This is a genomic window from Starkeya nomas, from assembly GCF_902703545.1.
GTDB classification, from domain to species: Bacteria; Pseudomonadota; Alphaproteobacteria; order Rhizobiales; family Xanthobacteraceae; genus Ancylobacter; species Ancylobacter moscoviensis.
In genome coordinates, this window is the sequence record NZ_CACSAS010000001.1 from 4409266 (window position 1) to 4522467 (window position 113202).

General features: G+C 70.4%; 98 protein-coding genes, 1 other RNA gene and 1 riboswitch (2 of these 100 cut by a window edge). Of the genes, 45 read left to right on the forward strand and 54 right to left on the reverse strand.

Annotated features, from left to right (window positions below; genetic code table 11):
- Positions 1-822: the 3' portion of a KPN_02809 family neutral zinc metallopeptidase gene (gene ypfJ / locus STARVERO_RS20870; RefSeq protein ID WP_144341691.1), read on the forward strand. Its footprint begins 90 nt before the window's first position; only the last 822 of its 912 coding nucleotides appear in the window; its start codon lies off the left edge, out of view; it ends in the stop codon at positions 820-822.
- A 50-nt stretch (positions 823-872) separates the two neighbouring features.
- Positions 873-1442 carry a molybdenum cofactor biosynthesis protein B gene (gene moaB, locus STARVERO_RS20875; protein ID WP_159601309.1) on the forward strand — a complete coding sequence of 190 codons (570 nt, stop codon included), beginning with the start codon at positions 873-875 and terminating at the stop codon, positions 1440-1442.
- A 26-nt stretch (positions 1443-1468) separates the two neighbouring features.
- Here the strand turns inward: moaB and STARVERO_RS20880 are convergent, their stop codons facing one another.
- Entirely contained in the window at positions 1469-2065 is a 597-nt protein-coding gene (locus STARVERO_RS20880; protein WP_244616857.1) for a glycosyltransferase family protein, read from the reverse strand.
- A 285-nt stretch (positions 2066-2350) separates the two neighbouring features.
- On the opposite strand from STARVERO_RS20880, the gene STARVERO_RS20885 reads away from it, so the two are divergent.
- Together STARVERO_RS20885 and STARVERO_RS20890 are read left to right on the forward strand one after the other, a co-directional pair.
- Positions 2351-3466 (forward strand): PA0069 family radical SAM protein, encoded by a 1116-nt coding sequence (locus tag STARVERO_RS20885; RefSeq protein ID WP_244616957.1) that lies wholly within the window; start codon positions 2351-2353, stop codon positions 3464-3466.
- Positions 3467-3501: 35 nt separating this feature from the next.
- Positions 3502-3993, forward strand: coding sequence for a VOC family protein (locus tag STARVERO_RS20890; RefSeq protein ID WP_308678341.1), 492 nt, complete (start codon positions 3502-3504; stop codon positions 3991-3993).
- Positions 3994-4182: 189 nt separating this feature from the next.
- Here STARVERO_RS20890 and STARVERO_RS20895 read toward each other — a convergent pair whose 3' ends face one another.
- Together STARVERO_RS20895 and STARVERO_RS20900 are read right to left on the reverse strand one after the other, a co-directional pair.
- Positions 4183-4863: a DsbA family protein gene (locus tag STARVERO_RS20895; RefSeq protein ID WP_159601311.1), complete on the reverse strand. Its 681-nt coding sequence runs from the start codon at positions 4861-4863 to the stop codon at positions 4183-4185.
- 144 nt (positions 4864-5007) lie between these two features.
- Entirely contained in the window at positions 5008-5517 is a 510-nt protein-coding gene (locus STARVERO_RS20900) for a DUF721 domain-containing protein (RefSeq protein ID WP_144341694.1), read from the reverse strand.
- A 76-nt stretch (positions 5518-5593) separates the two neighbouring features.
- Here STARVERO_RS20900 and mutY point away from each other — a divergent pair, with 76 nt between their 5' ends.
- Positions 5594-6670 carry an A/G-specific adenine glycosylase gene (gene mutY / locus STARVERO_RS20905; protein WP_159601313.1) on the forward strand — a complete coding sequence of 359 codons (1077 nt, stop codon included), beginning with the start codon at positions 5594-5596 and terminating at the stop codon, positions 6668-6670.
- 6 nt (positions 6671-6676) lie between these two features.
- Here the strand turns inward: mutY and STARVERO_RS20910 are convergent, their stop codons facing one another.
- On the reverse strand, positions 6677-7867 hold the full coding sequence (locus STARVERO_RS20910; RefSeq protein ID WP_144341696.1) for a site-specific DNA-methyltransferase: 1191 nt from the start codon (positions 7865-7867) through the stop codon (positions 6677-6679).
- An 88-nt stretch (positions 7868-7955) separates the two neighbouring features.
- Here STARVERO_RS20910 and STARVERO_RS20915 point away from each other — a divergent pair, with 88 nt between their 5' ends.
- Complete coding sequence (locus STARVERO_RS20915) at positions 7956-9044, forward strand: FUSC family protein (protein WP_244616858.1); 1089 nt, start codon at positions 7956-7958, stop codon at positions 9042-9044.
- 12 nt (positions 9045-9056) lie between these two features.
- Here STARVERO_RS20915 and STARVERO_RS20920 read toward each other — a convergent pair whose 3' ends face one another.
- From STARVERO_RS20920 to STARVERO_RS20930, 3 genes are all read right to left on the reverse strand, one after another.
- Positions 9057-9710, reverse strand: coding sequence for a methyltransferase family protein (locus STARVERO_RS20920; RefSeq protein WP_159601315.1), 654 nt, complete (start codon positions 9708-9710; stop codon positions 9057-9059).
- A gap of 112 nt (positions 9711-9822) precedes the next feature.
- The gene (locus STARVERO_RS20925) at positions 9823-10803 is read right to left on the reverse strand and encodes a DMT family transporter (protein WP_159601317.1); all 981 of its coding nucleotides are present in this window, start codon (positions 10801-10803) and stop codon (positions 9823-9825) included.
- Positions 10804-10936: 133 nt separating this feature from the next.
- Positions 10937-11488 (reverse strand): Lrp/AsnC family transcriptional regulator, encoded by a 552-nt coding sequence (locus STARVERO_RS20930; protein WP_159601319.1) that lies wholly within the window; start codon positions 11486-11488, stop codon positions 10937-10939.
- Between the two features lie 195 nt (positions 11489-11683).
- Between STARVERO_RS20930 and smc the strand changes: the two genes are divergently transcribed.
- The 6 genes from smc (at position 11684) to STARVERO_RS20960 (ending at position 18200) form a co-directional block, all read left to right on the forward strand.
- The gene (gene smc / locus STARVERO_RS20935; protein WP_159601321.1) at positions 11684-15136 is read left to right on the forward strand and encodes a chromosome segregation protein SMC; all 3453 of its coding nucleotides are present in this window, start codon (positions 11684-11686) and stop codon (positions 15134-15136) included.
- Between the two features lie 306 nt (positions 15137-15442).
- Positions 15443-15826, forward strand: a complete 384-nt coding sequence (locus STARVERO_RS20940; protein WP_200837881.1) for an AtpZ/AtpI family protein — start codon at positions 15443-15445, stop codon at positions 15824-15826.
- A 136-nt stretch (positions 15827-15962) separates the two neighbouring features.
- Positions 15963-16712 (forward strand): F0F1 ATP synthase subunit A, encoded by a 750-nt coding sequence (locus STARVERO_RS20945; RefSeq protein ID WP_186291862.1) that lies wholly within the window; start codon positions 15963-15965, stop codon positions 16710-16712.
- Positions 16713-16775: 63 nt separating this feature from the next.
- Positions 16776-17003 (forward strand): F0F1 ATP synthase subunit C, encoded by a 228-nt coding sequence (locus STARVERO_RS20950; RefSeq protein ID WP_029350478.1) that lies wholly within the window; start codon positions 16776-16778, stop codon positions 17001-17003.
- A gap of 86 nt (positions 17004-17089) precedes the next feature.
- Positions 17090-17707 (forward strand): F0F1 ATP synthase subunit B, encoded by a 618-nt coding sequence (locus STARVERO_RS20955; RefSeq protein ID WP_144341703.1) that lies wholly within the window; start codon positions 17090-17092, stop codon positions 17705-17707.
- A gap of 10 nt (positions 17708-17717) precedes the next feature.
- Positions 17718-18200, forward strand: a complete 483-nt coding sequence (locus STARVERO_RS20960) for a F0F1 ATP synthase subunit B family protein (protein WP_159601323.1) — start codon at positions 17718-17720, stop codon at positions 18198-18200.
- A gap of 595 nt (positions 18201-18795) precedes the next feature.
- On the opposite strand, the gene STARVERO_RS20965 is transcribed toward STARVERO_RS20960, so the two are convergent.
- Together STARVERO_RS20965 and STARVERO_RS20970 are read right to left on the reverse strand one after the other, a co-directional pair.
- A complete protein-coding gene (locus tag STARVERO_RS20965; protein WP_159601325.1) occupies positions 18796-20136 on the reverse strand; it encodes a cell wall hydrolase in 1341 nt (446 codons plus the stop codon).
- A gap of 198 nt (positions 20137-20334) precedes the next feature.
- Entirely contained in the window at positions 20335-21309 is a 975-nt protein-coding gene (locus tag STARVERO_RS20970; RefSeq protein WP_159601970.1) for an L-threonylcarbamoyladenylate synthase, read from the reverse strand.
- Between the two features lie 228 nt (positions 21310-21537).
- Between STARVERO_RS20970 and STARVERO_RS20975 the strand changes: the two genes are divergently transcribed.
- The 3 genes from STARVERO_RS20975 to STARVERO_RS20985 all read left to right on the forward strand — a co-directional run bounded on the left by STARVERO_RS20975 (position 21538) and on the right by STARVERO_RS20985 (position 23289).
- The gene (locus tag STARVERO_RS20975) at positions 21538-22467 is read left to right on the forward strand and encodes a histone deacetylase family protein (RefSeq protein WP_144341706.1); all 930 of its coding nucleotides are present in this window, start codon (positions 21538-21540) and stop codon (positions 22465-22467) included.
- Positions 22468-22552: 85 nt separating this feature from the next.
- Positions 22553-22798 (forward strand): exodeoxyribonuclease VII small subunit, encoded by a 246-nt coding sequence (locus tag STARVERO_RS20980; protein ID WP_144341707.1) that lies wholly within the window; start codon positions 22553-22555, stop codon positions 22796-22798.
- A gap of 68 nt (positions 22799-22866) precedes the next feature.
- Positions 22867-23289, forward strand: a complete 423-nt coding sequence (locus STARVERO_RS20985; protein WP_159601327.1) for a DUF1284 domain-containing protein — start codon at positions 22867-22869, stop codon at positions 23287-23289.
- 12 nt (positions 23290-23301) lie between these two features.
- On the opposite strand, the gene STARVERO_RS20990 is transcribed toward STARVERO_RS20985, so the two are convergent.
- Positions 23302-23889 carry a protein-S-isoprenylcysteine O-methyltransferase gene (locus STARVERO_RS20990; RefSeq protein ID WP_144341709.1) on the reverse strand — a complete coding sequence of 196 codons (588 nt, stop codon included), beginning with the start codon at positions 23887-23889 and terminating at the stop codon, positions 23302-23304.
- Positions 23886-25187: an RBBP9/YdeN family alpha/beta hydrolase gene (locus tag STARVERO_RS20995; RefSeq protein WP_159601329.1), complete on the reverse strand. Its 1302-nt coding sequence runs from the start codon at positions 25185-25187 to the stop codon at positions 23886-23888. Before STARVERO_RS20995 ends, STARVERO_RS20990 begins: the two co-directional genes overlap by 4 nt.
- Before the next feature lie 247 nt (positions 25188-25434).
- On the opposite strand from STARVERO_RS20995, the gene dxs reads away from it, so the two are divergent.
- Entirely contained in the window at positions 25435-27357 is a 1923-nt protein-coding gene (gene dxs, locus STARVERO_RS21000; protein ID WP_159601331.1) for a 1-deoxy-D-xylulose-5-phosphate synthase, read from the forward strand.
- 127 nt (positions 27358-27484) lie between these two features.
- Positions 27485-28174 carry a TlyA family RNA methyltransferase gene (locus STARVERO_RS21005; RefSeq protein WP_244616958.1) on the forward strand — a complete coding sequence of 230 codons (690 nt, stop codon included), beginning with the start codon at positions 27485-27487 and terminating at the stop codon, positions 28172-28174.
- A gap of 38 nt (positions 28175-28212) precedes the next feature.
- Here STARVERO_RS21005 and STARVERO_RS21010 read toward each other — a convergent pair whose 3' ends face one another.
- Positions 28213-28749 (reverse strand): DUF1097 domain-containing protein, encoded by a 537-nt coding sequence (locus STARVERO_RS21010; protein ID WP_159601335.1) that lies wholly within the window; start codon positions 28747-28749, stop codon positions 28213-28215.
- A gap of 213 nt (positions 28750-28962) precedes the next feature.
- Here STARVERO_RS21010 and STARVERO_RS21015 point away from each other — a divergent pair, with 213 nt between their 5' ends.
- A complete protein-coding gene (locus STARVERO_RS21015) occupies positions 28963-30213 on the forward strand; it encodes a class I SAM-dependent RNA methyltransferase (RefSeq protein ID WP_159601337.1) in 1251 nt (416 codons plus the stop codon).
- Positions 30214-30216: 3 nt separating this feature from the next.
- On the opposite strand, the gene STARVERO_RS21020 is transcribed toward STARVERO_RS21015, so the two are convergent.
- From STARVERO_RS21020 to aroC, 3 genes are all read right to left on the reverse strand, one after another.
- Positions 30217-31020, reverse strand: a complete 804-nt coding sequence (locus tag STARVERO_RS21020; RefSeq protein ID WP_159601339.1) for a DUF1194 domain-containing protein — start codon at positions 31018-31020, stop codon at positions 30217-30219.
- A gap of 189 nt (positions 31021-31209) precedes the next feature.
- Positions 31210-32514 carry a 3,4-dihydroxy-2-butanone-4-phosphate synthase gene (gene ribB / locus STARVERO_RS21025; RefSeq protein ID WP_159601341.1) on the reverse strand — a complete coding sequence of 435 codons (1305 nt, stop codon included), beginning with the start codon at positions 32512-32514 and terminating at the stop codon, positions 31210-31212.
- Between the two features lie 83 nt (positions 32515-32597).
- The gene (gene aroC, locus STARVERO_RS21030) at positions 32598-33710 is read right to left on the reverse strand and encodes a chorismate synthase (RefSeq protein ID WP_159601343.1); all 1113 of its coding nucleotides are present in this window, start codon (positions 33708-33710) and stop codon (positions 32598-32600) included.
- A gap of 157 nt (positions 33711-33867) precedes the next feature.
- Here aroC and STARVERO_RS21035 point away from each other — a divergent pair, with 157 nt between their 5' ends.
- Positions 33868-35187 carry a hemolysin family protein gene (locus STARVERO_RS21035; protein ID WP_144341718.1) on the forward strand — a complete coding sequence of 440 codons (1320 nt, stop codon included), beginning with the start codon at positions 33868-33870 and terminating at the stop codon, positions 35185-35187.
- Here STARVERO_RS21035 and STARVERO_RS21040 read toward each other — a convergent pair whose 3' ends face one another.
- The 3 genes from STARVERO_RS21040 to aptA all read right to left on the reverse strand — a co-directional run bounded on the left by STARVERO_RS21040 (position 35188) and on the right by aptA (position 39749).
- Positions 35188-35406 (reverse strand): hypothetical protein, encoded by a 219-nt coding sequence (locus STARVERO_RS21040; RefSeq protein WP_144341719.1) that lies wholly within the window; start codon positions 35404-35406, stop codon positions 35188-35190.
- 190 nt (positions 35407-35596) lie between these two features.
- A complete protein-coding gene (hrpB, locus tag STARVERO_RS21045; protein WP_159601345.1) occupies positions 35597-38089 on the reverse strand; it encodes an ATP-dependent helicase HrpB in 2493 nt (830 codons plus the stop codon).
- Positions 38090-38399: 310 nt separating this feature from the next.
- Complete coding sequence (gene aptA / locus STARVERO_RS21050) at positions 38400-39749, reverse strand: omega-aminotransferase AptA (RefSeq protein ID WP_144341721.1); 1350 nt, start codon at positions 39747-39749, stop codon at positions 38400-38402.
- 263 nt (positions 39750-40012) lie between these two features.
- Here aptA and STARVERO_RS21055 point away from each other — a divergent pair, with 263 nt between their 5' ends.
- The 6 genes from STARVERO_RS21055 to hisG all read left to right on the forward strand — a co-directional run bounded on the left by STARVERO_RS21055 (position 40013) and on the right by hisG (position 48535).
- Complete coding sequence (locus STARVERO_RS21055) at positions 40013-41956, forward strand: hypothetical protein (RefSeq protein WP_244616859.1); 1944 nt, start codon at positions 40013-40015, stop codon at positions 41954-41956.
- Between the two features lie 118 nt (positions 41957-42074).
- Entirely contained in the window at positions 42075-43208 is a 1134-nt protein-coding gene (locus STARVERO_RS21060) for a TIGR03364 family FAD-dependent oxidoreductase (protein WP_159601347.1), read from the forward strand.
- Positions 43209-43360: 152 nt separating this feature from the next.
- The gene (gene phnX, locus STARVERO_RS21065) at positions 43361-44158 is read left to right on the forward strand and encodes a phosphonoacetaldehyde hydrolase (protein WP_159601349.1); all 798 of its coding nucleotides are present in this window, start codon (positions 43361-43363) and stop codon (positions 44156-44158) included.
- A gap of 80 nt (positions 44159-44238) precedes the next feature.
- The gene (hisS, locus tag STARVERO_RS21070) at positions 44239-45783 is read left to right on the forward strand and encodes a histidine--tRNA ligase (protein WP_159601351.1); all 1545 of its coding nucleotides are present in this window, start codon (positions 44239-44241) and stop codon (positions 45781-45783) included.
- Between the two features lie 638 nt (positions 45784-46421).
- A complete protein-coding gene (locus tag STARVERO_RS21075; protein WP_159601353.1) occupies positions 46422-47555 on the forward strand; it encodes an ATP phosphoribosyltransferase regulatory subunit in 1134 nt (377 codons plus the stop codon).
- The gene (gene hisG / locus STARVERO_RS21080; protein WP_159601355.1) at positions 47552-48535 is read left to right on the forward strand and encodes an ATP phosphoribosyltransferase; all 984 of its coding nucleotides are present in this window, start codon (positions 47552-47554) and stop codon (positions 48533-48535) included. Before STARVERO_RS21075 ends, hisG begins: the two co-directional genes overlap by 4 nt.
- A 62-nt stretch (positions 48536-48597) precedes the next feature.
- Here hisG and cysG read toward each other — a convergent pair whose 3' ends face one another.
- The 4 genes from cysG to STARVERO_RS21100 form a co-directional block, all read right to left on the reverse strand.
- Positions 48598-50112 (reverse strand): siroheme synthase CysG, encoded by a 1515-nt coding sequence (gene cysG / locus STARVERO_RS21085; RefSeq protein ID WP_159601357.1) that lies wholly within the window; start codon positions 50110-50112, stop codon positions 48598-48600.
- An 88-nt stretch (positions 50113-50200) separates the two neighbouring features.
- Positions 50201-50698 carry a TIGR00645 family protein gene (locus STARVERO_RS21090; protein ID WP_144341728.1) on the reverse strand — a complete coding sequence of 166 codons (498 nt, stop codon included), beginning with the start codon at positions 50696-50698 and terminating at the stop codon, positions 50201-50203.
- Between the two features lie 210 nt (positions 50699-50908).
- Positions 50909-51562, reverse strand: coding sequence for a peptide-methionine (S)-S-oxide reductase MsrA (msrA, locus tag STARVERO_RS21095; RefSeq protein ID WP_144341729.1), 654 nt, complete (start codon positions 51560-51562; stop codon positions 50909-50911).
- A 115-nt stretch (positions 51563-51677) separates the two neighbouring features.
- Positions 51678-51977: a hypothetical protein gene (locus tag STARVERO_RS21100; RefSeq protein WP_144341730.1), complete on the reverse strand. Its 300-nt coding sequence runs from the start codon at positions 51975-51977 to the stop codon at positions 51678-51680.
- 378 nt (positions 51978-52355) lie between these two features.
- On the opposite strand from STARVERO_RS21100, the gene ccoN reads away from it, so the two are divergent.
- The 11 genes from ccoN (at position 52356) to STARVERO_RS21155 (ending at position 65832) form a co-directional block, all read left to right on the forward strand.
- On the forward strand, positions 52356-53993 hold the full coding sequence (gene ccoN, locus STARVERO_RS21105) for a cytochrome-c oxidase, cbb3-type subunit I (RefSeq protein ID WP_144342067.1): 1638 nt from the start codon (positions 52356-52358) through the stop codon (positions 53991-53993).
- Between the two features lie 11 nt (positions 53994-54004).
- Positions 54005-54760 (forward strand): cytochrome-c oxidase, cbb3-type subunit II, encoded by a 756-nt coding sequence (gene ccoO, locus STARVERO_RS21110; RefSeq protein WP_144341731.1) that lies wholly within the window; start codon positions 54005-54007, stop codon positions 54758-54760.
- A 10-nt stretch (positions 54761-54770) separates the two neighbouring features.
- Positions 54771-54926 (forward strand): cbb3-type cytochrome c oxidase subunit 3, encoded by a 156-nt coding sequence (locus STARVERO_RS21115; RefSeq protein WP_144341732.1) that lies wholly within the window; start codon positions 54771-54773, stop codon positions 54924-54926.
- Positions 54927-54928: 2 nt separating this feature from the next.
- Positions 54929-55813 carry a cytochrome-c oxidase, cbb3-type subunit III gene (ccoP, locus tag STARVERO_RS21120; protein WP_159601359.1) on the forward strand — a complete coding sequence of 295 codons (885 nt, stop codon included), beginning with the start codon at positions 54929-54931 and terminating at the stop codon, positions 55811-55813.
- Between the two features lie 159 nt (positions 55814-55972).
- Positions 55973-57442, forward strand: a complete 1470-nt coding sequence (gene ccoG, locus STARVERO_RS21125; RefSeq protein ID WP_159601361.1) for a cytochrome c oxidase accessory protein CcoG — start codon at positions 55973-55975, stop codon at positions 57440-57442.
- Positions 57443-57463: 21 nt separating this feature from the next.
- Positions 57464-57958: a FixH family protein gene (locus STARVERO_RS21130; RefSeq protein ID WP_159601363.1), complete on the forward strand. Its 495-nt coding sequence runs from the start codon at positions 57464-57466 to the stop codon at positions 57956-57958.
- A gap of 11 nt (positions 57959-57969) precedes the next feature.
- Positions 57970-60327, forward strand: coding sequence for a heavy metal translocating P-type ATPase (locus STARVERO_RS21135; protein WP_159601365.1), 2358 nt, complete (start codon positions 57970-57972; stop codon positions 60325-60327).
- Positions 60324-60515 (forward strand): cbb3-type cytochrome oxidase assembly protein CcoS, encoded by a 192-nt coding sequence (gene ccoS, locus STARVERO_RS21140; protein ID WP_144341737.1) that lies wholly within the window; start codon positions 60324-60326, stop codon positions 60513-60515. Before STARVERO_RS21135 ends, ccoS begins: the two co-directional genes overlap by 4 nt.
- A complete protein-coding gene (locus tag STARVERO_RS21145) occupies positions 60512-61675 on the forward strand; it encodes an MFS transporter (RefSeq protein WP_159601367.1) in 1164 nt (387 codons plus the stop codon). Before ccoS ends, STARVERO_RS21145 begins: the two co-directional genes overlap by 4 nt.
- A 132-nt stretch (positions 61676-61807) precedes the next feature.
- Complete coding sequence (locus tag STARVERO_RS21150) at positions 61808-65221, forward strand: acyl-[ACP]--phospholipid O-acyltransferase (RefSeq protein ID WP_159601369.1); 3414 nt, start codon at positions 61808-61810, stop codon at positions 65219-65221.
- Entirely contained in the window at positions 65218-65832 is a 615-nt protein-coding gene (locus tag STARVERO_RS21155) for a TetR/AcrR family transcriptional regulator (RefSeq protein WP_159601371.1), read from the forward strand. Before STARVERO_RS21150 ends, STARVERO_RS21155 begins: the two co-directional genes overlap by 4 nt.
- A gap of 168 nt (positions 65833-66000) precedes the next feature.
- On the opposite strand, the gene STARVERO_RS21160 is transcribed toward STARVERO_RS21155, so the two are convergent.
- The 7 genes from STARVERO_RS21160 to STARVERO_RS21190 form a co-directional block, all read right to left on the reverse strand.
- The gene (locus STARVERO_RS21160) at positions 66001-66321 is read right to left on the reverse strand and encodes a YbaB/EbfC family nucleoid-associated protein (RefSeq protein ID WP_144341741.1); all 321 of its coding nucleotides are present in this window, start codon (positions 66319-66321) and stop codon (positions 66001-66003) included.
- A gap of 13 nt (positions 66322-66334) precedes the next feature.
- Positions 66335-68317, reverse strand: coding sequence for a DNA polymerase III subunit gamma/tau (locus STARVERO_RS21165; RefSeq protein ID WP_159601373.1), 1983 nt, complete (start codon positions 68315-68317; stop codon positions 66335-66337).
- A 153-nt stretch (positions 68318-68470) separates the two neighbouring features.
- Positions 68471-68569, reverse strand: an RNA gene (gene ffs, locus STARVERO_RS21170) — signal recognition particle sRNA small type.
- A 66-nt stretch (positions 68570-68635) separates the two neighbouring features.
- Entirely contained in the window at positions 68636-69790 is a 1155-nt protein-coding gene (gene ampC / locus STARVERO_RS21175) for a class C beta-lactamase (protein WP_244616860.1), read from the reverse strand.
- 124 nt (positions 69791-69914) lie between these two features.
- Positions 69915-70868: a prolyl aminopeptidase gene (pip, locus tag STARVERO_RS21180; RefSeq protein ID WP_159601377.1), complete on the reverse strand. Its 954-nt coding sequence runs from the start codon at positions 70866-70868 to the stop codon at positions 69915-69917.
- Positions 70869-70932: 64 nt separating this feature from the next.
- Positions 70933-72030 carry a linear amide C-N hydrolase gene (locus STARVERO_RS21185; RefSeq protein ID WP_200837882.1) on the reverse strand — a complete coding sequence of 366 codons (1098 nt, stop codon included), beginning with the start codon at positions 72028-72030 and terminating at the stop codon, positions 70933-70935.
- Between the two features lie 92 nt (positions 72031-72122).
- Positions 72123-73322 carry an MFS transporter gene (locus tag STARVERO_RS21190; protein WP_159601379.1) on the reverse strand — a complete coding sequence of 400 codons (1200 nt, stop codon included), beginning with the start codon at positions 73320-73322 and terminating at the stop codon, positions 72123-72125.
- A 206-nt stretch (positions 73323-73528) separates the two neighbouring features.
- Here STARVERO_RS21190 and STARVERO_RS21195 point away from each other — a divergent pair, with 206 nt between their 5' ends.
- Together STARVERO_RS21195 and nudC are read left to right on the forward strand one after the other, a co-directional pair.
- Entirely contained in the window at positions 73529-73948 is a 420-nt protein-coding gene (locus tag STARVERO_RS21195) for an HIT domain-containing protein (protein WP_159601381.1), read from the forward strand.
- Entirely contained in the window at positions 73948-74910 is a 963-nt protein-coding gene (gene nudC, locus STARVERO_RS21200; RefSeq protein ID WP_244616861.1) for an NAD(+) diphosphatase, read from the forward strand. The genes STARVERO_RS21195 and nudC overlap by 1 nt, the downstream gene beginning before the upstream one ends.
- Positions 74911-74983: 73 nt before the next feature.
- Here the strand turns inward: nudC and STARVERO_RS21205 are convergent, their stop codons facing one another.
- Positions 74984-76102, reverse strand: coding sequence for a 2'-deoxycytidine 5'-triphosphate deaminase (locus STARVERO_RS21205; protein ID WP_200837883.1), 1119 nt, complete (start codon positions 76100-76102; stop codon positions 74984-74986).
- A gap of 94 nt (positions 76103-76196) precedes the next feature.
- Positions 76197-76277: riboswitch (SAM riboswitch) on the forward strand.
- 46 nt (positions 76278-76323) lie between these two features.
- On the opposite strand from STARVERO_RS21205, the gene STARVERO_RS21210 reads away from it, so the two are divergent.
- From STARVERO_RS21210 to argE (STARVERO_RS21225), 4 genes are all read left to right on the forward strand, one after another.
- The gene (locus STARVERO_RS21210) at positions 76324-77532 is read left to right on the forward strand and encodes an O-succinylhomoserine sulfhydrylase (protein WP_159601385.1); all 1209 of its coding nucleotides are present in this window, start codon (positions 76324-76326) and stop codon (positions 77530-77532) included.
- A 205-nt stretch (positions 77533-77737) separates the two neighbouring features.
- Positions 77738-78130 (forward strand): Co2+/Mg2+ efflux protein ApaG, encoded by a 393-nt coding sequence (apaG, locus tag STARVERO_RS21215; RefSeq protein WP_144341750.1) that lies wholly within the window; start codon positions 77738-77740, stop codon positions 78128-78130.
- A gap of 118 nt (positions 78131-78248) precedes the next feature.
- Complete coding sequence (locus STARVERO_RS21220) at positions 78249-79700, forward strand: TrkH family potassium uptake protein (protein WP_144341751.1); 1452 nt, start codon at positions 78249-78251, stop codon at positions 79698-79700.
- Between the two features lie 115 nt (positions 79701-79815).
- Complete coding sequence (argE, locus tag STARVERO_RS21225; RefSeq protein WP_159601387.1) at positions 79816-80979, forward strand: acetylornithine deacetylase; 1164 nt, start codon at positions 79816-79818, stop codon at positions 80977-80979.
- Positions 80980-81043: 64 nt separating this feature from the next.
- Here the strand turns inward: argE (STARVERO_RS21225) and STARVERO_RS21230 are convergent, their stop codons facing one another.
- The 5 genes from STARVERO_RS21230 to STARVERO_RS21250 form a co-directional block, all read right to left on the reverse strand.
- A complete protein-coding gene (locus STARVERO_RS21230) occupies positions 81044-82075 on the reverse strand; it encodes an Hsp33 family molecular chaperone (protein ID WP_159601389.1) in 1032 nt (343 codons plus the stop codon).
- A 201-nt stretch (positions 82076-82276) separates the two neighbouring features.
- Positions 82277-83224 (reverse strand): ornithine carbamoyltransferase, encoded by a 948-nt coding sequence (argF, locus tag STARVERO_RS21235; protein WP_159601391.1) that lies wholly within the window; start codon positions 83222-83224, stop codon positions 82277-82279.
- Positions 83221-84429, reverse strand: a complete 1209-nt coding sequence (locus tag STARVERO_RS21240; RefSeq protein WP_159601393.1) for an aspartate aminotransferase family protein — start codon at positions 84427-84429, stop codon at positions 83221-83223. The genes argF and STARVERO_RS21240 overlap by 4 nt, the downstream gene beginning before the upstream one ends.
- A gap of 186 nt (positions 84430-84615) precedes the next feature.
- Entirely contained in the window at positions 84616-85122 is a 507-nt protein-coding gene (locus STARVERO_RS21245; RefSeq protein WP_159601395.1) for a Spy/CpxP family protein refolding chaperone, read from the reverse strand.
- A gap of 26 nt (positions 85123-85148) precedes the next feature.
- Entirely contained in the window at positions 85149-85523 is a 375-nt protein-coding gene (locus tag STARVERO_RS21250; protein ID WP_244616862.1) for a GCG_CRPN prefix-to-repeats domain-containing protein, read from the reverse strand.
- A 391-nt stretch (positions 85524-85914) separates the two neighbouring features.
- Between STARVERO_RS21250 and STARVERO_RS21255 the strand changes: the two genes are divergently transcribed.
- Both STARVERO_RS21255 and STARVERO_RS21260 read left to right on the forward strand, forming a co-directional pair.
- Positions 85915-86415, forward strand: a complete 501-nt coding sequence (locus STARVERO_RS21255) for a GcrA family cell cycle regulator (RefSeq protein WP_159601397.1) — start codon at positions 85915-85917, stop codon at positions 86413-86415.
- A 123-nt stretch (positions 86416-86538) separates the two neighbouring features.
- Positions 86539-87303: a M48 family metallopeptidase gene (locus STARVERO_RS21260; RefSeq protein ID WP_159601399.1), complete on the forward strand. Its 765-nt coding sequence runs from the start codon at positions 86539-86541 to the stop codon at positions 87301-87303.
- Positions 87304-87556: 253 nt separating this feature from the next.
- Here STARVERO_RS21260 and STARVERO_RS21265 read toward each other — a convergent pair whose 3' ends face one another.
- The 9 genes from STARVERO_RS21265 to STARVERO_RS21305 all read right to left on the reverse strand — a co-directional run bounded on the left by STARVERO_RS21265 (position 87557) and on the right by STARVERO_RS21305 (position 100657).
- Positions 87557-89755: a transglycosylase domain-containing protein gene (locus STARVERO_RS21265; protein WP_200837884.1), complete on the reverse strand. Its 2199-nt coding sequence runs from the start codon at positions 89753-89755 to the stop codon at positions 87557-87559.
- Positions 89756-89919: 164 nt separating this feature from the next.
- Positions 89920-90771, reverse strand: coding sequence for an aldo/keto reductase (locus STARVERO_RS21270; RefSeq protein ID WP_159601403.1), 852 nt, complete (start codon positions 90769-90771; stop codon positions 89920-89922).
- 26 nt (positions 90772-90797) lie between these two features.
- Positions 90798-92237, reverse strand: coding sequence for an NAD-dependent succinate-semialdehyde dehydrogenase (locus STARVERO_RS21275; protein WP_159601405.1), 1440 nt, complete (start codon positions 92235-92237; stop codon positions 90798-90800).
- Between the two features lie 114 nt (positions 92238-92351).
- A complete protein-coding gene (locus STARVERO_RS21280; RefSeq protein WP_144341792.1) occupies positions 92352-93815 on the reverse strand; it encodes an aldehyde dehydrogenase family protein in 1464 nt (487 codons plus the stop codon).
- Positions 93816-93917: 102 nt separating this feature from the next.
- The gene (locus STARVERO_RS21285) at positions 93918-95294 is read right to left on the reverse strand and encodes an FAD/NAD(P)-dependent oxidoreductase (protein WP_244616863.1); all 1377 of its coding nucleotides are present in this window, start codon (positions 95292-95294) and stop codon (positions 93918-93920) included.
- On the reverse strand, positions 95291-95593 hold the full coding sequence (locus STARVERO_RS21290; protein WP_144341794.1) for a (2Fe-2S)-binding protein: 303 nt from the start codon (positions 95591-95593) through the stop codon (positions 95291-95293). The genes STARVERO_RS21285 and STARVERO_RS21290 overlap by 4 nt, the downstream gene beginning before the upstream one ends.
- Positions 95590-97575 (reverse strand): hydantoinase B/oxoprolinase family protein, encoded by a 1986-nt coding sequence (locus STARVERO_RS21295; protein WP_159601409.1) that lies wholly within the window; start codon positions 97573-97575, stop codon positions 95590-95592. Before STARVERO_RS21295 ends, STARVERO_RS21290 begins: the two co-directional genes overlap by 4 nt.
- Before the next feature lie 4 nt (positions 97576-97579).
- On the reverse strand, positions 97580-99661 hold the full coding sequence (locus tag STARVERO_RS21300) for a hydantoinase/oxoprolinase family protein (RefSeq protein ID WP_159601411.1): 2082 nt from the start codon (positions 99659-99661) through the stop codon (positions 97580-97582).
- Positions 99662-99751: 90 nt separating this feature from the next.
- The gene (locus tag STARVERO_RS21305; protein WP_144341797.1) at positions 99752-100657 is read right to left on the reverse strand and encodes a LysR family transcriptional regulator; all 906 of its coding nucleotides are present in this window, start codon (positions 100655-100657) and stop codon (positions 99752-99754) included.
- A 114-nt stretch (positions 100658-100771) separates the two neighbouring features.
- Here STARVERO_RS21305 and STARVERO_RS21310 point away from each other — a divergent pair, with 114 nt between their 5' ends.
- The gene (locus tag STARVERO_RS21310) at positions 100772-101890 is read left to right on the forward strand and encodes an NAD(P)/FAD-dependent oxidoreductase (RefSeq protein ID WP_159601413.1); all 1119 of its coding nucleotides are present in this window, start codon (positions 100772-100774) and stop codon (positions 101888-101890) included.
- 14 nt (positions 101891-101904) lie between these two features.
- Here STARVERO_RS21310 and STARVERO_RS21315 read toward each other — a convergent pair whose 3' ends face one another.
- The 10 genes from STARVERO_RS21315 to STARVERO_RS21360 all read right to left on the reverse strand — a co-directional run.
- A complete protein-coding gene (locus STARVERO_RS21315) occupies positions 101905-102723 on the reverse strand; it encodes a GNAT family N-acetyltransferase (RefSeq protein WP_159601415.1) in 819 nt (272 codons plus the stop codon).
- Positions 102720-103841: an acetylornithine deacetylase gene (argE, locus tag STARVERO_RS21320; protein ID WP_159601417.1), complete on the reverse strand. Its 1122-nt coding sequence runs from the start codon at positions 103839-103841 to the stop codon at positions 102720-102722. Before argE (STARVERO_RS21320) ends, STARVERO_RS21315 begins: the two co-directional genes overlap by 4 nt.
- A 95-nt stretch (positions 103842-103936) precedes the next feature.
- Positions 103937-104725, reverse strand: coding sequence for an amino acid ABC transporter ATP-binding protein (locus tag STARVERO_RS21325; RefSeq protein ID WP_272482965.1), 789 nt, complete (start codon positions 104723-104725; stop codon positions 103937-103939).
- Positions 104722-105672, reverse strand: a complete 951-nt coding sequence (locus STARVERO_RS21330) for an amino acid ABC transporter permease (protein ID WP_244616864.1) — start codon at positions 105670-105672, stop codon at positions 104722-104724. The genes STARVERO_RS21325 and STARVERO_RS21330 overlap by 4 nt, the downstream gene beginning before the upstream one ends.
- Before the next feature lies 1 nt (position 105673).
- Positions 105674-106987, reverse strand: a complete 1314-nt coding sequence (locus tag STARVERO_RS21335) for an aspartate aminotransferase family protein (protein WP_200837885.1) — start codon at positions 106985-106987, stop codon at positions 105674-105676.
- Between the two features lie 155 nt (positions 106988-107142).
- The gene (locus STARVERO_RS21340; RefSeq protein ID WP_159601419.1) at positions 107143-107982 is read right to left on the reverse strand and encodes an ABC transporter substrate-binding protein; all 840 of its coding nucleotides are present in this window, start codon (positions 107980-107982) and stop codon (positions 107143-107145) included.
- A gap of 418 nt (positions 107983-108400) precedes the next feature.
- Complete coding sequence (locus STARVERO_RS21345) at positions 108401-109291, reverse strand: class I SAM-dependent methyltransferase (RefSeq protein WP_244616865.1); 891 nt, start codon at positions 109289-109291, stop codon at positions 108401-108403.
- A 131-nt stretch (positions 109292-109422) separates the two neighbouring features.
- Complete coding sequence (locus STARVERO_RS21350) at positions 109423-112215, reverse strand: [protein-PII] uridylyltransferase (protein WP_159601421.1); 2793 nt, start codon at positions 112213-112215, stop codon at positions 109423-109425.
- Positions 112216-112414: 199 nt separating this feature from the next.
- Entirely contained in the window at positions 112415-113020 is a 606-nt protein-coding gene (locus STARVERO_RS21355) for a PRC-barrel domain-containing protein (RefSeq protein WP_159601423.1), read from the reverse strand.
- 151 nt (positions 113021-113171) lie between these two features.
- Positions 113172-113202, reverse strand: the end of a protein-coding gene (locus tag STARVERO_RS21360) for a hypothetical protein (RefSeq protein WP_159601425.1). It continues 452 nt past the right edge of the window; 31 of the gene's 483 nt are visible here — the last part of the coding sequence; its start codon lies off the right edge, out of view; its stop codon occupies positions 113172-113174.

The following is a 113202-nucleotide window of genomic DNA, read 5'->3' on the forward strand; positions in this document are numbered from 1 at the left end:
CGCATTGGCCGGCGCGGTGGCCTCGGCATTGGCGGCCTCATCGTGGTCGGCCTGATCGCCTGGGCGACCGGCATCAACCCGGCCCTGCTGATCGGCGGTGCGGAAATCCTGATGGGCGACAAAAGCGGCAGCTCCACCCAGAGCGAGCAGGCCGCGCCCTCCGGCAAGACCGGCGCGCCGCAGGACGAGCTGGGCAAGTTCGCCGCCGTGGTGCTCGCCCAGACCGAGGATGTGTGGAAGCCGCTGTTCCAGGCGCAGGGCGCGACCTATAAGGAGCCGGGCATGGTGCTGTTCTCCGGCGCCACGCGTTCGGCCTGCGGCATGGCGGATTCCGCCGTCGGGCCGTTCTATTGCCCGCGCGACCAGAAGGTCTATCTCGACCTGTCCTTCTTCGACGAGCTGAAGCGCCGCTTCCGCGCGCCCGGCGATTTCGCCGCCGCCTACGTCATCGCGCATGAGGTGGGTCATCACGTCGAGAACCAGATCGGCCTGCTGCCCAAGGTGCAGGAACGCCAGCGCCAGGTCTCGCAGGCCGAGGCCAACGCGCTGTCCGTGCGCGTCGAGCTGATGGCCGATTGCCTCGCCGGTGTATGGGCGCATCACGCCAATGCACAGTGGCGTATCCTCGAGGACGGCGACATCGAAGAGGCGATGAACGCGGCTACCGCCATCGGCGACGACAGGCTGCAGAAGCAGTCGCAGGGCTATGTGGTGCCCGACAGCTTCACCCATGGCACCTCCGCCCAGCGCGTGAAGTGGTTCCGCGAGGGGCTCGACAACGGCTCCATGCAGCGCTGCAACACCTTCCAGGGCAGCATCTGAGCCCTGTCCGGGCGAGACGAAGGAAGCACCGCGACGCAGGAGCACGCGCCATGAGCAGCGAGGCCGAAAAGCCTTTCGTGCCGCTTTCCATCGCGGTGCTGACCATTTCCGACACCCGCACCTTCGCCGACGACCGTTCCGGCAACACGCTGGTCGAGCGGGTGGAGGCGGCGGGCCATCGACTCGCCGACCGCGCCATCGTGCCGGACGACGTAGAGACCATCCGCGCGCAGGTCGCCGGCTGGATCGCCGATGCGGGGGTGGACGTGGTCATTACCACCGGCGGCACCGGCTTCACCGGCCGCGACGTGACGCCGGAGGCGGTGGAGCCGCTGTTCGAGAAGCGCATGGAAGGCTTCTCGACCGTCTTCCACATGATCTCGTTCCAGAAGATCGGTACCTCGACGCTGCAGAGCCGCGCCACGGCGGGCGTCGCCAACGCGACCTATATCTTCTGCCTGCCGGGCTCGCCCGGCGCCTGCCGCGACGGCTGGGACGGCATCCTCGTCCACCAGCTCGATATCCGCCACAAGCCGTGCAATTTCGTCGAGATCCTGCCCCGGCTCGACGAGCACCTGAAGCGCGGCAAGCTGCGCGCGCCGGCCGGCATCGCCGGCTGAGCCGGTTTTTTGCCCGGCCCCGGCCTTCAGTTCTCCGGCAGCAGCATCTGCGAGCGCAGCAGCACCAGCCGGCCGCGCCCGATCCGCGCCGTCAGGCGCTTCATGGAATGCGGGCCGGGCGCGTGGCCGCCGAGCGCCTCGTAGAAGCGGCGGTGGATCAGCAGCCCCTGCTCGGGGCGCGGGCGGCCGGTGAGCGCATGGCCCAGCATGGCTGCCGCCTCCTTCACGCGCGGGGACACGCCGAAGCCGTCCAGCGCCAGCCGGAAGGTCGCCGCCCGCCGGTCGGTGGCGCCGATCCGCTCGACCTGATCGGTGAAGGTGCGCACCTCGCGGGTCCAGCCCTCCTGCAGCAGGCCCCTCGGCTCCAGGAACAGCAGCCAGGGCGCACGCGCCGCCGCCGCGCCCTGCCGCATCCGCGCGCCCGGATCGGCCGGTCCGCTCAGATATTCGCAGCCCGCCGCGTCGGCGATCTCCGCCACTTCGGCCGAGGCGCCGGAATCGACGAGCAGCACCTCGCGCACGATGCCGGCGGCCGCGCCCGGCACGAGCGCCGCCAGGGTCGGGATCAGCCGCTTGGAGGTCTCATCTGTGGGTATGACGACCGAGATCACGCGCTCAGCCACCCCTTGACGATCTTGGCTGGAAAAGGCCCGCGGGCCCGACGGATGAAGCGTTTTCCTGCCTAGCCCACCCATTCGCGCACGTATAGGCCGGCTGTCGCAATTCTGCCAATGTTCTTGATATGTTCTCATTATTGGGCTAGAGAACACGCCATGGAACGCCGCGCTCATCCTTCCCGCCTCGAACCGCCGCCGCCCCGGCATCTGGGACGGCTGGTCGAGGAGCGGCGCGCCCGGCAGGCGGAGGAGCGCCGATCGGCGGAGCGGGACGTCTCCGCCCTGTCGGAGATGGACGCGGTGGCGCCGCCGCCCGTCCCCGATTGGATGGTCGACGGCGAGCGCCGGCGCGGGCGCGGCGCGCTCTCCAACGCGGCCGGGCGTTTCGAGCCGCAGGCGCGCGAGGCCTTCGACGATGGCTGGCAGAGCCTCGACGACCTGCCGCCCTTCCGCACCAGCGTGACGGTGGAGAAGCCGCGCACCATCATCAACCGCAACGATTCGCCCGATGTGGGCTTCGACCGCTCGATCAATCCCTATCGCGGCTGCGAGCATGGCTGCGTCTACTGCTTCGCGCGCCCCACTCACGCCTATCAGGGGCTTTCCGCCGGGCTCGACTTCGAGACCAGGCTGTTCGCCAAGCCGGACGCGCCCGAACTGCTGGCGAAGGAACTGTCGAAGCCGGGCTACGAGCCGCGCACCATCGCGCTCGGCATCAACACCGACGCCTATCAGCCGATCGAGCGGGAATGGCGGCTGACCCGCCGCATCCTGGAGGTGCTGAGCGATTTCGGCCATCCGGTCGGCATCGTCACCAAGTCGGCGCTGGTGCTGCGCGATCTCGACATCCTCGCGCCCATGGCCGAGCGCGGGCTGGCGAAGGTGGCGCTCTCCGTCACCTCGCTCGATCCCAAGCTGGCGCGCATCATGGAGCCGCGCGCCGCCACTCCGCCGCGCCGGCTCGATACGATCCGCCGCCTCAGCGAGGCGGGCGTGCCGACCGCCGTTCTGGTGGCGCCGGTCATCCCCGCCGTGACCGACGCGGAGATGGAGCGTATCCTCGATGCGGCGGTGGCGGCGGGCGCCTCGGAGGCGGGCTACGTCATGCTGCGCGTGCCGCTCGAGATCCGCGACCTGTTCCGGGAATGGCTGCTGGCGCATTTCCCCGACCGTTACCGCCACGTGCTCTCCCTGCTGAAGGAACTGCATGGCGGGCGCGAATATGATTCCACCTTCGGCCAGCGGATGACCGGCTCGGGTCCCTATGCCTGGACCATGGCGCGGCGCTTCGAGATCGCGGTGGAACGGCTCGGGCTGAACCGCCGCCACACGCGGCTCACCACGCGCCATTTCAGCCGCCCGCCGCGGAAGGGCGAGCAATTGTCGCTGTTCGGGGAAGAGGCATGAGTGCCGCTGCGGCCGGGCGGCCGAGGGAGGTTTCGATGGAGACGGAGCTGTCGATGGAGAAGGAGACGGGCGACGTTTCGCCCCGCAGGCGTGCCATGGCGCCGCTGCGCCTGTCGCTGGTCACGCTCGGCGTCGCCGATCTCGACCGCGCGGTCGCCTTCTACGAGGCGCTCGGCCTCGAACGGCGGGTGAAGGAGGCCAAGGGCGCCGCCTTCTTCGATGCCGGCGGCGTGGTGCTCTCGCTCTATCCGCGCCATGAACTCGCCGCCGATGCCGGGGTGCTTCCCGGCCGCGCCGGGCAGTTCGGCGGGATCGCGCTCGCCTGCAACCGGACGAGCCGGGCGGAGGTCGACACCACGCTGATCCGCGCCGTGGCGGCGGGCGGCCGGGCGCTGCGGCCGGCGCAGCCGACCTTCTGGGGCGGCTATTCCGGCTATGTCGCCGATCCCGACGGCCACCCCTGGGAGATCGCCCATAATCCCGGCTTTCCCTTCGATGCCGGGGGCCGCATCGTCCTGCCCGAATGAACGGGGCGAACCGGACGCGGGGGCTCGAATTCGCCGGTTCTGCGGTGGCGGCGCGTGGGCCGGTGGACATGAAAATGCCCGGCCGGAGCCGGGCATTATGTCGTCGATGGCCGCCGCGCGGCCGGCCGGCTGCTTTGCCCGCGCCGGGCGGGACGACGAGGTCGCGCCGGCCCGGACCGAAGCCCGCGCTCAGTTGGCGCCGAGCAGCGGCGCCAGTTCCTTGTCGAGGTCTTCCGGGCTGATGGCGCCGGAGAACTTCTTGCCGTTGATGAAGAAGGTCGGCGTGGAATCGATGCCGAATTCCGTGGCGGCGCGCTTGGCGCTCTCGTCGATCTCGCCGCCCAGCTTGGTGTTGCTCAGGCAGGCGTTGAACTGTTCCTCGGTCATGCCGCTCTGCTTGGCGATGCCGAGCAGCGCCTGCGCCGGATTGTTGGTGAAGGCCCAGCTCTTCTGCGTCTCGAACAGCGTGTCGGTCATCGGGTAGTATTTGCCCTCGCCGGCGCAGCGCGCCAGCATGAAGGCGGCCTTGGCCACGATGTCGAGCGGGAATTCGCGCAGGATGAAGCGGACCTTGCCGGTGTCGATGTATTTCTCCTTCAGCACCGGATAGGTCGTCTCGTGGAAATGCGCGCAGTGGCCGCAGGTCATCGAGGCATATTCGACGATGGTGACGGGGGCGTCGGCCTTGCCCTGCACCTGGTCCGGCAGCGGGCCGGCTTCCATCAGCTTGGCGACGTCGATCGTCTGCGCCTCGGCGCGGCCGATGAAGTCGAGACCGGCGAGGCTGCCGGGGCCGGCAAGGGCGACGAGCGCCGCCGTGGTGAGGGCAACGGTGCCGATACCTTCGAGGAAGCGACGGCGGTCGATCATGGTCGGTCTCCAGGGGACGGCCGGACACGCGCGCCGGCTTCGAACGGTGTAGCGCCTACAGGCAGCGCGCGAACATGGCAACGGTGGGGCGGAGGACGCAGCGTCACCGCTGCGTGATGCTTCCGCTTCGTCTTTCCGGCACTCTCAACCCCGGCGGGGCCGAACCGGGCGCCGCGCGTCGCGGACGACGAGCGCGCCGAGCCGGGCGAGCGCGGCGGCGAGCGCGGGATCCTCGAAGGCACCCGCCTGGCGCGCCATCCGCTGCTCGATCTCGCCGCGGGCCGCCGCGTCCGGCTCGACGAAGACCCGGCGGACGGGCGGGCGGGGAACTGGCCCCTGCCGCAGCGCCAGCCGGCCGATGCAGCGCCAGCCGAAATAGCGGTTCACCCGCTCGATCACCACCGGCGCATCATGCTGCAGCTCGATGGCGAAGCCGCCCTCGACCCGCACATGCAGCACACCGGGGTCCTGGCTCTCGGGTCGCGAGGGCCAGGCGAGCCGGATCGGCACGGCGCGCGCGGCCAGCGCCTCGCCCACGATGTCTGCCCAGCGGGTGACGATCTCCACCGAGGCGAGGCCGCGCTGGCGGCAGCTCTCGGCGATGGTCGTCTCGATCAGGTCGGCGAGCGGGCGCGGGGCGAAGGGACGGGCCATGAAGGTCTCGACAGCGATAGCATCTTGCCCGGGGCGGCCGATGCGGCCACCTTGCGGGCACGTTTTCGAGGATCGCATGCCCGCCGCCGCCAATCCAGCCATTCGCGTTCCGCCGGCCGCCGCCCGTCCGGCGCCGGAGGCTCTGCTCGCCTGGTACGACCGCCACCGCCGTCGTCTGCCTTGGCGCGCGGCGCCGGGCCGGCGGCAGGAGCCTTATCGGGTCTTCCTCTCCGAGATCATGCTGCAGCAGACCACGGTGGTGACGGTCGCGCCCTATTACGAGGCCTTCCTGGCGCGCTGGCCGAGCGTCGCGGCGCTCGCCGACGCGCCGCTGGAGGAGGTGCTCTCCGCCTGGGCCGGGCTCGGCTATTACGCCCGCGCCCGCAACCTGCACGCCTGCGCCCGGGCGGTCGTGGCACGGCACGGCGGCGTCTTTCCCGATACGGAGGAGGCGCTGCTCGATCTGCCCGGCATCGGTCCCTACACGGCCGCGGCCATCGCCTCCATCGCCTATGAGCGCCGGGCGGCGCCGGTGGACGGCAATTGGGAGCGGGTGGTGGCGCGTCTCTTCGCGGTCGATGAGCCGCTGCCGCGGGCGAAGGCGAAGCTGCGGGCGCTGGCGCTCACCCTGCTGCCGGATGCGCGCCACGGCGATTTCGCGCAGGCGATGATGGATCTCGGCGCCACCATCTGCACGCCGCGCAAGCCCGCCTGCGCGCTGTGCCCGTGGACGGAGGCCTGCGTGGCGCGGGCGGAAGGCGCGCCCGAGCGCTACCCGGTGAAGGTAGCCAAGGCGGCGAAGCCGGCGCGGCGTGGCGTCGCCTTTCTCGCCGTCCGGGCGGACGGCGCGGTCCTCGTGCGCTCGCGGCCGCCGAAGGGGCTGCTCGGCGGCATGAGCGAGGTGCCCTCGACGCCGTGGGAGCCGGGCGGTGTCGCCAATCCCGCCGGCCACGCGCCGCTGAAGGCGCCGTGGCGGGCGCTCAACGCGCCCGTCGCCCACGTCTTCAGCCATTTCGCACTGGAGCTCGACGTGTGGCGGGCCGATCTCGCCGCCGGCACCACGGCCCCGGCCGGCCATCGCTGGGTGCGGCCGGAAGGGTTCGACGCCGAGGCCTTTCCCAGCGTCATGCGCAAGGTGCTGGCGAAGCTGTAGCGGGCGTTACTCGGCGGCGATGGCCATTTCCGAGCGCATCACCGCGCGCAGCGAATCGATCGGCTTGAGGCCCTCGCGGGTCTCGATGTGCCAGTAGGTCCAGCCGTTGCACGCCTCCAGCCCCTGCGCGATGGCGCCGGCGCGGTGGATGGAGCCGATCTGGCCGAGGCCCGGCGCGGTTTCCAGCGAGAGCGTGCCGTCGGCCCGCACCATGGCGCGTACCCGCGCCTTGGCGTCGGTCAGCATGGTGCCGGGCGCGACGAGGCCACGGTCCAGAAGCGTGTTGAAGGCGACGCGCGGCGCCTCGCGGGCGGTCGGCGCCAAAGCGAGGGCGGCCTCGGGCAGCGGCTCCACCGCGTCGATGCGCGCCTGCGCGGCGTCCGCATAGGCCGGATCGCGCTCGATGCCGACGAAATGCCGGCCGAGCCGCTTGGCGACCGCCGCCGTCGTGCCGGAGCCGAGGAAGGGGTCGAGCACCACATCGCCGGGCTTCGAGGCGGAGAGGATCACCCGCGCCAGCAGCGCCTCGGGCTTCTGCGTCGGGTGCACCTTGTGGCCGGCCTCGTCCTTCAGCCGCTCATGGCCCGAGCAGATGGGGAACAGCCAGTCGGAGCGCATCTGCACGTCCTCATTGGCCGCCTTGAGCGCCTCGTAGTTGAAGGTGTAGCCGCGCGCCCCCGGCTCGCGCGCCGCCCAGATCATCGTCTCGTGGGCATTGGTGAAGCGGCGGCCGCGGAAGTTCGGCATCGGGTTGGTCTTGCGCCAGACGATGTCGTTGAGGATCCAGAAATCGAGATCCTGCAGCATCGCGCCGACGCGGAAGATGTTGTGATAGGAGCCGATGACCCACAGCGTGCCGGTGGGCTTCAGCACCCGGCGCACCGCCAGCAGCCAGGCGCGGGTGAAGGCGTCATAGGCCTCGAAGCTCTCGAACTTGTCCCAGGCGTCGTCGACGGCGTCGACGCGGCTGTCGTCGGGGCGCTTCAGTTCGCCCTGGAGCTGGAGATTATAGGGCGGGTCGGCGAACACCATGTCGACCGAGCGCGCCGGCAGCTTCGACAGCTCGGCCACGCAGTCGCCGCGCAGAATGCTGTCGACGGGAAGATTCGCGGAGGAAAGACCGGAGGCGGTATCGCGGGAACGCACGACGCCGATTCGGGACGCCCGGCGGGCCTCCCCGTTACGAACCACCTTCATGGACGGCTACCTTACTCGTACAGGACGCAACGGAACTCGTTTCCACAATGTCCTTCGGGCAGGGTAAAGACGGGGTAAAAGGTATCGCGTGAAGGAGCCGAATGTGGTCGAAGCGCCGGCTCAGCCGCCGTCCCCGCCGCCGTCCCCTCCATCGCCGCCGATGGTGCCGCGCTGGCATGGCGACGGGCTCCCCGCCCGCTCGATTCGCTTTGCCCTCACCGTGATGGCGCCGATCACGGCGGGGATGCTGGTCGGGGTCGATATCTGGCTGATCTACGCCATGGTGACCTGTATCCTCGCCTTCACGCTCGATACCGGCGGGCCGGCGCTGCACCGCCTCGGCTGGATGGCTGGGGCGGGGCTCGTCGTGCTCGCGGGCACCGGCATCGGCACGCTGGCCGCCGGCCACACCCCGCTGATCGTCATCGCCTTCGCGCTGGTCGGCGGGTTCTACGCGCTGGTGGAGAGCATCCATCCGAGCGCGGCCGCGGCGGCCCGCTTCATGTGCCTGACGCTGGCGGTGGGAGCGCTCTACGCGCCGTTGCAGCCCGGCGACGTGCCGGTCGTCGCCGCCTTCGTGCTCTATGCCTGGGCGGTGTCGATGGCGTGGGATGCCGTCACCGGCACCTGGCGCCCCTCCACGGCGCCGGCTCCGGCGATGGTCTATGCGCGCATCCGCGCCACCCACCGCGAGCGCTGGGTTTTCGCCACGGCGGTCGCCATCGCGGTGCCGCTCGCCTTCCTCACCAGCCTCGCCCTCGGCCTGCACCGGCCCTACTGGGCGCTGATCGCCATCGTGCTGGTGCTGCGGGCGGACGCGCTGTCGAGCCGCCGCATGATGGAACAGACGCTGGGCGGCACGCTGCTGGGCGTGGTGGCGGCGCTGGCATTTGGCTACGCGCTGCCCTTCCACGCGGCGCTGCTGGTCGGCATGGCGCTCGCCGCGCTCATCCGCTGGCCGGCGCAGCAGCTGCACGGCGCGCTCGGCATGGCGGCGCTCACCGCCTTCATCATCCTGCTGTTGGAGCTGGTCGCCGGCAGCGTCGGCGGCGCGTCGCACGACATTCTCGAGCGGCTGGTCGACGTGATGGTCGGCTGCGTCTTCGCCGTGGTGGCGCTGCTGCTCGACCGGCTGGGGCAGGCGCTGCTGCGCCGTCTGTACCCGCGCCGCCCCTGACGTCGGCCGGCTTCAGGGCACGGTCCAGAGGATCGGGAGCAGCCCCTGCGCCTGGGCGAGCTCGATGCCCTCGGCAAGGGGGATGGAGGCGAGGAAGACGCAGGCGTCGACGAAGGTGCGCACCACGAGCTGCGGGCGGATCTCCAGCGTATCGACATTGCGCCACAGGCGGGGGTTCGGCAGGAAGCGCGGCACCCGCGCCTTGTAGGCGACATAGGCGTCGCCGAAGACCTCGGTGAGGAAGCGCTCTTCCTTGCGCACCACGAGGGTGAAGACGATCACGGTGATGAACATCGCCGCCAGCGCGGCGGTGATGCTGCCGAACTGCGCGCCGGCGCCGGCCGCGCCGATGAAGGAGAAGAAATAGAGCGGGTTGCGGCACATCGAATAGGGGCCGACATCGACCAGCGTCGCCTTCTTGCGCCCGCCAATATAGAGCGAGCACCAGGTGCGGCCGATGATGGCCACGATCATCAGCACCCGGCCGGTATGCTCGATGATCTCGTGCACGCTGAGGTCGTCGCCATCCGGCCAGACCGAATGACCGAACAGCAGCACGCCCACCGCGATGGTGCCGAGGGCATAGAGCCAGAGCTTGCGGACATTCTGCACGGCGGCGATGTCGAAGCTGGGCGTCGCGGGCGGCGTGCGCGGCATATCGGTCATGGAAGGCGGTTCCCGCGGGAGATGAGCCGTCTCATCAACCCGCCCGTCGCGGCTTTTTTCGGGCAGCCCTCACGTCACCGGGGCATTCTTCCAGCGGTTTGTGCGACAAGCCTCAGAGTTGGGCCGGCGCGGGGGCGGGCAGGCGCCGGTCGCGCAGGGCGAGGCCGGCAAGCACGAGGGCGAAGCCGAAGGCGTGATAGGCGTGCAGCGTCTCGCCGATCAGCCCCACCGCGAAGGCCGCGCCGAACACCGGCATGAGCTGCAGGAACTGTCCCGAGCGGGTCGGCCCCAGCGTGCCGACGCCGCGCGCCCACAGCACGAAGCCGAGCGTGGGCAGGCTGCCGACATAGAGCACCAGCAGCGCCATGCTGCCGGCCCTTCCGGCGCCCGCGCCGAGGGTGGCGATTTCCCACAGTGCCACCGGCGCCAGCGCCACGAGGCCGGAGGGAATGCTCACCGTCAGCGCGGCGGCCGGCGAGAGGCCGGAGGGAAAGCGCTTGAGCAGCACGGCGTAGAGCGCGAAGGCCGCGATGCCGCAGAACAGCAGGACGTCGCCGCCGTTGAGGTCGAGGCGGGCCAGCGTGCCGAGATCGCCGCGCAGCACGATCAGCCCGACGCCGGCGGTGGAGACGGCAAGCGCCAGGCGCGAGCGGGCGCTGGTGCGCTCCCGCAGCAGCAGCCAGCCGAACAGCCCGACGAGGATGGGCGCCGCCGCGCCGATGATCGAGCCGTTGACCAGGCTGGTATGGGCGAGCCCGGCATAGATCAGCACGGTGAAGACCGCGATGTTGAGCACGCCGCAGGCCAGCCAGAACGGCCAGCGGCGCATCACCTCGTCGCGACGGGCGAGGATTTCGCGGCCGGTGAAGGGCAGCAGCAGCGCCAGCGCCAGCAGCCAGCGCGCCGCCGAGAAGGTGGCGGGGGGCAGCACGTCGGCGGCGAGGCGCCCGGCGAGGAAGTTGCCGGACCACAGCAGCGCCGCGCCGGCCAGCGCCAGTGCGGCGAGATTGGCGGGGGTGGAGAGGGCGACCGGGCGCAGGCTGCCGGCCGTGCGGGAAACCAGCGGAGTCAACGTGTCTGCCACGAATGCCATGACGCGCCTCCTGACGTTCCGGGAGCGAAGCGGGGGATCGAAGAACCGATATAGGTCAGTGTAGTTGACCTAGTTCGGCATGTCCTTGCTTTCTCGGGGGCGGTCGGCGGGGCGCTCCGGCAGATTCTGCCGCTCAGAGGCGCTTTTTCGGGCGATCGGTATTGCTGCTTATCTTTTCGGCAGTCGAATCGGGCGCGGCGGGCAGGGCGCGCAGGTGGTCGAGCGGCAGGCGGCCGCTCTCCTTCACCCGCTTGAGCGCCAGCGAGGAGCGCACGCCGCGCACGCCCGGCAGGCCCATCAATATGTCATGGGCGAAATGGGCGAAGCCGTCGAGGTCCTCGCAGACCACATGCAGCAGGTAGTCGCTGTCGCCGGTGACACTGTAGCAGGCGATGACCTGCGGCAGCGCCAGCACCGCCGCCTCGAATTCGCGGGCGGCCTCCTCCACCTGCCGTTCCAGATGCACCTGGATGAAGGCGAGCACGCCGAGGCCGAGCCGGCCGGCGTCCAGCCGCGCCTGATAGGAGGCGATCAGCCCCTCCTCCTCCAGCCGCCGGGTGCGGCGCAGGCAGGGCGAGGGGGAGAGGCCGATGCGTTCGGAAAGCTCGGCATTGGTGAGGCGCCCGTCCTCCTGCAGCTCCCGCAGGATGCGCAGATCGAACATGTCGAGCGTCGGGGTGCGCATGTTCTGTCTCCGGAGAATGGATTTGCGGCAGGATCGGGCGGGAACGGCCAGTGTGGCGGCAGAAGACGCGCGGCGGCAATTGACCTTTCGGTCATGTGCGGGGGCACCAGTGTAGCGTGCGGAAGCCGCAACATCTCGTGGATCGGGGGCGGCCGACCACTTGAACTTGTGGTTGTCCGGCGGCACGCTAGGGGCATGAAATTCACCCGGCTGCGTCTCACCGGCTTCAAGACCTTCGTCGAGCCGACGGAAATGCTGATCGAGCCCGGCCTCACCGGCGTCGTGGGCCCGAATGGCTGCGGCAAGTCGAACCTCGTCGAGGCGATGCGCTGGGTGATGGGCGAGAGCTCCTACAAGGCGATGCGCGCCGAGGGCATGGACGACGTCATCTTCGGCGGCTCCACCACCCGTCCGGCCCGCAACACCGCCGAGGTCGTGCTCACGGTCGACAATGTCGACCGCTCCGCGCCAGCCGTGTTCAACGACGCCGACCTCCTGGAGATTTCCCGCCGCATCGAGCGCGAGGCCGGCTCCTCCTATCGCATCAACGGGCGCGAGGTGCGCGCGCGCGACGTGCAGATCCTGTTCGCCGACGCTTCTTCCGGCTCGCGCTCGCCCTCCATGGTGCGGCAGGGCCAGATCGGCGAGATCGTCGGCGCCAAGCCGATCGCCCGCCGCCGCCTGCTGGAGGAGGCGGCCGGCGTCGCCGGTCTCCACGCCCGCCGGCACGAGGCGGAGATGCGGCTGCGCGCCGCCGAGACCAATCTCACGCGCCTGGAGGACGTGATCGGCCAGATCACCGGCCAGCTCGACGCGCTGCGCCGCCAGTCGCGGCAGGCCTCGCGCTACCGCGTGCTGTCGGGCGATATCCGCAAGGCCGAGGCGGCCCTGCTCTGGTTGCGCTGGATGGAGGCGACGGGCGGCCTGAGCGAGGCGAGCCGGGCGCTCGATCTCGCCGTGCGCGAGGTCGCCGCCCGCACCACGGCGCAGGGCGAGGCGGCGCGTGCGGCGGCGGTGGCGGCGCACGGCCTGCCGGCGCTGCGCGAGGCGGATGCTTCGGCCGCGGCGGCGCTGCAGCGCCTGACGCTGGCACGCGGCGAGCTCGACCGCGAGGAAGCCCGCGCCGGTGCCCGGCGGGACGAGCTCGACCGCCGGCTGGCGCAACTCGGTGGCGACATGGAGCGCGAGCGCGCGCTCGCCGCCGATGCCGGCCAGATGCTCGCCCGCCTCGCCGAGGAGGCCGAGGAACTGGCGATCGCGCAGGAGCAGGCCGCCGAGCTCGAGGACGAGGCCCTCGCCGCCCGCGAGGAAGCGGCCGCGCGGCTTTCCGAATCCGAGCGCGACTTCGCCGAGGCGACCGCCGCCAATGCCGAGCGCGCCGCCCGCCGCGGGGCGCTGGAGCGTGCGCTGCGCGAGGCCGGCGAGCGCCTGACGCGGCTGGAGCGCGAGGCCGGGACGCTGGCCGCCCAGCAGCGCCAGCTGGAGGCGAATGTCGGCGCCGCCCGGCTCGACGAGCGGCGCGACGCAGCGGAAGCCGCGCAGGACGCCTTTGCCGGCGCCGAGATGGCGGCGCATGAGGCGGAGGAGGCCCACATCGCCGCGCGCGCGGCGCTGGATCATGCCCGCCGCCCGCTCGCCGAGGCGGAGCGCGCCGCGCAGCGTCTCGACACCGAGGCGCGCACTCTCGCCAAGCTGCTCGACGTCGGCACGCCGCGCCAGTGGCCGCCGGTGCTCGACGCGATACGGGTGGCGCGCGGCTATGAGACGGCGCTCGGCGCGGCGCTGGGCGACGATCTCGACGTGCCCGCCGACATCGCCGCGCCGGTGCACTGGTCCGCTACCGATGCGACGGGCGACGCCCCGCTGCCGCCCGGCGTCGAGGCGCTGGCCAACCATGTCGAGGCCCCGGCGGTGCTGGCGCGGCGCCTCGCGCAGATCGGCGTGGTGGAACGTGTGGACGGCCCGCGTCTGGCGTCCGGTCTCAAGCCCGGCCAGCGGCTCGTCTCGCGCGAGGGCGACCTGTGGCGCTGGGACGGGCTGGTGGCCGCCGCCGATGCGCCGACCGCCGCAGCCCGTCGCCTCGCCGAGCGCAACCGGCTGGCCGACATCGAGGCGGAACTTCACGAGGCCCGCGCCGAGGTGGCGCGTCACCGTGCCGCGCTGGAGGTGGCGGAGAGCGCGCTGCGCGCCGCCGGGGCCCGCGAGAACGCCGCCCGCGAGGCGCGCCGCGCCGCGCTGCGGGCGATGGAGACCGCGCGCGACGATCTTGCCCGCGCCGAGCGCGCCGCCGCCGAGGAAGCCGCGCGTCTGGCCGCTCTCGGTGCCAATCTCGCCCGGCTTCAGGACGAGCGCGAGAATGCCGCCATCGCGCTGGAGGAAGCCCGTGCCGCCGTCGAGGCGCAGCCGCCCGCCGCCGAGGGCGAGGCGCGGCTGGCCGAGATCCGCGCCCGCGTCGCGCAGGATCGCGCGGTGCTGGCGGAAACCCGCGCCCGCGCCGAGGCACTGGTGCGCGAGCGCGAGCAGCGCGCCCGTCGCCTCTCCGCCATCGCTTCCGAGCGCGCCTCGTGGGAGGCCCGTGCCGGCGGCACCGGCGAGCGCGTGGCCGCGCTGGAGGCACGCGTCGCCGAGGCCGCCGCCGAGCGCGAGGAACTGGAGGATGCGCCGGCGCGCTTCGCCACCCGCCGCCGCGCCCTGCTCGACGAGACCTCCAAAGCGGAGGCCGCCCGGCGCGAGGCCGCCGACCGGCTGGCGGGCGCCGAGGCCGGGCAGGCCGAATCCGACAAGGCCGCGCGTGCCGCGCTCGACGCCCTCGCTTCCGCCCGCGAGGAGAGCGCCCGCGCCGAGGCCCGGGTGGAAGCCGCCCGCCAGCGCCGCGAGGATCTGGTGCGGGAGGTCGGCGAGGTGCTCGACGGGCCGCCGGAAAGCGCCCGGGAGATCGCCGGCTTCACCGAGGATTCGCAGCTTCCGATGCTCGCCGAGCTTGAGGGGGAACTCGTCCGCCTCAAGGCCGACCGCGAGCGGCTCGGCGCGGTGAATCTGCGCGCCGAGGAGGAACTGGTGGAGATCGAGGCCCAGCAGCAGGGCCTCGCCGCCGAGCGCGACGATCTCACCGAGGCGATCAAGCGCCTGCGCCAGGGCATCTACAGCCTCAACCGCGAGGCGCGCGAGCGCCTGCAGGCGAGCTTCAACGTGGTGGACGGCCATTTCCGCCAGCTCTTCACCACCCTGTTCGGCGGCGGCGAGGCGCAGCTCGTGCTGACCGATTCGGACGACCCGCTGGAGGCCGGCCTCGACATCGTGGCGAAGCCGCCCGGCAAGAAGCCGCAGTCGCTGTCCCTGCTTTCGGGCGGCGAGCAGGCGCTGACCGCCATGGCGCTGATCTTCGCCGTGTTCCTCACCAATCCCGCGCCGATCTGCGTGCTCGACGAGGTGGACGCTCCGCTCGACGACGCCAATGTCGAGCGTTTCTGCAACCTGCTGGACGAGATGCGGCGCCTCACCGAGACGCGCTTCGTCACCATCACCCACAACCCGATCACCATGAGCCGGATGAACCGCCTGTTCGGCGTGACCATGGCCGAGCGCGGGGTGTCGAAGCTGGTCTCGGTCGATCTCGCCACCGCCGAGAGCTGGCGCGAGGCGAGCTGAGAGGGCGAGGGCGTCCGCGTGGCGGGCCCCGCGCGGTCTTCCGGTGCGGCCTCCCGCCACGTCCTTCCCGGGCATTCGCCGTATTTGCCGCGGACCGCGGCCATGCCAGAACCGCAAGGACGGCTTCCCCTGGTGCGAAAGCGCGTCCGGAGCCCTGCGACAGAGCGTCCACCCGTCCGAATTTGTATGTCATTACAATGACTTAAAAGATGTGTTCACATCCTTGACACCCCATGGAGCGAACACTATGGTGCGCCCGGCTTCGGGGTGGGGAAATCCTTCTCCGGTCAGGCTTGAGCGTGGATCATGGGCGACCGAGACAAGACGGACGGCCAGGGTGACTCGGGTAGGCCGGATCTCTCCGACGCCGAACTCACCGGCCGGCTGCGCGGGCTGGGCAGTGCCCTCGACAAGGTGCACGCCGAGCGCAAGGTCGAAGAGGCGAGGTCCGCGGTGCCGGACCGGACCTCCGCGTCGGCGGGCATGACGCTGGCTTTCCGCCTGGGGAGCGAGTTCGTCGCCGGAGTTCTGGTCGGGGCCGGCCTCGGCTGGGGTTTCGACTACCTCATCGGCACGTCGCCGTGGGGAATGATCGTGTTCCTGCTGCTCGGCTTCGGGGCGAGCGTGATGAACATGATGCGCGCCGCCGGGGAAACCGGCCGCAAGACGCCGCCGAAGGGCGGGGCGTAAGGGGTTTGTCGGTGCCGGCCTCCTGGCGGGTGTCGAAGCAGATGGGCAGTGCCGCCATAGGCGGCGCACGAGATGGGGACGGGCGCTTCACGGCGCCGCGTGTTGAGGGCAGCGACCGGCGATGGCCAGCGGCAGCGTGATCGATCCGATCCATCAGTTCCAGATCATCAAGATCGTGGATCTAGGGAAGCCCGGCGGCATCGAGCTCGCCTTCACCAATTCCGCCGCCTTCATGTTCGGCATCGTGGCGCTGGTGTTCTTCTTCCTCACCTTCGCCACGCGCGGCCGCACCCTGGTGCCCGGCCGCCTTCAGTCGCTGGCGGAGATCTCCTACGAGTTCGTCGCCTCGACGGTGCGTTCGACCGCCGGCAACGAGGGAATGAAGTTCTTCCCGCTGGTGTTCTCGCTGTTCATCTTCGTGCTGGTGGCCAACTTCGTCGGCATGGTTCCCTATGCCTTCACCGTCACCAGCCACATCATCGTCACCGCCGCGCTGGCGCTGGTGGTGATCGGCACCGTGATCATCTACGGCTTCGCCCGCCACGGTACCCATTTCCTGCACCTCTTCGTGCCGTCGGGCGTGCCGGCCTTCCTGCTTCCCTTCATGGTCGTGATCGAGGTCATCTCCTTCCTCTCGCGGCCCATCAGCCTCTCGCTGCGTCTGTTCGCCAACATGCTGGCCGGCCATATCGCCATGAAGGTGTTCGCCGGTTTCATCGTGATGATGACCGCGACCGGCGTCGCCGGGTGGTTCGGCGCGGTGCTGCCGCTCGCCATGGTGATCGCGCTCACCGCGCTCGAATTCCTGGTCGCCGCCCTGCAGGCCTACGTCTTCGCGGTGCTGACCTGCATCTATCTCAACGACGCTCTGCATCCGGGTCACTGATCGGCGCGTCGCGGGACCTCATCCAGCCATCAACCAATCTTGCGAATTCAATAGGAGAAGATCATGGAAGCGGAAGCCGCCAAGTTCCTCGGCGCCGGTCTCGCCTGCCTCGGCATGGGTCTCGCCGGCATCGGCGTCGGTAACATCTTCGGCAACTTCCTCTCGGGCGCCCTGCGCAACCCGTCGGCCGCCGACGGCCAGTTCGCCCGCGCCTTCATCGGTGCGGCGCTCGCGGAAGGTCTGGGCATCTTCTCGCTCGTCGTCGCGCTCGTTCTGCTCTTCGTGGTCTGACGCCTTGAACGGCTTCGGGCGCGCCTTCCCGGCGCGCCCGTTGTCGCGTTGAACCGACGTCCGCATCGATCGAGGAAGCCTGAACCATGCCCGAGACCCAGGGTCCGGCCGGTATCATCGTCATCGCCCAGGCCGAAACGCCGGCGGCGCCCGGCACCCTGCCGGCCGTAAGCGGTGTGGAGATCGCAGTGCCGCCAGCGGAAGCTCATGGCGGGGGCTTCCCGCCCTTCGACGCGCATACTTTCCCCTCGCAGCTCATCTGGCTGGCGATCGCCTTCGGCGCTCTCTACCTGCTGATGAGCCGCGTCGCGCTGCCGCGCATCGCCAACATCCTCGAGGAGCGTCACGACCGCGTGGCCGACGATCTCGAGGAAGCCGCCAAGCTCAAGGCGGAGAGCGAGGCCGCCGCGCAGGCCTATGAGCAGGCGCTCGGCAGCGCCCGCAACAAGGCACATGGCATCGCCACCGAGACGCGCGACAAGCTCGCCGCGGAGAGCGACGCCGGCCGCAAGTCGCTGGAGGCGGAACTCGCCGCCAAGCTCGCGGCCGCCGAGGCGCAGATCGCCTCGACCAAGAACGCCGCCATGGCCAATGTCCGCGGCATCGCGGTCGACACGGCCAGCGCCATCGTCGATACGCTGATCGGCGCCGCGCCGGCCGCCAAGTCGGTCGAAGAGGCGGTCGACACCGCCATCAAGGGCTGAGGAGCGCACCATGGGTAGCGATACTTTCTGGGTCGCCGTCGCCTTCATCATCTTCATCGGGATCCTCGCCAAGTACGGCGCGTTCTCCGGCATCACCGCCAAGCTCGACGCCCGCGGCGAGCGCATCCGGCAGGAGCTGGAAGAGGCCCGCAAGCTGAAGGAAGAGGCGCAGAAGCTCGTCGCCGAGTACAAGCGCCGCCAGCGCGAGGCCGAGGCCGAGGCCGAGGCGATCATCACCACCGCCAAGGCGGAAGCCGAGCGTCTCGCCTCCGAGAGCAAGGCCAAGCTGGAGGACATGATCGCCCGCCGCACCAAGATGGCCGAGCAGAAGATCGCCCAGGCCGAGGCGCAGGCGCTCGCGGATGTGAAGGCCGCCGCCGCCGATGCGGCCGTGAAGGCCTCCGAGGCGCTGCTCGCCGCCCAGGTCATCGGCGACACCGCCGACCGGGTACTGAGCTCGGCGGTCGCCGAGGTGAAGTCGAAGCTCAACTGAGCCTCGTCCGGCAGACACGAATTACGGAATGCCCGGCCTCGCGCCGGGCATTTTCGTTTCGGGGTATGGGAAGTCGCGGGTGGCAGGCTCGGCCCGCTCACCCGCGACGTCGCCGGGCCGGTCCTGAAGAGAAGACGCGGATGTCCGGAACAGGTCTGGGCATGACGTTCCCTGGGCGATGCCGGGCTCCTTCTCCCCGCGGGGAGAGGGCTGGGGTGAGGGGGGGGGGGCTTCTATGGCTCCCCGATCGCGTCGCTCCTCACCCGCCGCAGCGCAGCGACCTCTGCCCAACGGGGAAAGGTGAAGTTGGCGTCATCCCGGCCCCTCGGGTCTTGCCTCCGGCAAGCCCAGGGGCAGGCTCCGCGTAGCGGAGAGCCGGGACCGCTCTCCATTCTGCCCGCGATCCCGGATCGATTCTCGGCCGTCCGGGATGACGGTATGAAGGGAAGATGGCTTGATCGGGGACCAACGTCATGGCCGGGCTTGACCCGGCCATCCACGACTTTGCTGGGGGGTCTGGGAGGAAGAAGACGTGGATGCCCGGAACACGTCCGGGCATGACGTTCCTTCGAGGGACGCTGCGGCGAGGAAATCCTCAGCTCGTCCAGCGGCGCGGGCGGTAGAAGGTGTGCTCGCCGATGCGGTCGAGCTTGCGCATCTCGCGGATCCAGTTCGGCCGCACCGAGCGCGCGTGATAGTGCGTCGCGCGGCCCACCTTCTCGTCCCACACCAGCCCGTCCAGCATATCGGCGGCGATCTCCTGCGCCTGCTTCCACAGGCTGGGCTCGGTCACCACGTCGCGGATGTTGTCGCAGGCGAAGGTGAACTGGCAGGCGAAGCGGCGATTGGCGTTCTGGTAGACGGCGCGGCAGATGTCCGAGGGGTAGTAGCCGGAGAAGACGCGGTTCATCACCACCTGCGCCACCGCGACCTGCCCGCGCTTCGGTTCGCCGCGGCTTTCGAAATAGACGGCTTCGGCGAGGCATTTCTCCGCCCGGTCGCGCCGCTTGCCGGAAAGGCCGAGCCGGTCCGCCGGGCTGGGTCCGCGTGCGAGGCGGGGGGCGTCCTCCTCGCCCGGCTCGGCATCCGACTTGGCCGCCGTGGTGGTGCCGCTCTCGCCCGGCATGGGCGCTCGCTCGCCGGGTGCACGGTGCAGGAAGGGCTGCGGCGGCAGCGCCGCCTGATCGAGCCCGAAGATGAAGACGTTCTGGCGGTAGAGCGGCAGAGCGGGGTCGAGCTCGTAAGAGGCGCGTCCGGCCGGCTCGCCGTCCTCGCCCAGCGCGGCCAGCGCGCCGTCGCCCGGCACGGAGATGTCGGTCTCGCCGGTGCCGAGCCCGATGGCCGGGCCGTTGTCCTCAAGCTGGGTGGGATCGCCTGTGGGATCGCCGGCCGGCACGGAATAGAGGCCGTGTGCCTCGATGGCGGCGATGTCGGCGCCCGCCTCGTCGTCGGCATCCTCATAGGGGTCGCTACCCGCACCGGCAAAGACGTCCGTCGCGCCGGTGCCGGCGCCGGTCGTCGCCGTTCCGGTGGCGCCCGTCGCCGGGCTGGCGGTGCCGCTGCCGGCAAGGCTCGCGGGGGTGGGATCGCCCGCGCCGGCCAGCGGATCGGCCTCCAGCCGCTCGTCGGCGTCGAGGGCGAGACGGTCGGCCTTGGTGTCGCGGTTGATGTCGATGGCGAGGCTGGCCGCCGGAGGGGTGGGGATGGCCGAGCCGGAGAGCAGGGCGGAAGCCGACGGCCAGGCGAAGGTCGAGGCCTTCAGCGTGTGGAGCGGTCCGCCGAGAATGGAGATGCGCGCGCGCTCGGTGACGTCCGGCTGGCGCGCCATGCGGCCGAGAATGTCCTGGAAGCCGATGGAGGTGCTGCCGCCCGCCAGCAGGAGCAGCAGGAGCCCGCCTTTCGTCCCCCAGCTTCGAACACGCGTGGAGATCTGCATGTCGACCCGACGCCTACGCAACAACGACACAAACGTTTGGCTGCGGAGTGACCTGTCGGTGACAGGCAAGACCTCGCGCGCCCCAGCTCTATGGTTGTCGCGTATTAACCTTGCCCGAGCGTTAATGACCTACCGTCAGAGCGAGGAAAAACGCAGCGCGACGCCCTTTTACTTGACCGGGCGGCCGGCCGGAGGTGGTCAGCGGGGTGCGGCTGCGCGACGCAGGCGGTCGGCGATGGCCTCACCGAGCCCGTGGCGCGGCAGCGGCACCACCGCGATGGCGGCGGCTCCCGCCCGGTCGAGATCGCGCAGATGGGCGAAGAGATTGGCGGCGGCCTCGACCAGATCGCCCGACGGGCTGAGGTCGCGATAGGCCACGGCCTGCTCGAAGCCCGGCGGATGCGCGCCGGCGAAGGTGAGCAGGGCCTCGCCGGGCTTCACCTCCCGCGCGCCGAGCCGCACGGGGGCGGCGGGGGCGTAATGCGAGGCGAGCATGCCCGGCGCCAGCGGCGCGGTCTCGCTGCCGGGCCCTTCCGGGGAGCGGATGGCGGGGCTCGCCAGCGGGGCGCCCAGCGCCGCCTCGATCGCCTCGCGCGGCAGGCCGCCGGGGCGCAGCATCACCGGCACGTCGCCGGTGCAGTCGAGGATGGTGGATTCCACCCCGACCGGGCAGGGCCCGGCATCGAGGATGAGGTCGATGCGCCCGTCGAGATCGGCCCGCACATGCGCGGCGCTGGTGGGGGAGACATGGCCGGAGCGGTTGGCGCTCGGCGCGGCGATGGGGCGACCGGCCGCCCGCAGCACCGCCTGCGCCACCTCATGGGCGGGCACGCGGATGGCGACGCTGGCGAGGCCGGCGCGGGCGAGCGCGCAGGTCGCGCCCTCGAAGGCCGGCACGACCAGCGTCAGCGGGCCCGGCCAGAAGCGGGTGGCCAGCAGTTCGGCCGCCGGGGTGAGAACACCGACGCGGCGCGCCGCCTCGACATCCGGCACATGGGCGATCAGCGGGTTGAAGCTGGGCCGGCCCTTGGCGGCGTAGAGGCTGGCGACGGCGCGCGGGTCGGTGGCGTCGCAGGCGAGGCCGTAGACGGTCTCGGTGGGCAGCGCCACCAGCCCGCCGGCGGCCAGCACGCGCGCGGCCTCGGCGATGCCGGCGGCGTCCGCCGCCAGCATCCTTGTGGTGCGCGTCATGGTCTCGGCCGGATGGCTCACTTGCTTCTCCCGATCAGGCGCGTTCGGATAGGATGTCCGGCCCGGCGGGTCAACGGCACGGGCGGGCGACCGGCCGGTCCGGGAAAACGCCGGCGTCGCGCGCCCCCGCGCTGGCCCCCGGCGGCGGGGTGGCATATCGTCCACCAACGGCCAATTAAGAACGAACGACGGAAAGACCTAGGGAACGCCATGACCACGCTGCTGATCGCGCATGACGCCTGCCTCGAACACCTCACGCCCGCCGGCCATCCCGAGCGGCCGGACCGGGTGCGGGTGCTCAACCGCGTCTTCGAGGGCGAGGCCTTCGCCACCCTCGCCCGCGAGCAGGCGCCGCTCGGTGAGCGCGAGGATATCGTGCGCGTGCATCCCGAGGATTTCGTCGCAGCGCTGGAAGAGGCGATGCCGAATGAGGGGCTGGTACGCATCGACGGCGACACGGTGTTGTCGCCCGGCACCGGCGAGGCGATCTGGCGCGGCGTCGGCGGCTCGGTGCTCGGCGTCGACGAGGTGCTGACCGGCAAGGTCGACAATGCCTTCGTCTCCATGCGCCCGCCGGGGCACCATGCCGAGACCCGCACGCCGATGGGCTTCTGCCTGTTCAACAACGTCGCCATCGCGGCCCGCCACGCGCAGAAGGTGCACGGCATCGGGCGCGTCGCCATCGTCGATTTCGACGTGCATCACGGCAACGGCACGCAGGAGATCTTCTGGTCGGACCCGAGCGTGCTCTACGCCTCGACGCACCAGATGCCGCTCTTTCCCGGCACCGGCTCGGTCGGCGAGCGCGGCACCACCGACAACGTCGTCAACGCGCCGCTGCGCTCGGGCGATGCCGGCGAGCATTTCCGCGAGGCGTTCGAGAGCCGCATCCTGCCGCGCCTCAACGCCTTCGGGCCGGAACTGCTGATCATCTCCGCCGGCTTCGACGCGCATGCGCGCGACCCGCTCGCCAACATCAACCTGCTGGAAGACGATTTCACCTGGGTCACGCGCAAGCTGATGGACGTCGCCGACAAGCATTGCGGCGGCAGGATCGTCTCGGTGCTGGAAGGCGGCTACGACCTCGAAGGGCTGGCGCGCTCCGCCTCCGCCCATGTCATGGCGCTGATGCGCGGCTGACGCCGCTTATGGCGCTGATGCGCGGCTGAGGGGTGAGACGGCGCGCTCCAGCCTGTATAAGGGGCGCGACTCATGGGAGAACGCGATGACCGATGTGGCCGACGTGAACGCGCTGAGCTTCGAGAAGGCGCTGGCCGAGCTTGAAGCCATCGTCGCCAAGCTCGAGGGCGGCAATGTCCCGCTGGAGGAGTCGATCTCGCTCTATGCCCGCGGCGAGGCGCTGAAGGCGCGCTGCGACGCGCTGCTGAAGGACGCCGAGGCGCGGGTGGAGAAGATCACCCTCGGCGCCGACGGCCGCCCGGCCGGCACCCAGCCGCTCGACGGCGAATAGCCGCCGGTGCGCCGCCACGCCCGCTCATGACGCCCTGCTCATGACGGTTCGCGCATGACGATACGCGCATGACGATACGCCTGCGCGCCCACCATCTGCTCTGCCTGCTGACCTTCATCGGCAAGGGCTACACGCCCGCCTTCACCGCCAATTACCGGCGCATCGTCGCGCGGCTGAACGCCGGCGAGGCGGCGGAGCTGGTCGAGGGGCCGGACGACATCTGCGCCCCGATGCTGGGCGAGCCCGGCCACCACTGCCGCAACGCCAGTGTCCGCGAGCGAGACATGCAGGCATTGGCCGACGTCGCGGCGCTGCTCGGCCGGCCGCTGGCGTCGGGCGAGAGCTTCACGCTCGATCCCGTCCGCGTGGCGGCGCTGCGCGCGGCCTTCGCCGCCGGGGCGATCCGCACGGCCTGTCAGGGGTGCCAGTGGTCGGGCCTGTGCACGGACATCGCGGCCGGCGGGTTCGCCGGCGTGCGTCTGTGCGGATGATGTCGGCCCGCCTTAGTACACGCCGGGTATGAGGCGGGCGGTGCGGGCGCTGTAGGCGCGGTATTCCTCGCCGAAGGTGTCGAGCATCATCTTCTCCTCCCGCCCGACGCGGAAGGCATAGAGGATGCCGAAGCCGACGAAGCCGGCCGGGCCGGCGATCCAGTTGGGGATCAGGATGAGCTGCGCCAGCGCCCACAGGAAGAAGGCCGAGTACATCGGATGGCGCACATGGCGGTACACGCCCTCGGTGATCAGCTTGTGCTTGTCCTTGATCTCCAGCGTCACCGACCAGTTCTTGCCGAGGTCCTTGTGGGTGCGGCGGAACAGCCAGAGCGCGGCGGCGAAGGTGAGGGTGCCGAGGGCGAACTGCACCACCGAATAGGGGTAGTTCGCGAAGTCGAACAGCTTCGAGGTCGCCCAGAACAGCGGCACGATGCCGAGGCCGAGCGTCGAGCAGGAGAGCAGCACCAGCTCGCGCACGCGGTCGCGCACGTCGACGACGCGCTCGCGCTTCACCTTGCGCTCGAACGGGATGCGGATGACGTACCAGCCGACGGTGCCCACGGCCCAGACGATCTTGGCGGCGACGAGAAGGTTCATGAAGCGTCCGTGGGTTGCTCGACCGGGGGTTCGGGCACGAGGGAGCCGTCCGGCGCGAAGCGGACCATGGGCCCTTCCGGCCGCGAGGTGATCTCGGCGAAGGGCAGCGGGCCGAGGATGAACATGAAGTAGTCGTAGGGAGCCCGCCGCTCATTGGCGAGCAGGAACTGGTAGTGCAGGCGCATCGCCTTCCAGCGCAGCCGGTGCAGCTTCTCCGGCGACAGCATCTCCTTGAGATTGGCGTTGCGCAGCTGCGGCTCGCGCGGCTCCGGCGCCTCGAAGGCGGTGGGCTGGAGCGTGACCGGGTGGAACTTGTAGAAATTGATGCTGTCGTGCCGCGCCTGGTACTCCGCCCAGCGCAGCTCGGGCAAGGCGGAGATGCGCTCGGCCTGCCGGCGCACCTTGGCGCCGCGGGCGTGCAAGGCGAGCTTGGGAATGGTCGCGCCGCAGGTCAGCAGGCCGATGCGCGTGCGTCCGGCGGCGAAGGCGGGATCGCGGTCGAGCGCCCGGTCGAGCACGCCGAGGATCAGCGTCGCGCCGAGGCTGTGGCCGACGAGCAGGATCTCGTCATGCGCGCCGGAGCGGGCCTCTTCCAGCAGCACCTCGGCGAAGCGGTCGAGCCGCGCGTCGAGCTCGGGCGTGTCGTCGTGCAGGTAGTCCCGCGCGAGGTCCCAGTCGTCGAGCGCCTGATGGAGGCGCCAGTCGCGCCCGGGCCGGTGGAACAGCCCGAAGAAGACGCCGACGCCGACCGCGAGGCCGAGCGCCCAGGCGAGGACCGACGGCAGGATATGCCCCGCCGCCCAGCCGGCGCCCCAGCCGGCGAGCCCGCCCGCGACCGCGAATAGCCCGACGATGACATAGGGGAAGAAGAAGAACAGGCCGTAGCGCGGGCTGGCGCGGAAATAGCCGCGCGCCGCGCCGCCGCGCAGGAAATCCCACAGCCCGCCGAAACCCTGCCACAGCCGCACCGGGTCGGGCCGCTCGTCGAGCTCGACCACGATGTCCTCCCAGCGCAGCAGGCGATAGTCGGTGTGGGTCGCCCAGTTGGCGCCGAGGCTGTCGACCTCCCAGCGGGCATAGGGCTGGCGGTCGTCGTCGAGGCGGCCCGTCACCTTCGTGCCGACGGACCAGAGATCGCCGAACAGCTTGGCCTGATAGGCGAAGCGGGCGTGGTGGTAGTCCATGTCGGTCGGGTCGTGACCGGGAAAGAACATCACCAGCCGCCGCCAGGCCGGCCCGGCGGCCGTGCGGTTTTCCTCTTGGCTTTCCTCGGTCACAATGGTCGGCGCCAGATTCATGCTGGCGTTTCTAATGGAAGCCGCGCCGGGAGGCCAATCCTCGTGCAGGCGGGGGCGCGGGTCTCCACATTCTGTTGCGCCGGGCATCACATTGGCGCGCGGGGAACGGGCTTTCGTTGCACCGCCTGCGACCTTTGTGTATGCCGTTGAACTTCGCCCCGGGCACGATCGTTGCACAGGAGCAGGGTGCACCTGATCGCGTTGCGCATGATCGTCGCTTCCGGCGAATGAGTTTTCGGAGCCGTTCTTGACCCGCCCCTCGACGCCGCTACTCGACACGATCCGCGAGCCTGCCGATCTGCGTCGGTTGCCCGAGGACCAGCTTCCCCAGCTCGCCGCGGAACTGCGCGAGGAGATGATCGACGCGGTGTCCGTCACCGGCGGCCATCTCGGCGCCGGGCTCGGCGTCGTCGAGCTGACCGTGGCCCTGCACCATGTCTTCGATACGCCGAACGACCGGCTGATCTGGGACGTCGGGCACCAGTGCTACCCGCACAAGATTCTCACCGGCCGGCGCGAGCGCATCCGCACGCTGCGCCAGGGCGGCGGGCTGTCCGGCTTCACCAACCGCGCCGAGAGCGCGTACGATCCCTTCGGCGCCGGCCACTCCTCCACCTCCATCTCGGCCGGGCTCGGCATGGCGGTGGCGCGCGACCTCGCCGGCACCCAGCGCAACGTGGTCTGCGTCATCGGCGACGGCGCCATGTCCGCCGGCATGGCCTATGAGGCGATGAACAATGCCGGGGCGATGGATTCCCGCCTCATCGTCATCCTCAACGACAACGACATGTCGATCGCCCCGCCGGTGGGCGCCATGTCGGCCTATCTCGCCCGGCTGATCTCCGGCCCGACCTACCGCACGCTGCGCGAGAGCGCCAAGCAGCTCACCCGCGCCCTGCCGCGCTTCCTCGGCAAGAAGGCGGCGCAGGCGGAGGAGTTCGCGCGCGGCTTCTGGACCGGCGGCACGCTGTTCGAGGAGCTCGGCTTCTACTATGTCGGGCCGATCGACGGGCACAATCTCGACCACCTGCTGCCCGTGCTGCGCAATGTGCGCGACGCGCCGACCGGCCCGGTGCTGGTGCATGTCGTCACCCAGAAGGGCAAGGGCTATCCGCCGGCGGAAGCCTCGGCCGACAAGTATCACGGCGTGCAGCGCTTCGACGTCGCTACCGGCACGCAGAAGAAGGCCGCCTCCAACGCGCCGAGCTACACCAGCGTCTTCGCCGAGAGCCTGATCGACGAGGCGCGGCGGGACGAGCGCATCGTCGCCATCAACGCCGCCATGCCGGCGGGCACCGGGCTCGACCTGTTCGGTCAGGTCTTCCCCGCGCGCACCTTTGACGTCGGCATCGCCGAGCAGCACGCCGTGACCTTCGCGGCGGGCCTCGCGACGGAAGGCTTCAAGCCGTTCTGCGCGATCTACTCGACCTTCCTGCAGCGCGCCTACGACCAGATCGTCCATGACGTGGCGATCCAGCGCCTGCCGGTGCGCTTCGCCATCGACCGCGCGGGACTGGTGGGCGCGGACGGCGCCACCCATGTCGGCGCCTTCGACGTGCCGATGCTCGCCACGTTGCCGGGCATGGTGGTGATGGCCGCCGCCGACGAGGCCGAGCTGGTGCACATGGTGGCGACCGCCGCCGCCTATGACGAGGGCCCCATCGCCTTCCGCTATCCGCGCGGCGAGGGCGTCGGCGTCGAACGGCCCGAGCATGGCGTGCCGCTGGAGATCGGGCGCGGGCGTATCGTGCGCGAGGGTTCGAAGATCGCGCTGCTGTCGCTCGGCACCCGGCTCGCCCCCTGCCTTGTCGCCGCCGAGCAACTGGCCGGCTTCGGCCTGTCGACGACGGTCGCCGATGCGCGCTTTGCCAAGCCGATCGACCGCGATCTGGTGCTGCGGCTGGCGCGCGAGCACGAGGTGCTGGTGGTGGTCGAGGAAGGCGCGGTCGGCGGCTTCGGCAGCCATGTGCTGACGCTGCTCGCCGAGGCCGGTGCGCTCGACCGGGGGCTGAAGGTGCGCGCGCTGGCGCTGCCGGACCGCTTCATCGAGCAGGACGCGCCGTCCGCCCAGCTGAGCGAGGCGGGCCTCGACGTCGAGGGCATCGTACGCGGGGTGTTCGGCGCGCTGGGGCGCGAGGAAGACGCCGCTCTCGCCCTGCGCCGCGGCTGAGCCGCCGGACGCGGCGATGAAGGCCGACCGTTCGAAATCCGCGGCGGGGCCGTCCGGCGCCCGCGAGCGCCCCGCCCGCGAGCATCCCGTCCGCGAGCGCGCCGACCGCGTGCTGGTCGAGCGCGGGCTGTTCGACAGCCGCGCGCGGGCGCAGGCCGCCATCGCCGCCGGTCTGGTGACGGCGGACGGGCGACGGGTCGCCAAGCCCTCCGAGACGATTTCCACCGAGGCGGTGATCGAGGCGCGCGAAGCCTATGAATGGGTCTCCCGCGCCGGCCTCAAGCTGGAAGCCGCGCTCGACGCGGCGGGTCTTTCCGTGGCCGGGCTGGAGGCGCTCGACGTGGGGTCGTCCACCGGCGGCTTCACGCAGGTGCTGCTGGCGCGCGGCGCTGCGCGGGTGCATGCGGTCGATGTCGGGCGCGACCAGCTCCATGCGCGGCTGCGCGCCGATCCGCGCGTCGTCTCGCGCGAGGAGACGGACATCCGCGACGTTGCGCCCGGCGAGGTGCCGCCGGCGGGCATCGTCGCCATAGACGTGTCCTTCATCTCGCTGGATCAGGTGCTGCCGGCCGCGCTCGCCCATGCGGCGCCGGGCGCGCATCTGGTGGCGCTGGTGAAGCCGCAATTCGAGGTCGGCCGCGACCGGCTCTCAAAGGGGGGCATCGTGAAGGACGCCGCCGCGCGGGAAGAGGCGGCCGGGCGCGTCGCGGGGCTGCTCGCGGCGCGGGGCTGGCGGGTGACGCACCGGCTCGTCTCGCCCATTCTCGGCGGCGACGGCAATGAGGAGAGCCTGATCGTGGCGACGCGGGCGGAATAGGGCCGCCCGCGTCGTATTCGCCGTCGCTTCCGCGCCGCTCAGGCGGCGTGGCGCGTGTGGCCGCTGGCGACCAGCGCGCCGGCGACCTTTTCCGAGACGTAGCCGAAGGCGCCGCCGACGATCATCGACAGGATGATGGTCACCAGCGGATTGCCGAGGCTCGCGGCGGTGAGGCTGGCCAGCCCGTCGGTGGCCAGCAGCGCGTAGCCGGCCGTGGCGGCGAAGCCGTAGACCAGCGCCGGAATGGCGGCGAAGGCCGGTATGTTGGCGAGCAGGATCATCACCAGCACGCCGACGCCGACGCAGATGCCGGCCCAGAGCGGCAGGCCGAGGCTTTCGCCGAGGCCGCCGCGACTGACCGCGAGCAGCGTCAGCCATGCCATGACGGCGCCGGCGATGTTGGCCATGACGGTGGCCTTCAGTCCGGCTTCCTTGCCGCCGCAGTGGAAGAAGCAGGCCCAGGCGATGAACGCGGCCCAGATCTGCAGGCCCCCGGCCAGAGGGCCGAGGAAGAGCCAGGTGGCGACGCCCCCCAGGACGCCGACACTGATTGCAAGTGCCGAGATAAGCGACATCCATTTCCCCTTTGCGTGTGCTGCGCAACTTATTATTATGTGCGCTTGCTAAGTAAATGAGGCTGACTATTTTAAGAATCGGAATCAGCCGAGGGAACGATACAGCAATTCGATGTGGGAATCAGGTTTACTTCAGAAGGTAGATGAATTGAACGGAATAAATATTTCGACAATACATAATATTGCATGGCGCATGGCAGGAGCGTGCCGCCGATGAGCGGGACGCTGTTCACCATCGACCATCTCGGCCATCGCGGCGACGGCATTGCCGAGACGCCGCAGGGGCCGGTCTATGTGCCGCTGACGCTGGCCGGCGAAGTGGTGGAGGCCGAGCGCCAGAACGACCGCGGGCGGCTCGTGGAGGTGGTGACGCCGAGCCCGGAGCGGATCGAGCCGGTCTGCCGGCATTTCGGCGTCTGCGGCGGCTGCGCGCTTCAGCACTGGGCCGCCGCGCCCTATCAGGTCTGGAAGCGCGAGCTGGTCGTGGACGCGCTTGCGCGCGTCGGGCTCGCGCCGCAGATCGCTCCGCTCGTGCCCGCCCATGGCGAGGGGCGGCGGCGCGCGGTGTTCCATGCGCGCGGCACCGGCGGCAATGCGCCGAAGGGGCGCGACCTGCTCGCCGTGGGCTATGCGGGGCGCCGCAGCCACGCCATCGTCGCCATCGACGCCTGCCCGATACTCGCACCTGCCCTCGACGGCGCGCTCAAGGCGTCCTGGGCGGTGGCGCAGGTGCTGGCGCCGCTCGCCAAGCCGCTCGACATTCAGGTGACGGCGACCGAGACCGGCCTCGACATGGACGTGCGCGGCAGCGGTCCCCTGAAGCCGGACCGCATCGCCGCGCTGGCCGAGGTCGCCGGCCAGCACCGTCTCGCCCGACTCACCCGGCACGGCGAACTGGTGCTGCAGCGCGAGCCGCCGCTCGTCACCATGGGCCGCGCCCGCGTCGTGCTGCCGCCGGGCTCCTTCCTGCAGGCGACGGCGGCGGGCGAGGCGGCCCTGGCGGCGCTGGTGACGGAGGCGCTGTCCGGCGCCGGCCGGATCGCCGACCTGTTCTCGGGCGTCGGCACCTTCGGGCTGCGCCTTGCGGAGCGGGCGCGGGTCGCGGCTTACGAATCCTCCGCTCCCGCGGTCGAAGCGCTCCTCAAGGCGACGCGCGGCGTGGCCGGGCTGAAGCCGGTGACGGCGGAGGTGCGCGACCTGTTCCGCCGCCCGCTGCTGGCGCAGGAGATGAAGGGCCTCGACGCGGCGGTGTTCGATCCGCCGCGGCAGGGCGCGGAGGCGCAGGCGCGCCAGCTCGCCGCCAGCGCCGTGCCGCTGGTGGTCGGCGTCTCCTGCGATCCCGTCACCTTCGCCCGCGACGCCGCGATCCTGACCGAGGGCGGCTACCGGCTGGAGCATGTGACGCCGGTCGACCAGTTCCTCTATTCCGCCCATGTGGAGCTGGTCGGGGTGTTCCGGCGCTAGGGTTCAGTTCCCCCAGCGCTCCATCCACATGCGCTCGCCGACCGCGCAGGAGACGCGGGTGGCGTCGGCGGCGCGGTGGACGAGCTGCGGTTTGGGCGGCACCACGCCGGCGATCTCCAGCACCAGCTTGGTCTTGATGGCGTCGGCGAATTCATGCGGGCCGCGCACCGGGATGACGAAGGCGCCGGGGCCGCCGATCACGCAGTCCTCGTAATAGATGTCGAGCTGGTCGATATCGAGCATCGAGCCCGCCGCTTCCTTCAGCATCAAGGGCAGGCCGTTGATGGTGATGCCGCGCCCGACCACGTCGTCGCGGGTGGCGTCGACCAGCGGACCCTGGTTGTTGGTGCCGTCGCCGGAAATGTCGATGACGCGGCGCAGGCCCCTGATCGCGTTGTGCTCGATCAGCCCGGCGCTGAACTCCATCGCCCCGGAGATCGAGGTGCGGTAGACGCGGCGCAGCGGCGCGCCGCCGATCGCCCGGGCGAAGGCTTCCGCGTCCTTCGGGCCGCTGATGAAGGTCCAGTCGACCACCAGCTTCTGCTCCTCGACGCCGGCCCATTCGACATAGGCGATGGCGACGCGGCCATTGGGGCCGAGCTTCAGCGCGTTGAGGAACTCGGGGGAGGTGACGGCCTTCATGTAGCCCTCGCGCTGGAGCGCGAGCTCGTCGAGGTCCATCGAGTAGGAAACGTCGACCGCCAGCACCAGCTCGACGTCGACCTGATCGTCGGCCCAGGCACGTCCACCCGCCGGCACCGCCAACAGCAACGCGGCCAGCGCCAGCCACACACGCACACGCGACATCGCGACCTCCGTCGGTGACGGGACCTCGACGTGTCAGAGACGCGTCACATTCATGGTGACACGGCCGGCGGGGGGCCTGAAGTCGAAATTGCGGGCAGGTGCGCCCACGCAATGCCATTCGCGTGAGCGGATTTCCTCAAGGGAAGGCGCCGGGAAGATACCGGCAAGGGGGCCCGCAAGGCCGCCGGATCAGACGTCCAGCGTCTCGGTGCCGCTGATCTCGATGCCGAAGCCGGCGACGCCGACATAGGTGCGCGCGCGGGAGGCGAGCAGGCGGATCGACGAGATGCCGAGGTCGCGCAGGATCTGCGCGCCGAGGCCGACCTCGCGCCAGTTCTGGTCGCGCAGCTTGGCGCTCTCGATCTTCTCCTCGTCGCCGACGGTGGAGGCCGGAACGCCCGTGGTGCCGTCGCGCAGATAGACCAGCACGCCGCGCCCTTCCGCCTTGATGCGCTCCAGCGAGGCGCGGATCGCCTTGCCGCCGGTGAACACGTCGGCGATCGGGTCGGCGCGGTGCAGGCGCACCAGCACGTCGCGCCCGTCGCCGATCTTCCCGTGCACCAGCGCGATGTGGTTCACCGGCTCGAAGGGCGTGACATAGGAGATGCCGTGCATCTCGCCGACCACGGTGGGGGCGGCGAATTCGGCGGTGCGGCTGACCAGCTTTTCGCGCAGCTGGCGATAGGCGATGAGGTCGGCCACCGAGATGCGGGTGAGCTTGTGGGTGCTCGCGAACTCGGCGACCCGCGGGCCGCGCATCACCGTGCCGTCGTCGTTGACAAGCTCGCAGATGACGCCGACCGGCTCCATGTTGGCGAGCTTGCAGAGGTCGACGGCCGCCTCGGTGTGGCCCGAGCGCATGAGCACGCCGCCTTCCTTGGCGATCAGCGGGAAGATGTGGCCGGGGCGGACGAAATCGGCGGCGCCGGCATTGGGATTGGCGAGCGCCCGCACGGTGGCGGTGCGGTCCTCGGCGGAGATGCCGGTGGTGGTGCCGTGGCGATAGTCCACCGAGATGGTGAAGGCGGTCGAATGCGGGGCGTCGTTGTCCGTCACCATCGGGTTGAGCCGCAGCCGCTTGGCGTGCTCGGCACTGAGCGGGGTGCAGACGATGCCGGAGGTGTGGCGCACGATGAAGGCGAGCTTCTCGGGCGTCGCGTGGCTGGCGGCGAGGATGAGGTCGCCCTCGTTCTCGCGGTCGTCGTCGTCGGTGACGACCAGCATCTCGCCGCGGGCGAAGGCTTCGATGGCCTCTTCGACGCGGGCCTGCAGATTGTCGCTCATGAATGCCACCTCCACGCTATCGAGCCCGAGAAAGTCGTTCGGCGTCACCGCGCCGCCGGTGGCGGCCGCGATGCGCGCGCCCGCTTCCCGGGAGACCCAGGCCGTTTCGTCCTTGCACAGCGCGGTGATGCTGGCGGGCGACAGGCCGGCGGCGCGCGCAAAGGCGCTGCGCGTCGTGCCGGTCGTGGCGAGCCAGTCCGCGAGTTTCATGACGGGACGATAGGACGAGGTTTATTCAGTGGCAATGAAATTCGTCGCGCGCATTTCAGCAATACTGAAAATGCGCCGGAACCTCAGCGCGGGAAGGGCCATGCCGGCGGGGTGCCGACCTGCCCGCGATGGCGCAGGAAATGGTCCGCCAGCACGCAGGCGACCATGGCCTCGCCCACCGGCACGGCGCGGATGCCCACGCACGGGTCGTGCCGGCCCTTGGTGACGATCTCCGCGTCCTCGCCGTGGCGCGTCACCGTGCGGCGGGGCGTGAGGATGGAGGAGGTCGGCTTCACCGCGAAGCGCGCCACCACCGGCTGGCCGGTGGAGATGCCCCCGAGAATGCCGCCGGCATGGTTGGCGAGGAAGACGGGGCGGCCGTCATTGCCCATGCGCATCTCGTCGGCATTGTCCTCGCCGGTCAGCGTGGCGCTGGCGAAGCCCTCGCCGATCTCCACGCCCTTCACCGCGTTGATGCTCATCAGCGCGCTCGCGAGGTCGGCGTCCAGCTTGCCGTAGATCGGCGCGCCGAGGCCCGGCGGCACGCCCTCGGCCACCACCTCGACGACCGCGCCGACCGAGGAGCCCGCCTTGCGGATGCCGTCGAGATAGTCGGCCATGCGCGCGGCCGCCTTCGCGTCCGGGCAGAAGAACGGGTTGCGGCCGATCTCGGCGTCGTCCCAGTTCGCCCGGTCGATGCCGATCTCGCCCATCTGCACCAGCGCGCCGGTGATGGTGACGCCGGGCAGCACCCGGGCGGCGATGGCGCCGGCGGCGACGCGCACCGCGGTCTCGCGCGCCGAGGAGCGCCCGCCGCCGCGATGGTCCCGCAGGCCGTACTTCACGTCATAGGCATAGTCCGCATGGCCGGGGCGGTAGCTTTCGGAGATCGCCGAATAGTCCTTGGAGCGCTGGTCGACATTCTCGATCAGCAGGGCGATCGGCGTGCCGGTGGAGACGAGCGTGCCGTCCTCCTCCGCCAGCGTGCCGGAGAGGATCTTCACCTCGTCCGGCTCGCGCCGCTGGGTGGTGAAGCGCGACTGGCCGGGGCGCCGCCGGTCGAGCGCCGCCTGCACGTCCTCCAGCCGGAAGCGCAGGCCGGGCGGGCAGCCGTCGATCACGCCGCCAATGGCCGGGCCGTGGCTCTCGCCGAAGGTCGTCACCCGGAAAAGATGGCCGAAAGTATTGAAGGACATCGCAGCTCGCCGGCGGAAGGGACGGGTTTCCGGCGCTTCTAGGCGCCTGCGCGACGGGCGTCAAACCGGGGCCCGGTCACGGCGCGCGAGGGTCAATGTGGAGAATGGCGGCATCCGTGCTACATAATACCGGACAAGAGGATATTCCCCGTCACCCATGCCCCTGTTTGAAATCGCTGTCGTTATCCTGCTCGTGCTGATCAACGGCGTTCTCGCCATGGCCGAGCTCTCCGTCGTTTCCGCCCGTCCCGCCCGTCTGCGCGCCATGGCCGACAACGGCTCGCGCGGCGCCCGAATCGCGCTGGGGCTCGCCGCCGATCCCGGCCGCTTCCTGTCCACCGTGCAGATCGGCATCACGCTGATCGGCATCCTCGCCGGCGCCTTCTCCGGCGCCACGCTCGGCGAGATGCTGGGCCAGTGGCTGCAGGGGCGCGGCGTGGCGCCGGGCCTCGCGGGCGGTCTCGGCTATTCCATCGTGGTGGCGGCGATCACCTATGTCTCGCTGATCATCGGCGAGCTGATCCCCAAGCGCCTGGCGCTGCAGAGCCCGGAGAGGCTGGCGAGCCTCGTCGCGCCGGGCATGATGCTGCTCTCGCGCATCGCCGCGCCGGCCGTGTGGCTGCTCGACATCTCCTCGCGCGTCGTGCTGCGCCTGCTCGGCGAGCACGGCAAGGGCGACGAGAACAACGTCACCGACGAGGAGATCCGCGCCATCGTCGCCGAGGCGGAGACCGCCGGCGTGATCGACCCGGACGAGCGCCGGATGATCGCCGGCGTCATGCGCCTCGCCGACCGGCCGGTGCGCGCGGTGATGACGCCGCGCACCGATGTCGACTGGATCGACCTCACCGACGATCCCGACGAGGTGCGCCGGACCATCCGCGAGACCGGCCACACCCGCATGCCGGCCTGCGAGGGCACGCCGGAGGAGAGCGTCGGCGTCATCGACATCCGCGACCTGCTGGAAGCCTATCTCGACGGCGAGACGCCGGACCCCCGCCGCTTCGTGAAGCCGGCGGCGGTGCTGGTGGAGACCGCCGGCGCGCTCGACGCGATGAAGGTGCTGCGCCACGCGGAATCGCCGCTGGCGCTGGTGGTCGACGAATATGGCTCGATGGTCGGCATCCTCACCCCGGCCGACCTGCTCGACGCCATCGCCGGCTCGGTGGTGCTCGACGAGGCGGGACACGCCAAGCCCGACATGGTGGAGCGTACCGACGGCAGCTATCTGGTCGCCGGCTCGACGCCGATCGACGAGCTGGCGGACGCGCTCGGCATCCGCATCCCGCACGATGCCGGCTTCCACACCGCGGCGGGCTTCGTGCTGCACGAGCTGAAGGCGCTGCCGGAGGAGGGCGCCGTCTTCGAGGCCCTGGGCTGGCGCTTCGAAGTGGTCGACATGGATGGAAGGCGCGTGGACAAGCTGCTGGTCTCGCGCGCCGTGGTCCCGAGGCGCCGCGCGCCCCTCATGGGCTGATCAGCGCAGCGCCGCCTCGGTGGCGGTGATCGGGTTGGCGGCCGGCACGCTGCCATAGCGCGTGCCGACGCCGACCACGACCGTGACGATGGCGACCGCGAGGGCGGCGGCGATGAGGCCGTATTCGAGGCCGGTGCCGTGCGAGCGGCGGGCAACGGCAGCGCGGCGCCGCGACGCCAGCTCCCGGCCGACCAGTTCCCGTTCCACCATCTCTCTCATGGCCATATCTCTGCTTGGTATCATCCGCAGGACATCTGTCTGATGACAGATTTTATTATGCGGACACCTTGCGCCGCAGACCTTGCCTGCACGTTAAAGCAGAGGCGAGGCGCGGGAACTCTTGGCCTGTGGTTAATGTTTGCCGCCGCAAGATGGTTAATACTTTGCGGCCGGCGGCGCCCGGATCCGTTCAGCCGCGCGGCTTGGCCCGGCGCGTCGGCGCGGCGCTGGCGGGGTCTTCCGGCCAGGGATGCTTGGGGTAGCGCCCGCGCATGTCGGCGCGCACGTCCCGCCACGAACCGCTCCAGAAGGACGGCAGGTCGCGGGTGAGCTGGATCGGCCGGTGCGCCGGCGAGAGCAGCGCGAGCACCAGCGGCACGCGCCCGCCGGCGATGGCGGGGTGGGTGGTGAGGCCGAACAGCTCCTGCACCCGCACGCTCAGGGTCGGCCCGCCCTCGGCGGCGTAGTCGATGGGCAGGCGCGAGCCGGTCGGCACCTCGAAATGGCTCGGCGCCTCCTGCTCCATGCGCCGCGCCAGCTCCCATGGCAGAAGGCCGCCGAGCGCGCGGCCGAGCACGTCGGCATTGATCTGGCCGAGCGCGGTCAGCCCGTCGAGCTGCGGCGCCAGCCATTCCTCGATCGTTTCCGCGAGCGTGGCCCATGCCAGGTCCGGCCAGATATCGGGCGCGCTGGCGTGCAGGAAGCGGGCGCGGTCGAGCCATTGCCGCTGCGCATCGGACCAGGCGAGCCGTTCCAGCCCGCGCGCGGCGGCGCGGGCGAGCGCGCGGGCCGTCTCCGTCCCCGGCTTCAGCGCGGCGGTGCGTTCGGCGAGGACGAGGCTGCCGAGCCGGCGCACATGGCGCGCGCGCAGCGCGCCGGAGGCGGCGTCGAAGCCGGTCTCCACTCCTTCGGTGATCGCCTCGCCGAACTCCGCCTCGATCTCGGCCTCGGTCAGCTCGGCGGCGAGCAGGATGCGCGCCTCGTCCGCCGTGCCGGTAAGCTCGGCGACGGCGAGGAAACGCGCGCGGGCGAGCGGCGAGGCGGGATCGAGCGCCGCCCCGCGCCCGTTCGCCAGCACGAAGCGGCGCCCGTCGCCGCGCCCGCGCGCGATGCGGTCGGGGAAGGCCAGCGCCAGCAGCACGGCGGGGGAGGGCGGCGGTCCGGCGGTCGTCTGGTCGTCCGCCGCCAGCCGTTCGGCCTCGCGCGCCCAGCGCTCCGCCAGCCGGCGGGCCTCCTCGGCGCGGCGGGAGCGGTCGCGGGCGAGGTCCGCCAGCCGGTGGGCGAGGTCGGGTGCGTCGCCGCCGAGTCCGCGCTCGGAGACGATGGCGGCGATCCGCGCGGCTTGCTCTCCCGCCCCACGCCTGGCGCCTTCGGTCACCATGCGGGCGAGGCGCGGCCCCAGCGGCAGGCGGGCCATGGCGCGGCCCGGCGCCGTCACCTGCCCGTCCGCGTCCAGCGCGCCGAGGGCGGCGAGCAGCGCTTTCGCCTCCTTCACCGCCGGCTCGGGCGGCGGGTCGAGGAAGGCGAGCGAAGAGGGGTCGCGCACGCCCCACATGGCGAGGTCGAGCACGAGCCGCGTCAGGTCGGCGGCGAGCATCTCGGGCACGGCGAAGGCGGGCAGGCTCGCCGTCTCCGGCTCGTTCCACAGGCGGATGCAGATTCCCGGCTCCGTGCGCCCGGCGCGGCCGCGCCGCTGGTCGGCCGCCGCGCGCGACACCCGCACCGTCTCCAGTCGCGTCAGCCCGACGCCGGGCTCGAAGCGCGGCACGCGGGCGAGGCCGCTGTCGACGACGAGGCGCACGCCCTCGATGGTCAGGCTGGTCTCGGCGATGGAGGTGGCGAGCACCACCTTGCGCCGTCCGGCCGGGGCGGGGGAGATGGCGCGGTCCTGCTCGCGCGGGTCCAGCGCGCCATAGAGCGGGTCGATGTCGACGGCGGGATCGGTGATCGCCTCGCGCAGCGCCCGCTCGGTGCGGCGGATCTCGGCGGCGCCGGGCAGGAAGGCGAGGATGGAACCCTTCTCCGCCGCCAGCGCCCGCCGGATCGCCTCGGCCATCTGCCGCTCGATGGGACTGCGCGGATCGCGGCCGGCATAGCGGGTCTCGACCGGAAAGGCGCGCCCGAGGCTCTCGATCACCGGCGCCTCGCCCAGCAGCCTGGCCACGCGGGCGCCGTCGAGGGTGGCGGACATGACGAGAAGCCGCAGGTCCTCGCGCAACGCGCCCTGCGCGTCGAGCGCCAGCGCGAGGCCGAGATCGGCGTCGAGGCTGCGCTCGTGGAACTCGTCGAACAGCACCGCGGCGACGCCGGAAAGCTCGGGGTCGTCGAGCATCATGCGGGTGAAGATGCCCTCGGTGATCACCTCGATCCGCGTGTTGCGCCCGACCTTCGAGCCGAAGCGGGCGCGGTAGCCGACCGTGCCGCCGGCGCTCTCGCCCAGCGTCGCCGCCATGCGCTCGGCGGCGGCGCGCGCGGCGATGCGGCGCGGCTCCAGCACGAGGATGCGCCGGCCCCCGACCCATGGCGCGTCGAGCAGCGCCAGCGGCACGCGGGTCGTCTTTCCCGCCCCCGGCGGGGCGACCAGCACGGCGCGCGTGCCGGCGCGCAGCGCGGCGGTGAGCGCCGGCAGGGCGTCGTCGATGGGCAAGGGCGCCGCAAAGGGCGTGGCGAAGGGCGCGGGCATCGGGCGATGGCTATACAGCCGGTTGCCGATGGCGGGAACAACCCCGAGGGCGCCGCATAGACGACGTCAACCTGAGAGGCCCGGCCAAAGGCCGCCGGCGGCACCCCGGGATGACCTGCATCGTAGCGGGAGAACGTTCGCGGATATCGCCGGCGGCGATTCCGGGAAGACGATTGAATTCCCATGCGACGTCATCCCCGGCCTCGAGCCGGGGATCCACGCCTGTCTTCCACGCGGAAGCCGTGGATGGCCGGGTCAAGCCCGGCCATGACGGTATGTTGCGGGATGATCTGGTGGAGGGCGTCCCCGCTCAGAAGATCTTGTCGAGCACCCGGCCGAGCTTGTCGACCACCTCGCCGATCTGGCTCTCGTTGATGATCAGCGGCGGGCTGACGGCGAAGGTGTCGCCGGCGGTGCGCACCATGATGCCTTCCTCGTGGAAGGCGCGCTCCATGCCCTCATAGGCGCGCCGGCCCACGCCGTCCTCGCGCGACTCGAAGTCCACCGCGCCGACGAGGCCGACGGTGCGGATGTCGAGCACGCCCTTCTTGGCGCGCAGCGTGTGGAAGGCGTCCGCCCAGATCGGCTCGATCTCCCGCACGCGCTCGAACAGCCCTTCCTCGCGGTAGAGGTCGAGCGTGGCGAGCGAGGCGGCGCAGGCGAGAGGATGCGCCGAATAGGTGTAGCCGTGGAACAGGTCGATGACCGGATCGTCGCTCTTCACGAAGGTGTCGTAGATGTGCTTGCGCACCAGCACGCCGCCCATCGGCACCGCGCCGGAGGTCACGCCCTTGGCGAAGGTGATCATATCAGGCACCACGCCGTAGCGCTCGGCGGCGAAGGCATAGCCGAGGCGCCCGAAGCCGGTGATCACCTCGTCGAAGATCAGGAGGATGCCATACTTGTCGCAGATCTCGCGCAGCCGCTTGAGATAGCCCTTCGGCGCGGGAATGGCGCCGGTGGAGCCGGACATCGGCTCGACGATGACGGCGGCGAGGGTGGAGGCGTCGTGCAGGGTGACGAGACCCTCCAGCGCCTCGGCGCGCTCGGCGCCCCATTCCGGCTCGCCCTTCGAGAAGGCCTGCTTCTCGCGGTTATAGGTGTGCGGCAGGTGGTCGATGCCCGGCAGCAGCGAGCCGAACAGCTTGCGGTTGGGCGACATGCCGCCGACCGAGATGCCGCCGAAGCCGACGCCGTGATAGCCGCGCTCGCGGCCGATGAGGCGGGTGCGCGTCGCGTTGCCGCGGGTGGCGTGATAGGCGAGCGCGATCTTCAGCGCGGTGTCGCCAGCTTCCGAGCCGGAATTGCACAGGAACACGTGGTCGAGGTCGCCCGGCGCCAGCGCGGCGATGCGGGCGGAGACGGCGAAGGCCTTGGGGTGGCCGTACTGGAAGGGCGGGGCGAAATCCATCTCCGCCGCCTGCTTCTGGATGGCCTCGACGATCGGGTCGCGGTTGTGGCCGGCATTGGCGCACCACAGGCCGGCGGTGGCGTCGAGGATCGGCCGGCCTTCCGGCGTGTAGTAGTGCATGTCCTTCGAACGCGACACCAGGCGCGGTCGCGCCTTGAACGCCCGGTTGGGCGTGAAGGGCATGAAGAAGGCCTCGAGGTCGTTCGGGTTGGCTCCGGCAGTGGAGTCGACATCGTAAGCGACAGACATGGACAGCTCCGGCTGGAAGGGCGGGAAGGAAACCGCGCTTTTTTAGTCATGTATAATGGGTGGGCAGCGCGCGCTCACGAGAAATAATGATGATGTGATCAGCTTCCTTTCTGCCGCGCCAGCCTTCGGCTTGACCCCGGTACCCCATCGCGGCCATCAACTCGCCGCAAGGCATGGTAGAGTCACCTTGCGTCAAGCGTTCCCACCCTAGGGGTGTCGCCGCCGGTCCGCTCGCGGATCGGCCTTGAGAGTAGGACTGCGCGGTGCCCGAGAGCACGATAGCTGAGACGGCCGACGCCGGCCTGGAGGCGGAGGCCGGGCCGGCCGGCGTCGCCGCCGAGGCGGTACGGCAGGCGCTCGCGCATGTGCTCGAATCGGAGGAGCTGCGCTCCTCGCCGCAGCTCTCCAACATCCTGCGCTTCGTCGTGGAGGCCACGCTCGACGGCCGGAGCGAGGCCATCAAGGGCTACACCATCGCCGTCGAGGCGCTGGGGCGCGACGCGTCCTTCGATCCGCAGGCCGATCCCATCGTCCGGGTCGAGGCGACGCGGCTGCGCCGGGCGCTGGAGCGCTATTACGCGGGGGCCGGCGCGGGCGACGAGATCGAGATCGTGGTGCCGCGCGGCAGCTATGTGCCGCAATTCCTGCGGCGGGGCGCCGCCGTCTCGGTGCCGGGTGCCGAGCCGGGGCCGGAGGCGGATGCCGCCATTGCGGAGGAGCCGCCTGCCGCGATTCCCGCCGGCGGGCCGGCTTCTCCCGCCCGCCGCCCCCCGCCCGTTGCCGTCGCGCGGCACGGGGCGGGATGGCGCGCGGCGGTGCTCGGCCTCGCCGTGCTTGCGGTGCTGGTCGTTCTGGCCGGGCTGGCGATCGAGGGCGGCGATCCGGTGGGATGGCGCGCCCTGCTGTCGGGCGCCGCCTGGCAGCCGATCCAGCGGGCGAACCGCCTGGGCATTCCGATGATCGAGGTCCGCGATTTCGATTCGACCGGCGGCATCCCGCTGCCGCCGAGCGAGCTGGCGAGCAGCGCCGGCGCCGTGAGCAGCGGCGATTTCACCGCCCAGGCCATCGAGGTGCGGGTGCGCGACGCGCTGGCCCGCTTCGACCTGCTCGACGTGCTGGCGAGCCCCGATGCCCGTCCGGCGCTCAGATGCAGCGCCGAGGGCACCTCGCCCCATTCCGTCTTCGCGCTGGGCGGGCTGGTGGAGAACCATGACGACGGCAGCATCTCGGTGCTGCTGCGCCTGTCCGACCTGTGCGACGGCACCATCGTCTGGTCGCGCGAGTTCGACAGCCTGCGGCGCGGCGGGGATGCCAGCGCCTCCGAGGTCGCGCTGGTGCGCGACATCATGGCCGCCATCGCCGAGCCTTACGGCATCATCCAGAGCCGCGCCCGCGCCCGCGTCACCGCCGCCGGCGGGCCGGAAGCCGCCGGGCCCTATGGCTGCGTGCTGACCGCCTATTCCTACTGGCGCTCCTACGTGCCGGCCGAGCACGACGCGGCGCGCGCCTGCCTCGAAAAGGCGGTGGCGGCGGACAGCACCTTCGCGCTCGGCTATGCGCTGCTCGCCGAGCTCTATCTCGACGAGGTGCGGGCCGGCGCGAATCCGCAGCCCGGCCCGCCGGCGCTCGCCCGCGCGCTCACCGCCGCCGAGCAGGCGGTGGAACTCGCGCCGACCAGCGCCTATGCGCGGCGGGTGCTGATGGACGTGCACTTCTTCCGCGGCGAGCGCGCCGCCACCATCGCGGCCGGCGAGGCGGCGCTGGAGCTCAACCCCTATGACGTCGACGTGCTGGCCGATTTCGGCGGCCGGCTGGTGGCGCTGGGCGAGATCGCGCGCGGCGAGGCGATGCTGGCCAAGGCCGCGCAGGCGGCGCCGGGCATGCCGCCCTGGGTGGACTATCACCGCGTCGTCGCCGCCTATCTGAAGGGCGACGGTCCGGCGGCGGCCGCCGCCGCCGACCAGCTCATGGGCGAGGGCTACGCGCCGGGCCTGCTGGCCCGCGCGCTGGCGAGCCATCTCGTCGGCGAGGACGAGGCGGCCCGCGCGGATGTGCGCAAGCTCGTCGCCCTCGCGCCGGCCTGGGTGAGCGAGCCGGACGTGATGATCCGCCATTTCTTCCCCGATCCCGCCATCGCCCGGAAGGTGCGCGCCGATCTGGCCGCCGTGGGCCTGCCGCTGCGCAATTCGGCCGCCGCGGCCAACTGATCCGGCGCCGCCGGCTTCTCGCGCGGGGGCACCGCACAAAGGTCGCGTGGCGTCCCACCCGCGAACCGGCTATAGCGCGTGTCGGTCCCTTTCCCGCCCCTCCATCCGGATCGCTCCCATGTCGAACAGCCTCGATTCGGACAGTTTCGATCTCGCCATCGTCGGGGCGGGTGTCGTCGGCCTCGGCCACGCCATCGCGGCGCGCCGGCGCGGGCTGAGGACGGTGGTGATCGACCGCGACGCCCGCGCCAACGGCGCCTCGGTGCGCAATTTCGGCTTCGTCACCGTCACCGGCCAGCAGCGGGGCGAATGCTGGCGCCGGGCCATGCGCTCGCGCGACATCTGGGCCGAGGTGGCCCCGCAGGCCGGCATCGAGGTGGTGCATCGCGGCCTCATGGTCGCCGTGCGCCGGCCGGAAGCGCTGCCGGTTCTGGAAGCCTTCCGGGCGACGGAGATGGGCGAGGGCTGCGAGCTGCTCACCCCGGATCAGGCGCGCGACCGGCTCCCGGCGCTCACCGGCCCGCTTTCCGGCGCGCTGTGGAGCCCGCACGACATGCGGGTGGAATCGCGCGAGGCGATCCCGAAGCTCGCCGCCTGGCTGGCCGCGCAGGGCGTCGCCTTCCGCCGCGAGACGGCGGTGACCGCCATCGAGCCCGGCAAGGTCGTCACCTCCGGCGGCACGATTTCCGCCGCGCGCATCGTGGCGGCGCCGGGCGACGATTTCCACACGCTGTTCGAGGACCGTTTCGCCTCCTACGGCCTCACCCGCTGCAAGCTGCACATGCTGCGCGTCACCGACCCGAAGGTCGGGCGGCTGCCGGGCTCGGTGATGACCGATCTCTCGCTCGGCCGTTATCTCGGCTATGCCGAGCTGCCCGAGGCCGAGCCGCTGAAGCGCCTCCTCGAAGCCGAGCAGGCCGAACACCTGAAGCACGGCGTCCATCTCATCGTGGTGCAGTCGGCGGACGGCTCGCTGGTGGTGGGCGACAGCCACCACTATGCCGCGACGCCCGATCCCTTCGCGCCGGACTTCGTGGACGAGCTGATCCTCGACGAATACGCCGCCCTGTTCGGCCGCCGGCCGGAGCAGGTGGTCGAGCGCTGGACCGGCACCTATGCCTCCGCCTCCGACCGGCTCGCCTTCATCGACCGGCCGCACGCCACCATCCGACTGGTCGTGGTGACGAGCGGCACCGGCGCCTCCACCGGCTTCGCCCTCGCCGAGGAGGCGGTGGCGGAGCTGTTCGACTGAATTCGACGAAGAACCACGTCATCCCCGGCCTTGTGCCGGGGATCCACGACTTTGACCGGGAGCCAGGCCGCGAAGGCGTGGATGGCCGGGACAAGCCCGGCCATGACGACGCTTGGTGTGGTGGCCTCGCACGTAAGCAATGGGGAAGACGGATGCTCAAGGCGCTCATTCTCGACTGGGCCGGCACGGCGGTCGATTTCGGTTCGCGCGCGCCGATGGGCGCCTTCGTCGAGGCCTTCGCGCAGGTGGGCGTGACGATCTCCATCGACGAGGCGCGCGGGCCGATGGGCCTGCCCAAGCGCGACCATGTGGCGGCGCTTCTCTACAGCCCGCCGGTCGCCGCGCGCTGGCAGGCGGCCCATGGCGCCGCGCCGACGGAAGCGGATGTCGACCGCGTGCTCGCCATCTTCGAGCCCCTGAACGTCGAGGTGATCCCGCGCCACGCGGACCTCATCCCCGGCCTTCTCGACGTCGTCGCCGAGGCGCGCCGGCGCGGCATGAGGATCGGCTCCACCACGGGCTATACCCGCCCGATCATGGACAAGCTGATGCCGCTGGCGGCGGCGGCGGGCTACGCCCCGGACAACGTGGTCTGTGCCGGCGATCTCGCCGCCGGGCGGCCCAGCCCGCTGATGATGTACCGCACCTTCGCCGATATCGGGGTGTGGCCGCCCTCGGCCTGCGTGAAGCTGGACGACACCGAGCCGGGCATTGCCGAGGGGCTGGCGGCCGGCACCTGGACGGTGGGCCTCGCCCTGTCGGGCAACGCGGCGGGCCTGTCCAAGACCGAGCTCGACCACCTGCCGCCCGACGAGCGCGCCGCGCTGCGCAAGCGCGCCTCGGACCGTCTCCAGGCGGCCGGCGCGCATTTCGTCATCGACACGGTGGCGGACCTGCTCCCGGTGCTGGACGCCATCGAGGCCCGGCTCGCGGCGGGGCTGCGGCCCTGAGGCATCGCGCCCCGCCAGTTGCCGCGCCGTCCCCCATCCTCTAAACCCGCGCCATCATTCGTGAAGGACGGCGCCTCACCATGGCCAAGGACAAGCCCAGCAAGCTCAAGGCGCGCATGCCGCGCGGTTTCGCCGATCGCGGCCCGGCGGAGCTCGCCGCGACGCGGACCATGCTGGAGACGATCCGCAAGGTCTACGAGCTCTACGGCTTCGAGGCGCTGGAGACGCCGTTCATCGAGTACACCGACGCGCTCGGCAAGTTCCTGCCCGATCAGGACCGGCCGAACGAGGGCGTGTTCTCCTTCCAGGACGACGACGAGCAGTGGCTGTCGCTGCGCTACGACCTCACCGCCCCGCTCGCCCGCCACGTGGCGGAGAATTTCGACCGGCTGCCCAAGCCCTTCCGCTCCTACCGGGCCGGCTGGGTGTTCCGCAACGAGAAGCCCGGACCGGGGCGCTTCCGCCAGTTCATGCAGTTCGACGCCGACACGGTGGGCGCCCCCACCGTCGCCGCCGATGCCGAGATCTGCATGATGATGGCCGACACGCTGGAGGCGCTGGGCATCGCGCGCGGCGACTATGTGATCAAGGTCAACAACCGCAAGGTGCTCGACGGCGTGATGGAGGCCATCGGCCTCGGCGGCGAGGAGAATGCCGGCCGCCGGCTGACCGTGCTGCGCGCCATCGACAAGTTCGACAAGGTCGGCATCGCCGGCGTGCGCGACCTGCTGGGCGCGGGGCGCTGGGAGAACCCGGCGGCCAAGAGCGGCGACTTCACCAAGGGCGCGGGGCTCGACGAGCGGCAGGCGCGCATCGTGGTCGCCACGCTCGACGGCAATGGCGGCGTCTCCGCCACCGGCGAGGGCGTGCAGGTGGAGATCGCCGGGGATGTCGGCGCGGCGGCGGCGCTGGTCTCCAGCGATTCCTTCCGCCAGGGCATGGACGAGCTCGCCGAGATCGCCCGGCTGGTGAAGGCCGCCGGCTATGAGGGCCGGGTGAAGGTCGACCCCTCCGTCGTGCGCGGCCTCGAATACTACACCGGCCCGGTCTTCGAGGCCGAGCTGACCTTCGAGGTGAAGGACGAGAAGGGCCGCCCGGTGCGCTTCGGCTCGGTCGGCGGCGGCGGGCGCTATGACGGGCTCGTCGGCCGCTTCCGCGGCGAGGCGGTGCCGGCCACGGGCTTTTCCATCGGCGTCTCGCGCCTCGCCTCCGCCCTGTCCTATCTCAAGAGCGCGGAGCAGCCGGAGTTCGGCCCGGTGGTGGTCGTCGTCATGGATCGCGACGAGGCCGCCCATTACATGGGCCTCGTCGCGCAGCTCCGGTCGGCGGGCATCCGCGCCGAGATGTATCTCGGCAACCCGAAGAATCTCGGCAACCAGTTCAAATATGCCGACCGCCGCAACAGCCCCTGCGTCGTCATCCAGGGCTCGGACGAGCGGGCGGCGGGCGAGGTGCAGATCAAGGATCTGATCGAGGGCGCCAAGGCCGCCGCCGCCATCACCGACAACGCCGAATGGCGCGAGAGCCGGCCGGCGCAGTTCTCCTGCCGCGAGGCCGAGCTGGTCGCCAAGGTCCGCGAGGTGCTGGACCATCACGGCGTGCCGCACGGGGCGGCGCTCGGCTGAAGGAGCCCGGCTCCCTCCCGTTCCGTTGAGCCTTTATCGCCCGATTTATCCGCACCCCCCGCGACCTGCGCGATAATCGCGTCACCTTGTCCCGAGGAGGGGGCGCAACCGGAGCGGCCGGCTCGCGCGGGACAGGGGGCGGTGGCCGTGCGGGGGGATCTAACGCCTCTCCGCGCATGGCGGCCCAAGCCGTGCGTTCCCGGCCCGCCGTCCGCGGGTCACTGGGGCGGCGCGCGCCGGTTCGCCGGCGGGCGGATGCCCCGCAGCGGAGGATAGCAACGGTACGTCCTCCGGGGGCCGCAGGGAGCAAGCCTCAAACACCGCGTGCGGGGCGCCGGCGGCGGCGCGTCGGTTGGTTGACCAAAAGCTTGCACCACTTTTCTCAACGGTGCAGGCGACCGCCGGAACGTTGGCACCGGCGCCCCGCACGCCCCTTCCTGCAAGGGGCGGACGACCCGTCCCTCCGTCGCCGCCGGGCGCCGGAGTTTTTCGTGCTGCCCGCGCGGGACGCCGGGCGCCCGGCCGGGCCGTCCGTGACGGAAACCATGTCATCTCCCGCGCATGGACCCGGCGGGTCCCCTTTGCTAGAAGCGCGCAGCGTTTCCAGCGCCCCCGAAATCGCAGACCGGACCCGACGCATGCCCGCCGCCCCCAGCCACGCCGAGGAACTGCTCGCGCTCTATGCGCGCGCCGGCTTCGCGCGCGTCGAGCCTCCGGTGCTTCAGCCCGCCGATGCCTTCCTCGACCTTTCCGGCGAGGAGATGCGGCGCACCATGTTCATCACCATCGACCCGGACGGGCGCGAGCTGTGCCTGCGGCCGGACCTCACCCTGCCGGTCTGCCGGCACTACATCGCCGACGGCGCCGCGCAGCCGCGCGATTTCGCCTATCTCGGCCCGGTGTTCCGCTCCGACGTCGCGGAGGGCGAGGTGCAGCAGGCGGGCGTCGAATCCTTCGGCCGGCCGGATCGCGAGGCGGCGGACGCCGAGCTGCTGGCGTTGGGGCTGGAGACGGCGGCGCTGTGGGGCGTGGTCGATCCGACCATCCGCCTGGGCGATGCCGGGCTGTTCGCCACCCTGCTCGACGCGCTCGACCTGCCGCCCGGCTGGCGGCGGCGGCTGATCAAGGATTTCGCCCGTTCCGGCAATCTCGGCGCCGATCTCGCGACGCTGAAGCAGCACCCGGCCGAGGGCGGCGTCACCGCCCATGCCGGCGTGCTCTCGGCGCTCGCCGGCTCCGACCCGGCGGCGGCCCGCGCGCTGGTGACGGACCTGCTCTCCATCGCCGGCATCTCGACGGTGGGCGGACGCAGCGTCTCCGAGATCGCCGAACGCTTCCTCGAACAGGCGGCCCCCGGCGACGCCGAAGGGCTGTCGGCCGAGAAGATCGCGGTCATGGAGCGCTACCTCGCCGTCCGGGGCAACCCGGACGTGGCCGCCGCGGCGCTGCGGGCGCTGGCCGACGAGGCGCGCCTTGACCTCAACGCCGCCCTCGACGCCTTCGAGAGCCGGACCAATTTCATCGCCGCGCAGGGCATCGAGGTGGAGCGCCTGTCCTTCGCCACCGCCTTCGGCCGTCCGCTCGACTATTACAGCGGCATGGTGTTCGAGCTGCACGAGAACGGCGAAGGGGACAACGGGCTTTCCGCGCCGCTGGTGGCCGGCGGGCGCTATGACGGGCTGCTGGCGCGGCTCGGCGCGGCCGAGCCGATCCCGGCGGTCGGCTTCGCCGTCTGGCTCGCCCGGCTCGATGCGGTGGAGGCCCGCCTATGACCAGCAACGGCTCGCCCCTCATCGTCGCCGTGCCCTCCAAGGGCCGGCTGCAGGAAAACGCCACCGCCTTCTTCGCCCGCGCCGGCATGGCGATGACGCAGTCGCGCGGCGTGCGCGACTATCGCGGCACGCTGTCGGGCGTGGAGGGGGTGGAGGTCGCCTATCTCTCCGCCTCCGAGATCGCCAGCCAGCTCGCTTCCGGCGCGGTGCATCTCGGCGTCACCGGCGAGGATCTGGTGCGGGAGAACATCTCCGACGCCGACACCAAGGTGCTGTTGGTCGAGGGGCTGGGCTTCGGCCACGCCAATGTCGTGGTGGCGGTGCCGCAGGCATGGATCGACGTGCGCACCATGCGCGACCTCGACGACGTGGCGACGCATTTCCACGCCACGCGCGGCCGGCGCGTGCGGGTGGCGACCAAGTATCTGAACCTCACCCGCGCCTTCTTCGCCCGCCACGGCATCGTCGACTACCGCATCGTGGAAAGTCTCGGCGCCACCGAGGGCACCCCGGCGGCCGGCACGGCGGAGCTGATCGTCGACATCACCACCACCGGCTCGACGCTCGCCGCCAACGCGCTGAAGGTGATCGACGACGGCGTCATCCTGCGCTCGGAGGCGAACCTCGTTGCCTCGCTCCACGCCGACTGGAGCGCCGAGGCGAAGGCGTCCGCCCGCGCCCTGCTCGACCGGGTGACGGCAGCCAACCGCGCGGCGACGATGCGCGAGGTGAAGACGCGCTTTCCCGCCTGCGACAGCGCGGTCGTCGCCGAGGCGGTGCGCCGCTTCCGCGCCGTGGCGCCCTTCGGCGCGCCGACCTCCTCGGGCATGGTCACGCTGCACTGCCCGCCGGACACGCTGCACGGGCTGGCGGTCTTCCTGCGCGAGCAGGGCGCGGCGACGGTTTCCGTCGGTCCGCTGGACTACGTGTTCGCGGCCGAGAACCCGCTCTACGAGAAGCTGGAAGCGAAGATCGGGTAGGGCCTCGCCGCCTTTCGCCACGTCATGCCCGGACTTGATCCGGGGATGACGGTGAATGGGGCTTAGCCCCGCGCCGCCTGCGCCTCGTCCCCGACCTCCGCCGCGAACACTGCCGCCTCGCCCATGGCATGGCCGAACAGGATCAGGCAGGGGCCGACGGCCTTCCCCGCCGCCGACTTATCCGCCACCGCCGTATCGAGCTTATCCTTGAGCGTCGAGACGGTGGCGACCACCCGGAACTCTTCGGGCCGGGTGGCGGAGAAGACGGCGAGGGCAGGCACATGAGGATCCAGGCCGGCGGCCATCGCTCTTTCCGCCAGTTCGCCCCAGGTGCGCTGGGGCATGTAGACCACGGTGGTGGCGGCTGGGTCGGCGAGCGCCTGCCAGTCGAGGTCGCGCGGCAGCTTGCCGTCGCGGGCATGCGCGGTGATGAATTGCAGCCGCCGGGCATGGTCGCGATGGGTCAGCGAGACGGCGAGCCGGCTGGCGGCGCCCTGCGCGGCGCTGATGCCCGGCACCACCTCGACCGGGATTCCGGCGGCGCGGGCGGCGGAGATCTCCTCGCCGGCACGGCCGAACACCATCGGGTCGCCGCCCTTCAGCCGCACCACGCGCTTGCCCTGCTTCGCCAGCGACACCATCAGCGCGTTGATGTCGTCCTGCTTGCAGGAAGGCTTGTAGCCGGTTTTGCCGACCAGCATCTTTTTCGCCTCGCGGCGGGCGACGTCCAGCACCGCCGGGGCGACGAGATCGTCATAGAGCACCACGTCCGCCGATTGCAGCACGCGCACCGCTTTCAGGGTGAGCAGTTCCGGATCGCCCGGCCCGGCGCCGACCAGCGCCACCGAGCCGCGCGGCGCCTCCACGCGCTCGGCCTCGGCGCGGGCGAGCAGGTCCTCGCGCAATTCCGGCGACGGCCCGGCCTCCGGGGTCTCCAGCGCCGCCTCGGTGAAGCGTTCCCAGAAGCGGCGGCGGCCCTGATGGGACAGGGCGAGCGCGGCGACCGCCGGGCGCCAGCCGCGCGCGGCCTCGGCCCAGCGCCGGAAGCCCTGCGGGATCACCGCCTCGATCTTGGCCCGCACCGCCTGGCCGAACACCGGCGCGGCGCCGTCGGTCGAGATGCCGACGACGAGCGGCGAGCGGTTGACGATGGCGCCGAAGGCGAAGTCGCAGAAGGCCGGCTTGTCGACGACGTTGACCGGCACGCCCCGGTCGCGGGCGGCCCGCGCGAAGCGCTCGCCCTCCGCATCGTCCTCGATGGCGCCGATGGCGAGCGCGGCGCTGGCGAGATCGTCCGGCGTCCAGCCGCGGGCGACCAGCCGGATCGGCCCGCCCGGCGGCGCGGCGGCGAGGGCGGCGAGGTCCTCGCAGGGCTCGAGGGCGAACACCACCACCTCGGCGCCGGCGGCGGAGAGCAGCTCCGCTTTCCACGCCGCCGCCTCGGAACCGCCCGCCAGCGCGACGCGCCGGCCCTGCAGGGCGAAGAACACCGGCAGCCGGGCGAGCGCGGACATGCGTGCGCCGGTGGTTCGGGCGCGGCGCTCGGCGGGGCTGGGGGCGGATTCGTCCTCGGTCATGCGTCCCATCGGCGGTGACAAGATGGTCGGCTTATTACACGTATTCCGCGTTTATTGAAGTCAATACCGAATATCAGGTGGAAATATGTCAGTGGCTCTTTTCCGACAGCCGGTCGGTCCAGGCCAGCACGATGCCGGAGATGACGAAGACGATGTGGATGATGACCAGCCAGGTCAGCTCCTTCTCGTCCACCCCGCGGTCGAGATTCATGAACGCCTTGAGCAGCGCGATGGCGGAGATGGCGACGATGGAGGCCAGCAGCTTCTGCTTGAGGCCGGAGAAGTCGACCTTGGTCATCCATTCCGGCCAGTCGGCATGGCCTTCGGCGTCGATCTTGGAGACGAAGTTCTCGTAGCCGGAGAAGATGACGATGATGACGAGGCTGCCGGTGAAGGTGAGGTCGACCAGCGCGAGGATGCCGAGGATGGTGTCGCTCTCGTCGAAGGCGCTGGCGTGGCTGACGAAGTGCCACAGCTCGATGCCGAACTTGTACAGCAGCACCATCAGCGCGATGACGAGGCCGAGATAGAACGGCGCCATCAGCCAGCGGCTGAGAAAGATGAAGCGTTCGATGAACTTTTCCATGCGCCGGGACGGCTCCTCTCGCTGATGCGAGATGGGTGCCATGGCGTGGGGGCGGTGGGCAAGAGGGAAGAGGGGCAACCCGCGCGCCGTCATGCCCGGCCTTGGGCGGGGCATTCACGACTTGGCTGCCGCAGGTGGGAAAAGAAGGAAGACGTGGATGGCCGGGACAAGCCCGGCCATGACGTCGCGTTTGTCCGACGACGGGAGACGTTACGCCGCCACGCCCGTGCCGATGGGGCAGGAGACGCCGGTGCCGCCGAGGCCGCAATAGCCGTTCGGGTTCTTGGCGAGGTACTGCTGGTGGTAGTCCTCGGCGAAGTAGAAGGTCGGCGCGTCGACGATCTCGGTGGTGATCGCCGGGAAGCCCTTGGCCTTCAGCACGGCCTCATAGGCGGCCTTGCTGGCCTCGGCGGCGGTGCGCTGGGCGGGCGAGGTCGGGTAGATGCCGGAGCGATAGGTCGTGCCGACATCGTTGCCCTGCCGCATGCCCTGCGTCGGGTCGTGGCTCTCCCAGAACAGCTTCAGCAGCTGCTCGTAGGAGACCTTGGCGGGGTCGTAGACCACCAGCACCGCCTCGGCATGGCCGGTGAGGCCGGTGCAGGTCTCCTCATAGGTCGGGTTCGGCGTGATGCCGTTGATGTAGCCGACGGCCGTGACCCAGACGCCGGGCGTCTGCCAGAACTTGCGCTCCGCGCCCCAGAAGCAGCCGAGCCCGAAGATCGCGGTCCCGAAGCCCTGCGGATAGGGGCCCTTGAGCGGGTTCTTCGAGAGGAAGTGGCGTTCGGCGGTGGGCAGCGCGGTGGGACGGCCGGGCAGGGCCTGCTCCGGGGTCGGCAGGTCGAGACTCTTCTTGAAGAAGAACATGGGGAACATCCCTCGTTTGGTTGACCCCAATGTAAGCATTGCGGGCCGGTCTTTCGAGGGGCGCGCCCGTTCACGCCGTCGCGTTCGGGCCGGTCAGGCTGCTGCCCGCCGCCAATTACACCGCCCTGGGGCGGCCGATGAGCATGAGCAGCAGGCCGAGCACGCCCGCCACCACGAAGAGCGGGGCGCCGAGCACCGGCACGACGAGCGTTTCCCAGACACCCGCCGACACCCGCGTCTCCACGAAGGACTGAAAGCGCGTCAGCGAGTCCGGGCTGGTGGCGAGCCAGGTGACGCCGAGCGGCGTGGTGACGATTTCCGAGGAGGCGATGGAGCGCACCCCGTCCAGCACCAGCGCAACGAAGGCGCCGGCGAGAATCCAAAGACCCACGAAGCGGAAGAGGAAACGGATCATGCGCCGGCCTTGTCCCCGGGCGCCGGAACACGGCGCCACTGTCCCCTCTTAGACGTCATCGCCGAGGCGCCGCAAGGCCGTATCCGGCCCGCCCGCCCTCCGGTGCCCGCCGCCGGGCGCGGAAGGCAGGATCGCCGGAGGCGTGCCGCCGCGTCATTCAGCCGCCGCCTCGCGTGTCCGTGAAGACCCTTAGCCTTGATTTGAATCAAGGTTGCGGCGCCCGCGCGGCGCAAAAGCTCGGCCCGAATATGGAGTCGTTCCAGATCACCCGATCGGAACCTGGAGGGTCGCATGAGCCAGCTAAACAGCTCCGACGGGCAAGAGGTCAGCGGTTCGGGCGCCACCGAGCCGGGCGTCGATCAGTCGGGCCGCAAGAAGATGACGTTCGGCGAGGGCGGCCTTGCCATCGTCTTCGCCATCCTCGCGCTGTCGTGCATCACGATCGCGGCCAAGGCGCAGGATACGGCTTATGCCTTCCACGCCTATCTCTCGGCCTTCGCCAGCATCGCGGCGGTGTTCGTCATCCTGAACCGCTATGTCGACCGTCCGGCGGCGCTGCCGCCGCTCGAGATCGACGGCAAGCCGAACTACAATTTCGGCCCGGTGAAGTTCGCCACCATCGCGGCGGTGTTCTGGGGCATCGCCGGCTTCACGATCGGCGTGATCATCGCCTTCCAGCTCGCCTTCCCGGCGCTCAACTTCGACCTGCCCTGGACGGCGTTCGGCCGGCTGCGCCCGCTGCACACTTCGGCGGTGATCTTCGCCTTCGGCGGCAACGTGCTGATCGGCACCTCGTTCTACGTGGTGCAGCGCACCTCGCGCGCCCGGCTCGCCGGCTATCTGGCGCCATGGTTCGTGGTGCTGGGCTACAACTTCTTCATCGTCATCGCCGGCACGGGCTATCTGCTGGGCATCACCCAGTCGAAGGAATATGCCGAGCCCGAATGGTACGCCGACCTGTGGCTGACCGTCGTGTGGGTGGCCTACCTGCTCGTGTTCCTGGCTACCATCTGGCGCCGCCGGGAGCCGCACATCTACGTGGCGAACTGGTTCTACCTGGCGTTCATCGTCACCATCGCCATGCTGCACCTCGGCAACAACGCCAGCATCCCGGTGTCGGTGTTCTCGCCCAAGTCCTACATCGTCTGGTCGGGCGTGCAGGACGCGATGGTGCAGTGGTGGTACGGCCACAACGCGGTGGGCTTCTTCCTCACCGCCGGCTTCCTCGCCATCATGTACTACTTCATCCCCAAGCGGGCGGACCGGCCGGTCTATTCCTACCGGCTCTCCATCGTCCACTTCTGGGCGCTGATCTTCATCTACATCTGGGCCGGTCCCCACCACCTGCACTACACGGCGCTGCCGGACTGGGCGCAGACGCTGGGCATGACCTTCTCGATCATCCTGTGGATGCCGAGCTGGGGCGGCATGATCAACGGCCTGATGACGCTCTCCGGCGCCTGGGACAAGCTGCGCACCGACCCCGTGCTGCGCATGATGGTGGTGTCGGTCGCCTTCTACGGCATGTCGACCTTCGAAGGCCCGATGATGTCGGTGAAGGCGGTGAACTCGCTGTCCCACTACACCGACTGGACCATCGGCCACGTGCATTCCGGTGCGCTGGGCTGGGTCGCCTACATCTCCTTCGGCGCCGTCTACTGCCTGGTGCCGTGGCTGTGGAACAAGAAGCAGCTCTACTCGCTCAAGCTGGTGAACTGGCACTTCTGGATCTCCACCATCGGCATCGTCTTCTACATCTCGGCGATGTGGGTGGCGGGCATCCTGCAGGGCCTGATGTGGCGGGCCTACACCTCGCTCGGTTTCCTCGAATACTCCTTCATCGAGACCGTCGAGGCGATGCACCCCTTCTACATCATCCGCGCGGTGGGCGGCGTGCTGTTCCTGATCGGCGCCCTGCTGATGGCCTTCAACATCTACATGACCATCCGCGAGCCTGAGACGGCCGAGGCCGATACCGGCGTGCGGGCCAATCCTTCCCTCGTGCCGGCTGAGTGAGGACCAACACCATGGCTGAGGCAGCCGCACCCAAGAAGTCGATCTGGGCCAAGCACGCCTTCCTCGAGAAGAACTCGATCTGGCTGCTGATCGGCATCCTGATCGTGGTCGCCATCGGCGGCCTCGTCGAGATCGTGCCGCTCTTCTACCTGAAGAGCACCATCGAGAAGGTCTCCGGCGTGCGTCCCTGGACGCCGCTGGAGCTGGCCGGGCGCAACATCTACATTCGCGAGGGCTGCTACAACTGCCACTCGCAGATGATCCGCCCGCTCCGCGACGAGGTCGAGCGCTACGGCCACTACTCGCTGGCGGCAGAGAGCATGTACGACCGGCCGTTCCAGTGGGGCTCCAAGCGCACCGGGCCGGATCTCGCCCGCGTCGGCAACAAATATTCCGACGAGTGGCAGCGCCAGCATCTCGCCGATCCGCGCTCGGTGGTGCCGGGCTCGATCATGCCCGGCTATCCTTTCCTGGCGCAGACCCGGCTGAAGGCCGACCACATCGGCGAGGATCTCAAGGTCAACGCCGTGCTCGGCGTGCCCTACACCGAGGAGATGATCGCCGGCGCGCTCACCGACCTGCGCCTGCAGGCGACGCCCGACGGCGACGTGGCCGAATTGCAGAAGCGCTATCCGGGCGCGCAGGTGCGCGACTTCGACGGCAATCCGCGGGAGCTGACCGAGGCCGACGCCCTGATCGCCTATCTGCAGGCGCTCGGCACGATGGTCGACTTCAAGCTCTACGACGACAAGGCAAACATCCGCTGAGGAGGCCGGGATGAACGAGACCTATCGCGCCCTCGCCGAGTTCGCCCAGACCTGGGGGCTTCTGTACTTCGTCGGCATCTTCCTCTGCGTCGTCGCCTACGCGCTGTCTCCCAGGCGCAAGAAGCAGTTCGAGGAAGCCGCCCGCATGCCTTTGCGCGAGGACTGATCATGGCCGACATTCACAAGAACGAGGTGGACGCGGTCAGCGGCGTCTCGACGACCGGCCACGAGTGGGACGGCATCCGCGAGCTGAACAACCCGCTGCCGCGCTGGTGGCTCTGGACCTTCTACGCCTGCATCGTCTGGGCGGTCCTGTACTGGATCGCCTATCCCGCCTGGCCGCTGGTGAGCAGCTACACCTACGGCGTGCTCGGCTGGAAGTCGCGCGACGCGGTGCAGGTGCAGCTTGCCGACCTGCGCGCCCAGCGCGCGGTGTTCGCCGACAAGCTGGCGGCGGCCTCGCTGACGGAGATCGAGAGCAATCCCGAGCTGCTGTCCTTCGCCCGCGCCCAGGGCCGCGCCGCCTTCGGCGACAACTGCGCGCCCTGCCACGGCTCGGGCGCGGCCGGCTCGCCGGGCTATCCGAACCTGAACGACGACGACTGGTTGTGGGGCGGCTCGCTGGAGCAAATCCAGCAGACCATCCTGCACGGCATCCGCTCGACCGATCCGGACGCGCATGTCGGCGACATGATGGCCTTCGGGCGCGACGGCATCCTCCAGCGGCCGGAGGTCGTGGCGGTGGCCGACTATGTCCGCTCGCTCTCGAACCTGCCGGTGCCGCAGGGCGTGACGCCGGACCTCGCCAAGGGCAAGGAGGTCTTCGACGCCAACTGCGCCGCCTGCCACGGGCCGGACGGCAAGGGGAACCCGGAGCTCGGCGCCCCCAACCTGACGGACGGCATCTGGCTCTACGGTTCGGGCCGCGACAACGTGATCGCCTCCATCACCAACGGTCGCGCCGGCATCATGCCGGCCTGGGCCGGACGCCTCGACCCGACGACGGTCAAGGCGCTCACCGTCTACGTGCATTCGCTCGGGGGCGGCAGGTAGCGGGTGCGCGGGGCGGTTGAGGCTATGCGGCGGGGCGTCCCAGCGACGTCCCGCCGCATAAGCATTTTTCCGCCCGGCAAGCCCCGGATGAACGCTTCTGGCCGCCGGGTTTAGAAAACCTACAGGCAGACGTCGGCAGGCGAGACGTCGGGGACGGACATGAACGTGGCGACCAAGGTGCAGAAGCTCGAAGCCGACGGGGGCGTCGACGACGCCCCGCTCTACGAAGCCCGGCGCAAGATTTATCCGATCGCCGTGCACGGCACGTTCCGGCGCATCAAGTGGGCGCTGCTCGTCATCACGCTGGGCATCTACTACCTGCTGCCCTTCGTGCGCTGGGACCGCGGGCCGAACGCGCCGTCGCAGGCCGTGCTCGTCGACCTTGCCAACGGCCGATTCTACTTCTTCTTCATCGAGATCTGGCCGCAGGAAATCTACTACGTCACCGGCCTGCTCATCCTCGCCGCGCTGGTCCTGTTCCTGATGAACGCGGTCGCCGGGCGCCTGTGGTGTGGCTATCTCTGCCCGCAGACCGTGTGGACGGACCTCTTCCAGGCGATCGAGCGCATGGTCGAGGGCGATCCGCGCGAGCGCCGCGAGAAGCAGAAGAATGCCTCGAAGGCGCAGCGGGCGTTCGAGGCCGCCTCCAAGCACTTCCTCTGGCTGATGGTGGCGTGGTGGACCGGCGGCGCCTGGGTGCTCTACTTCGCTGACGCGCCCACCCTGGTCTGGCAGCTCTTCACCGGCACCGCGCCGCTGGTCGCCTATGCGTGGATCGGCATCCTCACCTTCACCACCTATGTGCTCGCCGGCCATATGCGTGAGCAGGTGTGCACCTATATGTGCCCGTGGCCGCGCATCCAGGCCGCGCTGACCGACGAATACGCCTTCAACGTCACCTATCGCTACGACCGGGGCGAGCCGCGCAACTCCTTCAAGAAGGCCGAGGCGCTTAAGCTGCAGGGCCTGCCCGCCGGCGACTGCGTGGATTGCCGCCAGTGTGTCGCCGCCTGCCCGACCGGGGTCGATATCCGGCTCGGCAGCCAGCTCGACTGCATCCAGTGCGGCCTGTGCATCGACGCCTGCGACACGGTGATGAAGAAGGTCGGCCGCCCGGCCGGCCTGATCGCCTACGACACCGAGATGAACGTCCAGCGCCGGCAGAAGGGCCTGCCGCCGGTGCGCAAGCTGTTCCGCGCCCGCACCGTGCTCTACACCGCGCTGATCGCCGTGGTCGGCGGCATCATGGTGGCGGCGCTGGCGACGCGCGGCTCGGAAGGCGTGTCCGTGATCCACGACCGCAACCCGCTCTTCGTCCAGCTTTCCGACGGCTCGATCCGCAACGCCTACACGCTGCGCATCGTCAACAAGCAGCCGATGCCGCGCCGCTTCGCCATCTCGGTCGAGGGCGTGCCGGAGGCCCGGCTGGAGATTGCCGGCGGCATCGCCGAGACCGAGAATGGCCAGCCGGTGGTCGAGGTCGGCCCCGACCAGACCTACGAGCTGCGCGCCCTCGTCTCCACCCACGCCAGGCTGCCGGCCAACGCGTCGCTCGGCGTCACCTTCCACATCGCCGATGTGGCCGGCGGCGAGACCAGCTCGGCTCCCGACCATTTCAAGGGCCCCTGAGGCCCCTCCGGAGGAAGACCCATGGCATCGCGCGCGACTTCCCCCGACGACGGCGGACGGCCTCTCACGGGCCGTACCGTGCTGATCTGCTTCATCGCCTTCTTCGGCGTGGTATTCGGCGCCAACTTCCTGCTGGTGCGCGCCGCCGTGACCAGCTTCGGCGGGGTGGAAACCGAGAGCGCCTATAAGGCCGGTCTCGCCTTCCGGCAGGAAAGCGAGGCCGCGGCCGCGCAGGACGCCCGCAACTGGAAGGTCGAGGCGCATGTCGAGCCGGGCCGGCTTGACGTCGCCGCACGCGACGCGCAGGGGCGCCCGCTCGCCGATGTCGCGCTCACCGCTGTCCTCCAGCACCCGACCGACCGGAGGCTCGACGTGACGCTCGATCCGGTGCCGGTGAGCGCCGGCCTGTGGCGGGCGAGCGACGAGGTGACGGCGGGCCAGTGGGAACTGGTGATCGAGTTCAGCCGCGACGGCGAGCGCCTGTTCCGCTCCACCAACCGCGTCATCGTCCGCTAGGAACGCGCGAGATGGGCGCGCAGGTCATCTCCTTCCCCGCCGCCGGGCGATCGGTTCCGTCAGGCGGAGCCGTGCCGCAGGCGGCGCCCGGGCCGGACGACGCCAGGGATTCCGCCCCGGATTACTCGCTGTTCCTGCGCCACGATCCGGGCGGACAGGCGGAAATGGCCTTCGCCGTCGAGGGCATCGACTGCGCCGCCTGCATCGACGAGATCGAGGATGCCGCCGAGGCGCTGCCCGGCGTCGCGCGGGCGCGGCTGAACTACACGACGCACCGCCTGACCGTCGGCTGGGACGCCGATGCCGAGCCGCGCCCCGACGTGGTGCTGCAGGCGATGGCGAAGACCGGCTACCGCGCCTATCCCTTCGAGGCCGACCGGCTCGAGGAGATCGAGAACCGGACCTCGCGCCACCTGCTGCGCTGCCTCGCCGTGGCCGGCTTCGCCATGATGAACATCATGCTGCTGTCGGTGTCGGTGTGGTCGGGCAACGTCACCGACATCACGCCGGAGACGCGCGACCTCTTCCACTGGCTCTCGGCGCTGATCGCGCTGCCGGCCGCCGCCTATGCCGGCCAGCCCTTCTTCCAGAGCGCCCTGCGGGCGCTGAGATCGCGCTCGCTCAACATGGACGTGCCGATCTCGCTCGGCGTGCTGCTGGCGCTGGGCGTGTCGGTGTTCGAGACGCTGCATCACGGCGAGCACGCCTATTTCGACTCGGCGGTGATGCTGCTCTTCTTCCTGCTCACCGGCCGCTATCTCGACCACGCCATGCGCCGCAAGACGCGGGCGGAGGCCGGCAATCTCGCCGCGTTGAAGGCGATGACCGCCAATCGCGTCGAGCCGGACGGGCGGTTGGTCACCGTGCCCGCCGCCGCCGTGAAGCCCGGCGACGAGGTGATGCTGCGCGCTGGCGAACGCGCGCCGGTCGACGGCGTGGTGCTCTCCGGCACCGCCTCGGTCGACGACAGCCTGGTGACCGGCGAGACGCTGCCGCGTGCGGTGGCTGCCGGCGAGACCGTGCACGCCGGCAGCCTGATCCATGACGGCGTGCTGCGCCTGCGGACCACGGCGGTGGGCGAGGACACCTTCCTCGACGAGATCGAGCGGCTGCTCGACAAGGCCTCGACGGCGCGCGGTCGCTACATCCGCCTTGCCGACCGCGCGGCGCGGCTCTACGCGCCGATGGTGCACACCACCGCGCTGCTGTCGCTCGTCGGCTGGCTGCTCGTCGGCGCCTCGGTGCATCAGGCGGTGCTCATCGCCGTGGCGGTGCTCATCATCACCTGCCCCTGTGCGCTGGCGCTGGCCGTGCCGGCGGTGCAGGTGGTGGCCGCCGGCACGCTGATGCGCAACGGCGTGCTGATCAATTCCGGTGACACCTTCGAACGGCTGGCCGAGATCGACACCGTCGCCTTCGACAAGACCGGCACGCTCACCCTTCCCGAGCCGCGTCTGGCGGATGAAGCCGCGGTGCCCCCGGCGCTGCTGGCCGCTGCCGCCCGGCTCGCGCTCGCCAGCACCCATCCGCTGGCGCGGGCGATCGCCGCCGCCCATCCCGGCGCCGTGCCGCCGGAGGATGCCCGCGAGGTGTCCGGGGCGGGTGTCGAGGCGCAGATCGACGGCGTGGCGGCCCGGCTGGGCAGTCCCTCCTTCTGCGGCTGCCAGAATCTTGCCGCCGCCGCGGCCGCCGAGGCGCCCGACGCCTCCTTCGTGGCCGTGCGGCTGGGCGATCGATGCGCGGTGCTGAAGGTGCGGCAGGCGCTGCGGCCGGACGCGCGGGCGGTGATCGACGAGCTGCGGCGCGCCGGCAAGCAGGTCGTGCTGCTCTCGGGCGACCGTCGCGCGGCGGTAGCGCCGGTGGCAGCCGCGCTCGGCATCGCCGACTGGTGGGCCGAGGCGCGTCCCGGCGACAAGATCGCGGTGCTGGAAAGCCTCGCCGCCAAGCGCCGGCGCGTGCTGATGGTCGGTGACGGCATCAACGACGCGCCCTCGCTCGCCGCCGCCCATGTCTCGCTGTCGCCGATCACCGCAGCGGACGTGACCCGCGCCCATGCCGATGCGGTGTTCCTCGGCGAGAAGCTGGGCCCGGTCGCCACCGCGCTCCACGTGGCCGCCAAGGCGCGCCACCTGATGCGGCAGAACCTGATGATCGCCGTGGTCTACAATCTCATTGCCGTGCCGCTGGCCATCGCCGGCTATGTGACGCCGCTGGTCGCGGCCCTCGCCATGTCCGGCTCGTCGGTGATCGTCACGCTCAACGCGCTGCGGGCGCGCAGCGGCGCGAGGCCCCAGAGCGCGCGCCCCGTGCCCGCCGTACCTGCCGTCGTCGCGAACAGCGCCCCGCTCGGGGCCGGGGAGGTGGCATGAGCGTGCTTCTCTATCTCGTGCCGGCGGCGCTGAGCCTCGGCTTCCTCGGCCTCGCCGCCTTCCTGTGGTCGCTGCGGGCCGGCCAGTACGACGATCTGGAAGGCGCCGCCGTCCGGGTGCTCGCCGACGACGACCTGCGTGAGGACGATGCCTCCGGGTCCCCGCGCGGCAGGGGCGCGCGGGGATGAGCGGGGCCAACCTCCTCGCCGTCGAGAGCGAGGCCGCACGGGCCGGGCGGCTCGGCTGCGCCTGCCCGGAAGATTCGCCCCGCGCGCTGCGCCGCTCGCTCGGCTCCGGCCGCCTCGCCGCCGGCTTCGCACTGGTGGTGCTGGCGCAGGCGCTGACGCTCGGGGCGCTGCCGCTGGCGGGCGCAATGCTGGCGCCCCCGGAAAGTGCCGGCTCCCTCCCGCTCGCTTCCCTGCCGCTCGCCGCCTTCCTGCTCGGCGCGGCGCTCGCCAGCCTGCCGGCGAGTTTCCTGCTCGACACTTTCGGCCGTCGCGCCGGCTTCGCGCTCGGGGCGAGCCTCGGCGTCGCCGGCGGGCTGCTCGCGGCCTATGCGATGATGCTCGCGGCCTTCCCGATGCTGGTGCTCGGGGCGCTCTGGCTCGGTGCCGCGCAGGGCTTCGGCATGTTCTACCGCCACGCGGCGGCCTTCGGCGCGGGGAGCGATGGGCGGGGCGCCGCCGTGGCGCGGCTGATCGGCGCCGGCGCGCTGGCCGGCCTCGTCGGCCCGCTGCTGGCCGGGACGGCGGAGGAGCTGTTCCTGCCCTACACCTTCGCCGGCACGCTGGTGCTGGCGGCCCTCGCCCAGCTCGGCGCGCTGGCCTTCGCGGTGGCGTTGCCGGAAGCGCGCTTCTCCCATGCCGAGCTGACTGTCGAGGCGATGCAGGCCGCGCCGGTTTCCACGCCGCTGGCCTGGCGGGCTCTGGTCCTGCCGACCCTGCTCGGCGCGCTCGCCTGGGGCGCCATGACCAGCGCCATGGCCGGCGCGCCCCTGTCGCTGGCCGGCTGCGGGGTCGGCGTGCCGCTGATCTCCGGCGTCGTCGCCTGGCATGTGGTGGCGATGTACGCCCCGGCGCTGGCCGGCGGTGCCCTGGCGCGCAGGATCGGCGCGACGCCGCTGGCGGCCGGCGCGCTGCTCCTGTGCGTCGGCGCGGCGGTCGTGGCGGCGCAGGCTAGCGAGGCAGGCCTGATCGCGGCCGCCTTCCTCGCGGTGGGCGCCGGCTGGTCGCTGGCCACTCTCGGCGCGACGCTGATGCTGCACGCCGCCGGCACGCCCACGCGCCTCCAGCTCGCCGTGCATGACGGCCTGCTGCTGACGGCGGCGCTCGTCGGGACCTTCGTCTGACGCGCCCGCCCGCTTCCTCCTGAACGCACCGATTTCCGGCATGTCCGCGCGCGCCGGCTCGCTTGCTTGACCGGTCGCCGCATTTATGTAAGTGATCGTTCACTGACAAAAAACGAATCGGGAGGATCGGCGATGTTCACGCGGCTCATGACGGCCCGGCGTTTCGCTCCGCTGTTCTGGTGCCAGTTCTTCGCCGCGTTCAACGACAACTTCGTGAAGAACGCGATGGCGCTGCTGATCCTCTATGGCATCGCCCATGTGAATGGCGGTGCGTTGGTGACGCTGGCGGGTGGGGTGTTCATCCTGCCCTTCTTCCTGTTTTCGAGCCTCGGGGGCCAGCTCGCCGACCGTTACGACAAGTCGCGGATCGCCCGGCGGGTGAAGTTCGCCGAGATCTGGATCGTGCTGGTCGCCAGCGCCGGCTTCGTGATGCAGTCGATCCCCGTCCTGTTCGTCGGCCTGTTCCTGATGGGCACGCTCAGCGCGCTGTTCGGGCCGGTGAAGTACGGCATCCTGCCGGATCACCTCGCCGAGGACGAGCTCGTCGCCGGCAACGCGCTGATCGAGACCGCCACCTTCGCCGCCATCCTCGGCGGCACGGTCGGCGGCGCGCTTGCCATCACCCATACCGGCGACTGGGCGGTCGCCGGCTTCACCTTCGTGCTGGCGGTGATCGCCTGGCTGTCGGCCCGCGCCATCCCGCGCACCCTGCCGGGCGACCCGAATCTGAAGATCGACCGCAACATCTGGCGCAGCACGATGACGCTGCTGGCCGAGCTCAGGTCCGAACCGCCGATCTGGCGCGGTGCGCTGATCGTCTCCTGGTTCTGGCTCGTCGGCGCCGTCGTGCTGTCGCTGCTGCCGACGCTGGTGAAGGAGAGTGTCGGCGGGCTGGAAAGCGTGGTGACGCTGTTCCTCGTGCTCTTCACCGTCGGTGTCGCCATCGGCTCGACGCTGGCCGCCCGGCTGTCGGAAGGGCGCATCATGCTCGCCATCGTGCCGGCTGCCGGCTTGCTGATGGGCTTCTTCGCCTTCTACGTCGCCGGGCTGATGGGCTCGCTGACGCCGGGCGCCGCGCCGGTCGGCTGGTACGAATTCCTCACCTCGGGGCCGGGCATCCACGCCGCCATCGGGCTCATCGGCCTCGCCGCGTCCGGCGGCGCCTTCGTGGTCCCGACCTTCGCCTATATCCAGGCCGAGGCCGGCGAGGACCGCCGTGCCCGGGTGATCGCCGGCAACAATGTGCTCAACGCCGCCTTCATGGTGGCGGGCGCGGTGGTGGTGGCGGGCCTGCAGATCGCCGGCCTCGGCGCCCCCGCGCTGATCGCCATCATCGGCGGCGCCAGCCTCGTCGTCGCGGTGATGGTGGGGCGCGCCTTCCAGGGGCAGGTGCTGCGCGACCTCATCAAACTGGTGTTCCGGGTGCTGTTCCGCGTCGAGGTGACGGGGGCCGAGCATCTCAAGGCCGCCGGCCCCGGCTCGGTGATCGCCATCAACCATGTGAGCTTCCTCGACGCGCCGCTGATCATGGCGCTGCTCGACAACGATCCCGTCTTCGCGGTCGATCGCGGCATCGCCGAGCGCTGGTGGGTGAAGCCCTTCCTCAAGCTGGTGCGCGCCTTTCCGCTCGACCCGACCAAGCCGCTGGCGACGCGCGACCTCATCCGCCTCGTCCAGCAGGGCGAGCAGCTGGTCATCTTCCCGGAAGGGCGGATCACCGTCACCGGCTCGATCATGAAGATCTATGACGGCTCGGCCCTCGTCGCCGACAAGGCGGATGCATCCGTCGTGCCGGTGCGCATCGAGGGGCTGGAGCAGACCTATTTCTCGCGGCTGGACAGTCACCAGACCCGCAAGCGGCTGTTCCCCAAGGTGCGCGTCACCATCCTCCCGCCGCGCAAGCTCAAGGTCGATCCCGAGCTGTTCGGCCGCAGGCGCCGGCGCATGGCCGGCGCGGCGCTCTACGACGTGATGAGCGACCTCGTTTTCGAGACCAGCCACACCCGCATGAGCGTCTATCAGGCGGTGGAGGAGGCGGCGGTGCGCCTCGGCAAGGGGCGCATCGTGGTCGAGGACCCGCTCGGCACGGTGCTCACCTATCGCAAGCTGCTGCTCGGCGCGAAGATCCTCGGCGCCAAGCTGGAGGCGCAGACCCAGCCGGGCGAGAAGGTCGGTGTGCTGCTGCCCAACGCCGCCGGCCTCGCCGTGGTGCTCATGGCCCTGGCCCGCCATGGCCGCGTGCCGGTGATGCTGAACTACACCGCTGGCGCCACCAATCTCGTCGCCGCCTGCACCGCGGCCGAGGTGAAACTCGTCGTCGCCTCGCGCGCCTTCATCGAGAAGGCCCGGCTCGAAGCGGACGTCGCCGAGCTGGAGAAGCATGTCCGCGTGCTGATGAGCGAGGAGATCCGGGCCAGCGTCACCACCGCCGACAAGCTCGCGGCCATGCTGCCCTCGCGCTCGCCCAGGCCCGCCGATCCCGACAGCCCGGCCTTCATCCTCTTCACCTCGGGCTCGGAGGGGTCGCCGAAGGGCGTCGTGCTCTCCCACCGCAACGTGCTGACCAACGTCGCGCAGGTGGCGGCGCGGATCGACTTCTCGCCCGCCGACATCATGTTCAACGTGCTGCCGGTGTTCCATTCCTTCGGGCTCACCGGCGGGCTGATGCTGCCGCTGGTCTCGGGGCTGAAGTGCTACCTCTACCCCTCGCCGCTGCACTACCGGATCATCCCGGAGCTGGTCTACGCCACCAACGCCACCGCCATCGTCGGCACCGACACCTTCCTCATGGGCTATGCCCGCACCGCGAACCCCTATGACTTCCGCTCGCTGCGCTTCGTCGTGGCGGGGGCGGAGCCGGTCAAGGCCGAGACGCGCCGCGTCTGGATGGAAAAGTTCGGCCACCGCATCCTCGAAGGCTACGGCGTCACCGAATGCTCGCCCGTGCTGGCGGTGAACACGCCGATGTTCAACCGCGTCGGCACGGTGGGCCGGCTGCTGCCCGGCATCAACCACCATCTGGAGGCGATGCCCGGCATCGAGGATGGCGGCCGGCTGCAGGTGCGCGGGCCGAACGTGATGCTCGGCTATCTGCGCGCCGAGGCGCCCGGCGTGATCGAGCCGCCGGAACATGGCTGGTACGACACCGGCGACATCGTCGCCATCGACGAGGAGGGCTTCGTCACCATTCGCGGGCGGGTGAAGCGCTTCGCCAAGATCGCCGGCGAGATGATCTCGCTTGCCGCCGTCGACGCCATGGTGGCGGCGCTCCGTCCCGATGCCGAGCATGTGGCGGTCGCGGTGCCGGACGCCCGGCGCGGCGAGCGCATCATCCTGATGACCACCGCCCCGGATCTCACCCGCGCGGCCTTGCAGGCGCATGGCCGCGAGCGCGGCGTGAGCGAGCTGATGATCCCCGCCGAGATCCTGCCCATGGACGAACTGCCGCTGCTCGGCAGCGGCAAGGTGGACTTTACCAAGGCCCGCGTCATCGCGCTGGAGACCATCGCCGCGCGCGGCGCCAGGGCGGCGGGAGAAAACGTGTGAACGCGCCGCGGCGCACCCCGTCGCGCGGCGGCGTCCGCCGGGGGCGCGACGGCGCCGACACCCGGGCCCGCATCGAGGCGGTGGCGCTGGAGCTGTTCGCCGGCAAGGGCGTGGCGGGCACCTCGGTGCGCGACATCGCCCAGGGGGTGGGGGTGAGCGAGGGGGCGCTCTACCGCCACTTCGCCTCCAAGGAGGAACTGGCGCGCGAATTGTTCCTTACCCGTTACGCGGCGCTGGCGGCGGAGATCTGCGCCATCGACGACCGCGAGCCGGACCTCGCCTCCCGGCTCGCCGCCGTGGTCGCGCGCGCCTGCCGGCTGTTCGACACCGAGCCGGCGCTGTTCGCCTATCTGCTCATCCACCAGCACGAGCATCTGGGCTCGGTACCGGAGGGGCCGGAGGAAAACGTGGTGGAGGCGGTGGCGCGACTGATGCGCCGGGCCGGCGTGCCGGCCGCCCGCGCCGGCCTCGTCGGCGCCATGGCGCTGGGTTGCGTCGTGCAGCCGGCGGTGTTCGCGCTTTATGGGCGGATCGAGGGGCCGCTGTCGACGCAGGCCGACGCCATCGCCCGCGCCGTCACGGCCATCGTGGAAGGGGCGGGAAAACCCTGAGCGCCGTCATGCCCGGGCTTGTCCCGGGCATCCACGACTTTTCTCACGCCGTCATCCCGGACGGTCCGCAGGACCGATCCGGGATCGGGTGCCGATTGGAGAGCGATCCCGGCTCTGCGGCTTCGTCTTCGGCCGGGATGACGGTCTATGAGGAAGGCGTCGTCGCCCTCAGAACAGTTTCATGCCGGGCGGAATGGGCAGGCCGGCGGTCAGGGCCTGCGTCTTTTCCTGCACGAGACGCTCGCCCTTGGCGCGTGCCTCGGCATGGGCGGCGACCACGAGGTCTTCGAGGATTTCGGCCTCGTCCGGGTTGAGCAGGCTCGGGTCGATATGGATGGCCTTCAGCGCGCCCTTGGCGGTGAGACGCACCGTGACCATGCCGCCGCCGGCCGCGCCGTCGACCTCGACGGAGTCCAGCTCGGCCTGGAGCTGCTCCATCTTGGACTGCATCTCCTTCACCTTGGACATGATGCCGAGAAGGTCTTTCATCCGGAACTCCTTGTCAGAACTCGATCTCGTCGTCCGGCCCCGGCCCGTCGTCGCGGGCGGCCATCAGATCGGAATCGCTTACGAAATCGGTGCCCTGCTCGTCCACCGCCTGCGTGCGTACGTCGACGATGGAGGCACCGGGGAAGCGCGCCAGCGCGGCGGCGACGAGCGGGTCGGCGCGCACGCCGGTCATCATCGCGTCGCGGGCGGATTTCGCCTGCTCGGCGAGTGTCGGCTCGCCCTCCTCGCGCGAGAGCGCGACCAGCCAGCGCCGGCCGGTCCATTCGGAGAGCTTGGACTGCAGTTCCTGGATCAGGTTCGGCGAACCACCCGGCGCTAGCGCCAGTTCCAGCCGGCCATCCTCGAAGGCGACGAGCCGGACATGGTTCTCCAGCGAGAACTTCGTCTTCAGGTCGCGCCTGGCCGCGGCCAGCGCCACCACTTCGTCGAAAGTGCCGAGCTGCGTGCCCGGCGCGGTTTCGGGCGAGGCGGCCGGGGCAGGGCGGGGCATGCCGCGCGCGGCGACCGAGAGGTGGCTCGCCGCACTGGGGGCGGAAGAGGGCGCGGGTGTGGGGGCGCTGAAGGCGCGGGGCGCCGTCGCCGCCATCGCCGACCCGCCGCCAATGCCGCTCCCCGCGACGCCGCCTCCTGTGGGTCCGCCGGAACCATTGCCGCCCGCCGGCGGCCGGCTGGCCGGCTCGTCCGCTGCGCCCTCGCGCAGTCGGCGCAGCGCCTCGTCCGGGGTCGGCAGATCGCTGGCATAGGCGAGGCGCACCAGCACCATCTCCGCCGCCTGCATGGGCTTTGCCGCCTGCTGCACCTCGGCGAGGCCCTTGGTCAGCATCTGCCACGCCCGTGAGAGCACCCGCATGGACAGCGCCTTGGCGAAGTCGCGCCCGCGCGTGCGCTCCGCCTCGACCAGGGCGGGGTCGTCGCCGGTCTCCGGCAGGATCTTCAGCTTGGTGACGAGATGGGTGAACTCGGCGAGGTCGGTGATGACGACCGCCGGGTCGGCGCCGGAATCGTACTGCTCGCGCAGCTCGGTCAGCGCCTGGGCGATGTCGCCCTTCATGATCTGCTCGAACAGGTCGATTATCCGCCCGCGATCCGCCAGCCCCAGCAGCGCGCGCACCTGTTCGCCATGCACGGTGTTGCCGGAGGTTTGCCCGCCCGCATGGGCGATCGCCTGGTCGAGCAGCGAGAGCGCGTCGCGCACCGAGCCCTCGGCGGCGCGCGCCACGAGGCTCAGCGCCTCGGTGTCGATGCCCACGCCCTCGGCGTCGCAGATGCCGCGCAGATGCCGCGCCAGCGTGCCGGCCTCGACGCGGCGCAGGTCGAAGCGCTGGGTGCGCGAGAGCACCGTCACCGGCACCTTGCGGATCTCTGTGGTGGCGAAGATGAACTTCACATGCTCGGGCGGCTCCTCGAGCGTCTTCAGCAGGCCGTTGAAGGCCGCCGTCGAGAGCATGTGCACTTCGTCGATGATGAAGACCTTGTAGCGCGCCAGCACCGGCTTGTAGCGCGCCGCCTCGATGATCTCCCTGATATCGCCGATGCCGGTGTTGGAGGCGGCGTCCATCTCCTGCACGTCGACGTGCCGGCTCTCGATGATGTCGCGGCAGTGGCGGCCGAGCACGGGCATGTCGAGCGTCGGCGCGCCGCCGCCCGCTGGGCCGTCGGCCGGCTCGTAGTTGAGCGCGCGGGCGAGGATGCGGGCGGTGGTGGTCTTTCCCACGCCGCGCACGCCGGTGAGGATGTAGGCCTGCGCGATGCGGCCGGACGCGAAGGCGTTCTTCAGCGTGCGGACCATCGCCTCCTGGCCGATCAGGTCGGCGAAGGTCTGCGGCCGGTACTTGCGCGCCAGCACGCGGTAGGGCGTGGCGGGGGAGGACGACGGCGCGGCCGCGGCGACGGGCGTGTCGAACCCCAGGCCCGGGCCTTCGTCGGGCATCAGGCCGGTGGTCTCGTCGGACATGTCGGGCGTGTCGGCGCTCATCGTCCCTCGCTCATGGCCCCTTCATATCATCGCCGGTGGCCCATGGGGCAACCGCCGCGGCGCGCGGATGGGGAAAAATCGGGGAAGGGCGCATCGTCGCGGCCGCGCCCGCGCGAAGCGGGAGCGCGATCGGCCGTCGATGCGGGGCAATGAGGTGGGAGGCTGGACAGAGACCCGAGACCGGGCTCGTTGGGGCTGCTTCCTTCCGGATCTGACCCGGTTGGCGAGTGGCTCGTCCACCGCCAACCTCCCGCCGCCTATATCGGGCAGATGGGCGGGCGATGCAAGGGGGCCCCGATCTCCCGCATCCGGGGCCGGTCACCGCCCCGCCAGCCCCTCGATCAGCCGGTAGACCGCCTTCACCCGCTCGGCGTTGGGGTAGTTGCGGTTGGCCAGCACGACGATGCCGAGCTTCGACGCCGGCAGCATCACCACATAGGCGCCGAAGCCGTTGGTCGAGCCGGTCTTGTTGATCAGCACGTCGGTCTGCGGCGCCAGCGGCGGGGCGAGCCGGGTGAAGGGCTGCGGCTTCAGCGCCATGTCCATCGAATTGCCGGCGAGCAGGCGGTCGAGGCCGACCGGCCAGGGATACTGCTCCCAGATCATGTCCTGCACATAGGAGGCGGTCTCGAAATAGCCGGTGCGGGTGCGGGCGAGCGCGCGCACGGCCTGCGGCGGCAGCTCGGCGGCGCCGAGATGGGCGTCGAGGAAGCGCAGCATGTCGCGGGCGGTGGACTTCACCCCGTAGGCTTCCGGCTCCAGCAGCGTCGGCGTCACCCGCGCCGGGCGGTTCGCCTTGGTGTAGCCCATGGCGTAGCGCGGCATGGCCGCCGGCGGCACGTTGACGAAGGTGCTCGTCAACCCCAGCAGGGGAAAGAGTTCGTCCTGCGCGGCGGTGGAGAAGCGGGTGCCGAGCGCGCGCGCCGTCGCCAGGCCGAGCACGCCGATGCTGACATTGGAATAGGAACGGCGCGTCTCGGGCGCCGCCGCCGGGCGCCAGGCGGCCAGCCAGTCGAGCAGCGCCTGCTCGCTGGCGATGCCGGGCGGCAGCTGCAGCGGCAGGCCGCCGGTGGCGTGGGTGGCGAGGTCGATGGCGGTGAGGGCGCCGAAGGGCGTGTCCTTCAGCCGGGGCAGATAGGTCGAGACCGGGGCGTCGAGCACCATCTCGCCGCGTTCGGCGGCCAGCGTCGCGAGGGCGACGTTGAAGGTCTTGCTGACCGAGCCGAGTTCGAACAGCGTGTCGCCATCCACCGGCGCGCCGCCCTCCCGCGCCGTCTGCCCGAGGGCGTAGATCGCGTGCCGTCCGTTCCACGTGACGCCGACGACGAGGCCGGGAATGCCGTTGGCCTTGGCGAGCGGGCGGAAGATGCCGTCGGCGAGGCGCCGGAAATCGGCGTCTTCCTGCGCCGCTGCCGGCGTGGCGAGCGCGATCAGGGCGAGGAGCATCGGCAGGGCGCGGCGGGAGACGTGCATCACCAGGGTCCGTTGAGTGCAGGGCCGTTGAGTGCGACGGACCTAGCGGGCGAATTTGGCCACCGTTGGGAGGCTGGCCGATTTCTTCCCTTTTTCCCCATCCCAGTCGACGCGCCTCAAATATTTAGCCGGCAAATTTGTCGGTAGCCCGGATCAGCTGGTCCAGTATCCCCGGCTCGGAATAGGCGTGCCCGGCGCCCTCGATCAGGTGGAACTCGGCGTCCGGCCACGCCTTGTGCAGTTCCCAAGCGTAGCGCGCCGGGCAGGGCATGTCGTAGCGCCCATGGACGATCACCCCCGGAATGCCCGTCAGCCGGTGGGCGTCGTCGAGCAACTGGCGCTCCCGCAGCCAGGCGTCGTGGACGAAGAAGTGGTTCTCGATGCGCGCGAAGGCCAGCGCGTAATGTCCGTCGCGGAAGGGGGTGGTGAAGGCGGGGTCCGGCAGCAGCGTGATGGTCTCGCCCTCCCAGATCGCCCACGCCTTGGCGGCTTCCAGCTTCACCGCCTCGTCCGGGCCGGTGAGCAGGGCGCGGTAGGCGCGGATCGGGTCGGCGCGCTCGGCCTCGCTCTTCAGCGGCGCGAGGAAGCGTTCCCACTTGTCGGGGAACATCTGCGAGACGCCGAAGCGGTAGTACCAGTCGAGCTCGGCGCGGGTGAGCGTGTAGACGCCGCGCAGGATCAGCTCGCTGACCCGTTCGGGGTGCGTCTGCGCATAGGCGAGCGCCAGCGTCGAGCCCCAGGAGCCGCCGAAGACCTGCCACCGCGCGAAGGCGAATGTCTCGCGCAGGCGCTCGATGTCGGCGACGAGGTGCCAGGTCGTGTTGTTCTCCAGCTCCGCATAGGGCGTGGAGCGTCCGCAGCCGCGCTGGTCGAACAGGATCACGTCGTAGCGGGCGGGGTCGAACAGGCGGCGCTGCCCCGGCGAGATGCCGCCGCCTGGCCCGCCATGCAAGAACACCACCGGCTTGGCACCCCGGGTGCCGACGCGCTCCCAGTAGATGGAATGGCCGTCGCCGACATCCAGCATGCCGGTCTCGAAGGGCTCGATCGGCGGATAGAAGCTGCGCAGTTCGCTCATGTCGGCGGGCCATATGTCCGGGGAAGGAAGGCGGAGGGCGATGGGCGGCGGGCCGGTCCGGGGATCACTTGACCCCCATGAAGGTGAACGGCGCCGCGTCCGTGAACTTGGCGGTGGCGTCGCCGTCATAGGTGATGTCCTGCCGCGGGCCGAGCTCCAGCTTCTTCACCTTGCCGGTCTCGGCCGAGAAGTCGATCGAGCCGAGGCTCACCCAGAACACGTTGGGCGTCACCGCCGATTCGAAGAAGTAGAGCTTGCGCCGGTGGTCGACCACCGAGCGCCAGCGGGTCGAGGAGACGTAGGGCTGCTCGGGCGTGTTGAGGCCGTAGGGCACCGAGACGTTGCGGATGACGCTGAACACGCTGGCGAGGGCGAGGTTGGGGTCCTTCTCCTTCGGGATGGCGTTCACGTAGAAGGAGGCGCGGGTGAAGCGGTCGGCGGCCCGGTTGGTGCCGGGCAGCATGATCAGCCCGCCGATCTGCTCCCAGTAGCTGGAGAGCGCGAGCTGCTGGTCGTAGCTCGGCGAGTTGGTCATCACCTGATACTGCCGGCCGTGGTGGATGATTTGCCGGCCGCCGATATATTCGATCACCGCGCTGTCGCCGGTCGGGTCGGAAATCGCCATGTGCAGCGTGGCGAGGCGCGAGCCGTCCGGCAGGTCGGCGGAGACGACGGTGAAGGGCTCCGTCTCCAGCACCGCCACCGCCTCGGCCACGGTAGCGTAATTGTCCAGCACGTATTGCGCCCACAGCGAGATGGCGAGGCCGGGCTTGCTGCCGTCGAAGGGCGGATATTCGGATTCGGTGAGCCAGAGCACGTTGGCGGCGAGGCCGACCTCGTTCACCCCGTCCACCGTCGCCACGTCGAAGCCGGAGGCGACGACGCTGCCATGCTTCGCCGTCCAGCGGATCGAGTTCGGCCCGGCCTTGCCCTCGCGCGCGATGCCGCGCGGCAGGATCCACAGATTGGTCGGGATGTCCGTCGTCCAGTCCATGGAGCGGGCGGTCATGACGTTGCCCTCCGGCCCGAGATAGACGAGGCGGGTGCAGGCGAGCGCCGGGGCGGGACCGGCGGCGAGAAGGCCGGCGAGCGCGAGGGCGATCAGGCGCCCGGACAGGCGTTCCGCCACGCGGGCGGAGCGACGGATGAAGCGGTGCGGCATCGGCTTGGCTCCGGATGGGTCATGCGCCGCATGGCGACGCGCACATAGGACGGCGCGCGAACGCGTCGCTGCGGGCGGGGAGGGCCCCGGCGCTACGAGACCCGTGCACCGCGCAGGCTCGGCAGGAACCAGGCGAGCAGGCCGAAGGCCGGCAGGAAGGCGCAGACCTGGTAGATCGTATCGATACCGTAACGGTCGGCGAACAGGCCGAGCGCCGCCGCCGCCAGCCCGCCGAGGCCGAAGACCAGCCCATAGAAGAAGCCGCCGATCAGCCCGATGCGGTTCGGCATCAGCTCGATCGCGTAGACGAGGATGGCGGCGAAGGCGCTCGACATGATCAGGTTGATGATCACCGTCAGCACGCCGGTCCAGACGAGGCCGACATGGGGCAGCATCAGGGTGAAGGGCAGGGCGCCGAGGATCGAGAACCAGATGATCTTGTTGCGGCCGATGCGGTCGCCCAGCATGCCGCCGAACAGCACGCCCGCCGCCGAGGAGACGAGGAAGAGGAACAGCATCACCTGCGAGGTCTGCACCGACACCTCGAAGCGCTCGATGAGGTAGAAGGTATAGAAGGAGGTGAAGCTCGCGGTATAGGCGGTCTTCGAGCACAGCAGCGCGATCAGGATCGCCAGCGGGAAGGCGACCTGCCGCAGGCCGGGCGCCGGCGTCTCCTCGCTCGCATGGCTGGCCTTGCGGGCCGGCGTCGAGAGGGCGTGGTGCCCGGCGGTCCAGCCGAGCAGCGGCATGGCGAGGAGCGCGGCCGCCGAGAACCAGGCGAGGCTCGCCTGCCCGTTCGGCACGATGATGAAGGCGGCGAGCAGCGGGCCGATGGCGCCGCCGGCCTGCCCGCCGACCTGGAACAGGCCCTGCGCGAAGCCGTGCCGGCCGCCGGAGGCCTTGCGGGCCATGCGCGTGGCTTCCGGGTGGAAGATCGACGAGCCGATGCCCACGCAGGCCGCCGCGAGCAGCAGCAGCGCATAGCTGCCGGCATAGGCGAGCCCGACCAGCCCCACCAGCGTGAAGCCCATGCCGGCGACGGTGGAATAGGGCAGCGGGTAGCGGTCGGTGTACAGGCCGATCAGCGGCTGCAGCAGCGAGGCGGAGATCTGGAAGGTCAGGGTGATGATGCCGATCTGGCCGAAATCCAGCGCATAGGCGGTCTTGATGATCGGATAGACCGCCGGGATCAGCGACTGGATCATGTCGTTGAGGAAATGCGCCGCGCTGAGCGCGACCAGCACGGGCATGGCGGCACGGCGCACGGCGTCGGCCGGGACATTCACGGTCATGACACTTCGCTTCGAATTCGCGGCCGAGCCATGGCCGCCCGGCGCCCTGCCTTTCAGTAGAACAAAGCGGCGCGCGGAACAAATGCCGCGGGCGGCGGTCTGCCCCGCCGCTTCGCCATGGCGGGCAGCGCGCCGGGCGGCTATAGCTGGGCCGCGCCCGCAGTTCGGCCGGGCAGTGCGAGCGGCACGGGAGCCCGACCGCGACGATGAGCGACGCCAGCTTTTCCCTCGATCCGCGCCTCGAAGCCGATACCTTCCCGGTGCTCGACCTGCCGCTCGCCACCGTGCGGCTAATGGACGATTCCCGCTTTCCCTGGCTGATCCTGGTGCCGCGCCGGCCCGGCCTCGCCGAGCTCATCGAGCTGGAGGGCGACGACCGCGCGGCGCTGACCGCCGAGATCGATCAGGCAAGCCGGGCGCTGAAGACGCTGACCGGCTGCGACAAGCTCAACGTCGCCGCGCTCGGCAACATGGTGCGCCAGCTCCACATTCACATAGTCGCCCGCTTCGAGGTCGACGCAGCCTGGCCCGGCCCGGTCTGGGGCGTGGGCGAGCGCCGGACCTATGCGTCGCCGCAGGCCATGCTGCTGGTGGCGCGGCTGCGCGCGGCGCTGGGTGGTGCATGATGGAAGCGGCTCTGCTGGGGGAATGGCCCCATCTCGGCTATGTCGGCTCGCGGCTCGACCGCGGCAGCCTCCGGCGCGGCGAGGTCGCGGCCCTGCTCGCCGATCCGCGCGCCCGTGCCTGCCTCGTCGCCGGCGAGAGCATCGTGCTGAAGCGCCGGCCGGGCATGGCGGACGGGCCCGGCGCCTTCGAGGCGCTGTTCGCGCTTGAGGAGGCGGCGGCCCTCGGCGGCCGCACCGGCGAGGCCTGCCTGCTGGGGCTCGACGGCGCGGTGCCGCATTTCGTGCTGCCGCTGCACGCGGCGGCGCTCGCGGTGCTGGCGGAGCGGCCGGACCTCTTCGTCATCGACCTGCGCTCCATCGCCGTGCAGGAGCTGGTGAGCGCGGAGGAGATCGGCCAGCTCGCCACCGCCAAGGCGATGATCGCCTGGCATGCCCGGCGCAGCTTCTGCTCCAATTGCGGCGAGCGCCTCGTCGTCGCCGAGGCCGGCTGGCGGCGCGAATGCCCGAGCTGCGGCGCGCAGCATTTCCCGCGCACCGACCCGGTGGTGATCATGCTCACCGTCGATGGCGACGAATGCCTGCTCGGCCGCTCCGCCCGCTTCGCGCCGGGCATGTGGTCGTGCCTCGCCGGCTTCGTCGAGCCCGGCGAGACCTTCGAGCAGGCGGTGCGGCGCGAGACCATGGAGGAAGCCGGCATCCACACCGGCGCGGTGCGCTATCTCGCCTGCCAGCCCTGGCCGTTCCCGATGTCGGTGATGATCGGCATGCACGCGCAGGCCCTGTCGCGCGACATCACCATCGATCCGAACGAGCTGGAAGGGGCGCGCTGGTTCCACCGCGACGAGGTGGCCCTGCTGCTCGCCCGCACCCATCCCGAGGGCCTCACCGCGCCCCCGCGCATGGCGATCGCGCATCACCTGATAAGGGCGTTCGTGGAAGGGCGCGACCCGCCGCGGGGGTGAAGGCAGGTAGACGCCGTCATGCCCGGGCCAAGCCCGGGCATGACGGCGTTTTGGCGGGGAGGGCGTTCCGGCCTCAGTCCCGCGTCCACGGGCGGAAATGCTTGGACAGCTTCAGCCCCTGCGCCTGATAGTTGGAGCCCAGCCCCTCGCCGTAGAGCGTCGTCGGGCGCTCCAGCATCCGCTCATAGACGAGGCGGCCGACGATCTGGCCGTCCTCGAGAATGAACGGCACCTCGCGCGAGCGCACCTCCAGCACGGCGCGGGCGCCTCGCCCTCCCGCCGCGTCATGGCCGAAGCCGGGGTCGAAGAAGCCGGCATAGTGCACGCGGAATTCGCCCACCAGCGGATCGAAGGGCACCATCTCCGCCGCGTGGCTGGGCGGCACGTGCACGGCCTCCTTGGAGGCGAGGATGTAGAAGGCGTCGGGATCGAGCACCAGCTCGCGCCGGCCGCGCGTGACCAGCGGCTCCCAATAGTCCTCGACCTCGCAGGCGGCGCGGCGGTCGACGTCGATCAGGCCGGTATGGCGCTTGGCGCGGAAGCCGAGCAGCCCGCCGAAGCCCTCGCCGGAGAGATCGACGCTCACCGCGATGCCGCCGCCGGCAATGTCCGCCGCCGGCGCGTCGACCAGCTTCTGCGCGCGGTTCAGTGCCCCCAGCGCCGCCTCGTCGAGCCGGGCGTCGCCGCGCCGGAAACGGATCTGCGACAGGCGCGAGCCGCGCCGCACGAGGATCGGGAAGGTGCGCGGGCTGATTTCGAGGTAGAGCTTGCCCTCATAGCCGGCGGGCACGATGTCGAAGGCGCGCGAGCGGTCGGCGATGACGCGGGTGAACACGTCGAGCCGCCCGGTGGAGCTTTTCGGATTGGCCGAGGCGGCGATGTCGCCCGGCAGCGCTAGCGCTTCCTCCAGCTCGACGAGATAGACGCAGCCCGTCTCCAGCACCTCGCCGTCGGTCAGGTCCAGCCGGTGCAGCGCCAGCCGTTCCAGCCGGTCCGCCACGGTCTCCGCCGGGCCGGGCAGGAAGCTCGCCCGGATGCGCCAGGCGGTGGGGCCGAGCCGCAGGTCGAGGCTCGCCGGCTGCACCTGGTCGGTGTCGAAGGGGCGGGCGGTCAGGATGGCGCGGCGCTCGGCCAGCGCCTGAATCGCATGGCCGGGCAGGATGCCCTCGCCGGTCAGACCCGAATCCGCCACGCTCGTCGCTCCGCTGATGATCGCTTTCCCAGTCGCACCGTTCGCTTTACCGGACGCGCCCCTTGACGCCAAGTCCGGCACGGGAGTAAGCCCGGCTTCCGAACGTGGTCATTTGAGCCGGCCGGCTTGCCGCCACGCTAAACAAGGTTGCTAAAAAGGCCGGGGCCGCGCAGCACTGCGCGTGAGCGACCCCGGTAAGGCATATGATACCGGAGCCGCCGATGACCGAGAATGTGAAGCTTTCCCCCGCCGAGATCGCCCAGCTGCGGCCCGACACCCGCCTCGTGCAGGGCGGCATCCTGCGCTCGCCCTTCGGCGAGACGGCGGAGGCGCTCTATCTGACGCAGGGCTATGTCTACGACACCGCCGAGCAGGCGGAGGCCCGCTTCAAGGGCGACGATCCCGGCTTCATCTATACCCGCTATTCCAACCCCACGGCGGCGATGTTCGAGACCCGCCTCGCGCTGCTGGAAGGCGCCGAGGTGGCCCGTGCCACGGCCTCCGGCATGGCGGCGGTCACGGCGGCGCTGCTCTGCCAGCTCAAGGCCGGCGACCATGTGGTGGCGGCGCGCGCGCTGTTCGGCTCCTGCCGCTATGTGGTGGAGGAATTGCTGCCGCGCTTCGGCATCGCCTCGACGCTGGTCGACGGCACCGATTTCGCGGCGTGGAAGGCGGCGGTGCGGCCGGAAACCCGGGTGTTCTTCCTGGAGAGTCCGACCAACCCGACGCTGGAGCTGGTGGACATCGCGGCGGTGGCGGAAATCTCCAAGGCGGCCGGCGCCTGCCTCATCGTCGACAACGTGTTCGCCACGCCGATGCTGCAGAGCCCGCTGGCGTTGGGCGCCGACGTCGTCGTCTATTCCGCCACCAAGCACATTGACGGGCAGGGCCGGTGCCTGGCCGGCGTGGTGCTGTGCTCGGAAAAATTCCTCACCGACCATCTCCAGACCTTCCTGCGCCAGACCGGCCCCTCGGTCTCGCCCTTCAACGCCTGGGTGATGCTCAAGGGGCTGGAGACGCTGCCGCTGCGCGTCGAGCGCGCGCAGGCAAGCGCCGGCACCCTCGCCGACCGGCTCGCCGCGCTGCCCGGTGTCTCCAAGGTCATCTATCCCTGGCGCGCCGACCATCCCCAGCACGCGCTGGCCAGGCGCCAGATGCGGGGCGGCGGCACGCTCGTCACCTTCGAGGTCGCCGGCGGCAAGGCGGGCGCCTTCCGCTTCCTCAACGAGCTGAAGGTGGTGCGCATCTCCAACAATCTCGGCGACGCCAAGAGCCTGATCACCCATCCCGCGACCACGACGCACCAGCGCTTCACTCCCGAGGCGCGGGCGGAGATGGGCATTTCCGACGGCATGGTGCGCCTCTCGGTCGGCCTGGAGCATGTCGACGACCTGACCGACGACGTCGTCCGCGCGCTGAAGGCGGTGTGAGGCAGGAAACCCCGGAGTAACCCCCGGCCCCTCGCTCCGGCGGAGGGCCGGCGCCCCCTCCGCTGCCCATTTGCCTGACGTCTGGCGGCTGTCCCCAGAAGGATCGCCGCAAAACGTCCTCGTGATACCTCCGGCCTTGCCCTGAAGGGGTGAAAGCCCTTCATTAGCAGCGGGGACGAAGCGGGGGGCGACAGGAGGCAGGCGCATGTACCGGGCGACGACGAGGGGCGTGCAGGTGACGGTGACACCGCGCTTCGCGCCGGAGCGCTCGGACCCGGAGCGTGGCCAGTATTTCTGGGCCTACACCATCGAGATCGTGAATCTCGGCGCCGATACGGTGCAGCTCAAGTCCCGCCACTGGATCATCACCGATGCGCTCGGCCGGGTGCAGGAGGTGCGCGGTGCCGGCGTCGTCGGCGAGCAGCCGGTGCTGCCGCCGGGGGCGCATTTCGAGTACACCAGCGGGGTGCCGCTGCCGACCTCCACCGGCATCATGGAAGGCAGCTACAACTTCACCACCCGCGGCGGTGATGCCTTCGACGCCGAGGTGCCGGCCTTCTCTCTGGACATGCCGGGCGAAACGCGCACCCTGAACTAGCGGGCGACGGCTCCCGCTTCCGGCCGTCCGGCGAAGCAGCTATGGTGGGCCGAGCCTCCGGGCGCCCCTGAAGTCATGCCACCGAGCGTCCCACCGTGCTGAACGGTTCCTGCATCCCGTGATCGACCTGCGCCCGATCGCTGCCATTCTCGGCGTCCTGCTCGCCGTCCTCGGCACGACCATGATGATTCCGGCGCTGGTCGACCTGATCGCCGGCCAGCGCGACGTCGTCATCTATGCCGCCGCCGCCGTCATCACCGCCTTCGTCGGGCTGTCGCTCTGGCTCGCCGGCCGGTCGGGCGAGGTGGAGCGGCTGGACCTGCGGCAGGCCTTCGTGCTGACCACGGCGAGCTGGGTGGTGCTGTCGGGCTTCGCCGCCATCCCCTTCATGTGGACGGAGACCGACCTCTCCTTCACCGACGCCTATTTCGAGGCGATGTCGGGGCTCACCACCACCGGGGCGACGGTGATCGCCGGCCTCGACAACCGGCCGCCGGGCATCCTGATGTGGCGCGCCTTCCTGCACTGGTACGGCGGCATCGGCATCATCGTCATGGCCATCGCGCTGCTGCCGATGATGCAGATCGGCGGCATGCAGCTCTTCCGCGCCGAGTCCTCGGATAAGCAGGAGAAGATGCTGCCGCGCGCGGCGCAGATGGCCAAGGGCATCCTCGGCACCTACCTCGTGCTCACCTTCGCCTGCGCCGTCGCCTATGCCTTTCTCGGCATGAGCGTGTTCGACGCCATCACCCACGCCATGTCGACCATCTCGACGGGCGGCTTCTCCACCCACGACGCCTCGATCGGCTACTTCAAGAGCCCGGCCATCGAGTATGCGGCGATCTTCTTCATGCTCGCCGGCTCGCTGCCCTTCGTGCTCTATGTGCGCGTGCTGGCGGGCGATTTCAGCCGGCTGCTGGCCAATGCCGAGGTGCGGCTGTTCTTCTCGCTGGTGGTGCTGTTCAGCCTGGTCTCGATGGTGGAGCAGGTGCGCGGCGGCATCGCCCAGGGCGAGACGGCGCTGCGGCAGGCGCTGTTCAACGTGGTGTCGATCATGTCCACCACCGGCTTCGTGGCGGCGGACTTCACCCATTGGGGCCCGCCGACCGACGCGCTCTACTTCATCCTGCTGTTTCTCGGCGCCTGTACCGGCTCGACGGCGGGCGGCATGAAGACCTTCCGCATCGCCATCCTCGGCTCGGCGCTGGCGCAGCACCTCAAGCGGGTGATCTATCCGAACGGCGTGTTCCCGGTGCTCTACGGCGGCAAGCCGATCGGCGACGACGTGGTGGCCTCGGTGCTCTCCTTCGCCTTCCTCTATCTGGCGAGCTTCATGGCGATTGGCATCGTCCTCAATTCGCTCGGCTTCGACATGGTGACGGCCTTTTCCGCCTCCATCACGGCGGTGGCGAATGTCGGTCCGGGGCTGGGGACGGTGGTCGGGCCGGCGCAGAATTTCGCCAGCCTGCCCGAGCAGGTCGTCTGGCTGCTGTCCTTCGGCATGCTGATGGGCCGCTTGGAGCTGTTCACCGTCCTCGTGCTGTTCCTGCCGAGCTTCTGGCGCCGCTGACGGCCCCTCGCACCGGCGGAAAAGAGCTCTGGATTCAACGATCTGGCGCATTCTCCAGTTGGGCGGCGCGGCAGAAGCCTCTATGCTGGGCGCCTGAGCGAAACGGGGACCCATCATGCTGGCCGGACGAACGACGACCGAGGAACTGCTTGCCTATCTGGTCGCCTTCGACACCACGAGCCGCAACTCCAACCTCGAGCTGATCGCCTTCGTGCGCGACTATCTCGCCGCCTTCGGCATCGAGAGCGTTGTGGTGCCCAGCGAGGCCGGCGACAAGGCGAGCCTGTTCGCCACCATCGGCCCTTCCGGCGTCGGCGGCGTCTGCCTGTCCGGCCATTCGGACGTGGTGCCGGTGGACGGCCAGCCCTGGACCTCCGATCCCTTCACCCTGACGCCGAAGGATGACCGGCTCTATGGGCGCGGCTCCTGCGACATGAAGGGCTTCATCGCCGCCTGCCTCGCCATGGTGCCGGACATGGCGGCCGGCCGGCTCTCCACCCCCATCCACCTGCTGGTCTCCTATGACGAGGAGGTCGGCTGCACCGGCGTGGTGCCGGCGGTACGCCGGCTGGGGGGCGATCTTCCCTTGCCTCGCGCCTGCATCGTCGGCGAGCCGACCTCGATGCGGGTGGTGGACGCCCACAAGTCCGGCATCGCCTATGTGACCACGGTGACCGGCCGCGAGGCGCATTCCTCCATGCCGCAGCTCGGCGCCAACGCCATCTTCGCCGCCGCCGAGCTGGTCGGCGAGCTCGACCGCTACCGCGCCGAGCTGGTCGCCGCCGGCGATCTCTCGGGCCGCTTCGACCCGCCGAATACCACGGTGCAGGTCACGGTCATCCAGGGCGGCACCGCCGGCAACATCGTGCCGCGCGACTGCGCGATCCGCTGGAACGTGCGCGGCCTGCCGGGCTTCGACGAGGACGCGCTGCTCGACCGCTTCGAGCGCTTCGGCCGCGAGGTGGTGCTGCCGAAGCTGCGGGAGACCGCGCCGGAGGCCGCCATCACCACCGACTTCATCTACAAGGTGCCGCCGCTGGCGCCGCAGACCGGCTCGGAGGCCGAACTGCTGGCGCTGCGCCTCGCCGGGCAGAACCGCACCTACACGGTCGCCTACGGCACCGAGGGCGGGCACTTCCAGGCGCAGGGCATTCCCACCATCGTCTGCGGGCCCGGCTCGATCGACCAGGCGCACAAGCCGGACGAGTTCATCGAGGTGGCGCAGCTGCGGGCCTGCGAGCGCTTCCTGAAGGGCCTCATCGCCGAGTGTGCGGGGTAGAGCCGACGGCGACCGGCAGAGCGCCGTCATGCCCGATCCCGACGTCGCGTGAGCGGAGGGGCGCTTACGCCCCGGCTTCCGCCTCGGGCTCGTCCCCGCCGACGATCTCCTCGGCCTTGAAGTCGTAGGTGCGCCCGCAGAATTCGCAGGTCACCGAGACCTTGCCGTCCTCCACGAGGCTCTCGCGCTCCTCGCGGGAGAAGCTGCCGAGCACGCCCACCACTCGCTCGCGCGAGCAGGAGCATTTGGCGACGACGCTCTCGGCGTCGAAGACGCGCACGCCGCGCTCGTGGAACAGGCGGAACAGCAGCCGCTCGCTCGACAGGTCGGCGTCGACCAGCTCGATGTCCTCCAGCGTGCCGATCAGCGACTGCGTCTCCACCCAGGCGTCGTCCTCGACCGCCTCGGGAATCTCGGTACCTTCCGGGGCGTCGCCCGGATGCAGGTCGGCCGGGCGCACGCGCCCGCCCTCGGTCGGCAGGAACTGCACCATCAGCCCGCCGGCGCGCCAGCTCGAGGCGGCGCCGCCCGGGCGCACCTCCTCGGCGACGGCGAGCCGCACGCGGGTGGGGATCTGCTCGGACTGGGCGAAATACTGGTGCGCGGCCGCCTCCAGTCCCTCGCCCTCCAGAGCCACCACGCCCTGGTAGCGGTTGACGCTCAGGCCCTGGTCGATGGTCATGGCGAGATGGCCGTGCCCGAGCAGCGCGCCGCTGTCGAAGCCGGCGCCGGCCGCCAGCCCCTTCTGCATCTCGGCCAGCTTGTCGGCGTCGAAGCGGGCATAGGCGCGCACGTCCTGCGGGGCGGAGAAGTCCACCACCAGCAGGTCGACCGGCCCGTCCGTGCGGGTCTGCAGGATGAAGCGGCCGCTGATCTTCAGGGTCGAGCCCAGAAGCACGGTCAGCGCCACCGCCTCGCCGAGCAGGCGCTTCACCGGCGCGGGGTAGTCGTGGTGGGCCAGCACCGCGTCGAGGCTCGTGCCGAGGCGCACGAGGCGCCCGCGCACGTCGAGCGCATCGACGTGGAAGGGGGTGACGCGGTCGTCCACCGCATGCGCGGCGGGCGAGCGGCTCTGGGTTTCTGTCTGTGATGTCATGTCGGCTCCGTCCGCCCATATAGGAGCGCGTTGGGAACTCTGCGAGGGGCCGTGCCTCCCCCGCCGCCGTCATCGGCGGCAGGGCGTTGCTGCAGTACGCGGCCGCCGCGCGTGGGCCGCGGGACACCGCGCCGCCGGCTCTCCGCCCGCTTCGCCGCGTCCCGGAAGGAGCCGCGCTCCGGGGTGGAGCGCGGGGTCGGGCTACGCCGCCGCGCCTTCCAGGCACCAGGCGAGGATGCCCTTCTGGGCATGCAGGCGGTTCTCCGCCTCGTCGAACACCACCGATTGCGGCCCGTCCATCACCTCGTCGGTGACTTCCTCGCCGCGATGCGCCGGCAGGCAGTGCATGAAGATGGCGTCGGGCGCGGCCCGGCGCATCAGCGCGCCGTTGACCTGGTAGGGGCGCAGCAGGTTGTGCCGGCGCTCATACTCGGCGTCGCCCATCGACACCCAGGTGTCGGTGACGACGCAGTCCGCGCCGTCCACCGCGGCCTCGGCGTCGTGGCCGAACGTCACCCGGGCGCCGTTCTGGTGCGCCCAGTTGATCAGCGCCGGGCGCGGCGACAGCTCGGGCGGAGTGGCGATGTTGAGCGCGAAGTCGAAGCGCTGGGCCGCGTGGACCCAGGAGGCGAGCACGTTGTTGGCGTCGCCCGTCCAGGCGACGGTGCGGCCCTGGATCGGCCCCTTGTGCTCCTCGAAGGTCATCACGTCCGCCATGATCTGGCAGGGATGGGAGTTGCGCGTCAGGCCGTTGATCACCGGCACGGTGGCGTGCTCGGCCAGCTCGGCCAGGGCGTCGTGGTCGAGGATGCGGATCATGATCGCGTCCACGTAGCGCGAGAGCACGCGGGCGGTGTCGGCGATGGTCTCGCCGCGCCCGAGCTGCATTTCCGCGCCGGTGAGCATGATCGTCTCGCCGCCGAGCTGGCGCATGGCGACGTCGAAGGAGATGCGCGTGCGGGTGGAGGGCTGGTCGAACACCATGGCCAGCACCTTGCCGGCGAAGGGCTTTTCGACCGCCACCGCGTGGCGTCGGCTCTTCAGGTCCTTCGACAGCTCCATCAGCGCGCGCAGCTCGTCGGCCGGCAGCAGGTCGAGGTCGAGGAAATGCTTCACGGCGGCGCTCGCCGCCCCGTTGTTCGCGTTCATGCCGCCGCTCCCTTCACGGCATCGGCCTTCAGGCCCTGTTCCAGCTTCGTGCAGGCGGCGTCGAGCCTGTCGAACGCCGCGTCGATCTCCGCTTCCCCGATGGTGAGCGGGGGCAGGAGCCGGACCACGTTCTCCGACGCCGCCGGGGCGAGCATGTGCTCCTCGCGCATGGCGGCGATGAGGTCGGTGTTCGGCACCACGGTGCGCAGGCCGATGAGCAGGCCCTCGCCGCGCACCTCGGCGATCACCGCCGGATGGCGGTCCTTCAGCTCGGCGAGCCTCTGGCGCAGCCGCGTGCTGGCGGCCAGCACGCCGTCGAGGAAGCCGTCGGCCAGCACCACGTCGAGCACGGCGTTGGCGACGCTCATGGCGAGCGGGTTGCCGCCATAGGTGGAGCCGTGCGTGCCGGCGGTCATGCCCTTGGCCGCCTCTTCGGTGGCGAGGCAGGCGCCGACCGGGAAGCCGCCGCCGATGCCCTTGGCGACCGCCATGATGTCCGGCGTGATGCCGGCCCATTCATGGGCGAAGAACTTGCCGGTGCGCCCGACGCCGCACTGCACCTCGTCGAGGATGAGCAGCAGGCCCTTCTCGTCGCAGAGCTGGCGCAGGGCGCGCAGGAAGGCCCACGGTGCCGTGCGCACGCCGCCCTCGCCCTGCACGGGCTCGATCAGGATGGCGCCGGTCTCCGGGCCGATGGCGGCCTTCACCGCCTCGAGGTCGCCGAACGGCACCTGGTCGAAGCCCGGCATGGCCGGGCCGAAGCCTTCCAGATATTTCGGGTTGCCGCCGGCGGCGATGGTCGCCAGCGTGCGGCCGTGGAAGGCGCCCTCGAAGGTGACGATGCGGTAGCGCTCGGGATGGCCGCTCACCGAATGGTACTTGCGCGCCATCTTGATCGCGCACTCCAGCGCTTCCGCACCCGAATTGGTGAAGAACATCGTGTCGGCGAAGGTCGCCTCGACGAGGCGCGCGGCAAGGCGCTCGCCGCCCTCGATGCGGAAGATGTTGGACAGGTGCCAGAGCTTGCCGGCCTGCTCGGTCAGGGCGGCGACGAGATGAGGATGGGCGTGGCCCAGCACGTTGACCGCGATGCCGGCGGTGAAGTCGAGATATCGCTGGCCGTCCTTCGTGAACAGCCAGGCCCCTTCGCCCCGCTCGAAAACGAGGTCGACACGATTATAGGTCGGCAGGATGGGGGTGATCACGTCGCCCCTCCCTCTCTCAACTTCGACGCGCCGCGCGGGCTGCGCCGGGTCCAAAAACGAAACGTGCCGCCCTTGCGGGGGCGGCACCCGATGCTGTGGATTTTATAGAATGAGGGCTTGCGGTCAATATTGCCGAGCCCGGCGGCGGGCGATTTGCCGCCGGGCTCGCGGGCCGCTCGCGGCCCCTTATTCCTGTTCCGCCTCGAAGATCCAGAGTTCCAGCGTCGGCTGGGGCTGGCCGGCCTGGTCGGTCATGCCGAGGAAGGCCGGGATGCGGCGCTGTTGCTCGACGTTCAGCGCGGCGACCAGCGGCCTGGCGGCGGCGACGATGGTCTTCAGGTCCTGCGCCCGCGAGGCTTCCGCGTCGGCGAGGCGTTCGAGCACGTCGAGGAAGTTCCCGGCGGCCGTCGCCTTGACGCGCGCGGCGGCGCGCTCGCCCGCGTCCTTCGACGCCTGCCGCAGCGCGGCTTCCAGCGGAGCCCAGAGCTTCTCCTGCTCGGGGGTGAGGCGGATCACCGTCTTCAGCGCCAGCAGGCGGGCGTCGAGCGCCGCCTGCGCGTCCTCGTCGCTGTAGAGGTCGACCAGCGGCGGGGGCGCTTCGGCGGCCGGCGGCGCGGCGGGCGCCTGGGCATGCGCGGCGGTGGAGAGGGCGAGCACGGTCGCGAGCGTCGCCAGAGAGATCGGACGTATCATGGGGGTGTCTCCGTTAGCGCGAGCGATCAGGGCTGGTAGCCGCCGCCGGGCAGCGGGCCGTGATAGGGGGTGTCGCGGCAATTGCCCCACGGCCCGCGCCAGAAGCCGGCCGGGCAGCCATTGCCCAGATAGACCGGCGCGCCGGCCGGGGCGGCGAAGCCGCCACCGGGCAGGGGCCCCACATAGGGCGTGTCGCGGCAGCCGCCCCACGGCCCGCGCCAGGCGCCGAAGCCGCAGCCCTGGGCGACGGGCGTCGCCAGCGAGCCGGCTTCCGGCAGCGCCGGGGCGAGGGGAGCGGCCGAGGCCGGAAGGGACAGAAACGCGCCGCCGAGGACGGCGAGCAGCGCGCAGGCGAGGGGACGCCCGGCCCGTGCGGGGCGGGTAGCGGAGTGCGGCGTCATGGGCTTCTCCGGGGTGGACTGAAAGGAAGCGGCGCCATGGAGACATGCGGCTCCGGAGGCGACAATTCCCCGAAGGGGTAGGCCCGTTCCGGCTCCGTTCCATCCCCTCCACGTCCGGACCGCCCCGGAGGCGCGGGTGCAAGCCGTTGATCCGACTCAGCTTGGAGTCGCACTGTTGCAGCGGGGACTCTAGCTGGGGAAAACGATCGTTTCGGACGTGAACCTACTCGCGGCGAGTCTGCGCATATTGTAGCCTCCCCCCAGTCAGATACGACATCTCGTGCGGCGGCATTCCCTAGTGGCGTTTGCGACGTGTAACCCGGTCGGGTGTTCCAGGCCGGAGGGGTGAGGGATTCCGTCTCTCGGTCGGCAGCGCGAAGGAGGTACAGCGATGAACTGGACGGACGAGCGCGTCGAGCTGCTCAAGAAACTCTGGTCGGACGGGCTCTCGGCGAGCCAGATCGCGGCCGAGCTCGGCGGCGTCACCCGCAATGCCGTCATCGGCAAGGTCCACCGGCTCGGCCTGTCGGGCCGCGCCAAGGCGGTTGCCTCGGCGGCGCCGCGCGCCCGCAAGCCGCGTCCGGCGCCCGCCGCCAGCATGCGCCCGGTGGTGCACGGCAACACGGCGCTGGCGCCGGTGATCCGCCCGGTCATCGAGCCGGAGCCGGAGGAGCTTCCGGATCCGATCGCCAACGTGATCCCGATGGCCGAGCGCTGCACCATCCTCGACCTCACCGAGTTCACCTGCCGCTGGCCGGTCGGCGAGCCCGGCAAGGCCGACTTCTTCTACTGCGGCAGCCGCACCAAGACCGGCCTGCCCTATTGCGCCTATCATTCCCGCATCGCCTACCAGCCGGTGCAGGACCGCAACCGCCGCCGCGTCGCGCGCTGAGCGCCCGCGTGCCGGATGGCCGTGCCCGCGGACACGGATCCGCGCCGTTACGGCGCATGACGATGGTGGTGCCGGGACGCCCGGCGCCATAATTGGGACCAACTTTACCGGCCCGGTCGTCCCATGCTCTTCCGCGCCTCCCAGCCCTCGCGACGCCAGACGCCCGCCGATGCCGAGCCCGGCCATTTCCGGCTGCGCCTGAGCGCGGAGGAGGTTCTCGTCCAGCTCCGCCGCAATCCGCGCGCCCGCCGCTACACGCTGCGGGTGCGGGCGGCCTCGCGCGACGTCGTGCTCACCATCCCGGCGCGCGGCACGCTGCGCGAGGCGTTCGACTTCGCGCGGCGCCACGCCGGCTGGGTGGAGACGCGGCTCGCCCGCCTGCCGGAGGTGGTGGCCTTCACGCCCGGCGCGGTGATCCCGCTGCGCGGCGCGCCGCATCGCATCGTCCACCGCCCCGGCATGCGCGGCACGGTGTGGACCGGGGCGGAGGAGGGCGAGCCGGCGCTCTATGTGGCCGGCGATCCGGCGCATGTGGCGCGCCGCGTCGGCGATTATCTGCGGCGCGAGGCGCGCAAGGACATCGTCGCGGCGGCGCACCGCCACGCCCAGGCGCTCGGCGTCTCCATCGCCCGCGTCACCCTGCGCGACACGGCGAGCCGCTGGGGCTCGTGCTCGGGCACCGGGGCGCTGTCCTTTTCCTGGCGACTGATCCTCGCCCCGCCGGAGGTGCTGGACTATCTCGCCGCGCACGAAGTCGCGCACCGGCGCGAGATGAACCACGGCCCACGCTTCTGGGCGACGGTGGACCGGCTGTTCCCCGCGCGCGACGCCGCCGAACTCTGGCTGAAGAAGCACGGCCCGGCGCTGCACCGCTACGGGGCGGAGTAGGGGCTTGCTCCCCCTCCCAATGGGAGGGAATGCAGAGGAATGCCGCGCTGTTGGCTGTCGTCATGGCCGGGCTTGTCCCGGCCATCCACGTTTCTGGACCGGGGGAAGTCGTGGATGCCCGGGCCAAGCCCGGGCATGACGGTGTTCCATTCTCGGCTGCCATCCCCGCGGAAAGCCGCAGGCCGATCCGGATCGTCGCCCGACCGCTGCGCGGTCGACCCCTCTCCCACGGGAGAGGTGAAAGGGCAGCCGCTCACCCCCGCCCGAACAGCTTGTCGAGCAGCCAGTTGTCGAGGCCGGGGCGTGGCGCCGCCGGGGCGGCCTGCGGGCCGCCGGTGACGACCGGGTCCTCCGGCACGTCGCCGGGCGGCAGCGAGCCGGGCCCGCCGGGCTGCTCCAGGCCGGCGCCGGGCAGCGCGATGATCGGCATGTCCTTGTGCGCGGCCTTCATCACCTGGCTCCAGATCTCCACCGGCAGCCCGGAGCCGCCGGCCTTCTTGGTCGGCGAGGAATCGTCGTTGCCGAGCCAGACGCTGGTGATGAAGCGGCCGGTGTAGCCGACGAACCAGGCGTCGCGGTAATCCTGGCTGGTGCCGGTCTTGCCCGCCGCCGGCCAGCCCGGCAGGTCGGCACGCCGCGCCGTGCCGGTGACCAGCGTCTCGCGCAGCATGCGGTTGATCATCGCCACGTGCGGGGGCGCCATCACCATGCCGCGGCTCGGCTGCGCGTAGGAGAACAGCACCTTGCCGCCCTTGTCGCGCACCCGCTCGATGACGTGCGGGGTGATGCCGACGCCGCCATTCGCGAAGGGCGCGTAGGCGCTCGCCATCTCCAGCACCGAGACTTCCGAGGTGCCGAGCGCAATGGAGGCGTTGGGCTCCAGCTTCGAGCCGATGCCGAGCCGATGGGCGGTCTTCACCACCTCGTCGGGGCCGACCTCCAGCGCGAGGCGCACCGCCACCGTGTTCAGCGAAAGCGCGAGGGCGGTCTTCAGGTCCACCGCGCCGCGATACTCGCGGGAGAAGTTCTCCGGCTTCCATCCCTTGATCTGCAGCGGGGCGTCCTCGCGCACCGTCTCTGGGGTGAGGCCGCGCTCCATGGCGGTGAGGTAGACGAAGGGTTTGAAGGCCGAGCCCGGCTGGCGCCGCGCCGTCACCGCGCGGTTGTACTGGCTCTCCTCGTAGGATCGCCCGCCGACCAGCGCGCGCACGCCGCCGTCGGTGTCCATCAGCACGATGGCGCCCTGCTCGACGCCGAGCTTCTTGCCGCTCTTGGCCAGCGCGTCCTTCAGCGCCTTGTCGGCGGCGGCCTGCAGCGCCGGGTCGACGGTGGTCTGGACGACGAGATCCTGCTCGATCGGCCCGACCATGGACTTGATCTGCTCCATCACCCAATCGGCGACGTAGCCGAAGGAATCCGGTCCCTGCGCCTTGGCCAGCGTCGCCGGCCGGGCGAGCGCGGTCTGGCGCATCTCGGGGGTGATGAAGCCGGCCTCCTGCATGGCCGCCAGCACCACCTCGGCGCGCGCCTGCGCCCCTTCGAGGTTGCGGGTGGGGGCGAGCGAGGAGGGCGATTTGACGAGGCCGGCCAGCATCGCTGCTTCCGAGAGCGTCACCTGCCGGGCCGACTTGCCGAAATAGCGCTGCGCCGCGGCCTCGACGCCATAAGCGCCGGCGCCGAAATAGACGCGGTTCATGTACAGTTCGAGGATCTCGTTCTTGGAGTATTTCGTCTCCAGCCAGATCGAGAGGATGAGCTCCTGCACCTTGCGCGAGAGCGTGCGCTCCTGCGTCAGGAACAGGTTCTTGGCGAGCTGCTGGGTCAGCGTCGAGCCGCCCTCGCGCAGCCGGCCCGAGGTGAGGTTGACGAAGACCGCGCGCACCAGGCCCATCGGGTCGAGCCCGAAATGCGCGTAGAAGCGCCGGTCCTCGATGGCCACGAAAGCCTGCGGCAGATAGGGCGGCAGCGCCCGCAGCGGCACGTTGGTGCCGCCCATCTCGCCGCGCGTGGCGATGGTCTTGCCGTCCGCGCCCTGGATGATGACGGTGGGCGGGCGCTCGGGAATGGCGAGGTTCTGGATCGGGGGAAGCTGGCTCGCCTCGTAGACGATCAGGCCGATGAGCCCGATGACGGCCCATATGCCGAGCACGATGCCCCAGTAGATGACGAGCCCGAGGCCGCCGCGCTTCGAGGACCGGCGGCGCTTGCCGCCGGAACCGCCGCCCGAGGAGCCCCCGCGCGCGGCGCCCGAGGAACCGTTGCCCGAGGAACCGCCACCCTTGCCGCTGCCGCTTCCCTTGCGTCGCTCCGGCTTGCCGGAGGCCCGCTCGCGGGCGAGTGGAGCGGTGGCGAGGGTCGGGCGGTCGTCGGCGCTCAGGCGCAGGTCGCCCCTGCCGCCGGGTGCATCCAGCACCGGCTCGCGCCGCTCCCTCTCGCCTCGCCGTCCAAACATGAAAACCCCGCCCCGCAGGGCACCCCGTAACAACCGGTAAACGAACCCTAAATCGCGTCGTTTAAGGGGGCGTTAAGCGGAGATTTTGTGGCGGGCAACGCCGGGCGATGTCGATCGTGGTCGCGACGGCGGGTGCGGGTACGACGCGGGCGGGCCGGAAGCTTTCAGGAGGCGGCGGAGGGATCGTCCCATGCGGGGGCCCATTCCGGGTCGAATATTCGCCCCCGTGGCGCCGCGAGCGCGCCGAGCGCGGCCATTTCCGCCGCGCTCAACGCGAAGTCCATGACGGAGATGTTCTCGGCGATGCGGGCCGGATCGCGCGAGCGGGGAATGGCGACGACGCCCTGCTGGACATGCCAGCGGAGCATGATCTGCGCCGGGCTGCGGCCATGCGCGCGGGCCATCGCGGTCACCACCGGGTTTTCGAGCAGTTGCCCGCTTCCGATCGGTGCATAGGCGACGAAGGCCATGTCCTCCCGGCGGCAGCGCGCGATCAGCGCCGACTGGTCGAGACGTGGGTGATATTCGCACTGCTGCGCCAGCAGCCCGCCTTCCGCGAGGGCGATGGCCTGCTCCAGGAGGGGCAGGGGAAAGTTGGAGACGCCGATGTTGCGGGCAAGGCCCATGCGTTGCGCCTCGCGGAGCGCGCCGATGGTCTCGGCGAGCGGCACGGCGGGATTGGGCCAGTGAATGAGCAGCAGGTCGACCGGCCCGACGCCCAGCCGTTCGACGCTGGCCTGCGCCGAGCGCAGCAGCGCCGGCGCGGCCAGCTCCGTGTGCCAGACCTTCGTCGTCAGGAAGTAGCTGTCGCGTCCGAGCCCGGCGCCGCGCAGCGCGGCGCCCAGGGAGGCCTCGTTCTCGTAGCGCGGCGCGGTATCGAAATGGCGATATCCCGCCTCCGCCGCCGCATGCACGGCCCGTGTGAGCGCCTCGCCCTGGAGCTGCCAGGTTCCGAGCCCGATCTGCGGAATCCGGACACCCTTCGCGAGGATGGAGGCACAGTCATGGGACGACACGGCGATCTCCGATCCGTCGTTCCGGCTCAGGTGAGCCCCCCGACATGGAAGGTCTTCGTTTCCAGATATTCCTCGATGCCTTCCTGCCCGCCCTCCCGGCCGAGGCCCGAGGCCTTGACGCCGCCGAAGGGCGAAACCTCGTGCGAGACGAGGCCGGTGTTGAGCCCGACCAGACCGAATTCCAGCGCCTCGCCGACGCGGAAGCCCCGCGCCAGATCGCGCGTGTAGAAATACGCCGCCAGACCATAGGGCGTCGCATTGGCGATCGCGAGGGCCTCCTCCTCGGTCTCGAAGCGGAAGATCGGCGCCACCGGACCGAACGTCTCCTCCGAGGCGAGCTGCATGTCGGTGGTCGCCCCGGTCAGCACGAGCGGATCGGCATAGGTCGGCCCGAGCTCCCGGGCGGGTGTCGCGCGCCGCGCGCCCTTCGCCTGCGCGTCCTCGACGTGCCGGCGGATCTTGGCGATGGCGGCCGCGTTGATCATCGGGCCGATATCGACGCCCGGCTGCATGCCGGGCCCGACCTTGAGCGCGCTCACCCGTGCCGCGAGCTTCCCGACGAAGGCGTCGTGGATGCCGGCCTGCACGAGAATGCGGTTGGCGCAGACGCAGGTTTGGCCGCCATTGCGGAACTTCGACGCCATGGCGCCCTCGACCGCGGCGTCGAGATCGGCGTCGTCGAACACGATGAACGGCGCATTGCCGCCGAGCTCCAGCGACAGCCGCTTCAGGGTCGGCGCGCACTGCTCCATCAGCAGGGCGCCGACGCGGGTCGAGCCGGTGAAGGAAAGCTTGCGCACCGTCGGGCTCGCCGTCAGGGCGGCGCCGATGTTCTCGGGCCGGCCCGTCACGATGTTGACGACGCCGGCGGGAATTCCCGCGCGTTCGGCCAGCACCCCCAGCGCCAGCGCCGAATAGGGCGTCAGGTCGGAAGGCTTGATCACCATCGTGCATCCGGCCGCGAGCCCCGGCGCCACCTTGCGGGTGATCATCGCGTTCGGGAAGTTCCACGGCGTGATGATGGCACAGACGCCGATCGCTTCCTTCATGGCGAGGATCCGCTTGCCGGGAACCGGCGAGGGGATGAGCGTGCCGTCGATGCGCCGCGCCTGCTCCGCGAACCATCGGACGAAGCTCGCGCCATAGCGGATTTCCCCGCGCGCTTCGGCCAGCGGCTTGCCCTGCTCGGCGGTGAGGATCCGCGCCAGATCCTCTTCGTGGGCGAGGATCAGCTCGTACCATTTCATGAGCAGGTCGGCCCGCTCGGCGTGGGTGCGGGGCTTCCAGGGCTTGAGGGCCCTGGCGGCGGCCGCGATCGCCGCTTCCGTCTCGGCGGCGGTGCAGTCCGGCATGTGGCCGAGCACGTTGCCGCTTGCCGGATCGTGCACCGGCATGTCGGCACGGGATATCCACGCGCCGCCGATCAGGGCGGCTTCACGAAAAAGGTTCGTGTCTTCGAGCTGCATCCGGGTCTCCATCGCCCCGCGGACGGCTGCGGTGTCCGCAGCCCGCGCCCGCAACGAGCACATTTGAATGACGTTCCACGTCGGCCGCGTCCGATGAGGGGCCGTTCGATCCCGCTAGAGATCGATCAGCACGGATTTGGTGCGCCGGTTGGCGAGATAGGCCTCGCGCCCGAGATCCTTGCCGAGGCCCGAGGCCTTCCAGCCGCCCGTGGGCAGGATATGGTCCCGCGAGCGGCCGTAGCGGTTCACCCAGACGGCGCCCGCCTCGATCTTCCGCACCAGGCGCATGGCGCGCGACAGGTCGCGGGTGAACAGGCCGGAGCACAGGCCGTAGGTCGGGTGCCGGGAGAGGTCGAGGGCTTCCTCCTCCGTGTCGAACGCCTGCAGGGTGAGGACCGGGCCGAAGATCTCCTCGGCCAGCGCCACCGAGCCGCGCTCGACCCCGGCAAGGATCGTCGGCTGATAGAAGCTGCCCTCCCGCTCGATCCGCCCGCCGCCGCACAGCACCTCGGCGCCGGCCAGACGTGCGCCGTCGACGATGCTGTCGATGCGCTGGAGCTGCTTTTCCGAGATGATCGGCGAATAGGTCGTCGCCTCGTCCCATGTCGGGCCGGGCGTGATGTCCTTCATCTTCTGCGCGATGCGCTCCGCCAGTTCGTCGGCGACCTCGCGGGCGACGATGACGCGCGAGCCGGCGACGCAGCCCTGGCCCGCATTGCCCAGAATGCCCCGCGTGATGCAGCGGGCGGCGAGGTCGAGATCGGCGTCGGCGAAGACGAGCTGGGGCGACTTGCCGCCCAGTTCGAGGGTCAGCGGCTTGATGCCGGTGCGGGCGATGTTCTCCATGATCGCGCCGCCCGCCCGCGTCGAGCCGGTGAACGATATCTTGCCGATCTCCGGATGGGCGACGAGGGCGGCCCCGGTCGTCGGGCCGTCGCCGAGGACGACGTTGACCAGCCCCGCCGGCAGGCCGGCGCGCACGGAAAGCTCGGCGAGATGGAGCGTCGAGAAGGGCGTCATCTCGGAGGGCTTCAGGACCACGGCATTGCCTGCCGCCAGCGCCGGGCCGAGCTTCCAGCCGGCCAGCGCGAGCGGCACGTTCCAGGCGGTGATGGCGCCGACCACCCCGTAGGGCTCGGAGGCGATGAAGCCCATCTGCGTGTCGGCGGTCGGTACCAGGTCGCCGCACTCCTTGTCGGCGAACTCGGCGAAGAAGCGGATCTGCTCGGCGGCGATCATCACGTCGCCGGTCACCGCTTCGGCGATCGGACGCGGCGAGGCGACCGCCTCGATCCGCGCCAGCGTCTCCGCCTCGGCCTCGATCAGGTCGGCCCAGGCATGAAGCGCCCGCACCCGCTCGCGCGGGCGCACCGAAGCCCAGCCCGAGCCGGCCAGCGCCGCCTTGGCCGCCTGCACCGCGCGATCGACGGTCCCGACGTCGGCGGTCGGGATGTCGGCCAGCGTGCGGCCGTCCGAGGGGGCCCGCACCTCGATCGCCGGCGTCCCCTCGACATAGGAGCCGCCGATGAAATGCCCGGCCGGCAGGGCGAGTGTTCGCGGATCGAACGAAAGCGACATGGCAGTTCCTTTCCCGATGCGGCGCGACGGGCGCCGGCCATCGATCATCCTTTCTGGCGAAGATCCGGCACCGTGAGCTCCGGCATGCGCGCCGGCACGGCATCAGCCTTCATGAAGAAGCGCGCCGATCGGTGTCGGCCGGACGGGCGCCTGCCCGCGAAACCGGCCGACGGCGTCGGGCGAGCACCCGGCCTGCGCCGCGACGAGATCGGCTCCGGCCAGTTGGCAATAGCGCCCCTGGCATCGCCCCATCCCGAGGCGCGAGAGCGACTTCACCCGGTTGGCCTCGCCGCCGCCGAGCGCCACGCTGGCGCGCACCATGCCGGCGGTCACGTTCTCGCACCGGCAGACGATGGTGTCGTCCGGCAGGCCGCGGGTCATCGCCGCCGGCCACGGAAAGGCGCGCGACACGCCTCTGGCGAAGCGCTCGAGCCGGGCCAGTTCCCGCAGTCCGGCGTCGACCGCAGGGGCCTGCCGTCCGAGATCGGCGAGGCATGCCGCCGCCGCGAGGCGTCCGGCGGTCTCCGCGCCGTCGGCGCCGAGCAGGCGCACGCCGTCGCCGGCCAGATAGATCCCGTTTCCGGCTCGGCCGAGCCGGTCGGCCTGCGGCAGCCATTGGTGCCACTGCCGGTCATAGGAAAAGGCGCAACCGGTCAGATCGGCGAGATGCGTTTCCGCCCTCAGATGCCAGCCCATGCCCACCATGTCGCATTCGGTGCGGTTCTCCCGGCCGCCGGAATCGCGCCAGCGCACGGCGACCGGCCCGTCCGGATCGGTCTCGATCCGCTCCAGCACGACGCCCGCACGATAGCGGGTGCCGAGCCGCGCCCGCAGGACCAGCCCGCGCATCATGACCGCCGGCCGCGCGGCGAGCCCCGGCAAGCCTTTCATTTGCTGGTGCCAGGGCGAGGTGTCCAGCACGGCGGCCACCTGGGCGCCCGCCTTCAGGAGTTGCGCGCCGACGAGTGTCAGCAGCGGTCCCGTTCCCATGAGGACGATTCGCCGCCCGAGGGCCACGCCCTGCGCCTTGAGAGCGATCTGCGCCGCGCCGAGGCTGTAGACGCCGGCGCTTTGCCAGCCGGGCACCGGGGCGACGCGGTCGGAGGCCCCGGTGGCAAGGATCAGCCGGTCATATCCGATCGCCTGCACGCCGTTCTCGGCGAGCACGTGCAGCTGGCCATCGCGCACGGCGACGACCGAGCGGCGCGGGTGATGGGTCAGCAGGCCGTCCGCGGCCATCCGGTCGAAGAGGGCGTGCAGCGCACGCGCCTTCGCCGCTTCCGACCCGTAGAGCTGTTCGGGGCTGCGGGTGAAGCCCTCGGGCGGGCGGCGATAGATCTGCCCGCCGGCCCGTGCGCCCTCGTCGATGACGACGGGATGAAGCCCGGCTCCGACCAGCGTCTCGGCCGCCCTTATGCCGGCGGGGCCGGCTCCCACGATCACGACCTTCGGTCGCGATGCCTCGCGCGCGGCGGTCACGGCCAGTCCTCCGGCGGCAGGGTGCGCAGGCGCATGCCCTCGGCGATGGGCATGGAGCAGGCCCGCAGGCGCGGCCCCTCTTCCTGCCAGACCCAGCAATCCTGGCATGCCCCCATCAGGCAGAAGCCGGCGCGTGGTTCAGGGCCGAATTCGGACACCCTCACCGCCCGTGCCGAGGCCAGGACGGCGGTCAGCACCGTGTCGCCCTCGAGCGCATGGCACGGCACCCCGTCCAGCGAGAAGCGCACCGGGGGCCGGTCGCGCTCCGCCAGACGGACGATGCGGCCGTCGCTGATCATTCGGCGGCCTCGCGCGTCCGGTCGGGACGCGGCAGTTCCGGGAAGCGCTCGCACACGGCCTCGAAGGCGTTCTGCACGCCCTCCGGCCCGGATCGTCCTTCCATCCGGCGGAAGATCTCCGTCTTGGTGAAGAACCGCCAGTGGATCGGCAGGCCGTCGAGAATGGCGTTGAGCCGGTCATAGGCCGCCGGCGTCCATTGGGCTTCGTAACCCTCGCGCTCCGGTCCGAAGTCGAAATGGCCGGTCGCCGGCTGTTGGCGCGCCCGCAGCCAGGCCGTGGCCTGTTCGTCGACCTCTCCGTCGCGGATGGCGACGCCGTAGTCGCGTTCCGCCGCGGCCAAAGAGACGTAGCCGCGCCGCACGTCCTGCGCGACCCGCCAGGGCTCGCGTTCGCAGGGATTGCCGCGCCCGCCGCCGCCGGCCGAGCGGATTTCCAGCACGTCGCCGGGCTGCAGGACGGCGGTGTCGATGTTGCCCAGCCGCCGCTCGCGCTCGGTTCCCGGATTCACCACCATGTCCGACAGTCCCGCCGCCTTGCCGCCGAGCACGCCCCACGGGCGGAAGAAGCTGCGGTCGCGGTTGCGGGCGGTGATCTTCGAATCCGGCGCGAAGACGCGGAACGCCATTTCGGTCGCCAGCCCGCCGCGCCACCGGCCGGCGCCGCCGCTGTCCTGCGCGAGGCCGTATCTCACGAATTCGACCGGGGTCTCGGTCTCGGTGATCTCGATGGGGGTGTTCTTGAGATAGGCGGCATCCGCGCCCGACCCGTTGGTGCCGTCGCGATGGGGCATGCCCCCGCCGCCGCCCACGACCGGGTTAACCGCCGCGATGATGGTGCGGCTGGTGCGCTCGTCCGTGGTCATGACGTTGACGATGCAGTTGTTGCCGGCCGGTGCCGCCGGCAGGCGCTCGGGCACCGCCTGCGAGAAGGCGCCGAAGATCACCGAGCGCAGCCGCGCACAGGTCAGGGAGCGCATGCCGACCGCCGCCGGGTGCACCGGGTTCAGCACGGAGCCGCGCGGCGTGATGCAGGTGAAGGGGCGTGTAAGGCCGGTGTTGAGCAGGATCTTGGGGTTGAGCGTGTAGAGCACGTAGTAGACGCCCACCAGCAGCATGGTGTGGCGCGGATCTCCGCCCGAGGGCACGTTGAGCGAGGAGCCGAGCTGCGGGTCGGAGCCGGTGAAGTCCAGCACCGCCTCGTCGCCCTTGATCGTCAGCCGGAGCTTCAGCCGGCACGGGTTGGCCTCGACCGAGTCCTCGTCGGCATAGTCGGCGAATTCCCATGTGCCGTCGGGCATGGAGCGCAGCACGTCGCGCGCCTGCGCCTCCGCATGGTCCATGAGGGCGGAAACGCCCTCCAGGAAGGCGGCCTTGCCGAATTTCCGCACCATGGCCTGGATCTTCCGCTCGCCGGTGTTGAGCGCGCCGACCAGGGCCTTGATGTCGCCGATGTTGAGGTCCGGCTTGCGGACATTGGTGCTCATGATCCGCAGGATCTGCTCGTCGAAGACGCCTTCCTTCACGAGCTTCATCGGCGGAAAGCGGATGCCTTCCTGATGGATCTCGGTGAGCGCCCGGCTGAGCGAGGCCGGCACCGCGCCGCCCATGTCGGTGTTGTGGATGTGCCCGCCCGTCCAGGCGACGATCTCGCCGTCGACGAAGACCGGCTTCCACAGATGGGTGTCGGGCGCGTGGGTGGCGACGTGGCCGGAATAGGGGTCGTTGGTGAAGGCCACGTCCCCGGGCCGGTAGTCGCCGACCATGGCGATGCCCCGCGCATAGGAGAGGCCGGGATACCAGGTCGCGCCGAGTTCCATCGGGACGGCGAAGGTGGCCCCCGAATGGTCCATCAGCATGACCGTGAAGTCCTGCGTCTCCTTGACGAAGGCCGAGTGCGCGGTGCGGTGCAGCGTGTGGGCCATGTTCTCGGCCGCCGCGCGGGCATGGTTCGCCAGAACCTGCAGGTTTGTCCGGTCAAACACGACATCACTCCGGGAAGGTCAGCAGAAGATTGAGATGGCGATCCACGCGCGCCTGCATGCCGGCGGGAATGGCGAAGGTCGTGTCTTCCTGCACGACCACGGCCGGCCCGTGGAAGCCGCTGCCCGGACGAAGGTCCTGCCGGTCGTAGAGGTCGATCGTCTCGACGTCCCTGTCCGTGTAGACGGGGAGGCGGCGCGCCGGCGTGGCGGGCGCGTCGGTTTCCTCGACCTGCGGAAAGGACAGCGCCGGCCCCGCGCCGACGGCGGACAGGCGGACGTTCACGAGCTCGATCTCGCCCTCGGGATCGTGGAAGTCGTAGATGCGCTCATGCGTCTGGTGGAAGGCCCGCTCGATGGCCGCGATATCGCCGGCGGCGAGCCATGCGGGCATCAGGGGCACCTCGATCTCGTAGCTCTGGCCGGCATAGCGCATGTCGCAGGACGGGCGCAGGTCGGCCGCGCCGGCGTGGCCCTGCGCCGCGAGCCACTCGCGGCCCTCCCGCGCCAGCGCCTCGAACGCCTCGCCTATGCCCGGCAGGGACGCCTTCGACAGCGGCGTGAAGACGGTGCGGATGAAGTCGCCCCGGAGATCCGCCACCAGCCCGCCGAGCGCGGACACCACGCCGGGCCGGCGCGGCGCCATCACCCGCTTCATGCCGAGTTCGCGGGCCAGGAAGGCGCCGAGCATCGGTCCGCCGCCGCCGAATGGCATCAGCGTGAAGTCGCGCAGGTCCACGCCCGAGCGCGAGGCGAGCTTCTCGACCTCGACGAACATCTCGGAGACGGCGATGTCGAGGATGGCCTGCGCCGTCTGCTCGACCGGCCGGCCGAGCTTCGCCGCCAGCTCGCCCACCGCCTGCCGGGCGAGGTCGACCTCGATGCGCAGCTGGCCATAGGCCATGTCGCTGTGGCCGAGCCAGCCGCAGACCACCATCGCATCCGTCACCGTCGCGCGCTCGCCGCCGCGGCCGTAGCAGGCCGGCCCCGGCGTGGAGCCGGCCGATTCCGGTCCCACCCGCAGCACGCCCTGCGCGTCGACGCTGGCGATCGAGCCTCCGCCGATGCCGATGGAGCTCACCGACACCGAGGGGATGTAGAGCGGGAACTCGCCGATCAGCTCGCCGGTGCCGAACTGGGCCTCGCCGTCGATGATCAGCGCGAAATCGGCCGACGTCCCCCCGATGTCGAGGGTCAGGATCTTGTCCTCTCCGGCCTGGCGCGCCAGCCACGAAGCGCCGATGACCCCCGAGGCGGTCCCCGACAGGAGCATGTTCACGCAGGCGCGCTTGCCTTCGGCGGCGTTCATCAGCCCGCCGTTCGACTTGGTCAGCATGGCGCGCGCCGGCACGCCGCGGCTCTTCAGCCTCTCCTCCAGCGCGGTCAGGTAGCCGGAGACGCGCGGATGAACGTAGCCGTTGAGGATGGCCGTCGAGGTGCGCTCATATTCGCGGATGACCGGCCAGACCTCCGCCGAGGAGAAGACGAACAGGCCGGGCGCGAGACGGGCGATCTCCGCCTTCACGGCGGCTTCCTGGGCCGCGTTGCGCCAGGAGTGGAGCAGGGACACGATCACCCCTTCCGCGCCCTTGGCCCTGGCGGCCGCCACGGCCTGCGCCACCGCCTCCATGTCGGGGGAGCGGGATTCGCTGCCGTCGGCCCGCAGGCGCGCCGGAATGCCGAAGATCATGTCGCGCGGGATCAGCGGGTCGGGGCGCGAGCAGAAGAGCGAATACATGTCCGGCATGCGCAGCCGCGCCAGCTCGATCACATCCTCGAAGCCGGCGTTGGTGAAGAGCGCCAGCGGCACTCCCTTGCGCTGGATGATCGTGTTGATGCCGACCGTCGTGCCGTGCACGAAGCGCGTCACCTGCGCGGGATCGACGCCCTCGCGTTCGGCGAGCAGGGTGATGCCGGTCATCAGCTCCGCCCCGGGATCGTCCGGGGTGGTCAGCACCTTGAGCGAGGCCACGCGCCCGGAGCGCGCGTCGAGCGCGCAGAAATCGATGAATGTGCCACCGATGTCGACGCCGATCTTCCAGTCGGCCTCGTGTTGCTCATGCGCCTTGCGAGCGATGGCACCGTCCATGACGCTTCCCTTCCTGTCTGTTGACCGGAAGCTGGCATGGCCGGATGGGCCGGGTCCAAGATGCATAAGGAGCAAGAACATAAGTCATGCTTATGCTCCCGCGTCGCACTCCCCCAGGACGGTGGAACATGTCGTCCGGATATGGTCGCGCATGATCTCGTCGGCCCGCGACAGCGCCCGGGCGCGGGAGGTGAGCAGCGCCACCGGGAATTCCGGGCTGGCCGCCAGCGGGCGGACGACGAGCCCGGCAAACTGCGCCCAGGGCAGGAGCGCGTCCACCAGCGCGACGCCGAGCCCGGCCTGGACGAAGCCCACCGCCGAGATCGAGACGTCGATCTCCAGCGTCGGCGAGAAGGTGACGCCCTGGGCGCGGGCGGCGTGGGCGAGTTCGTCCGCCGGGCGGGTGTTGCCGCGATAGGAGATCAGGTCCTCCCCGGCGAGGTCCGCCAGCGTCAGTTCGTCCTTGTCGCGCAGCCGGTGTCCCGCCGGCAGCAGGCAGACGAAGCCGACGCGGCCGATCACCTCGGCCTCGATATCGGGCGGCGGGCGGTCGTCCATCGCCACGCCGAGGCTGGCGTCGCCGGCCCGCAGCATGTCGATGATCGAGGCGATCGGCGCGATGTGGGAGCGCAGCAATATGTTGGGGTGCTGCGCCCGGAACTCGGTGAAGGCACGCGGCAGCACCGCCATGGCGGGTGGCGGGGAGGCCGCGACCCGCACCAACCCCGCCCGGCCGAGGCGCAGGTCCGCCGTCTTGCGGCGCAGGCCTTCCAGCCCGACCGACAGCCGCTCGGCATCCGGGAATATCTCCAGCGCCTCGGGCGTCGGGCGCAGGCGGCCCTTGACGCGCTCGAACAGCGTGAAGCCGAGTTCGTCCTCGGTGTGCAGGACGATCTGGCTCAGCGCCGGCTGGGAAATGTTCAGCATCCGCGCCGCGGCGGTCACCGTACCCGCGCGCATGACCGCGATGAACACCTCGAGCTGCCGCGCCCGCATTGCCACTCCATAGGTACAGCTTATGGTTTCGATCCAAACCTATCTTTGACGCAGTGCAGCGCGGCGAACAAGATCGCAGCGGTCGAAGATGGTTTGCGCCCGGAAGAAGCCGCCATGGATGTGATCGTGCTCGGCGGCGGCCTGATGGGGACGGCGTCCGCCTATTTCCTCGCCCGCCGCGGCGCGCGCGTCACGCTCGTCGAGCGTCACCGCGTGGGCACCGGCGCGACCGTCGCCTCCTTCGGCAACATCCGGCGCACCGGCCGTCATCTCTCGCAGCTTCCGCTGGCCCATCGCTCGCGCGAGCGGTGGGCGGAGGCCGAGGCGCTGCTGGGGCGGGATGTGGAATTCCGCGCCACCGGCCATATTCGCCTGATCTTCGACGAGGGCAGCCTTGCCGATATGCGGGCCTATGCCGAGGCGGCGAGGCCCTGGGGGTTCGATCTGGAAGAGCTCGGCCCGTCGGACATCCGCGCCCGCTTTCCCGGCCTGGGGCCGGAGGCGATCGCGGCCTCCTTCTCGCCGCGCGACGGCAGCGCCAATCCCCGGCTGGTGGCGCCCGCCTTCGCCGACGCCGCGCGCCGGCTCGGCGTGAATATCGTCGAGGAGGCCCGCGTCGACCGCATCGGTTTCACCGGCTCGGGCTTCCGGGTGGAGAGTTCGAAGGGCGTGTTCGCCGCCGAATGCCTGCTCAACACGGCCGGGGCCTGGGGCGCCCGCGTCGCCGCCCTCTTCGGCGAGACGGTCCCGATCGAGGCGCGCGGTCCGCAGATGGGCGTGACCGAGCCGCTGCCGCACCGGATTTCGCCGGTCGTGGGCATCTGGACGCGCAGCAAGGCCTATGGCGCCTATCTCCGTCAGGTCGAGCGCGGCAACGTCGTCTTCGGCGGGGCGGCGGAACGCGTGCCGGTGGACCTCGATCCGGGCCACGCGGTTGCCGATCCCGCCCGGCTGCCCGAACAGCTGCGCGCCGTCGTGCGACTGGTGCCGGCGCTGGCGCAGGTGGCGGTCATCCGCACCTGGTCGGGCTGCGAGGGCTATGTTCGCGACATGCTGCCGGTCATGGGGCGCTCGGCGACGACGCCCGGCCTGTTCCACGCCTTCGGCTTCTGCGGGCACGGCTTCCAGCTCGGCCCCGGCGTGGGCGACGCCATGGCCGAGCTCATCGTGACGGGCCGCTGCGAGACGCCGCTCGACGATTTCCGGATCGATCGCCCCAGCCTCGCGGCCTGAGGGGCCGGGGCACATCAGCCCAGCGCCTGGGAGGCCAGCGCATAGATGCTGAAACCGTCCGGCGCGGCCGGAGGCGGGCCTTTCCGCATCGCCGTTCCGCCACCGGCCGGCGACAGTCCCAGCGTTTCCAGCCGCGCGCCGAGCCGGGCGCCGCACGGCGTATCGATCCGCAGGAGCTGCCCTTCCGATTGCCGGGCGGCGGCGGCGATCAGGCTCCCGGCCGTGCTTTCGTCCCGCGCGATGAGTGGTCCGAGGACCCGGCCGCGGCCGAAATCGCGCAGCACGGCAAAGCCGCCCTCAGCCAGCAGCACGGTGCCGCGATCCGCGAGGCACCGCATGAGCGCCGAGCGGTCCATGCCGGTCGCCCGGCGGTCGATGGCGGCAATCGCGTCGGCGGCGCCGGGTTCGGCCTCGCGGACGCTACCGACCGTCCCGGTCGGAGAGCGGACGAGGCCCTGATACTGGACGATGGCGCCCGTCGGCCGAAACCCGAGCCGCTCATAAAGCGGCTTGCCGTCGGCGGTCGCGACCAGCGAGACCGAGCGGTTCCCGGCGAGGCCGGCGAGCGCCGCCATCACCTGCCGGCCGATCCCCCTCCCGCGAAGGGATTTGCCGACGAGGACCATGCTGAACCGGGCATGCCCCCCGTAGAGCGTGCACAGTCCGGTTGCCGCGACCCGGTCGCCATCGAGAACCGCCACGCCTTGCGACACGGCCGCCACCAGCGCCCAGTCGTCGAGGCGATGGGGCCAGCCGGCCTCCTGCGAGAGGCGCAGCGCGCCTTCCAGATGGCTCGGGGCGAAGGCGACGAGCGGCGGCTCGGCGGCGCTCACCGCAGCCCTTCCCCGCGCGCCACCTTCCGCGCCAGCGCGACGACGAGGGCCCGCGCGGCATGGAGTTCGTCCCGCGTCAGAAACTCCTCCGGCTTGTGGGCGCGGGAGATGTCGCCCGGTCCGCAGATGATCGCCGGGACGCCGGCCTGCTGGAACAGCCCGGCCTCGGTGCCGTAGCTCACCGCGCCCAGCGGCGTCTTGCCGGTCAGCCCGGTCATCAGGTGGGCAAGGGCATGGTCGGCGGGCAGCGACAGCGCGGGATAAGCCGACAGCACCTCGATTTCGGCGCCCTCTCCGGCGGCCGCGCGGACCGGCTGGAGCAGCGCCACCGGATCGACGCCGGCGATGGCGCGCGCCTCGATCTCGATCTCCGCGCGGTCGGGAATGATGTTGATGGCCTGTCCGCCCCGCACGACGCCCGCCTGCAACGTCGAATAAGGCGGGGCGAAACGCGGATCGCAGGCACCCTCGCGCAGCGCGGCTTCCGTGCGGACCACCGCCTCCAGCACCGGCAGCAGCTTGTGGACCGCATTGCTTCCGAGGTCCGGGCGCGAGCTGTGGCCCGACCGGCCCCGGGTCACGACCCGGATGGCGGCCTTGCCCTTGTGGCACAGGACGGGCGTGAGATTGCTCGGCTCGCCCACGACGCATCCGAGCGGGGGCGCGCACAGATCCGGCAGGCGCGCCAGCAGATGCGGCACGCCCCGGCACCCGGCTTCCTCGTCATAGGACAAGGCCAGATGGATCGGCGCCGGCAGGTCCATCGCCACCAGATCGGGAACGGCCGAGAGCACGGCGGCGACGAAGCCCTTCATGTCGCAGGTGCCGCGCCCGATCAGGCGCCCTTCCCGGTCGCGCATCGCGAACGGATCGTCGAGCCATTGCGGCTCCTCGGCGGGGACGACATCGAGGTGCCCCGAGAGGATGAGCCCCGGCACGCCGGCCGGGCCGATCGTGGCGAAGAGGTTGCTGCGGTCGCCTTCCGGGCCGGGCAGCACCCGCGCCTCCACGCCATGGCCGGCCAGATAGTCCCGGACGAAGCCGATGATGGCGCCGTTGGGCCGTCCGACCACGGAGGGGAACGACACGAGGCGGGCAAGCATCGGCTCGGGCAACATGGGACGTCTTTCACAAGCCGGCGGTGCCGGCGCGCCGGCTCGTCCGGCGGCCCGGCGCAGGCGCGGCGGGATCGGGATGGATGCCGAAGGCCGCCTCAGGCCTGCGGGACATGCGAGCGCAGCACCCGCGCCAGGAAATCGCGGGTGCGTTCCAGGCGGGGCCGTACGAGCACATCGTCGGCCGAACCATATTCCACGATCCGGCCCTGATCCATGAAGGCCACCTTGTCCGCGACCTCCCGCGCGAACCCCATCTCGTGGGTCACCACGATCATGGTCTGCCCCTCGCGGGCAAGGTCGCGCATCACTTCCAGCACCTCGCTGACCAGCTCGGGGTCGAGCGCGGAGGTCGGCTCGTCGAACAGCAGGAGCTTCGGGCGCACCGCGAGAGCCCGCGCGATGGCGACGCGCTGCTTCTGGCCGCCCGAGAGCTCGCCGGGATAGGCCCGCGCCTTGCCGGCGAGGCCCACGCGGTCGAGCAGCGCGTGGGCATGGGCCTCGGCGCTCGCCCGGCTCTCCTTCTTCACATGGATCGGTGCTTCGGTGATGTTCTCCAGCACCGTCATGTGCGGGAACAGGTTGAAGTGCTGGAACACCATGGCGGTGTCCTCGCGCGAGCGGGCCGCCTCGCGGCCGGTCAGCTCGTGCAGCTGGCCGTTCCTGCGCGCGTAGCCGACCAGATGCCCGTTGACCTCGATCGTGCCGGTATTGATCTTCTCGAGGTGGTTGATGCAGCGGATGAGCGTGCTCTTGCCGGCGCCCGAGGGGCCGATCAGGCAGCACACCTCGCCGGTCGCCACGCTGAGATCGATGTCGCTCAGCACTTCGACCTCGCCAAAGCGCTTGCACACGCTCTGGATCTGCACCATCGGCGTCGCGGTCATTTACCTGCTCCCCTGCGAAACAGGGCGGAAGAGAGCGGCGCCATGAGCAGGCTCATCCCGTCCTGCGCGCGCCGCGAATGGCCCCGCCCGTAGCGGCGCTCCAGATATTGCTGCACGAGGGAGAGAAGCGTCGCCGCCACGAGGTACCAGATCGTCGCCACGATCAGCAGCGGAATGGTCTGGAACGTGCGCCCGTAAATGCCCTGCACCGAGTAGAGTAGATCCGAAAAGGCGAGGATGCTGACCAGCGACGTCGCCTTCAGCATGCCGATCACCTCGTTGCCGGTGGGCGGCACGATGACCCGCAGCGCCTGCGGCAGGATGATCCGCCTGAGCGTGTGGGCCGGCGACATGCCCAGCGACTGCGCCGCCTCGCGCTGGCCGGCGTCGACCGAGAGCAGGCCGGAGCGCACGATCTCCGCCATGTAGGCGCCTTCGTTGAGCCCGAGCCCGAGAAGGGCCGCGACGAGGGGAGTGATCACCTCGTTGGTCGACAGCGACACCAGCGGCGGCAGGAAGGGGAGGCCGATGTCGATGGTCGGATAGAGCGCGGCGAGGTTGTACCAGAAGATGAGCTGGACCATCAGCGGGGCGCCGCGGAACAGCCAGATATAGCCGGCGGCCACCACCGAGAGGATCGGGTTGCTCGACTGGCGCATGAGCGCGGCGACGATGCCCAGCACGATGCCGATGAACATCGAGGCCGCGGTCAGCGCCAGCGTCCAGCCGAGTCCGGCGAGGACGGTCCGGTAGGTGAGGTACTGCCAGACGACGTCCCACTGATAGCCGGGGTTGGTGGCGACCGAATAGGCGAAGCTGGCGAACAGGACGAAGATGATCGTTGCCGCGATCCACCGGCCGGGGTAGCGGGCCGGAACGATGACCTCCGTCTTCCGGTCCTTCTCCTGCTCCTCGCGTGCCCTCGTCCCGTCCATCACATCCGTCACCTCACTGCGCCTCCAGCGCTTCGTCGACCGCGGCGTTCCAGATGTCCAGGGCTTCCTGCACCTCGTCGGCGGAGATCACCAGCGGCGGGATCATGCGCACGATGTGGCCGTAGGGGCCGCAGACGAGAATGATCATGTTCCGATCGAGGGCGGCCTTCAGCACCGCCTTGGCGAGGTGCGGGGCCGGGGCGCCGTCCGGCGTGACGAATTCGCTGGCCTGCATGAGGCCGAGGCCGCGCACGTCGCCGATCGCCTTGTGCCGCGCCGCGGTGGCTTCGAGCCCGGCCCGGAGCTGCGCGCCGCGCTGGGCGGCGTTCTCGATCAGCCCCTCTTCCGCGATCACGTCCAGCGTCGCCAGGGCCGCCGCGCAGGCGACGACGTTGCCGCTGAAGGTGCCTCCCTGCGAGCCGGGCAGGGCGGCCGCCATGATCTCCTCCCGCGCGGCGATGCCCGACAGGGGGAAGCCGCTGGCGATCCCCTTGGCGAAGACCACGATGTCCGGCTGCATGTCGAAATGCTCGCCCGCCCAGAAGCGGCCGGTGCGCCCCACGCCGGCCTGCACCTCGTCGGCGATCAGCACGATGCCGTGCTTGTCGGCGCGCTCGCGCAGCGCCGCGAAGAAGGCCCGCGAGCCCGGCTGGTAGCCCGCCTCGCCCTGCACCGGCTCGACGATGATGGCGGCGGTGTCGGCGGGCGCGGTCAGGGTCGCGAAGATGTGGTCGAGCTCGCGGATGCAGAAGCGCTCGGCGGTCTCCTGGTCCCAGCCGTAGCGGAAGGGCGTGGGGAAGGGCGCGACCACGACGCCGGGCGGCAGCGCACCGGACTGCGCGGAGCGAAACCGCGCGCCGGAGGTCGTCAGCGCGGCGGAGCCGAAGGTGCGGCCGTGGAAGGAGCCCTGGAACACGATGATGTTCTGCCGGCGGGTGTAGTTGCGGGCGAGCCGGATGGCGGATTCCACCGCCTCGGCGCCGGAATTGGCGAAGAAGAAGGCGTTCAGCCCGTCGGGCATCAGCCCGCCCAGCCGGTCGATCAGATCGAGCATGGGCTGGTGCATCACGACGCCGTACTGGCCGTGGATGAGCCGCCCGACCTGCCGCTGCGCCGCTTCGACCACGCGCGGATGGCAATGTCCCGTGGAGGTGACGCCGATACCGGAGGTGAAGTCGAGATAGGCATTGCCGTCCTTGTCGAACAGCCGGCAGCCGAGGGCCCGGTCGACGACGAGGGGCGTTGCCTGCATCAGGGCCGGCGAGAGGTGCGGGCGATAGGCGTTCGCCGGGGCCTGGAGGTTCGGGGACTGCGCCATAAGGGACATGTGATCTGCCTTCGCAACGTAGAGGGCCGGCCGCGCGTGCCCCCGTTTCCGGTCAGTTCCGGGGGCCGATACGTGCCTGGTGGATTCGACCGCCAGCCCGAAGGCCTTTTCGCCTCCGGGCTGGAACGGATGTTCGCTCGATGAGATGGCCGAACTCAGCCCTCGGAGCCCTGGTTCTTCATCGGCTCGCTGATGGCGCCGGATTCCAGGCCCCACTTCTTGAGGATCTGGCTGTAGGCGCCCGACTTCATCACCACGCCCATGGCGTCGAAGAGCGGCTGGTAGAGCGGCGAGTCCTTGGGGACGGCGATCCCGTAATAGGGGCGATCATTGTAGACGGTCAGGCCGACATTCTTGATCGCATCGCCGATCTGGTTGGCCGAATAGCCATTGGTGGCGGAATCGCCGGAGACCGAGTCGATCCGGCCGGACGTCAGCGCGAGCACGGCGGCGTTCTGGGTCGGGAAGGCACTGACCTTCACCGCCGCCTTGCCGGCCTCGACGCACTTCTTGCTGGTGTCCTCGGCCTGCGTTTCCGAGGAGGTGCCCTTCAGCGCGCCGACGGCGGTGCCGCAGACGTCCTCGAAGGCGGCGGGCTCCTTCGCGCCAGCGCGCACGAGGAACGACGTGCCGCCGCGGAAGTAGTCGACGAAGTCCACGGTCTTCTGGCGGCTGATATAGTCGCCCATGGAGGACATGCCGACATCGAACCGGCCCGCCTGGAGGCCGGGCATGATGTTCGAGAATTCGGTCTGGTTGTTCTTGAGCGTCACGCCGAGAACCTTGCTCAGGGCGGCGGCGAGATCGATGTCCGCGCCGACGAGCTTGTTGTTCTCATCGAGAAATTCGAAAGGAGGGTAATCGGCCGCCGTCGCGGCATTGATGACACCGGCCTTGCGGATCTTTTCAGGCAGGGCCTTGTAGATTTCTTCGCTCTTCGTCAGAACAACCTCATCGGCCCTGACGCTAGAAAAAGTCCCGGCGCTCAGCAGCACCGCCAACGATAACCCAACGGTACAAAGCCGTCGCGCCGACAATTTCATTGGAATCCCTCTGGTTTATTTTGGATATCCTCCGGGAAACGCAAGCATCGCCATTCCCGATGGATAACTGCCGAAAAGGATTTCACGGCTCCCGCGACCGGTCCAATAATGATTCGGGCGCAGCCCAGAGCGTGAGCTTATGGGCGATAAGCCATTTGGCCGGCCCTGTCGCGCCGGCGGCGGACATCGGCTCCCGCCCGGCGGGCCGTGCCGGGTCGGGCAGATCGGCACCGGCCCGGCGCGCGCTGCAGGCGGCAAGGAGCGCGCGAGGATGCTTTTCCGGCATCCGCGCGTGAAGGATGGATGGGATCTTGTCGCTGGTGGGGCGCTGTGCGCTCGCGTGATTGCCGCTGTCTGACAGGCCGGGCTGTCAGGGCTGCAATTCCAGCACGGCGCAGAATTCCAGCCGTCCTCGCGGTGTGGGATGAACGACCGTCGGACGAAGGCGTGAGTATCCGAGATCGGCGATCAGGTCGCAAATGAGCCTGAAGCTTGTGGGGGTAAACCGCCATGCGTGAACATCTATGTAACTGTCGCCAGACTTCTCAAATAATTCGAGCGCATCGCGTGTCCGTTGCGCTATATGAACTTTATCTAGCTCGCCATGATCGCCATTCCAATGACGCCAAGCGTCATTATGTGTAGTAAATGCAAAAAATTCTATAACATTCTTGACTGTATGTAGTTTTCTATCTTCAGAATGAGCTAAAATGACGTCCGCTATGGTGCTTTCGTTTATAAAATGATCAAAGCAATATCTTTTATCGGGAGCAACTACATAATATCGGCCGCCATCCAAGAGTAGCTTTTCGACCGATTGTAGGTGCTGTATCAAATCGGGCTGGTGCTCGATACAATGGGCGCTGGCGATGGAGTGAAACTTATCGGGAATATGAGTCAGGTCCATATCCGTGAGGATATAATCGATATAGGGGCACCCTTCAGGATTCCGGCCGTGTTCGGCCGCACGTTTCTGAAGTCCTTCCATTGAAAGAACATCCGCGTAGCGGACATGCTCGCCCCGGAGCATAGGGCAGTCGAACGGGCCGATCTCCAGAGCGCTGAGTTCGAGAGGAATTTCGTCTATGAAATGTTCGCGTACAGCTGCTGGATAGGCCGCACGTTCTTCGTAAATTCCATGTTGAATATAGTGATTTCTGGCTTCGTCAGGTGAAAAAAGAGACAGGTCAGGATGATGTGTCCTGTAAAACTCAACATCCAAGCGACTTATATCTTCCGATCGTGATGCTTCGGCGCTCATCGTATCGCTCATCAACGTAAGTAAATAATTCTATATATCTACGTTGCATATGTTTTGATTGTCAATCAATGGTTGTTCGCTGCCGTGCCGCTTTCCGCTTTCGACAGCGGTGCCGGTATCCGGCACTCCTCCTACGCCGCGTTGGCCTCGTCGTCGGCGTCGAGCACCTGCAGAAGGGCGCGGCGGATGGCGGAGTGGCGGGCGGCGCCCATGATCTTCGCGCCCATCAGGTCGGTGACGTAGAACACGTCGACCGCCCGCTCGCCGAAGGTGGCGATATGGGCGGAGGCGATGTTGAGGTTGAGGCGCGAGAGCGTCTGCGTCAGCCCGTAGAGCAGGCCCGGCCGGTCGAGGCCGGAGACCTCCACCACCGTGTGCCGGTTGGACCACGAGTTGTTGAGCGTCACCTCCGGCTCCACCGTGAAGGCGCGCGGGCGCTTGGGAATGCGCTTGGCGACGATCTCCGGCAGCCGGATCTCGCCCACCAGCGACTTCTGGATCGCGGCGGCGATGCGGTCGGCGCGGCGCATCTCGTCCTCGTCCTGCTCGAAGGCGCGGGTCAGCGAGATGGTGTCGAGCGCGCGCCCGTCCGTGGTGGTGCTGATCTGCGCGTCGACGATGTGGGCGCCCGCGCTGGCGCAGGCACCGGCGATGACGGCGAGCAGCTTGGGGTGGTCGGGGGCGAACACCGTCAGCTCGGTGACGCCGCGCCGGGCGTCGGTGTGCGCGCTGGTGGCGAGCGCCTTTCCGTCCGCCTCCGCCGCCAGGATGAAGCGGGCATGGGCGAGCTGGTGCGCGCGGTCGGTCTGCAGCCAGTAGGTCGGGTAGTGGCGGGCGACATAGGTGTCGAGCGCCTCGCTGTCCCATTCCGGCAGGGCGGCGCGGAACTCGGCCTGTGCGCGGCCGACGCGCTGGTTGCGGTTGCTCTCCGAGAAGCCGCCGGTGATCACCGGCTCGGTCTCGTGGTAGAGCGTGCGCAGAAGCTGGGACTTCCAGTTGTTCCACACCCCCGGGCCCACCGCGCGGATATCCGCCGTGGTGAGGATGAGCAGCAGCTTCATCCGCTCCAGGTTCTGCACCACCGCGGCGAAGTTCTCGATCGTCTTGCGGTCGGAGAGGTCGCGCGACTGGGCGATGGTCGACATGGTGAGGTGCTGCTCGATCAGCCAGGCCACCGTGTCGGTATCGACCGCGCTGAGGCCGAAGCGCGGGCACAGCTTGCGGGCGACGCGGGCGCCGGCGATCGAATGATCCTCGGGCCGGCCCTTGGCGATGTCGTGCAGGAACACCGCCACATAGAGCAGCGTGCGGTTCTTGATCTGCGGCATCAGCTCGTTGGCGAGGCCGTATTCCGGCCGGTCGCCGCGCTCGATCCGCGACAGCACGCCGATGGCGCGGATCAGGTGCTCGTCCACCGTGTACGAATGGTACATGTTGAACTGCATCATCGCGACGATGCGGCCGAATTCGGGGATGAAGCGGCCGAGCACGCCGGTCTCGTTCATCCGCCGCAGCACGATCTCCGGGCTTTCCTTCGAGCACAGGATCTCGAGGAACAGCCGGTTCGCCTCCGGGTTCTCGCGCACGTTCTGGTCGATCAGCTTGAGCGAGCGTGTGGCGAGGCGCATCGCGTCCGGGTGGAAGGCGAGGCCGTGCTTGCCGGCGAGGTGGAAGACGCGGATCAGGTTCACCGGGTCGCGGCCGAAGGCGCTGGAATCGGCGACGTTGATGCGGTCGTTGTCGACGATGAAGTCGGCGCTCTCCTTCAGCGTGCGCCGGCCCGAGCGGCGCAGCCGGGCGATCATGCGGTCGAGCCGCGGCACCGGCTTGTCGTGCCGCTCCTCCAGCGCCGCCGAGACGATGGCGGTGAGGTCGCCGACGTCCTTGGCCACGAGGAAATAGTGCTTCATGAAGCGCTCGACGTCCTTCAGGCCGGGATGGGCGACATAGCCCAGCCTCTCGGCCATCTCGCGCTGGAGGTCGAAGGAGAGCCGCTCCTCGGCCTTGCCGGTCAGGAAGTGCAGGTGGCAGCGCACCGACCAGAGGAAATCCTCGCAGCGGCGGAAGATCTTGGCTTCCTCGGGCGTGAACACGCCCTTGGCCACGAGGTCGCGCGTCTCGTGCACGCGGTAGACATATTTGGCGATCCAGAACAGCGTGTGCAGGTCGCGCAGGCCGCCCTTGCCGTCCTTCACGTTCGGCTCGACCACGTAGCGCGACTGGCCGGCGCGCTTCAGCCGTTCCTCGCGCTCGGCGAGCTTGGCGGCGACGAACTCCACCGCCGTGCCCTGCACCACGTCCTTGTCGAAGCGGCTGGCGAGCTCGTCGAACAGCGTCTTCTCGCCCAGCAGCAGCCGCGCCTCCAGCAGCGCGGTGCGGATGGTCATGTCGGCGCGCGCCTGGCGGATGCATTCGTCGACCGAGCGCGTGGCGTGGCCGACCTTCAGCCCCATGTCCCAGAGCACGTAGAGGATGGCCTCGGCGACGCTCTCGCCCCAGGCGGTCTGCTTGTAGGGCAGCAGGAACAGGATGTCGGTGTCCGAGCCCGGCGCCATCAGCCCGCGCCCGTAGCCGCCGACCGCGACGATGGCCATGCGCTCGGCGGTGGAGGGGTTGTCGGAGGGATAGAGATGGGTGATCACCAACTCGTGGACCAGCGAGATGATCTCGTCCTGCAGGCGCGAGAGCCGCTCGGCGCAGCGCCGGCCGGAGCCTTCCTCCATCAGCCAGCGCTCGGCGGTCTTGTGCCCCTGCTGGTAGGCGAGCTTGAGCCGCCGGGCCATCTGCCCGCGCATCTCCACCTCGCGTCCAGACTTGCCGTCGTCGAGCACCTGCCGGGCGAGGGCGCTGAGCTCCACCCGCATGGCGTCGATGTCGAAGAGTTCCTTGAAGGGATGGTCGGTGCGGCGGCGGGATTCGGTCATGTCACGGTCCGGCTGATCGGACTTCCGCTTTAGCCGATCCGGCAGGCGCCGTCATCGTGCGCCGTCATCGAGCGCCGCCGCGCGAAGGCCGCCGGATCGCGAAAGCGGGCTCTGAAACGCCGCATGCCCGGCGCGGGGCCGGGCATGTTCCGTTTCCGCTTCCGTTTCCGCGAAGCCCGCGAAAGGCTTCCGCCGCGCCTCAGTTCGTGCGGGCGCCGGCGTCGGAGGTCTCCTGGCGCACCTGTTCAAGCGTCTTGAACTCCGGCGCGGTGTTGAGCTCCTCCTTGGTGAGGGCCACCACGATCTTCTGGCCGCTGTCGGTGGTGGTCGGGGCCAGCGAGTCGAAGGACACCGCCACCGGCTTGGCGCCGATGCCGAGGAACCCGCCGACGTCGATCACCGCCGCGATGATGCGGCCGTCGCGCTCCACCACCACGTCGCGGATCGAGCCGAGCTTCTCGTCGGTCGAGGTCACGACGTCGGCGCCGATCAGGTCGGAGCCGAGCTGCTGCCCGGATTCCTGCGTGGCGACGAATTTGGGCGTCGCCGGCACCACGGTCGGGCTGGCCTGGGTGGTGTCGCCGGGCATCGCGTCCGGTGCGGCGCTCGGGGTGTCGGTGGACGGGCTGTTGGGCATTTCAGCCGGCGGCGCCTGCGGCGTACCGGCATCCGGCACGACCGGGCTGGCGGCCGGCGGGGTGGTGGTTTCCGGCGACGGGCTCTGGGCCTGCGCCGTCGAGGTGAAGGTCGCGGGGGCGATCATCAGGGCCGCCGCGGCGGTCAGGGTCGCAAACGTTCTGGTCATCGTCTTCTCCCTTTACGAATGTCACGGGTGTGATGTCGTGGTGAAGCGATCAGGCCGATCGTCTGCGTAGTAAACGTCAATATACCGATTTCGTTCCGTCGCTTTCGACGTTCGGAGCGCTGGTTGTTCCCGCGGTGCGAGGCGACGGTAGTCAGTTGATCCGGTCGATGATCGAGGCGTCG

What these genes read in the sequence shown, in the direction of transcription:
- moaB (WP_159601309.1), top strand. Translation starts at nt 873, where the DNA reads ATGAGCAGCGAGGCCGAAAAGCCTTTCGTGCCGCTTTCCATCGCGGTG.
- STARVERO_RS20885 (WP_244616957.1), top strand. Translation starts at nt 2,351, where the DNA reads ATGGACGCGGTGGCGCCGCCGCCCGTCCCCGATTGGATGGTCGACGGC.
- STARVERO_RS20890 (WP_308678341.1), top strand. Translation starts at nt 3,502, where the DNA reads ATGGAGACGGAGCTGTCGATGGAGAAGGAGACGGGCGACGTTTCGCCC.
- STARVERO_RS20895 (WP_159601311.1), bottom strand. Translation starts at nt 4,863, where the DNA reads ATGATCGACCGCCGTCGCTTCCTCGAAGGTATCGGCACCGTTGCCCTC.
- STARVERO_RS20900 (WP_144341694.1), bottom strand. Translation starts at nt 5,517, where the DNA reads ATGGCCCGTCCCTTCGCCCCGCGCCCGCTCGCCGACCTGATCGAGACG.
- mutY (WP_159601313.1), top strand. Translation starts at nt 5,594, where the DNA reads ATGCCCGCCGCCGCCAATCCAGCCATTCGCGTTCCGCCGGCCGCCGCC.
- STARVERO_RS20910 (WP_144341696.1), bottom strand. Translation starts at nt 7,867, where the DNA reads ATGAAGGTGGTTCGTAACGGGGAGGCCCGCCGGGCGTCCCGAATCGGC.
- STARVERO_RS20920 (WP_159601315.1), bottom strand. Translation starts at nt 9,710, where the DNA reads ATGACCGATATGCCGCGCACGCCGCCCGCGACGCCCAGCTTCGACATC.
- STARVERO_RS20925 (WP_159601317.1), bottom strand. Translation starts at nt 10,803, where the DNA reads ATGGCATTCGTGGCAGACACGTTGACTCCGCTGGTTTCCCGCACGGCC.
- STARVERO_RS20930 (WP_159601319.1), bottom strand. Translation starts at nt 11,488, where the DNA reads ATGCGCACCCCGACGCTCGACATGTTCGATCTGCGCATCCTGCGGGAG.
- smc (WP_159601321.1), top strand. Translation starts at nt 11,684, where the DNA reads ATGAAATTCACCCGGCTGCGTCTCACCGGCTTCAAGACCTTCGTCGAG.
- STARVERO_RS20940 (WP_200837881.1), top strand. Translation starts at nt 15,443, where the DNA reads ATGGGCGACCGAGACAAGACGGACGGCCAGGGTGACTCGGGTAGGCCG.
- STARVERO_RS20950 (WP_029350478.1), top strand. Translation starts at nt 16,776, where the DNA reads ATGGAAGCGGAAGCCGCCAAGTTCCTCGGCGCCGGTCTCGCCTGCCTC.
- STARVERO_RS20955 (WP_144341703.1), top strand. Translation starts at nt 17,090, where the DNA reads ATGCCCGAGACCCAGGGTCCGGCCGGTATCATCGTCATCGCCCAGGCC.
- STARVERO_RS20960 (WP_159601323.1), top strand. Translation starts at nt 17,718, where the DNA reads ATGGGTAGCGATACTTTCTGGGTCGCCGTCGCCTTCATCATCTTCATC.
- STARVERO_RS20965 (WP_159601325.1), bottom strand. Translation starts at nt 20,136, where the DNA reads ATGCAGATCTCCACGCGTGTTCGAAGCTGGGGGACGAAAGGCGGGCTC.
- STARVERO_RS20970 (WP_159601970.1), bottom strand. Translation starts at nt 21,309, where the DNA reads ATGCTGGCGGCGGACGCCGCCGGCATCGCCGAGGCCGCGCGCGTGCTG.
- STARVERO_RS20975 (WP_144341706.1), top strand. Translation starts at nt 21,538, where the DNA reads ATGACCACGCTGCTGATCGCGCATGACGCCTGCCTCGAACACCTCACG.
- STARVERO_RS20980 (WP_144341707.1), top strand. Translation starts at nt 22,553, where the DNA reads ATGACCGATGTGGCCGACGTGAACGCGCTGAGCTTCGAGAAGGCGCTG.
- STARVERO_RS20985 (WP_159601327.1), top strand. Translation starts at nt 22,867, where the DNA reads ATGACGATACGCCTGCGCGCCCACCATCTGCTCTGCCTGCTGACCTTC.
- STARVERO_RS20990 (WP_144341709.1), bottom strand. Translation starts at nt 23,889, where the DNA reads ATGAACCTTCTCGTCGCCGCCAAGATCGTCTGGGCCGTGGGCACCGTC.
- STARVERO_RS20995 (WP_159601329.1), bottom strand. Translation starts at nt 25,187, where the DNA reads ATGAATCTGGCGCCGACCATTGTGACCGAGGAAAGCCAAGAGGAAAAC.
- STARVERO_RS21010 (WP_159601335.1), bottom strand. Translation starts at nt 28,749, where the DNA reads ATGTCGCTTATCTCGGCACTTGCAATCAGTGTCGGCGTCCTGGGGGGC.
- STARVERO_RS21015 (WP_159601337.1), top strand. Translation starts at nt 28,963, where the DNA reads ATGAGCGGGACGCTGTTCACCATCGACCATCTCGGCCATCGCGGCGAC.
- STARVERO_RS21020 (WP_159601339.1), bottom strand. Translation starts at nt 31,020, where the DNA reads ATGTCGCGTGTGCGTGTGTGGCTGGCGCTGGCCGCGTTGCTGTTGGCG.
- ribB (WP_159601341.1), bottom strand. Translation starts at nt 32,514, where the DNA reads ATGAAACTCGCGGACTGGCTCGCCACGACCGGCACGACGCGCAGCGCC.
- aroC (WP_159601343.1), bottom strand. Translation starts at nt 33,710, where the DNA reads ATGTCCTTCAATACTTTCGGCCATCTTTTCCGGGTGACGACCTTCGGC.
- STARVERO_RS21035 (WP_144341718.1), top strand. Translation starts at nt 33,868, where the DNA reads ATGCCCCTGTTTGAAATCGCTGTCGTTATCCTGCTCGTGCTGATCAAC.
- STARVERO_RS21040 (WP_144341719.1), bottom strand. Translation starts at nt 35,406, where the DNA reads ATGAGAGAGATGGTGGAACGGGAACTGGTCGGCCGGGAGCTGGCGTCG.
- hrpB (WP_159601345.1), bottom strand. Translation starts at nt 38,089, where the DNA reads ATGCCCGCGCCCTTCGCCACGCCCTTTGCGGCGCCCTTGCCCATCGAC.
- aptA (WP_144341721.1), bottom strand. Translation starts at nt 39,749, where the DNA reads ATGTCTGTCGCTTACGATGTCGACTCCACTGCCGGAGCCAACCCGAAC.
- STARVERO_RS21060 (WP_159601347.1), top strand. Translation starts at nt 42,075, where the DNA reads ATGTCGAACAGCCTCGATTCGGACAGTTTCGATCTCGCCATCGTCGGG.
- phnX (WP_159601349.1), top strand. Translation starts at nt 43,361, where the DNA reads ATGCTCAAGGCGCTCATTCTCGACTGGGCCGGCACGGCGGTCGATTTC.
- hisS (WP_159601351.1), top strand. Translation starts at nt 44,239, where the DNA reads ATGGCCAAGGACAAGCCCAGCAAGCTCAAGGCGCGCATGCCGCGCGGT.
- STARVERO_RS21075 (WP_159601353.1), top strand. Translation starts at nt 46,422, where the DNA reads ATGCCCGCCGCCCCCAGCCACGCCGAGGAACTGCTCGCGCTCTATGCG.
- hisG (WP_159601355.1), top strand. Translation starts at nt 47,552, where the DNA reads ATGACCAGCAACGGCTCGCCCCTCATCGTCGCCGTGCCCTCCAAGGGC.
- cysG (WP_159601357.1), bottom strand. Translation starts at nt 50,112, where the DNA reads ATGACCGAGGACGAATCCGCCCCCAGCCCCGCCGAGCGCCGCGCCCGA.
- STARVERO_RS21090 (WP_144341728.1), bottom strand. Translation starts at nt 50,698, where the DNA reads ATGGAAAAGTTCATCGAACGCTTCATCTTTCTCAGCCGCTGGCTGATG.
- msrA (WP_144341729.1), bottom strand. Translation starts at nt 51,562, where the DNA reads ATGTTCTTCTTCAAGAAGAGTCTCGACCTGCCGACCCCGGAGCAGGCC.
- STARVERO_RS21100 (WP_144341730.1), bottom strand. Translation starts at nt 51,977, where the DNA reads ATGATCCGTTTCCTCTTCCGCTTCGTGGGTCTTTGGATTCTCGCCGGC.
- ccoN (WP_144342067.1), top strand. Translation starts at nt 52,356, where the DNA reads ATGACGTTCGGCGAGGGCGGCCTTGCCATCGTCTTCGCCATCCTCGCG.
- ccoO (WP_144341731.1), top strand. Translation starts at nt 54,005, where the DNA reads ATGGCTGAGGCAGCCGCACCCAAGAAGTCGATCTGGGCCAAGCACGCC.
- STARVERO_RS21115 (WP_144341732.1), top strand. Translation starts at nt 54,771, where the DNA reads ATGAACGAGACCTATCGCGCCCTCGCCGAGTTCGCCCAGACCTGGGGG.
- ccoP (WP_159601359.1), top strand. Translation starts at nt 54,929, where the DNA reads ATGGCCGACATTCACAAGAACGAGGTGGACGCGGTCAGCGGCGTCTCG.
- ccoG (WP_159601361.1), top strand. Translation starts at nt 55,973, where the DNA reads ATGAACGTGGCGACCAAGGTGCAGAAGCTCGAAGCCGACGGGGGCGTC.
- STARVERO_RS21130 (WP_159601363.1), top strand. Translation starts at nt 57,464, where the DNA reads ATGGCATCGCGCGCGACTTCCCCCGACGACGGCGGACGGCCTCTCACG.
- STARVERO_RS21135 (WP_159601365.1), top strand. Translation starts at nt 57,970, where the DNA reads ATGGGCGCGCAGGTCATCTCCTTCCCCGCCGCCGGGCGATCGGTTCCG.
- ccoS (WP_144341737.1), top strand. Translation starts at nt 60,324, where the DNA reads ATGAGCGTGCTTCTCTATCTCGTGCCGGCGGCGCTGAGCCTCGGCTTC.
- STARVERO_RS21145 (WP_159601367.1), top strand. Translation starts at nt 60,512, where the DNA reads ATGAGCGGGGCCAACCTCCTCGCCGTCGAGAGCGAGGCCGCACGGGCC.
- STARVERO_RS21150 (WP_159601369.1), top strand. Translation starts at nt 61,808, where the DNA reads ATGTTCACGCGGCTCATGACGGCCCGGCGTTTCGCTCCGCTGTTCTGG.
- STARVERO_RS21160 (WP_144341741.1), bottom strand. Translation starts at nt 66,321, where the DNA reads ATGAAAGACCTTCTCGGCATCATGTCCAAGGTGAAGGAGATGCAGTCC.
- STARVERO_RS21165 (WP_159601373.1), bottom strand. Translation starts at nt 68,317, where the DNA reads ATGAGCGCCGACACGCCCGACATGTCCGACGAGACCACCGGCCTGATG.
- ampC (WP_244616860.1), bottom strand. Translation starts at nt 69,790, where the DNA reads ATGCACGTCTCCCGCCGCGCCCTGCCGATGCTCCTCGCCCTGATCGCG.
- pip (WP_159601377.1), bottom strand. Translation starts at nt 70,868, where the DNA reads ATGAGCGAACTGCGCAGCTTCTATCCGCCGATCGAGCCCTTCGAGACC.
- STARVERO_RS21185 (WP_200837882.1), bottom strand. Translation starts at nt 72,030, where the DNA reads ATGCCGCACCGCTTCATCCGTCGCTCCGCCCGCGTGGCGGAACGCCTG.
- STARVERO_RS21190 (WP_159601379.1), bottom strand. Translation starts at nt 73,322, where the DNA reads ATGACCGTGAATGTCCCGGCCGACGCCGTGCGCCGTGCCGCCATGCCC.
- STARVERO_RS21195 (WP_159601381.1), top strand. Translation starts at nt 73,529, where the DNA reads ATGAGCGACGCCAGCTTTTCCCTCGATCCGCGCCTCGAAGCCGATACC.
- nudC (WP_244616861.1), top strand. Translation starts at nt 73,948, where the DNA reads ATGGAAGCGGCTCTGCTGGGGGAATGGCCCCATCTCGGCTATGTCGGC.
- STARVERO_RS21210 (WP_159601385.1), top strand. Translation starts at nt 76,324, where the DNA reads ATGACCGAGAATGTGAAGCTTTCCCCCGCCGAGATCGCCCAGCTGCGG.
- apaG (WP_144341750.1), top strand. Translation starts at nt 77,738, where the DNA reads ATGTACCGGGCGACGACGAGGGGCGTGCAGGTGACGGTGACACCGCGC.
- argE (WP_159601387.1), top strand. Translation starts at nt 79,816, where the DNA reads ATGCTGGCCGGACGAACGACGACCGAGGAACTGCTTGCCTATCTGGTC.
- STARVERO_RS21230 (WP_159601389.1), bottom strand. Translation starts at nt 82,075, where the DNA reads ATGACATCACAGACAGAAACCCAGAGCCGCTCGCCCGCCGCGCATGCG.
- argF (WP_159601391.1), bottom strand. Translation starts at nt 83,224, where the DNA reads ATGAACGCGAACAACGGGGCGGCGAGCGCCGCCGTGAAGCATTTCCTC.
- STARVERO_RS21245 (WP_159601395.1), bottom strand. Translation starts at nt 85,122, where the DNA reads ATGATACGTCCGATCTCTCTGGCGACGCTCGCGACCGTGCTCGCCCTC.
- STARVERO_RS21250 (WP_244616862.1), bottom strand. Translation starts at nt 85,523, where the DNA reads ATGACGCCGCACTCCGCTACCCGCCCCGCACGGGCCGGGCGTCCCCTC.
- STARVERO_RS21255 (WP_159601397.1), top strand. Translation starts at nt 85,915, where the DNA reads ATGAACTGGACGGACGAGCGCGTCGAGCTGCTCAAGAAACTCTGGTCG.
- STARVERO_RS21260 (WP_159601399.1), top strand. Translation starts at nt 86,539, where the DNA reads ATGCTCTTCCGCGCCTCCCAGCCCTCGCGACGCCAGACGCCCGCCGAT.
- STARVERO_RS21265 (WP_200837884.1), bottom strand. Translation starts at nt 89,755, where the DNA reads ATGTTTGGACGGCGAGGCGAGAGGGAGCGGCGCGAGCCGGTGCTGGAT.
- STARVERO_RS21275 (WP_159601405.1), bottom strand. Translation starts at nt 92,237, where the DNA reads ATGCAGCTCGAAGACACGAACCTTTTTCGTGAAGCCGCCCTGATCGGC.
- STARVERO_RS21280 (WP_144341792.1), bottom strand. Translation starts at nt 93,815, where the DNA reads ATGTCGCTTTCGTTCGATCCGCGAACACTCGCCCTGCCGGCCGGGCAT.
- STARVERO_RS21290 (WP_144341794.1), bottom strand. Translation starts at nt 95,593, where the DNA reads ATGATCAGCGACGGCCGCATCGTCCGTCTGGCGGAGCGCGACCGGCCC.
- STARVERO_RS21300 (WP_159601411.1), bottom strand. Translation starts at nt 99,661, where the DNA reads ATGGACGGTGCCATCGCTCGCAAGGCGCATGAGCAACACGAGGCCGAC.
- STARVERO_RS21305 (WP_144341797.1), bottom strand. Translation starts at nt 100,657, where the DNA reads ATGCGGGCGCGGCAGCTCGAGGTGTTCATCGCGGTCATGCGCGCGGGT.
- STARVERO_RS21310 (WP_159601413.1), top strand. Translation starts at nt 100,772, where the DNA reads ATGGATGTGATCGTGCTCGGCGGCGGCCTGATGGGGACGGCGTCCGCC.
- argE (WP_159601417.1), bottom strand. Translation starts at nt 103,841, where the DNA reads ATGTTGCCCGAGCCGATGCTTGCCCGCCTCGTGTCGTTCCCCTCCGTG.
- STARVERO_RS21325 (WP_272482965.1), bottom strand. Translation starts at nt 104,725, where the DNA reads ATGACCGCGACGCCGATGGTGCAGATCCAGAGCGTGTGCAAGCGCTTT.
- STARVERO_RS21335 (WP_200837885.1), bottom strand. Translation starts at nt 106,987, where the DNA reads ATGTCCCTTATGGCGCAGTCCCCGAACCTCCAGGCCCCGGCGAACGCC.
- STARVERO_RS21345 (WP_244616865.1), bottom strand. Translation starts at nt 109,291, where the DNA reads ATGAGCGCCGAAGCATCACGATCGGAAGATATAAGTCGCTTGGATGTT.
- STARVERO_RS21350 (WP_159601421.1), bottom strand. Translation starts at nt 112,215, where the DNA reads ATGACCGAATCCCGCCGCCGCACCGACCATCCCTTCAAGGAACTCTTC.
- STARVERO_RS21355 (WP_159601423.1), bottom strand. Translation starts at nt 113,020, where the DNA reads ATGACCAGAACGTTTGCGACCCTGACCGCCGCGGCGGCCCTGATGATC.